The sequence below is a fragment of the Bacillus cereus group sp. Bc010 genome, from assembly GCF_027716745.1.
GTDB classification, from domain to species: domain Bacteria; phylum Bacillota; class Bacilli; order Bacillales; family Bacillaceae_G; genus Bacillus_A; species Bacillus_A pacificus.
The window spans coordinates 1-115,343 of record NZ_JAQFUY010000010.1 but is presented as its reverse complement, the minus strand read 5'-3'; the positions used below and the strand labels follow the sequence as shown (position 1 = coordinate 115,343).

Here is a 115,343-nt window from a genome sequence, read left to right as displayed (position 1 = left end):
TTAACGAAGGAGAAGGAGACCTATTCCTCATTTCTTTAAAAGCTGGTGGTACAGGTCTTAACTTAACAGGCGCTGATACGGTTATATTATACGATTTATGGTGGAATCCAGCTGTTGAACAACAAGCAGCAGATCGGGCATATCGAATGGGGCAAAAAAATACAGTACAAGTTATTAAATTAGTAGCACACGGAACCATTGAGGAAAAAATGCATGAACTACAAGAGAGTAAGAAACATTTAATCGCTGAAGTGATTGAGCCAGGAGAAGAGAAATTATCATCCATCACGGAGGAAGAAATTCGAGATATTTTAATGATCTAATAAAAAAAGCTATGCCTTCAAATGTATGAGGGTATAGCTTTTTTGTTGTAATAATTATATTTTGTTTTGTACAAAGTAAAGAAATCAAATGTTATTTCAATTATTTCTTTGTACCTTTACTTTTGTATGGCTTTGCAGCTTTCTTTTTCTTTGCACTTGATTGCCAACGGTTCCATCCTTTACTTCCTGTACCTTGTCCTACACCTTTTTTCGGTGTTGCCTTCGTTTTACTCATATAATCACTCCGTTATATAAAAATCTTATTTGATAATAGTCAATGATTTAGAAAATACTCTTTATAAATGACTATGTTTGTTTTAAGTAAAAACAAACTGCTTGAATGCTATAGTATATCATGAATTTGCAAGTAAACTGAAAGGAATTACAAAGAAAATGAAAATAATACGAAATACTGCGGATTCTATATTTCGGACGATTACATTAATTGTTGTATATATGTTAGTTTCTGTTAGTGAAACGTTTTTTGGAATGCCCAGACAAAAGAAGTAAAGAAGGTATATTGGAAACAATCAATAAAGACGTAAAATAAAGAATTGAAAAATATTTTAAAACTTTTTGTTGACTTTATTTATTTTTTGTATAGAATAATCATTAATAAAATGTTTCAGAGATGTGACAACAAAACGACTATGAAAGGACGAGTAGTAGTAGGACGTAGTCTAAGCGAGTCAGGGGTGGTGTGAGCCTGATACGAAGCCTATTATGAAGAACCTCCTGGAGTTGCTAACCGAAATCCTTGACAGGAAAGTAGACTTAGCCGGGAACTTCGCCGTTACAAGAAGAACAGTATCGAGATACTTCATCTCCGTATTGTATAAGTGAGCAACCTCTGTTGCTAATTTGGGTGGTACCGCGGAACCAAAGCCTTTCGTCCCAGTTTTTTGGGAAAGAAGGGCTTTTTTTGTTGGCTTCTTTTCACAACATCCAAACATTTTAGGAGGAAACCACCATGTATCAATCATTAATGACAGTAAGAGAGACTCAAATCGCAATTAAGGAAGTTAAAACATTTTTTGAGGATCAATTAGCAAAACGACTTGAATTATTCCGTGTATCTGCACCATTATTCGTAACGAAAAAATCAGGACTAAACGATCATCTAAACGGTGTAGAACGTCCAATTGAATTTGATATGTTACACTCAGGAGAAGAATTAGAAATTGTACACTCACTAGCGAAGTGGAAACGATTTGCACTGCATGAATATGGATATGAAGCTGGTGAAGGGTTATATACAAACATGAACGCGATTCGTCGTGATGAAGAACTTGATGCAACACATTCTATTTACGTTGACCAATGGGATTGGGAAAAAATCGTTCAAAAAGAATGGCGTACTGTAGATTACTTACAAAAAACAGTACTAACAATTTATGGAATATTCAAAGATTTAGAAGACCACTTATTTGAAAAATATCCGTTCCTTGGGAAGTATTTACCAGAAGAAATTGTGTTTGTTACTTCTCAAGAACTAGAAGATAAATATCCAGAATTAACACCGAAAGATCGTGAACATGCAATTGCGAAAGAGCACGGTGCAGTCTTCATTATCGGAATTGGTGATGCACTTCGTTCAGGTGAAAAGCATGATGGACGCGCAGCTGATTATGATGATTGGAAATTAAACGGTGACATCTTATTCTGGCACCCAGTACTACAATCTTCATTTGAATTATCATCAATGGGAATTCGTGTTGATAGTAAATCACTTGATGAGCAGTTAACGAAAACAGGTGAAGACTTCAAACGTGAGTACGATTTCCATAAAGGTATTTTAGAAGACGTACTACCATTAACAATTGGCGGTGGTATCGGACAATCAAGAATGTGCATGTACTTCTTACGTAAAGCACATATCGGTGAAGTTCAATCTTCTGTATGGCCTGATGATTTACGTGAAGCTTGCAAGAAAGAAAACATTCATCTGTTTTAATAGAAGAGAGAGAATAACTCAAAGAGTTATTCTCTCTTTTTTATTGTGTAAACGAGTGGTTTACAGCGGATTTTACTAATAGTTTCTTTCTTTTTCATCTCCTATTATGTCATAATTTTTTAAAAGAGGGGGACGTTATGAGCTTAGGAGAGCAGTTAAAAAAACTACGAGAGTCAAAGGGATTTTCACAAGAAGATGTTGCTAAAAAGATTGGTGTGACAAGGCAAGCAATATATAGATGGGAAAATAATAAAAGTTATCCTGATATTGATAATTTAATTTTGCTTAGCGAAATTATAATGTTACGCTCGATGCGTTAATAAAAGGGAATCAAAACATGAAAGAAAAAATACATATTGATGAAGATGATGAGGATTTTGAGAAAGAGAACGAATTTGGTTTTTATATTGGATTTGGTTTGTTAATTATGAGTGCTTTCGTTGAATATGAAAAAATACAGGTGGTTGTATTAGGCGTTGCATTATTCATGATGGTATTTTACTCGGATGTGAAGAAAGTTATTTTGAATGAATATAGATCGTTTTTTCATAGGAAAGAGCGATAAGTTATAAAATGAGAAGAGTCAGTTATATTTCCTTGAAAAAGGTAAAGCGAATAATTAAATTATTTCATAATGATTTTTTGGATGTTAGTGATATGTTAAAGAACTGTTTGGATAGAGTCTTGAAATCTATGTGTAAAATGAAAATATATTTTTAAAAACTCAAACAAGCATAACCACGTTCTGGAGTGAGGACGTGGTTAAAAATATAGTAGTTTCCTTTATAATACATCACTTACTTGTTACCGAGTTCTTCCGCTAAACCGATTAAAATCCCTTCGGTTCCACGAATGTAGCAGAGACGGTAAGAGTTCTCGTATTGAACTACTTCACCAACGAGTTGAGCACCATGCTTAGTAGTAAGCCTAGATACCATTTCATCAATGTCTTCAACGGTGAACATGACGCGCAAATAACCGAGGGCATTGACAGGAGCTGTCCGGTGATCTCCTATAGCGGGCGGGGTAAGAAATCGCGAAAGTTCAATTCGGCTATGGCCATCTGGAGTCACCATCATAGCAATCTCTACGCACTGCGAACCGAGTCCGGTTACGCGACCAGCCCATTCCCCCTCTACAGTGGCGCGCCCTTCGAGTTTTAACCCAATCTCCTCGAAGAAAGAGATTGCATGATCAAGGGATTCTACAACGATGCTAACATTGTCCATTCTGAGTAATTTATTTTTTGACATTGTCTTTATCTCCTTATATGTAAAAGTGTATTATCTAATCATCATCTTCATTATACTATTAAAAAGTTACAAATTCCTTTCAAACAAAAACACCTTGTCACAGTTTAGGAAAATGTGACAAGGTGTTTTTAAGTATGTCATATAGTATCTTGTTAACAAACAATACCGAGACTTCCTTGCAAAAATATTTCTATCCTGTACGGCATTAAATGATCCGATTGTTGTATAGAATTAATTGTATTTTTTTAATGACACATAAATTTCTTGTCACTTTATATAATGCAAACAGCTTTCTATTTTTAATAGGAAGGAAATAGATTCATATAATTTGTTTTAAGTAGTACCGCTGGAAATTAACTCATTTGTACTAAAGGCACAATTTTCGCCATAAATGATTGATGCAGTGCCTCAACACCTGTCACTAAATGAAGGCGGTCAATAACGACAGACACTTTAATTTCTGATGTACTTACCATTTTAATATGAATATCTTCTTCTTTTAAAGTAGTGAACATATTCGCAGCAACACCTGGATTAGAGACCATACCAGATCCTACAATTGATACTTTTGCTAAATGATTTTCATATTCTACTGCTTCATAGTGAAGTGCCTCTTGATTTTGTTCCAATACTTCTAATGTTTCTCTTAAATCATTAGAATGGATGGAGAAGGAGAGATGAACAGTTCCTTCATTAGTAATACTTTGAATGATGATATCTACATTAATATGTGCCGCTGCTAATGTAGAGAAAATAGTTGAAAGTGAACCTTGTTCTAATCCTTTCACTGTGATGCGTGTAATATTATCTTCAAATGCAATACCTTTAACGATTGATTGTTGTTCCATGTTACATTCTCCTTTTACAATTGTTCCGTTTTCTTGTTCCATACTTGAGCGAACTTCTAAAATGACATTATGATTTTTAGCAAACTCAACAGCACGCGGGTGTAATACACCAGCACCGAGGTTTGCAAGTTCTAACATTTCGTCATAAGAAATTTCATCTAATTTATAAGCATCTTTTACAACTCGTGGATCCGTCGTATATACGCCAGTCACATCTGTGTAAATATCACATTTTTTTGCGTTTAGTGCAGCAGCTAATGCGACAGCAGTTGTATCAGAACCACCTCGTCCAAGCGTTGTAATTTCAAGATCTTCACTGACTCCTTGGAAACCAGCTACAATAACAATCGTGCCTTTAGTAAGATAAGACTGAATTCGATCCGTATTAATTTCAGTAATCCGTGCACTACTATGTACAGATTCTGTCGTAATACCAGCTTGCCATCCTGTTAATGAAATCGCGTTATACCCTTTTGCTTGCAGTGCCATCGTTAATAATGAAATAGTTACTTGCTCTCCTGTCGATAGAAGCATATCCATTTCACGTTTACTTGGATTTTCTGTAATTGCGTTAGCAAGTGCTACAAGTTCATCAGTACTTTTTCCCATTGCTGAAACGACAGAGACGATACTATGTCCTCGCTCATATTCTTCAATAATTAAATTTGCTACATGTTGAATACGCTCAACACTTCCGACAGAAGTGCCACCAAATTTTTGTACAATCGTTTCCATTACAAATTCCTTCTTTCATCCATTTTTAAGAATAGATTAGGACATATATAAATCCCAATATTCCTGTAGTTACCAGAGAAAAACAAAAAACACCATCTCAAATAAGTGAGGATGGTGCTGTTACAGGAAAAGGGAAACAGAAAACGGAGCTAATAAAAAAACCGCCAAAAAAGGAATACCATGAAAATGATATCTCTTTTTTGTAGATAGCTCTTCATACATACGCGTCTGTACATATGACAGTTCTGTTTCTATTCGAAAACAGCCCCAATCGATACATACAGAGAAATATATCGATTTCGGCAATACTTCCTTTCATCTAATTTCATAGACATCTCTGTGTCTCCATTAGAATACTCATAAGTATCGCAACCTCTATCTCACGTTTTAGGCGAGAGTGTTTGATTTATGAAGTTGTTGGTAACATTTGTTTTATAATAATTTAAATTTTTCGAGGAATCAAGTGTTTTATATATATTTTAAAAATTCTATTTTTTACAAGGAAGTTTGTGAAAAATGTAGCAAAATAAATTTATTACATGTACATTAAAATTATAGTTCATTGGAGGTGGAAGAATGAAGAGGAAAAAGCCTATTTATGTTTCAGCAGAAATGAACACAACGATGGAGAAATTATGGGAATATACGCAAGAACCACATATACATACAGAATGGGATGCCCGCTTTACTGAAATTTCATATTTAGAGAAAAAAGAAGGAGAACCACAGAAATTTCTATATAAAACAAAAATCGGATTTGGACTTGAAATAGCTGGGGAAGGGGAATCGATAGGTGAAATAAGAAAAGAAACGGGTGAAAGAATTTCTTCTTTAAAGTTTTGGACGGATAATACATTATCTCTTATTCAAATAGGGCGTGGTTATTGGAAGTATACACCGTGTAAAGAACACATTCATTTTGAGACACAATATGATTATGATACGAGGTTTGGTCGTATAGGGAATGTAATAGATTTCTATATGTTTCGGCCGTTATTAGGCTGGGCGACTGCTTGGAGTTTTGATGCTTTAAAATTATGGTTAGAAAAGGGACTTCATCCTAGCTTGCTCATTAGAAGAACAGTGACGTATTGGCTCGTATGTTTTTTATTTGCTTTCGTATGGATGTATCAAGGAATAGTACCGAAACTAGTGTTTACTCATTCAGAAGAAGTAAAAATGCTATCGGTGATGGTTGGTTCAACTGAACATAGTGTTTTTGTACTTAAAATAATTGGATTACTAGAAATTATTTTTGGTGTCCTATGGCTGTTACCATTTCCAAAACGAAAAGTATTTGTCGTACATATTTTTATGTTAATAGCCTTAACGATAGCAGCAGGATTTACGAATATCGCAAGCTTTACAGAGCCGTTTAATCCAATTACGTTAAATCTACTTCTAATTGGATTATCGATTGTCGGTTATATAAATAGTACGAATTTGCCAAGTGCAAAAAATTGCAAGAGGAAGAGAAAGGGATAATGTATGGCTAATATGTATGAAAGATTATTAGGGGATTCTTATAAAAAACTTCATCCGAAATTACAGAAACGTTATGAGATTACAGAAGAAAATAGCTTTATTGGAGAAGGGAAGATGGATGAAATTTACGGTGGTTCTTTTTTCGTAAAATTCATATTAAAAATTGCATCGAAGTTTCGAATGTTTTTCTCTGAGAGAGGTAAGGGAGTGCCATTTACAATACATAATACCGCTGAGCGTGATGAACATGGACATGAACTTGTGCGGTGGAATCGTACTTTTTATTTTCATAATAAGAAAAGGTATTTTAATGCGGTAATGAAACTTGATGAAAATGAAATTGTAGATTATTTTGGTGAACCACATTTACTCGTCTCTACATTGAATTTTCATATTGATGAGTTAGGGGCAATGCATATTTCTTCAAAGAAACAATGGTTTTACATGTTTGGAAGAAAAGTTCCACTACCTAGATTCTTATACGGTGAGGCCGACATTGTAGAAAGTTATGATGAAACACAACAATGCTTTCGAATTCATGTTCAAGTACGCAATCCGTTAATTGGTTCATTATTTTCATATAAGGGAACGTTTGTGGAGAGGAAATAAATAATATGAAAAATATAATAGTTGGATTTGTTTGTTATATTATTTTTTTAATATGTGAGTGGTCAAATATAAACCCAGTGGAAGCAATTATTTTATTATCTATGTTGTTATTTATACCGATGTCATTTAGCATCATTGATAAGAAAACAAGAAATGGATCATATGTATTCTTTTATGAATTTGTATCGTTTTTATATCCAATCGCAGCAATTAGTGCAATGCTAGCTTTCGTAACAAGTCACTATTTCTTTGCGCTATTTTGGTTTGTATATACAGGAATTGTCGCGTTATTTGGTGTGAGTAGATTACTAGAAAGAGGATGGAAACCGTTAGAAGAAACGGCAATCGATAGTGCGTTTATTTATTTGTTTTTAGGTGGCTTCTGGTTTTTCGCCTCAGTAGCAAAGCTTTCCATTATGCACTTTAGTTCTGACATTGTTTTACTCACAGCTGCACACTTTCATTATTCGGCGTTTCTATTGCCGTTATCGGCTGGTTTAATTGGGAGAAAAAGAGAAAAGAGAAGTAAAGTATATGATGTTATTATGTTTGTCATCGTTATTTCACCTCTGACAGTCGCAGTAGGAATTACGTATTCAAGGGTATTTGAATTTTTTGCAGTGTTCCTATATTTATGCGCTATTTATGGTTATGGAATTTATGTTTGGCGTACGAAATTTAATGCTATCAACGCAAAGATTCTTCTGATCATATCGTCTAGTACACTTATGGTAACAATTATGTTTTCACTTATATACTCGTATGGGAATTTGAAACATGTAATGACGATTACAATTGCTCAAATGGTTTGGATTCACGGTGTTGTGAATGGAATTGGAGTAGCGTTACCGGCATTTGTCGGCTGGATGATTGAAAAGAGTGTTCCGAACTATAAATATTACGGGAAACCAATGAGCAGATTAAGAGGAAAGGCGACAGTTGGTGAAGCGTTTTTACATAACAGAAATGTAATAGATAGTAAGGAATACAACGGCTTAGTTGATAAAATGAATGATTTTCATAGTGAGGCATTTGACGTGACGAAGATACCTTTAAGCATTATTCGGTTTTATGAAAATACAAAAGAGTATGAGTTACAATCGCATATTAAATGGACTCGTTCGTTCCGCCTGTTAGCATTTTGTTATGAGAAAATGAGTAAGCGTGTAGGACAAATACATTTAGGAATGGGGGGCAAGTGGGAAACAATGCACGGCGCTATCATAGGGGTAATGGATGAGAAGGATGGAAGGGAGAATGTAAGAGCTTGGTTAAGAAAAAATGAAGCAGGAGCATCTATTTTTGTAGCTCTTTACTCAAAACATACGTATAAGAATGAGACATATATGAATATCGCATTACCTCTACCATATTCGAATATGACGGGGATTTTAAAATTACGTAATGATAATAATAATTTAATTATTACTAGTAAGCTGAGAAGAAATGGTAAGGGAGATGAGGGGATTTATTTACATACTCGTTTCTTTACAGTACGGTTACCGTTAGCAGAGACGTTTATTATTAAAGAGGGCACCAATCAAATGTTAGAAGCTAACCATAAAATGTGGATATTTGGAGTTAAGTTTTTAGAAATTGATTATGAGATTAAGAAAATAGAGGAGAAGTAAGAAAAGCTTGGAGAGATTCCAAGCTTTTTTACGTATGGGTAATTGTCATAGCGACTTGTTTATCTAAGTCTTTGTCCCAAACACGTTGAATTTCAAACGTACCTTTTTCAAAAAATAATGGAAATCTTTCTTTAAACCAATCTTGCATAGGAAGATTTAGTGCTGTATCGATTGGTACCCATAATAATTTGCCTTCAGGAGGATTCGAAAGGAGTTCACCTTCAAATGAATCTGTCCAATAGTTAAATACCATATATCGAACATTTTCTTTCGGATTTACATATTCATCTAATCCCTTAAAGGTTAAAGTTGAAACAAGTAATCCAGTTTCTTCTTTTACTTCTCGTTTAGCAGCTTGAACGATACTTTCTGGAAAATCTACTTTTCCGCCGGGAGCGATGTAACCAGGAAAACCTCGATGATCGGGGCGTTTTATAAGTAAAACTTCATTATTGCGCTGCATCATACACATTGTATAGATGCGGTGTTCGATGTTATGTGAATTTGGCATAATGATGTATTCTCCTTTATATTTTTTGATAATTTTACCATGATATAATGATTTCTTATATAATTAAAAATAGAAGATTAGGAATTTTTAGTTGCTTCGTATAAATTCTATAGTTATTTGAAAAGAGGAGAGGGAAATGCAAGGGGGAATACAAAGAGAAAAGGGTTTAGGGTATGTTGGCAAATTATTATTGCCAGTTAAAGCGTCACCACATTTTAAATTTTTATGGATTGGGCAATTGCTTTCGACTTTAGGTAGTTCGATAACGATGGTTATTTTGCCAGTCGTTGTGTATTCATTAACTGGTTCAACAGTTGTAATGGGAATGACTATGGCAATGTACATGCTTCCTAATATTCTTGCGTTACCGTTTGCGGGATTAGTAGTAGATCGAATGGATCGGGTGAAAGTAATGTTATTTACAGATATAGTTCGCTGCATATTAATGCTATTACTTGCAACACTTATATTTATGGATGTATTAACAATTCCACTTCTATATGTACTTGTAGCATTATATGGACTTATGGAAGGCATATTTCAGCCAGCGTATGCGGCTGTAAGAGCGAAAGTATTTGTACCAGAAATTCGCAATGCAGCTAATGCATTAACGCAAATGAGTAATCAAGGTATACGACTAATTGGACCAGCTCTTGGAGGATTAATCGTTTCAGTTGCATCTGCTGGAATAGGGTTTGGACTAGATGCAGTAACGTATTTGTTATCATTTTTTTGTTTATTATTTTTAAGAGAAATAAAGTTTAAAAAAGTAAAATCTATTGAAAAGAAAAAAGTCGATTATAAACAAGAGTTTATGGAAGGTGTTTTTGTTTTAAAAAGTCATCCGTGGCTATGGATTACAATTTTAGTCTTTTCTTTCATCAATATTTGTTATGCAGGAATTATCGTCGTATTAATTCCATGGTTATTTAATGTTCATCATCATTTTGAAGCATATGTGTATGGATTAGGCATGGCCTCCTCTGGTGTTGGAGCTGTAGTTGCTGCTCTAATATTTGGCGGGAGAGAACGGTGGTATAAGCGGGGAGTACTTGCCTATGGTGGTGTTTTAATAAGTGGTTGTGCGCTTTTAATAATGCCGTTCATTACTTGGGCACCTGTTTTAATTATATTAATGGCAATTGAAGGGTTCGGTATGATGATATTTGGACTCATTTGGGAGACGAGTTTACAAGAGCTTGTGCCAGAAGAAGCATTTGGAAGAGTGGCAAGCCTTGATATGTTAGGTTCATTTGCTTTATTGCCACTAGGTTATGTAGTTGTAGGGTGGTTAGCTACTGTCATAGGTGGCGAGATAACGATTATAACACTAGCTATTTTAGTACTTGTAACAATTGGAGTAGCATTATGTGTGCCGAGTATTCGAAGATTTGATTGATGATATAAGGGAAGGTGGGAACGACTTATATGCTTATAGAAAATTTGAACGATATAGTCGCAAAGGAATGGGACAACCAATATACTTTGCAGGAAAAGGTCTTTGAAGCAAAAAATTTCACAGTCTATATTGCTACCCAAAGAGAAAATAAGCTAGCATATAATCAACTAGTATTAATAAAACATTTTTGTAACGAAAAGCCTTCCGTGCATATTTGGTATAAGAAAATTAGCACCGATGCAACAAAACTGGACATCACAAAAGAAGTGACAGAAGCCATTCAAACTGGTTTTGTAAATGAAGAGTAAGCCCTAATTAAATTAGGGCTTACTCTTCATTAAATACAAATGTTTGCTTCATTTTTTTACTTTCATTTACTGGATGGCCGTTGTAAGAAAAGTTCTTTTCTTCCCAAGTAATCACAACTTTAAAATTATGGCTATTAAAGTCTAATGGGAATACCATGTAGTCAAAGCTTGTATGACTTTTAGAAATATTTTCATTAGGTGTAGTAGGTTTAAAGGTAGCTTTAGAGGTAGGATTGTTATCAAGTATTTCCACGGATACGTTTGATACATCATGACCGATGTTTTTTACGAGTAAACTATATGTATCAAATACACCTTGTTTTGGCTGGATTGCTTGCTTGTTTACGTTATGAGATTTATCAATTTCGATATACCATTGTTTAGACTTTGATGCAATTGGTAGTGATTGAAATGTGTATGCACTAGCTTGTATTGGTAGTGCTAAGCATATAAGCGTAAAGAGAGTTAATATTTTTCGTTTCATTTTTTGAGAGCTCCCATTCTTTAATGAATTTGTTTGTTATTTTCTTCTCTTTTTGAGATAATATACCATGCGATTTAGGGGGGGGAGGATATATTGAAAGAACTCGTAAGTATGGGAAGCAGTATTTTTCTACAATTATTATTTTTGTATATGTTTATTTTTGGAATGTTATTAGATTTGAATCCATGTAATGCAGTAATTGTGTATATAAGTATTGGGGTACTAAGCCTTATCGTTGAAATGGATTTAGTTACGAATAATCAAGTTACTCTTACTGTTATGAGGGAGATGTTTTTATTATAAAAAGAATATACTAAAAATTCTATATAAACTATTTATTTAATTTGGTTAAATATGCTAGAATAAATTGAAAACGTTTTCTTATATGAAAATAGGAAAGCATTTTCTGTAAAAGGGAGGGGATAGTAATGTTTACATTTTTAGTATCAATCGTCGTATTGATAATTGGTTATTTTACATACGGAAAGTTTATTGAAAAAATATTTGGAGTCAATTACAAAAGAAAGACACCGGCCTATGTGAACCAAGATGGCGTAGATTATGTACCTATGGATAGGCGAAAGAATTCTATGATTCAATTATTAAATATTGCAGGTACTGGACCTATATTTGGGCCAATATTAGGTGCTTTATATGGACCGGTTGCATTTGTTTGGATCGTAATAGGGGCTATTTTTGCAGGTGCTGTTCATGATTATCTTACAGGGATGATTTCTATTCGAAATAAAGGGGCGCATATTCCTGAATTAGCAGGGAAGTTTTTAGGAAATGCAATGAGACACATTGTAAATGTTTTTTCACTGTTGCTTTTAGTATTAGTAGGAACTGTGTTTATTACAACACCAGCATCATTACTTGATATCGTATTACAAGGGAAAGTGTCAATCACTATTATCTTAACTGTTATTTTTGTATATTACATTTTGTCTACGATCTTGCCAATTGATAAAATTATTGGGAAGATTTATCCGGTATTAGGTGCATTATTGCTAATAAGTGCTATTGGTATAGGGGGAATGATGATAATAAAAGGTTCTCCTATACCAGAATTAACGTTTGAAAATATGCATCCAGATAATGCACCGATTTTTCCACTATTAATGCTGACAATTACATGTGGTGCTTTATCCGGGTTTCATGCAACACAATCACCAATTATTTCAAGAACACTTCAAACTGAAAAACACGGCCGATATGTATTTTTCGGCATGATGATTGCAGAAGCAATTATTGCGATGATCTGGGCAGCGGCGGCGATGAGTATTTTCTCATATGGTGAATTAAATGAGTTGATTAAATCTGGTACACCAGCTGCGGTTGTAAGTGAAATCTCAAAGACAATGTTAGGGGCTGTCGGCGGAACGATTGCTGTTATCGGAGTAATTGTACTACCAATTACATCTGGTGATACTGCATTTCGTGCGGCACGTTCTATCATTGCGGACTATTTCAATTTTAATCAAACGAAATTGAAAAACCGCTTAATTATTGCAATTCCATTGTTTGTTATTGCATACGGTTTAACGAAAATTGATTTCACACTATTATGGAGATATTTCTCTTGGGCTAACCAATCGACTGCAGCAATTGCGTTATGGATTGGAACGATGTATTTATTTATAAAAGGAAAACCGTATGTTGTTTCCTTAATTCCGGCGATATTTATGACGCTCATGACTGTCATTTACATTTTAAATGCAAAAATTGGTTTTAATATTCCATTAAACATATCTTATATGGTAGGTGCGGTTATTACCGTTATATTAACTGCTGTATTCTTTATAAAAGCTGTGAAAAATAAAAATGAGAATATTGAAGTAGATGTGCAATTAGAGAAGGAAGCTGTGTAGAAATTTTTCTACACAGTTTTTTTCTAATGTAGAAAATTTCCAATAATATGTTAAAATAACATTGTCATACAACAAGGGGGATTTGTTTTATGGAAAATAGAGTTCTTGCTAAAGTAGATGTAACGAAAAGAATTGAATCGAAATCTAAGTACAATAAGAAACTTGAAAAATATCAAAGGCGCTTATTAGCGTTGCAGCAAATTGTAAAAGAAGAAAAAATTGCAGTTATGCTCGTTATGGAAGGCTGGGATGCGGCTGGAAAAGGCGGAGCGATTAAACGAGTGACAGAGCACCTTGATCCGCGTGGGTTTCAAGTAAATCCAATTGGAGCACCAGCACCTCATGAGAAACGGTACCATTACTTGCAACGTTTCTGGCGGAAACTACCTCAGTACGGGCAAATTACTATTTTCGATCGCTCGTGGTACGGCCGCCTGTTAGTTGAGCGTGTTGAAGGTTTTGCTACAAAGGAAGAGTGGATGAGAGCGTATGGTGAGATTAATGATTTTGAAAAACTACTAACAGATGATCATTATATAATCGGTAAGTTTTTCTATCATATTAGTAAAGATGAACAGTTAAAGAGGTTTAAAGATAGAGAGAATAATCCTTTAAAAAGATGGAAAATTACAGATGAAGATTGGCGTAACCGTGAAAAATGGGACGAGTATGTTGAAGCAATGGAAGACATGTTTGAAAAAACAAATAAGCCAAATGCAAAATGGCAAATAATCGCGAGCAACGATAAATTATACGCACGTTTGAAAACGTTGAAAGTGATTATTTCGTTAATTGAGGATTATTTTGTAGAGCATGGTATAGAATTGCCTTCTTATTATTATGAAATGAAAGAAGGTAAGACAGAAGGTTTTGAAATGAATCAAGATGTAGTTGTAAAATAGTACAAGGTTTGTTTATGAAATATAAAGTAGAAATACCCTGTAATTTTGAACAATAAAATTACAGGGTGTTTTTATTTAGAAACATTTTACAAATAACAGAATAAGGTATATAATCAATAATCATATTAACAATGTTAATATGATTATTGATTATATACTATGTGGGGGTCTTATTTTGAAAGGAAGAGATGTTGTTTTAGGTTTGTTGATGGAAAAAGAATTGTCTGGTTATGATATTAAAATTGTGTTTGAAGACGTATTTACTCATTTCTTTGATGGAAGTTTTGGAATGATCTATCCAACGTTACGTCAGTTGGAAAAAGAGGGGAAAATAAAAAAAGAAGTTGTTATGCAAGAAGGGAAACCAAATAAGAAAATGTACTTTATTACAGATGAGGGGCGTGAAGAGTTTTATCAATACATGCAAACGGATGTAGAGAAAGATGTTTTACGTTCAGATTTTTTAATGAGGATGTATTTCGGTAATTATAGCGATGATCAGGCGATAAAAAGATGGATTAAGGACGAAATTGAAAGGAAAGAAGCATACATTGCGGATCTACGTCTGAAATATGAAAAGTGGAGAGAAGGTATTACTTTTGTTGAGGAAATTTCACTCGATGTAGGTATCGCATCGTATAGTGCTCAAGTTGAGACATTGAAAAGAAAACTAGAACAATTAGAAACAAAAAAACAATAAAACAGAAGAATGAAAAACAAGTTCACAATAAATAAAGGGTGGATGAATATGGAGCAATCAAAGGGGATTAAGATTGTCTTTTTAATGTGTTTAGGTATATTTCTTTGTATGATTGATACGACTATTATGAATATAGCTTTACCAGCGATACAAACGAGTGTAAATACTTCATTGGAAAAGATGTCTTGGGTATTAAATGTTTATACAATGACAATAGCAGTACTTGCTATTCCGTTAGGGCGGATAGCTGATATCTTTGGAAAAGCAAAGATGTATATTCTTGGTTTGGTGATTTTTGGTGGCGGGTCAGTACTGTGTGCTTTTGCTAATACGGGAGATTTTCTTATCTTGTCTCGCTTTATACAAAGTGTAGGGGCAGCGATTTTATTTCCAACTAGTATGGTAATTGGTGTATCAGCAATGCCATTAGCTAAGAGGCATGTTGCACTTGCAATTTTAGGTGTAACACAAGGTCTGTCAGCTGCAATGGGACCAGTAATAGGTGGAATTATTACACAAAATTTTGGTTGGAGATGGGTGTTCTTCGTAAATGTTCCAATTTGTATTCTTGGAATCCTTTTATGCTGCACTATGTTAAAAATAAAAAATGAAGAACGTATTATCTCAAAAATAGATTGGGTAGGATTACTATTAAGTAGCTTAGCAATTTTCTCTTTTACTCTCATATTAGTAAAAGGAAATACATGGGGATGGCAAAGTAATATAGCTTTGTCTTGCTATGCACTTAGTACTATTTCTCTTATTCTATTTGTTTTAGTAGAACGAAAGATTCATAATCCGATGGTGAATTTAAATTTATTTAAAGATCGAATGTTTGTCGGAGCATCTATCGTTGTCATATTAAGTAATGTATTTTTAATTGGAGTTACTGTATTACTTCCAACATTCTTAACGAAAATACAAGGTCGAACGGAAATTGAAGCAGCTTTTTTAGTGACACCTATTTCAGCAATGATATTTTTTGTCTCACCAGCTGCAGCAACTTTAATTAAAAAACTCGGAAAAGTAACTATTATTTTATCAGGCTTTCTTGTTATGGGCTTATCTTATTATTGGTTGCAAATGATTGATGTTAATTCAACAAATATAGAAATTATTATTCCATGTATGATATTAGGTGCTGGATATGGTTTAGTAGTAGGACCAATTACAGTTTTAGGTGCGTCTTCGTTTGAAGGAGAATTATTAACTGCTTCTCAAAGTGTTGTGTCAATGTTGCGGCAAGTAGGGATTGTTTTAGCGGTCGCAATATTTGTATCTAACTTAACTCACAACTTAACTGTAAATAAAGAGAATGTATATCGTTATGCAGAAGAAAAGGTGCGTAATATTCATGTGAGTAGTGTCGAGCAAGCTCAGATATTACAAGTAACAAAAGAAAAAATAGAGAATCAAAGTATAGAAACGAATGTAGAAAAGCATCAAAATGAAAAATTTGTAGGGTTAAATAAAGAGAAAAAAGACGAATTAATTCACCAAAAAGTAGATGAAGTATTAAATGCTGTTCCAGTAGAATATAGAGATATAAAAAGAGAAGAAGTTATGAATCAAGTGACAAATGAAGTTGAAAAACAAGAGGAAAGTATAAAGAAAGAAGTACTCGCATTTTCGAATGATGTAAACCATTATGCTAAGAACCAGATGGCTATGAGTTTTACAGATTTATATAAAGCAAGTGTGCCAATTATTTTAATTTGTGCTTTCGTAAGTTTGTTATTTTGGGAAGGGAAAGCTTTGAGTAAAAGAAGGGAAAAAAGGGTAGTAGGGGGATTGGAAGGGAAATAGGCCAAACATGAATTTTATTCTAATTATTGAAAGTTGGCTATTAACAAAGGAAAGAACTCCACGGACGAAACATGAATGGCGGAGTTCTTTCCTTTGTGCTTATAGACATATGTGTCACTATCATGAAGTATTTACTCTCATTCATTATCAGCCAAAGTCAAAGATGAACTGAATAGTATGAATAAGTATTTTTACATACAATGAATAGGTACGTATCAAGTTCAAATATAGGATGCATAATATTACTTTTATAGGATTCTACATATGTTTTCAAGGAGGTTGTATATGTCTATAAAACATATAAATCTGGGGATTCGATTTTTTCTAGAATTATGTGCTCTTGCATCATTATGTTATTGGGGCTTTCAATTTTTTTGGAATGTATATGGGAAATATGTTTTTGGTATTGGTTCACCACTACTTTTTGCAATAATATGGGGGCGGTTCATTGCACCTAAAGCATCATTAAAATTGTCAGAACCATATAGGTTTATGCTAGAAATCATCTTGTTTGGAGTTAGCTCTGTTGCTCTATATGTTGTTGATCAAAAATCTTTTGCTATTATTCTTGCCGTGTTATTTATAATAAATCGCACTTTAATCATTGTCTGGAAACAGTAAATTTACTACAGTATCTATATAAAATTACATGTCATGTAGTTTTATATTGTATTTTAATAATACAAAAGAGTAGTGTTGAAAATTAAGGGATTATTATTTGAAGTGGAGGAGCAACAAAATATGAATAAATTTAAGAGTTAAAAATTTTGGGGTTTTGTTGTTCTATAGTACATTAACAAGGGGGATTAGTTTTATAGAGAGGATGAGGAAATGATAGATACAGCAGATGTTTCAATAACTAATCGTATGTACACAGAAGATGAGCAACAAAAATTATACAAACGAACGTTAATAATCGTAAGTATTTCACAAATGTTCGGCGGAGCAGGATTAGCTGCTGGGATTACAGTAGGTGCACTTCTTGCGCAGCAAATGCTAGGGACAGATGCATATGCAGGATTACCGGCAGCTATGTTTACGATGGGATCTGCGATAGCGGCTTTCTTTGTTGGGAAGTTATCGCAAAAGTATGGTCGCCGCGTAGGGCTTGCAGGAGGTTTTATAGTAGGCGGGTTAGGGGCTATTGGAGTTGTGATGGCAGCTTTAACAAATAGTATTATTCTTTTACTAGTTTCTTTACTTATATATGGCGCGGGCACAGCTACAAATTTACAAGCGCGTTATGCTGGAACGGATTTAGCGAATAAGAAGCAAAGAGCAACTGCTATTAGTATTACGATGGTAATGACGACTTTTGGTGCGGTCGCAGGTCCCAATTTAGTAGGTGTAATGGGAAGGGTTGCTCATTCAATTGGAATTCCTGAACTTGCTGGTCCGTTCATATTATCAGCAGCTGCATTTATACTGGCGGGTCTTGTACTATTTGTTATGCTTCGTCCCGATCCGTTACTTATTGCTAATATGATAGAATCATATAAACAAGAACATACATATAAAGGCCAACCGGTAACAGAAGAAGCGAAAGAAAATAAAAGAGGCATTACAGTTGGAGCTATCGTAATGATACTTACTCAAATCGTGATGGTTGCAATTATGACGATGACTCCAGTTCACATGGGACACCACGGTCACGGTTTAAGTGCAGTAGGTCTTGTAATTGGTTTTCATGTAGGTGCAATGTATCTTCCATCTCTCGTTACGGGAATGTTAATTGATAAAATAGGCAGAACTACGATGAGTATAGCAGGTGGAGTAATTTTACTAGCAGCAGGTGTCATAGCTGCGATAGCGCCAAGTGATTCTATAATACTATTAATTGTTGCTTTATCTTTACTTGGCTTAGGATGGAACCTTGGTTTAATAAGTGGTACTGCTCAAATTGTTGATGCAACTATACCTTCTACACGTGCAAAAACACAAGGGAAGATAGATGTGTTTATTGCGTTAGCTGGAGCTTCTGGTGGAGCGATATCAGGAATGGTAGTAGCGAATTCGAGTTATGCAGCATTGTCATTAGCTGGAGGAGTATTAGCTTTCATGCTGATTCCTGTTGTGATATGGTCCCGAAAAGGATAACGAAATTGAAGTGAGGTTCTAGTTACTAACTAGAACCTCTTTTTATAAACTTAAATTAAATCCCACTTCACAATAAGCCCTAAATGCGTAAGACCACCGCCAAATCCGTATAGTAAAAGTGTATCTCCGTTACTTAATTTTCCTTCTTTTCTAGCTAAATCTAGTGCGAGTGGAATAGAGACGGAAGATGTATTCCCCATAAATTCCACACTCGTTAATGTTTTTTGTATTGGAATTTGAGATTTTTCACAAATAGATTCGATCATTCGTAAATTAGCACTATGAGGAATGAACCAGTCTATATCATCCTTTTGCATATTTGCGGTATGTAATAGTTCTTTTATCCCTGTTGGCACCGTGCGTGTTGCCCATTTATATACTTCTCTTCCATTTTGCACGATTTTTTCATTTGTTTGCAGTGGTGTACCATTCATAGTTGTAGATAAGTTTGTTCTGTATAGATGAATACCACCGTCCCCATTTGTTCCCATGTGTGCGGCAATAAAGCTTGGTTTGTTTTCATCTCTTTCTAATAAAATGGCTCCAGCACCATCGCCAAATAAAATGCAGGTCGTTCTATCGGTGTAATCAGTAACTTTTGATAATGTCTCTGTCGCTATGACAAGTACTTTTTTATGTGATCCAGAAGTAATCAAGCTATTACCGACGTGCAAGCCATATGTGAAACCAGCGCAAGTGGCATTTAAATCAAATGCTATTGTATGAGGTATGTTGAAGTATTGTTGTATTTGGCAAGCAACACTCGGGAAAACGTAATCAGCAGTAGTAGTAGCAACAATGATACAGTCGACATCTTCTAAGTTTTTCTTGTATGTTGTACATAAATTTTCAATTGCTTTAATGGCTAAGTGTGAGGAGTATTCGTCTTCGCTAGCAATCCTTCTTTCCTTCATTCCTGTTCTTTGTACAATCCATTCATCATTCGTATCGATCATTTTTTCTAAATCATGATTAGAGAGTATTTGATTTGGAACATGAGTACCAATTGCAGTAATACGAGATTTAGAATTCATAGGAACAGCTCCTAACTTTATTTTATAACCTGATACTAATATCAGGTTATAAAAATGTCAATATAGATTTTTGGTGTATTGAACGACTTAGCTTACTATGAAGGAATTTAGCGAGTGTTGTAAAAAATAATATACGAGAAGTTTTTAAAATTGATAATGAAGTGAGTTGAGCTCCTTGAAAACAGTTTTACGCATGTTGCCTGTTGTCATTATTTGTAGCTTTATTCTTATTATTTTTTCAGAGAAATCTTATGCTTGTGATTGTATTAACGTATCAGCAGAAGAGGCCTTTTAAAAAAACGATGTAGTGTTTGAGGGAAAAGTAATTGAGGTTGGAAGGAAAGAAGGGGTTGGAATTGAAGTATTATTTGAAGTGAAGAAGATTTGGAAAGGGACAAATTCTTCGCAAATTATTGTATATACAAATGGTGGTGATTGTGTATTTCACTTTGTGGAAGGAGGAGAGTACTTAGTATATTCTTCTCAAAGAGGATTGGAAAAACAATTACACACAAATAGTTGTAGTAGAACGAAGAGATTAGATGAGGCAGGGGCGGACAAAGTAACTTTAAGTCAAATTGCAAAAGAATCTGTTCCGACAAAGAAAGTCGATTTAAAAGGTGGCATGTTGAACGGTTTAAGCTGGTGGCAAATTCTTACTCTTTCTGTAGGTCTGTTACTGATAGTAGCTCTTGTGATTTTTATTGTAAGAAAAAAGCGCAAAAAATGACGATTAAAGTAAAAATATAAAGATTTTCTTTCAGTTTCTATAGGTGGTTTAACCTTGTGAAAGCGAATTACTTATGCTACACTTTATGTAACTTAAAATGAACGGAGGGGCTTCCTTTGATCTTAATCAGATTACGTCTCAATACTTTGTGCCAATAATTGAATAGCGCTCAAAGGCTCTGTCTGTGTGCAGAGTGAACGGGATTGGTCTGCCTATTTTAAAGGAACCCTTTATTAAGCTTATATGTGAAAAAGAGGGAGGGACGAATACGCCCTCTTTTTGTTTTGCCTTTATAAATAGAATGGGATTGTATAGGTGAACACTTATAGTGGATACGTATACGATCTTGGGACTTTTTAACTATGAGATAGGATGAAAGCACAACTTTCTTCTATTTCTTTGGTGAACCCTTATCCGTTTACGAAAACACAGGCAGCGACCTGTGTTTTTTATTTTACGTAATCGAAATGGAGGAATAAATATATGGAAGAATTATTACAAAGAGCAGTTTTAGTTGGAGTGAATTTAGGTAATGAGGATGATTTTGCATATTCGATGGAAGAGCTAACGAATCTTGCAGAAGCTTGTGATGTAGAGGTAATTGGACAAGTGACGCAAAATTTACAACGTGTAAATCCATCCCATTATATTGGAAAAGGAAAGATTGAAGAAGTAGCAGCCTATGTAAATGAAGTAGATGCGAATATGGTCATCTTTAATGACGAATTATCGCCTTCTCAAATTCGAAATTTAGAAGCAGATTTAGATTGTAAAGTAATTGACCGTACCATATTAATTTTAGACATTTTTGCGCAACGTGCGAAAACGAAAGAAGCGCAGTTGCAAGTAGAAGTGGCCCACCTTCAGTATATGATGCCTCGTTTAATTGGACTTCGTGAATCGTTAGGAAGACAGAGCGGCGGTGTTGGTACGAAAAATAAAGGTGTCGGTGAGAAGAAATTAGAGTTGGATCGTCGTAAAATTGAAGAACAAATTTCAGTTTTAAATAAAGATTTAGAAGCTCTTGTTGCGCAGCGTCAAACGCAGCGAAAACAACGTAAGAAAAATGAAATTCCTGTTGTAGCATTAGTAGGTTATACGAACGCAGGAAAATCAACGACGATGAATGCAATGCTTGAAATTTATAATGGTACAGAAGAAAAACAAGTATTTGAAAAAGATATGTTATTCGCGACGTTAGAAACATCTGTGAGAAATATTGATTTGCCAGATAACAAATCATTCTTATTGACAGATACAGTTGGATTTGTAAGCAAATTACCGCATCACCTTGTGAAAGCGTTCCGTTCAACGTTAGAAGAAGTAGCGGAAGCAGACCTACTTATTCACGTTGTAGATTACGCAAATCCAAATTACGAACAGTTAATTGATATTACAAATGAAACGTTAAAGAAAATTGGAGTAGAAAATATCCCAACCATTTATGCTTATAACAAATCAGATATGGTAGATGTTGAAATTCCGAAAGTACAAGAAGACCGCGTTTATTTATCAGCGAAGAAACATATTGGAATGGAAGAACTTGTAGAAATGATTCGCTCACACATCTATAAAGAGTATACGAAGTGTGAAATGTTAATTCCATATGATCAAGGACAGGTAGTTTCTTATTTCAATAATCATGCGCACGTTCTATCTACGAGTTATGAAAACGAAGGTACGAAACTAGAAGTAGAATGTAAGACGAGCGATTACGAAAAGTATAAGCGTTTTGCAATTTAATAAAAAAGGCGATCCTAATATGTGTTAGGATCGCCTTTTTCTTATTCTGTAATAGAGGCCCACTTATAAGAATAAATTCCTGCAAATGGACGAACAACAACATCTTTTACTGTTGGACGTTCTAAATATACGAGTCCTGATTGGAAGATTGGAGCGATAGCTGCATCATCTTCAAGTAAGATTTTCTCAGCATCTTGGAACGCTTTCCAACGTGCTGGTAAGTCAGTTACTAAAGTAGAGCTCGTTTTCTCAATTAATTCGTCGTATTGTTTGTTTGAGTAACTCATCTTATTAAACGGTCCGTCTGTAACGAACATATTTAAAAATGTTGTAGGATCAGGATAATCTGGTCCCCATGTAGAAAGTGAAATGTCATAATCACCATTTCCTTCACAATCTAAAAATGCTTTTACTGGAAGGGGGTGTAATGTGATTTTTAAGCCAGGTAAGTTTTTCTCTAGTTCACCTTTTAAAAACTCACTAATTTTTTTATCGTTAGATTCATCAGTTGTTATGATTGAAAGGGAAGCTTTTTGTAAGTTTGTTTCTTTTTTCGCAGTTTCCCATAGTGTTTTAGCTTCTTTCACATTTGTTTCTACTTTTACATGACTTGTACTGCGAAAATCTTTATTGTCAGGTCCTTTTACGAATCCTTTCGGAACGAATGCATTCGCAGGTATAGAACCATTATTTAAAATCGTTGTTGCGATTCCTTGTTTATCAAAAGCAAGTGAAATAGCTTTACGAGCATTTTTGTTTGCTAATAAAGTATTCTTTTGACTAAATCGGAAAAACGTCACAGAAGGACGTTCCATTTTCTTTAAGCTCGGATCTTTTTGATATTTATCAACAAACTCTGAATTAATCGTAATTCGGTCTACTTGTTTGCTTTCAAATAAGTTAACGGCTGTTGAAGTATCTTTTACGATATTTACATTAATTTCATTTAGCTTCACATTTTTATTATCCCAGTAGTTCGGATTTTTCGTCATTTTATAACTTGTATCATGTTTCCATTCACTTAATTGGAACGGTCCGTTATACACTACATTTGCAGCTTCAAGCCCGTAATTTTTCCCTTGCGCTTCTACAACTTTTTGGTTTTGAGGATAAAATGTTGCAAACCCCATTAAACCTAAAAAGTATGGAACAGGGTGTTCTAACTGTACTTCAAGTGTTTTATCATCAATTGCCTTTACACCAAATGAATCAATTGGTAATTCTTTTTTATTTATTTTTTCTGCGTTTTTAATATCGAACATAATATGTGCGTATTCAGAAGCAGTTTCTGGATTAACAGCACGTTTCCATGCATATTCAAAATCATGAGCAGTCACTGGATCACCATTTGACCATTTTGAGTCGTGTAATGTAAATATATATGTTTTTCCGTCTTCACTCAGTTTGTACGATTCAGCAGCTGCAGGAACGGGTTTATTGTCAGGACCAGGCATATATAATCCTTCCATTACGTTGTTTAATGCAGCGTAAGAAAATCCATCGGTTGCGATAGATGAATCAAGTGTAGAAATTTCCCCAGCTTCTACAATGTTTAATACTTGTTTTGAAGATTCTTTTTTCTTTTCTCCGGGAGTTGTTGCCTCTTGTTTTTGACCACATGCTGTTAAAAACATAGATAATGTGATTGAGAGTGCAACGATCCCTTTTGTTTTTTTCTTCATATTTGTCAACCTTCCCTTCATCTCTGCCTTAGTATAAAAGAAAATATAGAAAATTTCTATAAATAAATCCGATAAAGCGTATAGAAAAAATGTATTATGTAAGAAGTGATATTTCTGGAAAAAGAAATGAAACCAGTATAGAATAGAAATGTTTCAAAAGTCAGAATTTATTACACCTACTGTAATAAATATATATTTTGTACAGGAAGGAGAGATTCATATATGCAGGCAGTTTCGCAAAAAAACACGGTAGAAACACCGACAATATATCGAATATTATTTGCGATTAGCTTCGGTCATTTTTTAAATGATTCGATGCAAGCAGTTGTGCCCGCTTTATTTCCTATTTTGGAAAAAACGATGAATTTATCCTATATGCAAGTAGGGTGGATTGCGTTTGCATTAAATATGACGTCATCGATTATGCAGCCAGTTTTTGGTATGTATTCGGATAAGAAGCCGTCACCATTTTTATTACCGCTCGGTATGTTTTCAAGTATGCTCGGGATGATCGGACTTGCATTTGCACCGAATTTTATTATTGTTATTATTTCTGTTTTATTTATCGGATTAGGTTCCGCAGTCTTTCATCCAGAAGGTGCCCGAGTGGCTTATATGGCGTCCGGTGCAAAACGGGGATTAGCGCAAGCGATTTATCAAGTGGGAGGAAATACAGGGAATTCTCTAGCTCCTATTTTTACAGCGTTAATTTTCGTTCCGCTCGGTCAAATTGGTTCTTTAGGTTTTACAGCCTTTGCAGCGGTAGGCATTGTGTTATTAATTTTCGTATCAAATTGGTATAGAAATGAATTAGCAACTGGCGCTGTGAGAAGAAAAAAGAGGGCTGCGCTTGAGGCGGAACATGCGATTGTAAGTACACATATTAAATTTGTTATTTTACTTCTTGTTTTTCTTACTTTTGTACGCTCTTGGTACGGTGCTGGTATCGGGAATTTTTATCAATTTTACTTAATTGAGCATTACGGTTTATCGATAAAAAATGCTCAGTATTTCGTATTCGCATTTATGATTGCTGGTGTGTTAGGAACTTTCTTCGGTGGTCCATTAGCAGATCGATTTGGAAAGAAAACAATTATTGTATTTTCAATGCTAGGTTCAGCGCCACTCGCACTTTTATTACCTCACGTTTCGCTCGTGTGGGTCGTACCGCTATTTTTATGTATCGGTTTTATTAGTTCAAGTAGCTTTAGTGTAATTGTTGTATATGCGCAAGAGCTTGTTCCTGGAAAAGTAGGAATGGTATCAGGATTAATTGTAGGGCTTGCGTTTGGACTCGGTGCTTTAGGCTCTGTAGTTCTTGGGAAATTGGCTGACATATATAGTCTACAATTCATTATGTTACTATGTAGTTGTCTACCATTAATTGGACTTACTTCATGGTTACTACCAAATGATAAGAAAACGATAGAATAGGGGATACGCTATGAAATTATGTGAAAACGTAACAGAATTAATAGGAGATACACCTGTCGTCAGATTATCTAAATTTATTCCAGAAGACGCAGCAGATGTGTATGTAAAACTAGAAATGTTTAATCCATCACGCAGCGTGAAAGACCGTGCTGCCTATAATTTATTGCACGTTGCAGAAGAGAATGGTCATATTAAACCAGGAGATACAATTATTGAGCCAACAAGTGGTAATACAGGGATAGGTTTAGCGATGAACGCGGCTGCAAAAGGGTATAAAACGATTTTAATTATGCCAGATAATATGTCTAAAGAAAGAATTAACTTATTGAAAGCATACGGAGCAGAAGTAGTTTTAACACCGGCAGAACAAAGAATGCCAGGAGCAATTGCGAAGGCGTTAGAATTGCAGAAACAAATTCCAAATAGTTTTATTCCGCAGCAATTTGAAAATCCAGCAAACCCGAATATTCATCGTTATACAACTGCACTTGAAATTTATGAACAAATGGATGGCGAGCTTGATGCATTCGTAGCAACGGCTGGAACGGGTGGAACTATTACAGGGACTGGAGAAACGTTAAAAGAGAAACTACCAAACTTATATATCGCAGTAGTAGAACCGAAAGGATCTCCCGTACTATCGGGATGTGTTCCAGGTCCTCATAAACTAGTAGGAACAAGTCCGGGATTTATCCCGAAAAACTTAAATACAGAAGTGTATAACGAAATTATTCAAATTGCAGACGAAGAGGCTTTAACGACAATGAGAAATTTGGCTAGACAAGAGGGATTGTTAGTTGGGCCGTCTTCAGGTGCTTCTGTTTACGCAGCGATTATGATCGCAAAACGATTAGGCGCTGGTAAAAAAGTTTTATGTATTGCACCTGATACAGGTGAGCGTTATTTGAGTATGGGATTATTTGAATGAAAAGGATAAAAACACCTTACTCGTGAAATTGTTACGAGTAAGGTGTTTGTTTTAGGTTGTAAGAGGGGGAGAATAAAAATGAAACTATTAAAACCAACACATGAATATAGTGGAGAAATTATGGAATATAAACATGCGTTTTTACAATCAGGAGAACAACCACATGGCAGTAGTTCTTTACAAAATTTTGATTCTCTCGATGAATGGTTTGAAAAAGTGAATATACAAGAACTTGGGGAAAACTTAAAAGCTAATCGAGTACCATCTAGTCAATTTTTAAGCTTTGAAAAAGGGGAACTTATAGGTTTTGTGAATATTAGACATCGATTAAATGAAGAGTTATTGCGGGAAAGTGGTCATATTGGATATAGTGTACATCCAAATAAACGTCGTCAAGGTTACGCGATAAAACAATTGAAACTCGCATTATATGAAGCACAAAAGTTAGGGTTGCAGAAAGTGTTAATAACTTGTGATAAAGCTAATATTGCTTCGGCTAAAACGATTCAAAAGGTTGGCGGTGTGTTAGAAAATGAAGTAGTTTCTTCTCATACTGGGGAAATTGTTCAGCGTTATTGGGTAGAAATATGATTTAGTGGGACATTAAAAAGGGAATGCAATGCATAATATCGAAATAGATAAATGAAAAGGTAATTGTGTACTGCAATTTTAGGGGGAAATGAAGTGGGATTAAAAGAGAAAGCAATAGAAATGTCGGAGATTTATAGGCAAAATCCGAAAGTGGAGGCTATTATTTTAGCTGGTTCAGTAGCTAGAAAGCTAGAAGATGAACATTCAGATATAGAACTACATATTTTATGGTCAATGCCACCAGAGGATGAGGATCGTAAAGGGCCTATTAACTATATTGGTGGAACAATTTTGTCATACCATCCTTACGAGGAAGAAGAATGGTCGGAAACATATTTGACGAAAGAAGGAATTAAATTAGAGATTAGTAACTTTTTAGCAGAAACAGTAGAGAAAGTTATTTCGGATGTGGTGGATCAATACGATATAAGTTATGAAAAACAATGTATCGTATCATCCGTGCATGACGGAGTTAGTTTGTATGGGGAAGAGAAAGTAAATGAATTAAAAGATAGGGTGATGGCATATCCAGAAGACCTAGCGAAACGGATGATTTCAGAAAATCTTTGGTTAAGTAATCGCTGGCATAATCGAGAGGCACTTTTAAAACGAAAAGACTGGCTTATGCTATATGATGTTATTTGTGAAGCGCAAAGAAATATATTTGGGGTCTTATTTGGTTTGAATAAAATGTATGTACATCACCCAGCGTTTAAATGGATGCCATATAATGTGGAACGAATGATTATTAAGCCTGAAAACTTATATGAGCGTATGGCGAATACGTTAATAGGGAAACCGGAGTATAGTATACAGGAGTTAGGAGTGTTAATCGAGGAGCTATTACAGTTAGTAGAACACCATGCTCCGGAATTACATATTGCTGAACAGCAAAAGCGTATTCAATATGCGAAATAAAAAACAAAGAGATGTAACCCTTGTTACATCTCTTTGTTTTTTATTTTACTAATTTCCCCAGTATAGGTAAGCGTTGAATTCTATCACCGAGAATATGTGAAGCAAGTCCACTAGTTAATACGAATAAAAGGTAAACAAGTCCTCCTACAGCGCCGCATATAACAACAATGAGAAGTGATTCGATATAAGATTGTCCAGGAATTAACCATGTTAAAATTGATTTTAATGCCATCACAACAGCAGACATTGCTGCGGAGTAAATTGTAATAAGAAATACTGTTTTTGCTGTCTCACCAATTTTAAATTTCGCAAACTTAACGATGCAGTACAACATAATACTATTGGAAACGAGGTATCCAAGAATGGTTCCAAGTACAGCACCGTGTCCGCCAAATAAATGTAAGAGCGGTGTATTTACTACAACTTTAACGAGAATCCCGGCTGAGAATGCAATCATTGTTTTTCTTTGATAATCGATTCCTTGTAAAATAGCTGCTGAAACTGTGAAAATCGCACTTAATATAGCAGACGGTGCAAATGAAATTAAATATTGTGATCCACCAAGTGCGATTTCAGGATTTACATAAACCATGCGGAATGCATCGTAAGCGATGCTAGCAAGACCAAATGCAGCCGGGATCGTGAAGAATAACAAGACTTGAAATATCTTTGAAATTTGTTCTTGTAATTCTTCTAATTTCCCGCTTGTATAAGATTTCGTTATAGCCGGAATGATCGTTAAGGAGAATCCAGTTGCAAGTGAAGCTGGAATCATAATTAACTTTTGGGCATAGTTCGTTATATAAGCGAAAACTGCATTTGCTGTTTCTAACGGCTCTCCCATCGCTCTAAGGACATCAGCTACAGTATATTGATCTACTAACGTGTAAAGTGGAATTGCGATGCCGACAAATACAATTGGGATTGCATAGCGAAGTAATTCTATATAAATATTTTTTAATGGGATATTCGATGCTCTTGATTTTAATTCACCTTCGGGAGGTTTTAACCCATTATATTTTTTCCAGTACATCATTAAAATAGAGACGCTTGCAAGTGCTCCGATAACAGCTCCAAACGTAGCAACTGCAACTGAAGAAGCTACTGAACCCCCTAATAATTTTGAGACGATGAAGCTACCAACTAAAATGAAAACAACACGTGCAATTTGTTCCACGACTTGAGAAACAGCACTTGGTTTCATATGTTGAAAACCTTGGAAATAACCACGTGTAACACTCATAGCTGGTACGATAATAAGTGCAAAACTTAATGCTCGCATCGTAAGTGTTACGTCAGCGATAAATTGTGGATCTGGCGTTTTCGAGCGAATAATAAATTGTGATATGTACGGTGCTCCAATAAATAAAATTAAAAATCCTAAAAAGCCCATAAACAACATTAATTTTACACTAGAATTGTATAATTTTTTGCTTGTACTATAATCACCAAGCGCATTATGCTTTGCAACGAATTTGGAAACGGCAATAGGAATACCCGCTGTTGAAAAGCTTAATAAAATACCGTACCAAGAGTATGCATATCCATATAAAGCAACCCCTTGCGTTCCAACTAGTAATTGAAAAGGGAAGAAGTATATAAAACCTAATATACGTGAAATCATTGTGGCCCCGCTTAATAAAGCAGTTCCTTTTAAAACTTTTGACGTAGACAAATTTCTTTCCTCCTACTCGTGCTGTCTTGCATTCATCGTATACTACTATAAACCTGTTAGAGTAGTTAATATAGTATGGAACATAAATATTCTAATATTATTCATTTAAAAGTCATATTTTGAATTTTTAAATAGAATGTAATACATAAAAATTCAAAATATAAGTTGACACTATTTTTAATGTATGATAAAAATGATAGTAATCAATTCGGAAAATAATATTTGGGCAATGAAAGGGTATAGTAGTGAATATCTCCCTATTTCAGAGAGCTGATGGTTGGTGTGAATCAGTATATAGATTATTCATGAAGTTCGTCCTGGAGCATCTTTCATAAATCTCACATTATGAGGAAATGAAAGACGGTAGTTTATACCGTTATCAAATAAAGTGGTGAAGATTGTTTCACAACTAGGGTGGTACCGCGATATTTATCGTCCCTACGTATTTACGTAGGGACGTTTTTTATTTAGGTCTTACTTTGTTGTGGCTTCATAACTAGGGTGGTACCGCGATATTTTATCGTCCCTACGTATTTGCGTAGGGGCGTTTTTTATTTAGGTCCTAACTTTGTTGTATCTTCATAACTAGGGTGGTACCGCGATATTTTTGTCGTCCCTACGTATTTACGTAGGGGCGTTTTTTATTAGTAGAGAGGAAGTGAACGTATTAGAAAAGAGTGTGGATAGAACAATATAAATACCGAATTGTAAAACAGAAAAAGATAAAGAGAGGAGATTAACAAATGAATTCACAGCAATGGACATCGAAATTAGGTTTCGTATTAGCTGCAGCAGGTTCAGCAATTGGTCTAGGGGCAATTTGGAAGTTCCCGTATATGGCCGGAATTGGAGGGGGCGGCGCGTTCTTCCTTATTTTCATCGGTTTCACATTATTAATTGGTTTACCGCTATTATTAGCTGAATTTGTTATCGGAAGAAGTACACAAAAAGAGGCCGTTGATGCGTATAGAGAAATCGCACCAAAAACACTATGGCCATGGTTAGGGAAATTAGGGATTGTAACATGTTTCATATTACTTTCTTTCTACAGTGTTGTAGGAGGCTGGATTTTATTATACTTATGGAATGCAATTACAGGTAGACTATGGGAAGGAAATGGGGCATACGAAGCTACGTTTGGTGAAATCATTTCCAATCCGTATTTAGCAGTTGGCTCACAGCTATTATTCATCCTTATTACTATTTTCATCGTAAGTAAAGGTGTACAAAATGGTGTTGAAAAAGTAAATAAATATTTCATGCCAGCACTATTCGTTTTATTCTTTGTATTAATCGTTCGTGCACTTACGTTAGATGGTGCGGGAGAAGGAGTTCGTTTCTTCTTACAACCTGATTTCGCAAACGTAACATCAGAAGTCATTTTATATGCAATGGGGCAATCGTTCTTCTCACTATCAGTCGGAGTAGCAGTAATGGTAACGTATAGCTCATACTTGCCGAAAGAAGAAAGCTTACCGCGTTCAGCATTTTCTATCGTAGCTTTAACGCTTGTGATTACATTACTTGCAGGACTTGCAATTTTCCCAGTAGTGTTCGCATTTGGAATGGAACCATCTCAAGGACCAGGGTTATTATTTATCGTACTGCCAGCTATTTTCAGTAAAATGGCATTTGGAAAATTATTCTTCATTGTTTTCTTATTACTATTCTTCTTTGCTACTATTACATCAGCGATTTCGATGTTAGAAATTAGCGTGGCATCTTTAACTGCAAAAGGTAAAGGGAAACGTGAAAAAATGGCTTTAATCGTAGGTTTATTAATCTTCGTTGTAGGAGTACCGTCAGCATTGTCATTTGGTATATTAAGCGATCTGAAGATTTTCGGAAAGACAGTCTTTGATTTAGCGGATTATGCAGTTAGTAATGTACTCATGCCACTGGGTGTTTTATTAGTTTCTATCTTTGTTCCTTTAAAAATGAAGAAAGATGTATTAATGAGAGAGCTTGGTGTAAGTAAAAATAAAGGCTATAAATTGTTTGTATTATGGTTATTCTTACTTCGCTTCATCGCACCAATTGCGATTATTATCGTATTCTTAAATGTACTTGGCATTATTTAAAAAAGGTAGCGTATCGCTCTGGATACGCTACCTTTTTATTTTGCTCTTTTTTGCAATTCATTTACTGTTACGAACTGATAGCCCTTTTTAGTTAAAGAGTCTAAAATACCTTCTATGGTCTGTAAATTTTCATTAGACTCATCATACATAGAGTGCAGTAAAATGATAGAACCTGGTTTTACATTTTTATTAACATATTCAATTTTATCAGTTGCAGATTTATAAAAAGTATCAGGTTCAAGGTCCCAGGTGATTGTTTCGATATTGTTTTTCTTTAAATAATAGGGCAGGCCAATTAGTTTTTTCCCGTTAGGTGGTCTAAAATCAATTGCGCCTGTAAATCCTGTTTGGCGGATTAATGAATTTGTTTTTTCGATTTCTTCTTTAATAAAAGAAGGTGTTTTAAAAACCATTCTGTTATGAGAATATGTATGGTTTCCAATTTGGTGTCCAGATTGTACGATAGCTTCTCCTAACGATAGGTTTTTCTCTAATTCATTTCCGATTAAAAAGAAAGTAGCTTTTGCATTGTATGTATCTAGTAGCGGTAATATTTGTTTTACATTGTTAGTAGGGCCATCATCAAAAGTTAAAGCAATCACTTTTTCATTTGTTTCTACTCGATTTGTTAAATCTCCAAAGAATTGAAAGATTCTTGCATTCATCAATTTGTATGTTCCAAATAATGCTACAGTAATACTGAATAATGTAACGATTGTAATGATTATTTTCTTTTTCATAAAGCAACCTCACTATACTTTTCGATTGGACTAAAAAGTATTATATCAAACTAAGTAGTTTCATGCTTTAAAAAGGATGTGGATGCAAGAGGAAGGAATTTATCATATAATGTAATGAAAAAGGTATATTAGGAGGTGTTTACATGGCGATTACAATTCAATTGCCGGACACTGCAGCGTCTCATGCAAAGCCAAGTATGGAAATGGCGATACTTTGCGTGAGGTAGACAAGTAATATACAATCGCCTAAATGAGCTCGTATCATTTTTTATATTTGGCTTTGCACCTTATTGAAATGAACCATAAAAAATAAGGGGCGAGCAGAAATGAAATACGTTAAAGCAGCGACGGTTTTACCAGAAAGTTTAATTACTGAAATTCAAAAGTATATACAAGGTGAAACAATTTACATTCCAAAACAAGAAACGAAACATTATAAATGGGGCACACGATCTGGAGGAAGAAAACAATTAGATGAAAGAAATAAAGCCATTAAAGAAGCGTTTAAAAGTGGAATTGCTATTCATCAACTTGCAGAAGAGTATTTTCTTTCCGGAGAAACGATTAAAAAGATTGTGTATTCTAAATGAAGATAAAAGAGTCTAGTTCAAATATTATTTTGAACTAGACTCTTTTTTGCCTTGTAGGTATTGGATATATTACGTATGAATGGACAAGATAATAGAAAAATGTGCCGTTTTTTTACTATACAGAACATTTGAGTGAAAAGCAGAAAGGTGAGCATTTATGAATCATATTGGACAAATAACGATAGAGCTTTTAATTGGTTTCTTTGTTCTACTAATTGCTACAAAAATACTAGGGAAAACACAAATATCTCAGTTAACACCCTTTGATTTTATTTCTGCTATCGTCCTTGGTGAGCTCGTTGGAAATTCAATATATGATCCTAAAATTAAAGTGTGGTCTATTTTATACTCAGTATTTGTATGGGTAATTTTAATTTATACTATAGAAGTGATAACTCAAAAAATAAGAGGAACAAGAAGTTTTTTTGAAGGGTATCCTTCCATTATTATCCGTAATGGAAAGATTGATCGTGAACAATTAAGTGTAAATCATTTGGACATTAACCAATTACAACAAATGCTTAGACAACAAAAAGATATTTTTTCGATTCGAGAAGTTGAATATATGATATTGGAACCTAACGGAAACATAAGTGTTCTGAAAAAGAGCGAATATGAATCTCCTACTATAAATGATTTAAGTTTAAAACATAAGCCTGTATACTTACCAATTTCATTAATTAGTGACGGAAAAGTAGTGAAAGATAATTTGAGAGAAGCTGGTTTTGATGAAGGATGGCTGTATAAGCAAATAAAACAAAAGGGGATTACTAAGTTTGAAGACGTATTATATGCGGAATGGAAAACAGATGATGGCTTCTTTTGTCAGGAAATGCAGCGGTAGAGTACAAGCTATGTATGTAATGTTTGTTTCCAAGTTATCTTTTACATATCAAAAAACGTAATCATTGTATACAATAAAACTAGATCAACAATTTGTATGGAGTGATAAAGATGGAAGCATTTATTAGAAGTGATCAATACAATTTTATAAAATCACAAGCTTATATTTTAGCAAATGGGCATGCGACGGCAAATGATAGAGGAGTCATTCAAGCGTTAAAATCACTTGCGATTGAAAAGATAATACATGTATTTGAGAATTTAACGGATGAGCAGAAGGAGTTAATTGACACGGTATTAACAGTTCAAAATAGAGAAGATGCAGAATCATTTTTAACGAAAATAAATCCGTATGTCATTCCGTTTCAGGAAGTGACAGCGCAAACATTAAAAAAATTATTTCCTAAAGCGAAAAAGTTAAAACTGCCTGATATGGAAGAACTGGATATGAAAGAATTGTCTTATTTAAGTTGGATTGATAAGGGATCAAGCAGGAAATTTATTATAGCGAAAAATGATAAAAATAAGTTTGTTGGTCTGCAAGGAACATTCCAAAGTTTAAATAAAAAAAGCATTTGTTCATTATGTCATGGACATGAAGAAGTTGGGATGTTTTTAGTTGAAATTAAAGGTGATATACCAGGAACTTTCGTTAAAAAGGGAAACTATATTTGCAAAGATGGTGTAGCTTGTAATCAGAATATGAAATCACTTGATAAATTGCAGGATTTTATTGAGAGATTGAAGAAATAAAATGGAAAACCTCTAGTGCTTAAACTGGAGGTTTTTTATTTAAGAAACGGTAATAGATTTCTTTTTTAAAAGATATAATTTATAAATAAAACATAGGAGAGCTAAAGAAATGTTTAAAAAGTTTTTACTTTCTTTACCGGATGTTTTACTTATATGTATTGTTATCTACATAACATACACAACTACTCTTAGTTTTGTACAGATGTTAGTAATTTCAATTACAATCGGAATCGTTGGTGGTCTTGTTATAAGAATTTGTAAGGATGTATTCACATATATAAGGTGGACAATGAAACAAAGGAAATCTTGAATATGTTAAATAGCTATAAGGAGAAAATAAAATGACTAATAAAAAGAATAAAACTAAAAATGAGATAATACTTTGGACATTAACAGCTGTTGTTTTTATCATTGTATGGTACTTTTTTCAAAGATAAAAATGCATCGTACTTAAAAGGTACGATGCATTTTTATTATTTTTTTTGCCAATTTTCTTTTATAAAATCTGCACGGCCAGATTCTTTTTGCTCAGTAGCATATTTCTCTGGATTTTTTTTATAGAAATGTTGATGGTATTCTTCAGCCTCATAAAAAGGTGCAGCCGGGCGAATTTCAGTTACGATTGGCTCTTTAAACATACCGCTTTCCGCAAGAGTTTGTTTTGATTTTTCAGCAAGTTCTTTTTGCATTTCATTATGATAAAAAATAGCGGTGCGATAAGATGGACCACGGTCAAAAAATTGTCCGCCATCATCAGTTGGATCGATTTGTGGCCAATATAAATCCAGTAATTTTTCATATGGGAAAATAGAAGGATCAAATGTAATTTGTACAACTTCTAAATGACCAGATGTACCCGCTTTTACTTGTTCATATGTTGGGTTTTCTACATGACCACCTGCATAGCCAGAAAGTACTTTATGAATACCAGGAAGTTCATCAAACGGCTTTACCATGCACCAAAAGCAACCGCCTGCGAAGGTTGCGAGTTCGTATGTTTTTTCGGACATTGTTGTAATCCTCCTAAATATATATGTTTTATATAGTATTATATAAAAAGTTTTATTGCGCAATAAAAAAGATTCGAAAATATATGTAGTATTAAAAAAATCAAAAAACATGTTGACAATGAAAAGAACAACGTCCTATAATACGTTTAACAAATGAAAGTTAATTAAGAATTTTCTAACTTTATATGTTGTATATGCAAAGAAGAGGAAAGTAGATGATTATGATCGTTTCAGAGAGCTACTCCAAGGCTGTGAGAGTAGTAACAATCGAGTCATTGAAGATCACCTCGGAGCATCGCTTGCGAAAGGGAAACTGAGTAGAGGGCGACGGCATCGTCTCCGGTAAAAGGACGGGGGTCTAATTGGACCTACAGAGCTTATATTTCGTGAGAAGTATAAGGAAGCTGAGTGGTAACGCGAAACTCTCGCCTCAGCAATCAAAGCTACTAAATTGTAGTAGTTGATTGCTGAGGCGAGAGTTTTTATTTTTAAAAATAAGAGAATGCGTAGAAGAGGAGAGTAAATGATAAAAATTGTTTCAGAGAGCTACCCAGATGCTGTGAGGGTGGTAACAATGTCATCATTGAAGATCACCTCGGAGCACTACTTTTGAAAACTAGTAAAAAGTAGCGGGGTTGTTTCCGATAGAAAAACAAAAGTCTAATTGGACTTGCAGAGCTTATATTTCGTGAGAAGTGTAAGGAAGCTGAGTGGTACCACGATTCCCTCGTCTCAGCAATGGATTGCTACAAGTATGTATGTAATCGATTGTTGAGACGAGTATATTTTTAAAAATTATGTACTGAATATTCTGTTAAAAAATACTCATCTCAGCAATCGATATAGAAATAGATTGCAAAAATAGAGAGAAAAAAAGAGGAGCGATGTGAGATGGGAAATCAGTACATTTATATGAATGGGGAATTTGTAGAAAAAGAAAAGGCAGTTGTTTCAGTATATGATCATGGTTTTTTATACGGAGACGGTGTATTTGAAGGGATTCGTAGTTACGGTGGAAATGTATTTTGTTTAAAAGAACATGTAAAACGATTATATGAATCGGCAAAATCTATTTTACTTACAATCCCGCTGACGGTTGACGAAATGGAAGAAGCAGTTTTACAGACACTTCAAAAAAATGAGTATGCAGATGCTTATATTCGGTTAATTGTTTCAAGAGGAAAAGGGGACTTAGGGCTCGATCCGAGAAGTTGTGTGAAACCGAGCGTTATTATCATTGCAGAACAATTAAAGTTATTCCCACAGGAATTTTACGATAATGGATTAAGCGTTGTATCTGTTGCATCAAGACGTAATACGCCAGATGCTTTAGACCCACGTATTAAGTCAATGAACTACTTAAATAACGTACTTGTAAAAATTGAAGCGGCACAAGCAGGAGTGCTAGAGGCTCTTATGTTAAATCAACAAGGATATGTTTGTGAAGGATCTGGAGATAATGTTTTCGTTGTGAAAGATGGAAAAGTATTAACCCCGCCATCCTATTTAGGAGCATTAGAAGGTATTACAAGAAATAGTGTTATTGAGCTATGTGAGCGACTTCATATTCCATGTGAGGAAAGGCCATTTACTCGCCATGACGTATATGTAGCAGATGAAGTATTTTTAACGGGAACGGCAGCAGAATTAATTCCTGTTGTAAAAGTTGATTCAAGAGAAATTGGAGATGGGAAACCAGGAAGTGTAACGAAACAATTGACAGAGGAATTTAAAAAGTTAACGAGGGAAAGAGGAGTACGTGTTCCAGGATTGGTGGAAAGCTTACTGTAGGTAGGGAGAGGAGTTAATTAAAATGGAGCAACAGTATACAACATATGAGAAATTACAGTGTGAAGATGTGACAGGAGCTGGACACGTTATTCAATGCTTGAAGAATTTAGGCGTAACGACTGTTTTCGGTTATCCGGGCGGAGCGATTTTGCCAGTGTACGATGCGTTATACGGAAGTGGTTTAAAGCACATTTTAACTCGTCATGAACAAGCTGCTATTCATGCGGCAGAAGGATATGCGAGAGCTTCTGGAAAGGTCGGGGTAGTCTTTGCTACCTCTGGCCCAGGGGCGACAAATTTAGTTACGGGCTTAGCAGATGCTTATATGGATTCGATTCCTTTAGTTGTCATTACAGGGCAAGTTGCAAAGTCATTAATTGGTAAAGACGGATTTCAAGAAGCAGATGTTGTTGGAATTACAGTACCTGTTACAAAGCATAATTACCAAGTTCGTGATGTGAATCATTTATCGCGCATTGTACAAGAAGCTTTTTACATCGCCGAAAGCGGGCGGCCGGGGCCGGTATTAATTGATATTCCAAAAGATATTCAAAATGAAAATGTAACAAGTTTTTACAATGAAGTGATTGAGATTCCAGGGTACAAACTAGAGCCTATGCCAGACAGTATGAAACTGAAAGAGGTAGCTAAAGAAATTTCAAAAGCGAAACGCCCACTTCTTTATATTGGAGGAGGTGTCATTCATTCAGGTGGATCTGATGAACTTATCAAATTTGCGAGAGAAAATCGTATTCCAGTCGTATCAACTTTAATGGGACTAGGTGCATATCCGCCGGGAGATTCATTATTTTTAGGAATGCTCGGTATGCATGGAACATACGCTGCAAATATGGCAGTAACAGAATGTGACTTATTACTTGCTTTAGGTGTTCGTTTTGATGACCGTGTAACAGGAAAATTAGAACTCTTTTCTCCCCATTCAAAAAAGGTACATATTGATATAGATCCTTCGGAGTTTCAAAAAAATGTAGCGGTAAAGTATCCAGTTGTTGGAGATGTAAAAAAAGCGTTACACATGTTGTTACATATGCAGATTTGTACACAGACAGATGAATGGATTATGAAAACCGAGGAATGGAAAGCGGAATACCCTCTTTTCTATAATCAAAAAGAAAGTGAGTTAAAACCACAGCATGTTATTAGCTTAGTAAGTGAATTAACGAATGGTGAAGCGATTGTTACGACAGAAGTAGGACAGCATCAAATGTGGGCTGCGCATTTTTATAAAGCGAAAAATCCACGAACTTTTCTCACATCTGGCGGACTAGGAACGATGGGGTTTGGTTTCCCGGCGGCAATTGGTGCTCAGCTTGCGAAAGAAGAAGAACTCGTCATTTGTATTGCGGGTGATGCTTCTTTTCAAATGAATATTCAAGAACTACAAACAATTGCTGAAAATAACATCCCTGTAAAAGTATTTATTATAAACAATAAATTTTTAGGGATGGTAAGGCAATGGCAAGAAATGTTTTATGAAAATCGTTTATCAGAATCAAAAATTGGATCGCCAGATTTTGTGAAAGTGGCAGAAGCTTATGGAGTGAAGGGGTTAAGGGCTACAAATTCAATAGAGGCGAAACAAGTGATGTTAGAAGCAATTGCTCATGAAGGTCCTGTCGTAGTTGATTTTTGTGTAGAAGAAGGTGAAAACGTATTTCCGATGGTTCCGCCAAATAAAGGGAATAACGAAATGATTATGAAGAGGTGGGAAGAATGAGTCATACTTTTTCACTCGTTATTCATAACGAGCCAAGCGTCTTATTACGTATAAGTGGGATTTTTGCTCGGCGTGGCTATTATATTTCTTCTTTACATTTAAACGAAAGAGATACTAGTGGCGTTTCTGAAATGAAACTCACAGCAGTTTGTACTGAAAATGAAGCGACATTACTCGTTAGTCAGTTGAACAAATTAATTGATGTACTGCAAGTAAATAAATTATAGGGAGTGTATGGAAAATGAAAACGTATTATGAGAAAGATGCAAATGTAGAGTTATTACAAGGGAAAAAAGTTGCGGTAATTGGTTATGGATCTCAAGGTCATGCGCAGGCACAAAATTTACGTGATTCTGGTGTGGAAGTTGTAGTTGGTGTTCGACCAGGTAAGTCTTTTGAAGTAGCAAAAGCAGATGGATTTGAAGTAATGTCTGTTTCAGAAGCAGTTCGAACCGCGCAAGTTGTACAAATGTTACTGCCAGATGAACAGCAAGCACATGTGTATAAAGCAGAAGTAGAAGAGAATCTCCGTGAAGGGCAAATGTTACTTTTCTCACATGGATTTAATATTCACTTCGGACAAATTAATCCGCCAAGTTACGTAGATGTAGCAATGGTCGCGCCAAAAAGTCCAGGTCATCTCGTTCGCCGTGTATTTCAAGAAGGAAATGGTGTTCCGGCATTAGTCGCAGTACATCAAGATGCAACAGGCACCGCATTACATGTAGCACTTGCGTATGCAAAAGGTGTAGGGTGTACACGTGCAGGTGTAATTGAAACGACATTTCAAGAAGAAACAGAGACGGATTTGTTTGGTGAGCAAGCGGTACTTTGCGGAGGTGTAACTGCACTTGTGAAAGCTGGTTTTGAAACGTTAACAGAAGGCGGATATCGCCCTGAAATTGCATACTTCGAATGTTTACATGAATTAAAGTTAATTGTTGATTTAATGTACGAAGGTGGTTTAACGAACATGCGCCATTCTATTTCCGATACGGCAGAGTTCGGAGATTATGTAACAGGATCGAGAATTGTTACAGATGAAACGAAGAAAGAAATGAAACGAGTACTTACAGAAATTCAGCAAGGTGAATTCGCGAAGAAATGGATTTTAGAAAACCAAGCTGGGCGTCCAACGTATAATGCGATGAAAAAAGCAGAGCAAAATCATCAGTTAGAAAAAGTAGGGGCGGAGCTTCGTGAAATGATGAGCTGGATTGATGCACCGAAAGAATTAGTAAAGAAATAGAGTAATAGATTGCAAGTGAAAAATACGTAAGAGGGGATTTGACAAGATGAGAAGTGACATGATTAAAAAAGGTTTTGATAAAGCGCCACATCGTAGTTTATTAAAAGCAACTGGTTTGAAAGATGAAGATTTTGATAAACCGTTTATAGCAATCTGTAATTCTTTTATTGAAATTATTCCAGGTCATAAGCACTTAAATGAGTTTGGGAAACTTGTTAAAGAAGCAGTGCGTGCAGCAGGTATGGTTCCCTTTGAATTTAATACAATTGGAGTAGATGACGGTATTGCGATGGGGCATATCGGTATGCGTTATTCGCTTCCGAGTCGTGAAATTATTGCAGATTCAGTAGAAACGGTTGTAAATGCACATTGGTTTGATGGTATGATTTGTATTCCAAACTGTGACAAAATCACACCTGGTATGATGATGGCGGCACTTCGTATTAACATTCCAACTGTTTTTGTCTCAGGTGGTCCGATGGCGGCCGGAAAAACATCTAAAGGAGAAGTTGTCGATTTAAGTTCTGTGTTCGAAGGAGTAGGAGCATATCAATCTGGGAAAATTTCAGAAGAAGAATTAAAGGATATTGAAGATCATGGCTGTCCATCTTGTGGTTCTTGTTCTGGTATGTTTACAGCGAATTCTATGAATTGTTTATGTGAAGTATTAGGTTTAGCTCTTCCTGGTAACGGTAGTATTTTAGCTATTGATCCAAGACGCGAAGAATTAATTAAACAAGCAGCAGAGAAATTAAAGATTTTAATTGAAAGAGATATTAAACCGAGAGACATCGTAACAGAAGAAGCAATTGATGATGCGTTCGCGCTTGATATGGCGATGGGCGGTTCAACAAATACAGTGTTACATACATTAGCACTCGCACATGAGGCAGGACTAGATTATGATATGAGCCGTATTGATGCCGTTTCAAGGCGTGTACCACATTTATGTAAAGTAAGCCCTGCTTCCAATTGGCATATGGAAGATATTGATCGTGCAGGCGGGATTAGTGCAATTTTGAAAGAGATGAGCCGAAAAGAAGGAGTACTTCATTTAGATCGTATTACTGCTACGGGGCAAACATTAAGAGAAAATATTGCTCATGCAGAGATTAAAGATAAGGAAGTTATTCATTCTCTTGAAAACCCTCATAGTGAAGAAGGGGGATTACGTATATTAAAAGGAAACCTTGCGAAAGATGGAGCAGTTATTAAAAGCGGAGCAACTGAAGTAAAACGATTTGAAGGACCATGCGTTATTTTTAATTCACAAGATGAGGCTCTTGCGGGTATTATGCTTGGGAAAGTGAAGAAAGGAGATGTAGTTGTTATTCGTTATGAAGGACCAAGAGGCGGTCCTGGTATGCCGGAAATGTTAGCACCAACGTCAGCAATTGCTGGCATGGGATTAGGTGCAGATGTTGCGCTATTAACGGATGGTCGTTTCTCTGGTGCTTCACGTGGTATTTCGGTAGGGCATATTTCACCAGAAGCAGCTGCGGGCGGGACGATTGCACTTCTTGAACAAGGGGATATCGTTTGTATCGATGTTGAGGAAAGGTTGTTAGAAGTAAGAGTGAGTGACGAAGAATTAGATAAGCGTAAAAAAGAATGGAAACGACCAGAACCGAAAGTGAAAACGGGCTGGCTTGGGCGTTATGCACAAATGGTAACATCGGCGAATACAGGTGCAGTCTTAAAAGTCCCGAATTTTGATTGAGCTAATTAAAAAGAGATAAGGATGATATGAAATGGTGCAAAAGGTAAAGGAGAGAGTGAAAATTGAAGATATCTTAATGGCTCATAATTGCATGAAAGATATCGTTATTAAAACACCGTTACAACGTGATACAGTTTTATCTGAGAAATATGATTGTGACGTTTATGTAAAACGAGAAGATTTACAATTGATTCGCTCTTTCAAAATTCGTGGTGCGTACAATTTAATTCAAAGCTTACCGAAAGAACAATTACAAAACGGTGTTGTTTGCGCAAGCGCTGGTAATCACGCACAAGGGGTAGCTTATACGTGTAATTTATTGAAGATTCCGTCAAAAATCTTTATGCCAACAACGACGCCGAAACAAAAAGTATCGCAAGTACAATTTTTCGGTGGTGATTTCGCAGAGATTGTATTAGTTGGTGATACATTCGATAGCTCTTTTCAAGAAGCACAGCGTTATTGTGAAGAAAATAGAATGACGTTTGTTCATCCATTTGATGATCCGTATGTGGTTGCTGGTCAAGGGACTGTGGCAGTTGAAATTATGCATGATATGGAGAAACCAGTTGATTATATCTTTACAGCAATTGGCGGTGGTGGATTAGCATCAGGTGTTGGTACATATGTGAAAGGTGTTAGTCCTGCTACAAAGGTTATTGGGGTAGAGCCAATGGGAGCAGCATCTATGAAAGAGGCTTTTCTTCAAAACGATAATGTCGCATTGGAGAAAATAGATAGTTTTGTTGATGGTGCAGCAGTTAAAAAGGTAGGAAAGTTAACATTTGAAACGTGTAAAGATGTAATTGATGACATCGTTTTAGTACCAGAAGGAAAGGTTTGTACGACGATTTTAGAACTGTATAAGAAAAATGCGATTGTAGCAGAGCCTGCTGGTGCACTTTCTATTGCAGCACTTGATCTATACAAGGATGAAATTAAAGGTAAAACAGTTGTATGCACATTAAGTGGTGGAAATAACGATATTGATAGAATGCAGGAGATGAAAGAACGTTCTCTCATTTACGAAGGATTAAAACATTATTTCATCATTGAATTCCCGCAGCGTTCAGGTGCGCTAAGAGAATTTCTTGATAAAGGATTAGGACCAGAAGATGATATTACGCGCTTTGAGTATATTAAGAAACATAATAAGGAAAATGGTCCAGCGTTAGTCGGAGTAGAGTTAAAACATAAAGAAGATTACGCGCAGTTAATTACCCGTTTTAAAGAAAATAACATTCAATTTATGGAGCTTAATAAAAATCCTGTTTTGTTTGATTTACTTATTTAATAGAAGGAAAGAGTTAGCATCCAAATAAAAAAGATAGATACAAGCAATGGAAATGCTGCTTGTTCTATCTTTTTTATAGTTAAACTATATACTTTCCATATTCAAGAAGGATAAAGCTAGTTAACCAAAAGAGTATCGCAATGCGAATAATTACATACATAGTAAATTCAAAGGTAGTAAGTTTTCGCTCGCGTTTATTTTTTTTAGAAGTCTAACAGAGAAAAATGAACATAAAAGTAGAACGGCTATAGATATTTTATAAATGTTTTCTAACAAACTTACATTTTCTAATAAATCTTTCAGCATGTTCATCACCTATTCTGTAAAGTATGTTACAGAGAAATAGATCTTGCGTTGTCTAGTTTCGTTTGTTTTTTATGTTCCCTGTATCATCAATGTCTACATCAGTTGAAATTGTTTGTAAGTATTGTAGAGCTTTTCTCTTTTCTTCCTCATTTACAGGGGAAACTTGATTGTTACGGATGATATAAGGATTGAATGACATTTGGACATCCTTTCCTTTAAAAGTTAAAGTTAATACGCCAGTTTCGGCACTTTTTCCGTTCACATAACTTGGGAATAAAAAGTTACCTAATGAATAAGCGATAGGAACTTTATTATAATACTCAAATCCTTGTAACCAATGCGGGTGACTCCCGACAATCGCGTCAGCCCCTGCTTCAACCATTTTAGGTACATATTGTTTTTGGTATTCTACAGGACGATTTGATTTCTCAACGCCCCAATGCATATAGACGATTAAATAGTCTGCGTCTTTCTTTTGTTCTTTAATTGTTTTTGTTACGAGATTTAAATCATACCCATTCGCAACACCAGGTTTATTGTCACCAGCTACCCAATTCGTATCAGGCATAAATCGAACGAAGGAAAGAAATTTGAACTTTTTTCCTTTTACAGTCATTTCTCGTGCTGTATATGCATCTTTTGCATTTTTTCCGGCTCCGATATAAGGGAACTTTAATTTTTCTACATGAGAGATTGTATCTAATAATCCATCTTGCCCATAATCAAGTGTATGGTTATTCCCGATATTTACGATGTCATAACCGGTGTTTTTTATAGCTTGAAGCGTGGATGGATCACTTTTAATCCAAAACAGTTGTCCTGGAGCTTTCTTTTCTCTCGTTGTAAATGCTGACTCTAAATTAACGAAAGAAATATCAGCTTTTGTTATTTCTTCTTTTACGTGTTGGAATGGATAATCAGCCCCGTTTTTTTCGATTATCGGACGTAATTGCCAATCGAACATTGTATCACCAGAAAAGGTGAGGGTAATTTCCGGGTCTTCTATTTTCTTCTCGCTCGTTGAAGCAGTTTTGCTAGATTTGTTTTGGAAATCGGGTTTGTCTTTCGCTTTTGAAGTAAAAGAGTGGTTAATTAATACAACAATTGGCGTAATGCAAAAGGCTATTAACAAAAATCGTTTTAGTAAAGTTTTCATAAATACCTTCCCTTTTGAGTTTATCCCGCAATTCAATTAGCAATGAGTCTACAAAAAGTAATTGGTTTATGTAAAGATATAAAAAATGCGGTTTATGTAGTGAAAAACATTTGTTAATATTCTCAATATTAAGTTAACATATAGATAACCTGTAAATCAATGAATAAACCAAAATATAGAAATAAAGAATTCGAAGGGTGAAGAATGAGAAATGGTTATATTAGGAGCAGTTGTAAATGGGATTTGCATTATATTTGGTACTTTACTAGGTAAATTATTTAGTAGAATTCCAGAAAGTATGAAGGGAACAATTATGCATGCAATCGGTTTAGCGGTTACTGTACTTGGACTTCAAATGGCATTGAAAAGTGAAAATTTTCTTGTTGTCATACTAAGTTTAGTAATTGGTACCGTCATCGGGGAATGGTTACAATTAGAAGAAAAGTTAAAACAGTTAGGAGAGTGGCTAGAAAATAAAGTTGGATCGAAAGGGAAAGGGAGTATATCAGAAGGTTTTGTAACAGCTACTTTAATTTTTGCAATTGGTGCGATGGGCATACTTGGTGCACTCGACAGTGGGATTCGCGGAAATCACGATATTTTATTTACAAAGGCAATTATCGATGGATTTATTTCTATTATATTAACGACAACTCTAGGGATTGGCGTAGTATTTTCAGCGATTCCAGTAATTTTATATGAAGGTGGCATCGCAGTTTTTGCAACACAAATTAATAGTTTGGTCCCGAAAGAATTAATGAATCAATTTATAGTAGAAATGACAGCTACAGGTGGTATTATGATAGCCGCTATCGGATTGAACTTACTTAGTATTATTAAAATTAAAGTGGCAAATTTACTGCCAGGTATATTGATAGTTGGAATCATTGTTTCACTTATTTATGGTTACGGTTTAATAGTAAAGTAGTAGGGGATGAAGGTACATATGGAGGAATTTCAATTTACAAAACGTGTTCATAACATATTGAAGATTGCAGCAGAAGAGGGAGAAAGTAATATCATTCAACCAGTTCATTTATTTATTGGCATGTGTAAAGAAGGTACTGGCGTATGCAGCGAGTTGTATATGTATTTGTTTCGTAACGTGGGGACGGATTTTTTAGAAAAACTTTCATTACGAAAACAAGACGATTTAACGGATCAAGAGTATGAAAAAATAGGGCAATATAAGGTATCTTATAAGGTGCTAGAAATTTTACAAATAGCGAAGAAACGTATGGAACGTTTTCAGCAAGTATTAATGAACGAAGGACATGTTATATATGCACTCTTTCGCGCGGATACGTTTATTGAAAATGCACAAATACAAAAAGGTATATTACATATTATAGCTGAGCCGAGAGATTTAGCGGTTGATCTAAAATGTTTTGTTCCTATTTATAATGATTTAACTTGTACTGTCAGAAAGGCTAACCTTTCTGATTTTGAAAAATTAGCAAGCTTTGTTGAAGCAGAATTTGGTGAACGTTGGTTACGTTCAATAGAATATGGATTTCATACATATAAAGAAAATGTACCTATTTATATAGCGGAAAAAGAAGAAGTGATAGTAGGTTTCGCTTGTTATGATGTAGTGAGAGGAAAGAAAGGATTGTTTGGTCCAATGGGCACGGCGAAACAAAATCGTGTGAAAGGTGTAGGGAAGCAATTGTTACATTGTAGTCTGCATAGTATGAAGCAAGATGGATATGAATATGCAATTATTGGACAAGCAGGTCCGATTGAGTTTTATGAAAGAACTTGTGATGCTCGTTTAATACCGATAGGGAATAAGTAACCAACTCCATATACGGGAGTTGGTTTTATTATGAAAATAATGTAGAGATGTAGTGATTCTTATTAGAAAATAGCGGGTTTTGTAGTGAATTTTACATATAAAGCAAATTACTAAACTTTTTATAAGAAAGGGTGTAGAATGGGTATCTAAAGAAAGAAGGTGTGAAAATGGCCAGCTGGAAACGAAATTTAATGATTTGTTGGCTAGGTTGTTTTACCACTGCAGCCGGTATGAGTTTAGTAATTCCTTTTTTATCTTTTTATATTGAGGAATTAGGTGTGACTGGCACTTCTAGTATTGCACAGTGGTCGGGACTTGCATTTGGTGTAACATTTTTAATGGGTGCGATCGTATCACCAATATGGGGAAAGCTTGGTGATATACATGGACGGAAATTGATGCTAATTCGTGCTAGCCTTGGTATGGCGATTATTATGACGCTTATGGGGTTTGTAACGGATGTATATCAATTAGTCGCACTAAGATTTTTAATGGGAGCAGTATCTGGTTTCCTTTCAACCGCAATGACATTTATTGCAGCAGAAACTCCGAAAGAACATTCAGGTTGGGCAATTTCTACAATTTCAACTGGTGGCGTGAGCGGTTCTTTACTTGGTCCATTACTTGGAGGATATTTGTCTGAGTTAATTGGAATGCGCCATGTTTTTCTTGTTACAGGAGCTTTTTTATTCCTTTCCTTTCTCATCGTTTTTTTCTTCTTACATGAAGAAAATCACTCTGCTCAAGCAAAAAAAGTACAAACGAAAAAAGTATGGACGATGGTTCCAGCGAAGCACTTAATTATTAGTTTGTTTGTAACAACATTTATTATTCAACTTGCTAATATGTCTGTTCAGCCAATTGTTACATTATACGTGAAAAATTTAGTTGGTCCTCAAACTGCGCATATTGAAACAATTGCGGGCGCTGTTATGTCAGCGACAGGATTAGCTGTTATTTTGGCAGCACCAAGACTCGGACGATTATCAGATCATATCGGTCCTCAAAAAACGTTAGTTGTAGCGTTGTTTGCTGCAGGAATTATTTTTATTCCGCAAGCATTTGTAACCTCAGCTTGGCAACTATTAATTCTTCGATTTTTATTAGGTATCGCACAAGCAGGATTATTACCTTCCGTACAAACTCTACTAAAACAACATACACCAACCCATGTAACGGGACGAATATTTGGGTATAATCAATCGTTTCAGTTTTTAGGAAATATGATTGGACCAATACTTGGTGGACAAATTGCAGCGCATGCTGGTTTCCAATATGTTTTCTTCTCTACATCATCACTATTGTTTATTGCGTGCATTTGGGTTTATTTTCATAATAAGAACGAAGAGGTATCAGAGAAACGACATTTGGAAGTTAGTTAACTAAGTGAAAGAAAAAAGGATGAGGCAATGAATGCTTCATCCTTTTTTCTTTAAAATTGGAGACAAAGATAACTTAATGTACCAAGCTCGTAACTGCGATGAATGACTTCACCACTATTTTCGCCACTTCCCATAGCGATAAATAAAGGTACAAAATGCTCTGCTCTTGGTACTGCTAATTGTGCATGAGGGGCATTTTTCTCCCAATTAAATAATGCATCTTTATCAGCAGCCTGCATATGTTTAATAATCCAATCATCAAATTCAATTGCCCATTGTTCGGGCGTAGTTTGATTCCATTTCAGTGCTCGTAAGTTATGAACGGTAACACCGCTACCGATTACTAAAATATCTTCTTGTCCAAGTCCTTTTAATGCTTCTCCAATCTTAAATTGTTCTTTTGCAGCAAGGAATGGATTTACTGATATTTGGACGACAGGAATATTTGCTTCTGGATACATGCGATACAAGAGTGTCCATGAGCCATGATCTAAACCTCTCGTCATATTATGATGGACTAGAATACCTTTGTTTTTAAACTTTGTTTCTAACATGGATGCAATGCTAGAAGAACCTTTTGCACGATATTTAATTTCGTATAACTCTGGAGGAAAACCTCCAAAATCATAAATTGTTTCATATTCGTTATCTGATGAGGAAATCGTTAATACTTCACTTTCCCAGTGAGCAGTGAAAATAACAATTGCTTTCGGTTTATACGTTTCTCCAAGTATTTTTAAAAAACTTGTATAATCTGTATCTTGAATAGCGAGCATTGGTGAACCATGTGCTAAAAATAGTGATGGCATCATAGTAGAAACCTCCTAAAAATATAATAATTACTTTATGTAAGTAACTATATAATTTTATATTGTTTTCGTCAACAGAAATAGTTTGAAAGCTAATCGGAAAAGGAAGGCATTTGTCATAATGAAAGCAATTGCATATAATACATAATAAGAATAATGAATAGATATTCATTTTTGAGATACATAATAGAGTTGGGGGCTGACGAAATGAACGTACAGGAAAGTTTCGTTACGGCAATGGATGGATCGGAAATTTATTTACGCAAGTGGTTACCAGAAGGTGAACCGAAAGGGATTATTCAAATTGCACATGGTATGACAGAACATGCAGGTGTTTATACAGACTTTATTGATGCGTTATTAGAAGCAGGGTATGGTGTTTATGCGCATGATCATAAAGGACATGGGAAAACGGTGAAAAGAGAAGAGGATTATGGTCATTTTGAACCAAATGTAGGTTGGAGTAAGGCTGTATCTGATGTTATATTTGTATCTGAAACGATAAGAAAAGAGCAGACATGCCCGTTATTTTTACTTGGACATAGTATGGGTTCTTTTTTATCAAGACGTGCTGTACAACTGAAAGGTGAATTATATGATGGATTCCTTATTTCAGGAACTGGTGGAAACCCAGGGCTTCTAGGAAGTATCGGTCATAAAGTAGCGACAATTGAGATGAAATTACGCGGGGCAAAAACGAAAAGTCCGATGCTAAACTTTTTATCTTTCGGAAATTTCAATTCGCACTTTAAACCAAATCGCACAAAATTTGATTGGCTATCTTCAGATAACAGTCAAGTAGATAAATATATTGCGGATCCATTATGTGGATTCATTTGTACGACTAGTTTTTATCGAGAATTATTTTCTGGTGTGTTAGAAGTAAATAAACTAGAAGAGTTTAAGAAAACACCGCAAAACCTTCCAATACATATTTTTTCAGGAGATCGTGATCCTGTTGGAGATATGGGGAAAGGTGTAAAAGAAGTATATGAAAATTATAAAAAATGCGGTGTGAAAGATGTAACACTGCGTTTATATGAAAATGGAAGACATGAAATGTTCCATGAAGTAAATAGAGATGAAGTATTTCAAGATTTGATTTCTTGGTTAGATGGACATATTGTATGAGAAGAAACCTCACTTTTTGAAGTGAGGTTTCTTTAAGGAGATGGAGGAATAGTTATGAGTGAATTTGTAAATAAAGAATATGTAGAAATAGATTTTCAAGATATTTTGATTAAAGAAGAGGAATTGAAGAATTGTACGTTCATAAAATGCCGTTTTAGAGGGATAGATGCATCAGAAATTTCTACTGAAAATTGTAATTTCATAGAATGTGATTTTACCGGTGCTCTTTTTAACGCTTCTATCCATCAAGGAACTACATTTGCAAATTGTAAGCTTGTTGGTGCGAATTTATTTGTATCGAAGTTTGAAGAATGTAAAATGACTGGCTCTGATTTTGAAGAAGCGAATTTAGACGGAATAACTATCATATCGGGTGATTGGTCATACACGAATTTAAGGTTTGCGAACTTAAGCAAACAAATGTTAAAGGGGATACGTTTAGTGGAAGCTGACCTATATGAATGTAATTTAGAAAAAGCAGATTTACGTGAAGCGGATTTAACCGGTGCACAATTAGGTAAGGCGAAACTTAGCGGTGCAAATTTAAAAGGAGCGATAGTTGATAGAATTGATTTTACAAGTTTCGATTTGAAGAATGTAAAATTAGATATAGCGCAGGCGGTTGCAGTAGCAAGGTGTTATGGGGCTAAGGTGAACTAAATTGTTTGAAAAACCGTTCAAAACGCTGAACGGTTTTTCAAATCATAATAGTAGTATAATAGTGAATGAGGTGTTCATAGAATGGAAGATAAAACATTAGGTTTACTATTAGATGTTGTTGGGGAATTATTTTCAGATGAAATTTCAATTGCTGTATCGAATACGAAAGAATATATATACTATCGGCCAAGTAAACGAATTGATTTAAAGATTAGCGCCGGGGATCCTATAAAGGAAGGGACGATTGCTCATAAAGCAATGGTGACGAACCAAAAAACCTCTGAGTTTATGAATCGTGATGTTTTTGGTATTCCTTATCATGGTATGGCCGTACCATTCTCAAACAATGGAAAGCTTGAAGGGTGCGTGACAGCCATTTATCCAGCTTTAACGGACGGAAAATCAGTCGTTACTTTAAAAACAACGGACGGCTGGATTCCGGTTCCTTTTTCAAAAGTCATGTATTTAGAGGCGAAAGATAAAAAGACGTATGTAAATGCAGAAGAGTTAACAGGGACACATAAATACTCGTTACAAGAATTCGAATATTTACTTCCGAAAGATTCATTTATTAGATGCCACCGTTCCTTTATTGTAAATGTGAATCATATTAAAGCAATTTATCCTGATACGCATTCAACTTTTTTACTTTCTATGGATAATGGTGAAAGGGTACCAGTGAGTCAGTCATATGCTAGTTATTTTCGTAAGCTTCTAGGATTCTAAATTATTCTGCTTTAGAGGTTAGATTCGCTGTTTTGTCTGAATTTTTGCCATTGTATACTGAAATCCCTATTTAGATACTGTTAAAGTGTAAAATAATTATGAATATTCATAGGGAGAGGGATTACATATGGAGAATAATTTGGATAGAATTAGGGATGAACGTCTGAAAGATCGCGTAGTTACACCTGAAGAAGCAGCTTCATGGATTGAAAGTGGAATGACTTTAGGCTTAAGTGGGTTTACACGTGCAGGTGATGTAAAAGCAGTCCCATTTGCGCTTGTAAACCGAGTTAAGAATGATACATCTTTTAAAGTAAATGTTTATACTGGTGCCTCTTTAGGTTCTGATGTAGATAAATTATTTGCGGAAGCAGGAATTTTAGGAAAAAGATTGCCTTTCCAAGCTGATGCGACTATGCGAAAAGGAATTAATAACGGAGATTTTTTATTTGTGGACCAGCACTTATCTCATACAGCAGAGTTACTTCGCGCTGACGTTATGGATGTAGATTTTGCTATTTTGGAAGCGGTTGCGATTACTGAAGATGGCATGATTATTCCGACAACTTCAATAGGAAATTCTTTAGCGTTTTCTTTAAATGCTAAGTCCATTATTATTGAAATGAATATGGCTCAATCCACGCAGTTAGAAGGACTGCATGATTTATATGAACCAGGTAAGCAAGGAGAAAGACTTCCAATTCCGATTGTGAAAACGGATGATCGAATTGGAACGATTGGCATTCCAATCGATGTTGAAAAGGTGAAAGGGATTGTGTTTACGAACCAATTAGACTCACCATCGACAATTGTTCCTCCAGATGAAGAAACTGTTATTATGGCACAGCATTTAATAGAGTTCCTTCGAAAAGAAGTCGAAGTAGGCCGATTAACAAATCGTTTAGCGCCGCTACAATCGGGAATTGGCTCAGTGGCTAATGCAGTTCTTCATGGAATGTTAGATTCGGAGTTTGAAGATTTAGAAGTGTATTCTGAAGTTTTACAAGATGCGGTCTTTGATCTTATGGATGCTGGAAAAGTCAATTTTGCTTCATGCTGCTCAATTACACTCTCTGAGGAGAAAATGCAAAAAGTATTTTCTAACTTTGAAAAATATCGTGACAAATTAATGATGCGCCCGCAAGAGATTTCTAATCATCCTGAAATCATTCGTCGCCTCGGATTAATCTCGATTAATACTGCTTTAGAATTAGATATATACGGAAATGCGAACTCTACTCACGTTTTAGGCACAAAAATGATGAATGGTATCGGTGGTTCTGGTGATTTTGCGAGAAATGCTCGCCTAGCTATCTTTGTTACGAAATCGATTGCGAAAGGTGGCAACATTTCAAGTATCGTTCCTTTTGTTTCACATGTGGACCATACGGAACACGATGTAGATGTTATCGTCACTGAACAAGGGTATGTTGATCTAAGAGGACTTGCCCCAAGAGAAAGAGTGGAATTAATTATAGAGAATTGCGCACATCCAATGTATCGTGATCAGCTAAGAGCTTATTACGAAGAAGCTAAAACGAGAGGTGGACAAACTCCTCATGTTTTAGAAAAAGCTTTTTCTTGGCATACGAATTATGCTAAAAGTGGAACAATGCTTGAAGCGGTAGTAGAAACTGTATAGGTGTGTATCGTTAGAAATAGTAAAACGAAAGATTGAGTTTGAAAAAAATTTTAGAAGAAGAAAACGCCAACTTTCAAAGATGGCGTTTTTTTCTTTAAATGCATTGTTACAGGCCGTACTGATTATAATAAAGATTTATGAAAATAAGAGGGTTTTTTAATTACTTTTCGAATCATTTTAATAGTTTACATATCGAAGGTGAGGAGAAAGAATCATGAAGATAAGAGAAGCGTTATTAAGTGAAGCAAATGAATTAAGTAAACTCGCACTACAATCAAAAGCGACGTGGGATTATAGTGAAGAATTCATAATTGCCTGTAAGGAAGATTTAACTATTACAGAAGAGTATATAAATAATAATTTTGTATATGTTTTTGAAAACGATAATACGAAGATTGGATTTTTCTCATTTTTACGTAATGATCAAGCTCTCGATTTCCTGTACATTCATCCTCGTTATAAAGGGAAAGGCTACGGGAAAATACTTTGGAAGTATGTAATAGAAAAAGCAAATGAACTAGGCTTAAAAAGTTTTACGATTGATAGTGATCCGAATGCAAAAGGATATTATTTGAAAATGGGCGCACAGTTAATCGGAGAGACACCATCAACGGTCTTTAAGGATCGTTTACTGCCTCTTTTGAAATATGATGTGTAAAACTATTAATAGTAGGGGAAGATTAGAGTGGATGATGTAAAGGAAAAAAGAATATATGAAGCACTAATAAGATCGTGGTCGATTGAAACAAGTTCAAAGTGGACGACTGAGAATCCAGCAAAGGGACAGTGTGGTGTTACAGCTCTAGTCGTTCAAGACATATACGGAGGAGAGATTAAAAGACAAAAGTAAGAGAGGCGTGGCACTTTTATAACTTTATAGATGGACAGAGGTTTGATTTTACAGAGGCTCAATTTAATGAAAAACTGAATTATATGGATATAGAATCAAATCGAGAAGAAGCATTTGCAGATACAAATGAAAAACAATATAGCATGTTGAAGAAAAAGATAACGAAAGAATTGAAATTATCTTTTGACTCTTAATCTTTAATAAGTTACTATAATGGTGGTAACTTATTAAAGGGAACTTCATAGAGTTGAAAGGGGAAATACTTTTGAAAACAACTTATGTAAACGCTACAATCGTAACGATGAATGAACAAAATGAAGTGATAGAAAATGGATATATCATTGTAGAAAATGATCAAATTATAGATGTGAAGAGCGGAGAATTCGCTAATGATTTTGAAGTAGATGAAGTAATTGACATGAAAGGAAAGTGGGTTTTACCAGGGCTTGTAAATACACATACACACGTTGTAATGAGTCTCTTAAGAGGTATTGGTGATGATATGTTATTACAACCATGGCTTGAGACGAGAATTTGGCCACTTGAAAGTCAGTTTACTCCAGAGCTTGCGGTCGCTAGTACGGAATTAGGATTACTTGAAATGGTGAAAAGTGGTACAACATCATTCTCTGATATGTTTAATCCAATTGGAGTAGATCAAGATGCAATTATGGAAACGGTATCAAAGAGTGGAATGCGAGCTGCTGTTTCAAGAACTTTATTTAGCTTCGGAACGAAAGATGATGAAAAGAAAGCCGTTGAAGAAGCTGAAAAATATGTGAAGCGTTACTATAATGAAAGTGGTATGTTAACTACGATGGTTGCACCGCATAGTCCATATACATGTTCCACAGAACTATTAGAAGAATGCGCACGTATTGCAGTAGAAAATCAAACGATGGTTCATATTCACCTTTCGGAAACAGAGCGTGAAGTACGTGATATTGAAGCACAGTACGGAAAACGTCCAGTAGAATATGCAGCAAGTTGTGGGTTATTTAAACGCCCAACAGTTATTGCACACGGTGTAGTATTAAATGAAAATGAGCGTGCATTTTTAGCAGAACATGATGTTCGAGTAGCACATAACCCGAATAGTAATTTAAAACTAGGTTCTGGTATAGCGAATGTAAAAGCGATGCTAGAAACAGGAGTGAAAGTAGGTATTGCAACAGATAGTGTGGCATCAAACAACAATTTAGATATGTTTGAAGAAATGCGCATCGCAACATTATTACAAAAAGGTATTCATCAAGATGCAACAGCGTTACCGGTTGAAACAGCTCTTACACTTGCAACTAAAGGAGCGGCTGAAGTAATCGGCATGAAACAAACAGGATCACTTGAGGTTGGAAAGTGCGCTGATTTCATTACAATTGATCCGTCTAATAAGCCTCATTTACAACCAGCGGATGAAGTGTTATCACACCTTGTATATGCTGCTAGTGGAAAAGATATAAGCGATGTAATTATTAACGGAAAACTTGTCGTTTGGAATGGCGAATGTAAAACGTTAGATGAAGAGCGTATTATATTTGAAGCAAGTCGCTATAAACGAGGTTTACAAAGATAGGTATTTTTAGGCTGTGGAGAAAGACTTCTCCACAGCCTGTTTTTTGTCTGAACTTTTTTATTAATAAAACAGAAGAGAATGATTTAGATAAAATCACTAGTTTCAAAAATCCTTCACGTAATAATGATTATATGAAGGATTTAAATGTTTCTTATTTTTTTGTCTCGTTGACCCATTTAATAATGTCCTGGATAACGTACTCAGGAACATTAGCAGGGATTTCATATTCACTAGGAAGGCTTAATGCCCCATCACCCTCCGTGAAGAAATGATTCAATTTTGGGTATTCATTGAACTGAACATTCTTGCGATTTGAAAGCCCTTCCTGCCATTTTGTATTTTCTTTTTTTTATTCATGTTTTAACCTCCAATATGTGATGGTAAAAAACAGGTATGATAAATTAAGGTTTTGTTGTAAAAACGCCTAAACCATTGATATGTTCATCTAAAACCAACAGTTCTTGTTTTGTCGTAATCGCTTTGGCAGCTTCAACCCTTTCTTTCTTCCTTCACTTTATATTTTGACTATACGAAACAAAGTTCTCGTTTTTCTTACTTGATTCTTACAAAATCCTTAAGTGTATAAGATTTGTAAAATATCATTTTCTACTTAACCTGAATTCCAAAAAACAAAGTGGCATTGCTGAATGGAGATACGAAAATATCCTAACCAAACTGTAACCTATACGTCTATTAAGTTAGTTATGGGGGCATTTACATGAAACAGAGAAAAGTTAAAATAAAAAAGGAGGTATGCAATAAGAGTTTTTTATAAACACTTGAGCGAACAGCGCAGATTAAACATTCAATATTTAGCTATCCTTTTTAAAAGAGTAGCTTTTTTTGAACGAATAAATATTCAAAAGAATGTCGCATCTTTCTGTTCATATTTCTGCTATAATATATAACGCTTTATAATATTTTATATTTAAGGAGAACGATTCATGAAGCGAAAAAAGAGCCATTTAATGGTAATGGCACTTGTTACATCTTTATTATTAACAGCTTGTAATAATAAAGCGAATAAAAGTGACAGAGAGGCAAAAAAACAAGTATTAAATGTAACAGTATCAGAAGAAATTCCTTCACTTGATACAGCGAAAACGATGGATGGTACGTCAGCGCACGTTATGCAGAACATATTTGAAGGGTTGTATGTATTAGATGATCAAGATCAGCCGATTCCAGCAGTAGCAAAATCGTTTAAAAGAAGTGAAGATGGTAAAAAATATACATTTGATTTGCGTAAAGATGCAAAATGGTCAAATGGAGACAGTGTGACAGCAAATGATTTTCTGTTTGCATGGAAACGTGCAATTAATCCTGAAACAGCGTCTCAATATGCGTATATGCTTTTTTACGTGAAAAATGCAAAAGAGATAAATAAGGGAACAGTGCCTCTTGCTGAACTTGGGGTTAAAGTTATAAATGATTATAAATTGGAAGTGGAACTTGAACAGCCAATCCCGTATTTTTTACAGTTGTTAGCGCTACCTATTTACTTACCACAGCATGAATCATTTTTGAAAGAACAAGGAAAGAATTATGCATTGGAACCTAGTAATCTCATATATAATGGGCCATTTGTATTAGAGAAATGGAAGCATGAACAAGAGTTTCAATTAAAGAAAAATGCTACATATTGGGATGAAAAGAAAGTGAAATTAGACGAGATAAACTTTCAAATTGTAAAGGATACAATGACCGCTGTTAATTTATACGAAGCTGGTAATTTGGACCGGGTGCCTATTAATTCTCAATTTGTAGACAAGTATAAAGGGCATAAGGAGTTACATATGTCGAGCGAACCTGCAATTGCTATGCTACGTTTTAATGAAAAAAATAGTGCGTTAGCAAATAAGAAAGTGCGTCAGGCTATTTCATTCGCATTAAATAAAGAGGATTTCGTTGCTCATTTTATTAATAACGGAGCAAAACCTGCAACTGGGCTAGTACCAGTTGGGCATATCAATGAAGAAACGGGAAAAGATTTTAGGAAAGAAAACGGAAACCTTTCTTTATATGATGTACAAAGTGCGAAAAAGATTTGGGAAGAAGCGAAAAAAGAGCTTGGAGTAGAACAAGTAAACCTCGAGTTTTTAACGTTTGAACAAGATAACGCAAAACGTATGGCAGAATATATAAAAGGTGATTTAGAAAAGAATTTACAAGGATTAACGATACAAATTAAACAACAGCCATTTAAGCAAAAATTACAGTTAGAACAAACAGGTGATTATGATATAACTATGGCAAATTGGGGACCCGACTATAAAGACCCAATTAGTTATTTAGAACTATTTACGACGGGTAATCAAAATAACAAAATGAATTATTCTAACCGTCACTACGATGAATTAATAAAGAAAGCGAAAAGCGATCTAGTATTAGATCAGAAGAAAAGATGGGAAGCATTGCAAGAGGCCGAGCGTATTCTATTAGGGGATGCTGCGGTCGCACCGCTTTATCAAATGGGCTCAGCTTACGTACAAAATGATTATGTAAAAGGAATTGAAAAGCATCAATTTGGTGGTATTTATACTTATAAGAATGCTTATATTGCTAATGAATAAATACAAAAAACCTTACTTTTTAAAAGTAAGGTTTTTTACATATGAATTTTATTAAACCGATTTTAATAAAGAATAAAAATTTGTATCATATGGAATATCATCTTGATACATATAATTTTTTAGAACGCCTTCTTTTTCAAATCCTAATTTTAATAGCACTTTATTGGAAGCTTCATTTTCAAGAAAGACAATTGCTCCGATCCGTTTTAAATGAAGTGTGTGGAAACCGTATGATATAACTTCAGAAATAGCTTCTGTCGCATATCCCTTTCCCCAGTGTTCAGGGAGAAAGGCATAACTTAAATTGGCCCGTTTATGCTCAGAAGACCAATCGTGAAAACCGATGGTACCAATGAGTTCTTTCTTGTTTTTTAATTGGATTCCCCATTTTATACCACTTCTTGCATTGTAACTCAACTTAAAGTTATGAATGATTTGTTTTACTTGATCAATATCCTGTAATGGCTTTTGCCCATAATAGCGCAGTACGTCAGTATTAGAAAAGCATTGTAGTATACCCGGTGCATCTTCTTCGGTAAGTTCTCTTAAAATGAGTCGATCGGTTTTCAATATAGGAAACATGCTTTCACTCCATTTCTTCTGAAACTAGAATGTGTTGTTATTATATAATGTAATCTGAAAAAAAAGATTATTCAAGAGGGAGGTATGGTTTTGATTTATGATAAAATTGATTGTGGAATATATTTCAAAAAGAGGTTTGTATATGGAGAAAAATTCAATTTTAATTGTAGATGATGATCAAGATATTGTTAGATTTATGAACGTGAATTTAATGCAAGAAGGTTTTAAAGTTTTTAGTGCTCATAACGGAGAAGAGGCTTTAGAAATAATAAATAAAAATAACATTCAACTTGCTATTTTGGATATTATGATGCCACAAATGGATGGGATAGAATTGTGCAGAAGGATTAGAGAGAAACATAGTTTACCAATTATGTTTTTAAGTGCAAAATCATCGGATGTAGATAAAGTAATTGGATTTAGTACTGGGGCAGATGATTATATAGTGAAGCCGTTTAGTACAATTGAATTTATAGCGAGAGTGAAAGCTCAATTAAGAAGGTATACATATTTCAATCAAAATGCTGTCCAAGTAATAAAAAAGAAAATAAACATTAGAGGTTTAGAAATAGATGAAGTGTCTAGAACAGTAATGTTATATGGAGAAACAATCAATCTTACAAAAACGGAATATGATATTTTGTATTTAATGGCAGCTGCAAAGAATCGTGTATTTACTATTGAAGAAATATATGAGAGCGTTTGGAAAGAAAGAGCCTATGAAAGCAATAATACAGTAATGGTTCATATCGCAAGGTTAAGAAATAAAATTGAAGAGGATCCAAAAGAACCGAAGTTTATTCAAAATGTTTGGGGAGTCGGATATAAAATTGAAGATTAAATCATTACAAGGCATTAGAGCTAAGTTTTTTACCGCATTCATATGTAGCATCTTGTTAGCAACTGTAAGTATAATAGTGTTTCAAATTTTAATTGGAAATATATATAGTCATGTTACTGCATTAGAGGAAAAATATTCATTTTTATATTTTATAGTTTTTTTAATTTTTACTACGACATACTTTGCATGTATGACAAAAACAATGATGAAACGATTGTCTGAAATTAATAAGAACGTGAAGGAAATAAGGAATGGTAATTTTGAAGTATATATACCTATTTCAAAAAATGACGAGATTGGTGAATTAGCAGCGAATGTTAATAGAATGGCTAAAAGTTTAAAAGAGTCTATTGAGAATGAAAAAAAATCACAGGAAATGAAAAATGAAATGATTAGTAATATTTCGCATGACTTACGAACACCTGTAACATCTTTAATCGGTTATGCGGACTTGTTAGGAAATAAGTTGCATTCAAATGGAGAAGAATGTGAACAGTATGTAAGCATATTAAAGCGAAAAAGTTATGAATTAAAAAATCAAGTAGATGATTTGTTAGAATACTGTCAAATAAATTATAGAGAGATTGAATTACATAAAAGTGTAGTAAATATGAAAGCGTTAATGGAACAAATTATGATTGATTTTGTGCCACGATTAGATGATGCTGATATGAGCCTTTGTATTAAGGGGGATAAAGAGTTACATGTGGAAATGGATGTAGCACTTATGGTGAGGTTATTCGAAAATGTAATTAGTAATAGTATTATGTACGGGAAAGACGGAAAGGAGATTGTAATTCAAGTTTCTAAAAGAGACATGAATGTTGAAATAGAAATTAAAAATTTTGGACAATGTATTCCAGATGAGAACCTTCCTTACGTTTTTGAGAAGTTTTATCGTGGTGAAAAATCACGTAGCTCCCATACAGGTGGAAAAGGAATGGGACTTGCAATTGCGAGAAGTATAGCAGAGCTTCATAAAGGGGATATCACTGTGCGCAGTAACGAGAAAGAAACTGTTTTCACTATCGCTTTACCGCAGCATAAAAAATTGTAAAAAAGTCGTAAGTATTTCTTTTATATGTCGTAATTTTTAATTCGTATCATGTAGAACAAAGATATGAGAGTAGGGATACGACATGTGGAAGAAATATGTATTAGTAATTTTAGTTGCTTTTGTACTTACAAGTTGGAGTATAGTTTATTTAGCTAAAGGTGTTATATCAGTCATTGGGTGGTGGAGTATACAAGCCTTTAGCATAGTATCACTCTTTATTTTAATAGGGATAACGTTACTAATTGTGTGGAAAGGAATTTTCAGACAACGAATAGATGGAGCGCTACTCTTCATCGTTATTTTCTCTATCATTGGAGCTTGGCCTTTAGGATGGTTTGCGAACATTGGTAGACTTGCTTACCCGGCAGATGTACATTCTACGAGCCCTAAAGTAGTCGTGCGCTTTCCTTTGAATGAACGAGCATTAATTGGCTGGGGTGGTGATCGTTTAGAAACGAACTATCACGTTATCAAACCGAATGAACGATGGGCATATGATATTCTCATTCCACCTGCTGAAGTGAAAAGTAGTAAGTTAGAGGATTACGGAATATATGGAGCGAAAGTAATGGCACCAGCTTCTGGGACGGTTGTATCAATTAATAATAATGAACAAGATTTAGTTCCTGGATCGGATGATTTTCAATCAATGGCGGGTAATCATATTTATTTACGACTAGATGAATCAGGGACATATTTAATTCTTGCCCATTTAAAGCAAGGGTCCATTAAAGTTAAAGAAGGACAACATGTAAATGAAGGAGAATTTCTTGCTCAGGTCGGTAACTCAGGAAGTTCAAGTGAGCCACATTTACATATTCATCATCAAAGGCAGGATCCATCCAAGGTAAGCATATTTCTTTCGGAAGGATTACCACTTTACTTTCGAACTGAGAAGGGTGTGATAATGCCGGAAAAAGGAGAATATATAAAAAGACATTAGGGGGAAACGCTGATGTGGGAGAAATATTATATCGAAACTGATAGAGGGAAATTTGAGTATTTTCAAAAGGGAGAAGGAAAACCACTTTGTGTAACACATTTATACAGTGAGTTTAATAGTAATGGTAATTTATTTGCTTCTGCATTTACGAATCATTACACAGTGTCCGCATGAATTTGCAGTGGAAGTAGCGGAGCTTATGCCAAATGCGATAATGTCGACATTTGAATACAGTAATCATTTTCCATTTATTGAGGAGGAAGAAGAGTTTATAAAATTTGTTGAAAGCACGGTCTGTCATGTAAATGGATGATGAAAATCTATAATTTAAAAAGAAGAAGGCTGTCTTCAACACAAATTTGAGACAGCCTTCTTCTTTCATTATCCTACAAACGTTTGATACAGTAAGAAAATATTTAAAATGATAACAAGTACAGCAATGATCCAAGCGATAAAGGTAGTTATGCGGTGATTAACGAGTGCACCCATAATTTTTTTATTACTTGTAAACATAATAAGTGGTACTAATGCAAAGGCAATACCGAATGATAAGACAACTTGACTCATGACTAGAGCGTAAGTTGGATTTACGCCTAAAGCGATAATCACTAGTGGTGGAATCATTGTAATAAATCGGCGTAAGTATAACGGAATATGCATTCGAATGAAACCTTGCATAATAATATCACCTGACATTGTACCGACAGAAGAGCTAGATAGTCCTGCTGATAAGAGCCCAATTCCAAATAAAGCAGCTGATACAGGGCCCACTAAAGTACTGAACTGGTTAAAAGCAACATCAAGATCTTCGACATGCAAGCCGTTTTTAAAGAATAGTGCAGCAGCAACAATTAACATACTTGCATTAATTGCTCCAGCGATAACCATTGCAATAATGATATCAATAAACTCGAAGCGGAAAATCTTTTTCTTTTGTTCATCATTTGTTCCGACTACGCGGCGTTGCGTTAAGGCGGAATGTAAATAGATTGCGTGCGGCATAACTGTCGCCCCTAAAATTCCGGCTGCAAGTAATATACTGTCTACACCTTGGAATTTTGGAATAAATAGTCCTGAAAGCAAAGGGCTTAATTCCGGTTTTGCATAAAAGACTTGTACACCGAAAGCGATAACAACGATAAAAATCATTCCTGTTATAATAGCTTCTAATGGACGGAAGCCTCTGCGTTGAAATTCAAGAATAATAAATGATCCAGCAGCTGTAATTAAAGCAGCTGGTAACATTGGAATTCCAAATAATAAATACAATCCGAGTGCTGCCCCGATAAATTCAGCTAAATCAGTAGCCATAATAACGAGTTCACCTTGTATCCATAAGCCGATGGAAACAGGTTTTGGGAAGTTTTCTCGAGCAATTTCAGGAAGGTTTCTACCTGTAGCGATTCCTAATTTAGCTGATAAAGTTTGGATTAATACAGCCATTAAATTAGAAGCGAGAATTACCCAGAGTAATAAATATCCATATTGTGATCCAGCGGCAATATTTGTCGCGAAATTGCCAGGGTCAATATAAGCGACTGAAGCGATGAAAGCAGGACCTAAGAATGGTAATAGTCTTTTTAAGCCTTTCGTTTGTCCGCTTAATGCTAAATGCGCTGATTGAACAGTTGTACTTTGAGAAGGGACATGTTCATCTTTTGATATATCTTTATTCATAGTAGTTTTCCCCTTTGGTATGTTAACTTGATGAAATTATTGTAAGTATTCTTATTCTTTATTTCAATACATTTAAATGTACTAGGTTATATTTTTTATTTGAACATAAATGTTTCCTTAGTGCAAATTATATGCCTTAATACAATGAATGGTGTGGTGTTATTAAAAATTGGGAGTTTATGGTGTGATGACGTGGGGAAACATAATGAATTAAAGGGCTGTTTTTGAAATTTATGTGAACATAAAGCCGATAATACAGCATATTAATTGATGGAATTGCATTTGTATGATATATAATATATTGGGATTACAACATAACCATAGTGTTTTGGTGTGTAATCTTGTTTTTTATTTTTGTTAACTGATAGAAAATAGTATAAAGAGAAGAAAATGGGATTCATTTTCTTATTATATATGTTTTGATATGAACGTTAACTTATACATGATTTTAAAAATTAGATAGGTGGTAGAAATACATTGGCAACTACAAAACCATACAGAGTATTACTATATTACATGTACACAACAATTGAAAACCCAGAAGAATTCGCGGCAGAGCATTTAGCATTTTGTAATTCACTTGAATTAAAAGGTAGAATTCTTGTAGCAAAAGAAGGTATTAACGGAACTTGTTCTGGTACTGTAGAACAAACAGAGAAATACATGGAAGCTATGAACAACGATCCACGTTTTGACGGTATCGTATTTAAAATAGATGAAGCTGATGGTCATGCATTCAAGAAAATGCACGTGCGTCCTCGCCCAGAATTAGTTACACTTCGTCTAGAAGATGATATTAATCCACACGAAATAACTGGGAAGTATTTAGAGCCAAAAGATTTTTATGAAGCAATGAAACAAGAAGATACAGTTATCATTGATGCACGAAATGATTATGAATTTGATTTAGGTCACTTCAAAGGTGCGATTAAACCTGATATCGAATCATTCCGTGAATTACCAGATTGGATTCGTGAAAATAAAGAAGTACTTGAAGGTAAAAAGATTTTAACGTACTGTACAGGCGGAATTCGTTGCGAGAAGTTTTCTGGTTGGTTAGTTCGTGAAGGTTATGAAGATGTAAGTCAGCTTCACGGCGGTATTGTAACGTACGGAAAAGACCCAGAAGTACAAGGTGAGCTTTGGGATGGACAATGTTATGTGTTCGATGAGCGTATCGCTGTACCAGTAAACCAAAAAGAACATGTTATCGTTGGTAAAGACTACTTTACAGGTGAACCTTGTGAGCGCTATGTAAATTGTGCCAATCCAGAATGTAACAAGAAAATTTTATGTTCTGAAGAAAACGAAGCGAAATATTTACGTGCATGTTCTCACGAATGCCGTGTAAGCCCACGTAACCGCTACGTAATACAACATGAATTAACGGAAGAACAAGTAGCTGCTGCATTAGAGAAAATCGAAGCAGGGAAGTAAGAGGAATTCGTGTAATAAAAAAGGGTACTCCAAACTTTATGTTGGAATACCCTTTTTATATTGTCCGGTTCAGCCTTTTGTCGGTTTCTGTCGGTAAGTCGATATATCTGGAAAATCGCCGATATATTTTGAGTTGCGCTGATATATTTAAAAAATCGCTGATATATTTCGAGATGCGCCGATATATCCGAAAAATCGCTGATAAAAATTTCAATTACTGTAGCGTGCCACATATTTCAATGTAAAAATAATCTTCTTTATTTCGAATCATCTTTCTCTCTCACAGCAGAAAGTACAGTTTGTTTAACCCATGCTTTTCTTCGTTTATGTTGTAGACCCCATTGGTATAAACTTTGCGCACCTAAAATAAGTGAAATGACGATGCCGCTAATTGCTATTAAAAGCGCGAAAAATTCAAGTGGCGACGATATTTTGTTTGAATCGGTGTTTCTTAACAAGTCAATCATAGTAAACCCTAACATTTGGCCCACAACAGAGTAAAGCGTTAAAATTAATAATAAAAGACTATCCTTTTTAGAAGCGACATTTTCTTGATATTTAAACAAACTATCAAGATTTTGTTTTGCATTCGAGTATAAAACCTCGATGTTAAAAAGCTTTCTTAAGCGAAAGAAAATATCTTCACTCTGTGATTGGGATACGAGCTCTAAAGAAAAGTAATTTGCAGTAAATGAATTGATTGAGTAAATTAATTTCTCGATTTCATTTGTATCTTTTTCAATGTTTAGTTCAGCATAAGCGTTTGCCATTTTTAACAAAACAATTTTATGAAATAGATTTAATAATAAAGCGTAATAAAACTCCCCATACATTTGACTCGCAAGCTTAGTAAATTCGTGTTCCCCCTCATTTGTTACACAGGTGAATATATGTTCTTCCATTATGAAATAGCGATTTGGAGCCCACCTCTGGTAAGCGTGTTGTTTTAAATAATCATGAATATAAGGAAGATTATTTGCACTTACATAAGCCTTGCCGTTACTTGTTAACCCAGAAAGACTGGAAGTACGATAAACATCCACTTCGGTAAGCTCCATCTCTGCTTTTATACATAGTAAAGTTTGAACGTACATTCTTTGATCTTCAAAGAAAGGAAAGGTTTGAAAGTAAGAACTTCTTAATCTCTTCTTCTCAAAGAAATCTGTTACGCCATGAAATAAATAACCAAAAATGAACCTTTCCACTTGGGAATATTTTTTTCCATTACATTCAATGCAAATCGTTTCATTTGTATCATTTTTAGTTTCAAGTACACGGAAGCGGGCGGCGAATTCAATTGCTTCTGATAATGTCATGTTTGGAGCGGTCTCTACTTCTGTCCGAATTGTTAAGAAGCCAAGCTCATAAGGACAAAGTGTTACGTCAATAGAATGAATCTTAAATGGAACGGAAATAAGATTTGTTGTTAAATGTCCAGTTAAATTAAGGTCTTTAGAATAGCGCTGCAACCCCTTTTGATGCTCTGAATGAGGAAATAAAATTTTATTTGTAAATGAAAGATAGTATGCTTCCATATTTTGATGTGAAACTTGAAACTTTCCATAGTATGTATTTTCATTTTCAAGATGATCGAGTCGAAAAGGGCGAAAGTCATTTTTCTGTAAGAAAGGGAACATATTTTGTTCATACCCAGTTTTAAAAGAAAACGGGAATATAAATTGAAATATAGCTGTTGTTACATCTTTTTCTTCAATTGTTTGTATTGCCTCCATTTACATTGTTTCCTTTCCATATATGCTATAAAAACAACATGCCCAAATTTATTTGAAAATAACCACTGTTTTATACTTGATTAAGAATGAAAATTCAGCTTATTTAGTAGGGGACATGTATAATGTTATGTATACTAAAAGTTATAAATTGATATTTTGAAAAGGGGGATGTTGTATGCGGATTTTAGTATTAGGAGCTGGCGGCGTTGGAGGATTTTTTGGGGGACGCTTAGTAGAAAAGAGAGAAGAGGTTACGTTTCTTGTTCGCAGTAAAAGGAAAAAACAATTGGAGGAAAGAGGACTTGTAATCCGCAGTGTTAACGGGGATTTTTCCTTCCAACCGAAATTAATAACGAAAGAAGATCGAACTGCTCCATTTGATGTCATTTTATTTTCAACAAAAGCGTATCACTTAAACGAGGCAATTCAAGATGTGAAGCCTTTTGTAGGTGAAACCACTGTGATTATTCCATTGTTAAATGGTATCGCTCATGTATCACTATTACAAAAGGAATTCGGTGAGGAAAAAGTAATTGGCGGTTTATGCTTTATCGAGACGACTTTAAACGATCAAGGAGAAATTGTACAAACTAGCGCTGCCAACAGACTTGTGTTTGGAGAAATGAAGTCTCAAGATTCAGAGAGAATAAAGCATATTTCTAAAGCATTTGCAGGTACGAAATCTAGTTTTGTTTTAAGTGAAAACATTATGCAAGATATGTGGCATAAATATTTATTTATTACTGTAATGTCGGGTGTGACGACATTAATGCGGGCACCGATAGGACCGATTCGTGAAAGCGAAGGTGGACGCGATTTTATCCAAAACTTATTTGAAGAATGTATGCAAATTATGAGATGTATAGGAGCGCCAATTAAAGATAATATTGTCCAAGAACATATGAAAACAATTGATAAAATTTCGTATAATATGAAGTCATCGATGCAGCGTGATATGGAAAAAGGTTCGTCTATTGAAGCGAAGCACTTACAAGGATACTTACTAGATGTAGCAGAACAATTTTCTATAGAATCACCATTATTAGGAGCAGTATATCAAAATTTGAAAGTGTATGAAGAAATGACCTTTAACAAATCAGCAATACAATTGGATGTATGAAAAAATAAAAAAGAAAGCAATATATAAGTGTATTGCTTTCTTTTTTTATGACAAATCATTTATTTCTTTTTGTTCTATCTGTCAAATTTATTTCCTGTTCACGTTTACCGTATAATTGATTAATTTCATTTGCTAATGCATCTAAATAGGAATCGGAAAAAATAGGCTTCTTTTCTTTAGACATATAGGTCTCCTTTATTGATTTTTTAGTATTCATTATGTATATTTACCGGCGGATTATGCGCAATCATTTTAATTTTTTCTTTTTAAAAATTTTTGTTTACATTTTGAAAATAAAGGAGTATTATAATCCACAGTTTCAATTTTCTAAATCGCTGAAACCGCATGGTACGGGGGACCCGTTCTTATGGATTAGTTCTTAATCCAATGGGGTGAATCCTTGAAAAAGGTAGGGCTACTCATAGGCCCGAATCCGACAGCTAACCTCGTAAGCGTTATATTGAGAAGGAAGGTGGAGCTTGTGCGACAAAAAAAATAATGTCTACAAGTCTATTTCGCTATGGCTTGTAGACATTTTTTGTTTTCTGAAGAAATAGTTTACTGGCTGTAACAAGCAGAATCGTTCGTACAAAATTATTGGAGAGTGGACAGCATTGGTTTCATCTATTAAAAGGTTTTTAATTGGAAGGCCCTTAAAATCAACTGAGTTAGGAGAGCAAAAACTTAATAAAACGAAGGCGCTAGCCATTCTTTCTTCTGACGCATTGTCATCAGTTGCATATGGTCCAGAGCAAATATTAATTGCACTAGCAGGTGTTGGAGCGATCGCTTATTGGTATTCTATTCCGATAGCCATTGGGGTATTAGTATTATTGACAGCCCTTATTTTATCTTATCGTCAAATTATTTTTGCTTATCCGCATGGCGGAGGGGCGTATGTTGTATCAAAAGAAAATTTAGGGATGAATTCGGGCTTAATTGCTGGAGGATCTTTATTAGTCGATTATATTTTAACTGTTGCAGTAAGTGTGTCTGCAGGTACAGATGCGCTAACATCTGCTTTTCCTAGTTTACATGCACATAATGTAATCATTGCGATTATATTTGTTATATTTATTACCATCTTAAATTTAAGAGGGGTAACGGAATCAGCTTCCGTTTTAGCATATCCTGTTTATTTATTCGTTTTAGCATTATTTATATTAATTGGTGTAGGGATATATAATATTTTAACTGGTCACGTGTCACCGAATTTACACACGCCGATTGGAACACCAGTTGCAGGGATTAGTTTGTTTTTACTGTTACGAGCATTTGCATCAGGAAGTTCTGCTTTAACAGGTGTTGAAGCAATTTCAAACGCAATTCCAAACTTTAAAGATCCTGCACCTAACAATGCAGCGAAAACATTGCTTGCAATGGGTGCATTACTTGCAGTTTTATTTTCAGGAATTGTGTTCTTAGCTTATTATTACGGAATTTCTCCAAGTAAAGAAGTAACAGTTGTTTCACAAATTGCTGAACAAACATTTGGACGTAATTTCATGTACTATTTTATACAAGGTACAACAGCTTTAATATTAATCCTTGCTGCTAACACAGGCTATTCTGCATTTCCACTATTAGCAGTTAACCTTGCAAAAGACAAATTTATACCGAGAATGTTTACGATAAGAGGAGACCGTCTAGGTTATTCAAATGGTATTATTATACTTGGAATTGCATCAATTATTTTAATTGTAGCTTTCCAAGGGCAAACAGAGCATTTAATTCCGTTATATGCAGTAGGTGTATTTATTCCATTTACCCTTTCTCAAAGTGGTATGGTATTAAAATGGCTTCGTGAAAAACCAGAAGGATGGGCTTTACGATTAACAGTCAATTTAATTGGTGCAGTCATTAGTTTTATCGTAATGAGTATGTTCTTTTTAACTAAATTCGCACAAGTTTGGTCAATCCTTATTTTCTTACCTGTTATTATCTTCTTGTTCCACCGAATTAAGAAGCATTATGATGCAGTGGGTGATCAATTAAGCTTAAAAACTTGCGAACCTCTTATTCCAATTGAGGGGAATGTAATTGTCGTTCCAGTAGCTGGTATGACGCATGTAGTAGAAAATTCATTAAACTATGCGAAGTCTTTATCTGCAGATCAAGTTATTGCTGTATATGTTGCTTTTGACAGAGAAGAGGAAAAGAAATTTGAAGAGAAATGGAAGAAGTGGCAACCTGAAGTAAGACTTGTTACCTTACATTCTCACTATAGAAGTATTATTCAACCACTAACGAAGTTTATTGATACAGTACAATATAAAGCGAGTGAATCAAATTACCGAGTTACTGTCGTTATACCACAGTTCATTCCGAAGAAAGGTTGGCATAACATTCTTCATAATCAGTCTAGTTTACTCATTCGTGCGTATTTACTCTATAAAAGAAATGTTGTTATTACGACAGTTCCATATCATTTGAAAAAGTAAGAAGTTTTTAAAGGATAGCTTTACGAAAGTGGAGCTATCCTTTTTGTGTATACGCTATGCATAATTGCATATGAGTTTAAAAGATATATTAATATAATTTTTTGTATCTGTGAGTAAGTAGAGGTTTTTGTTGTGATATATGGATATTTTAATTGAAAAAGTGAAGTGGATTATATTTTGAAATAAAGACATGAAGGCTTGAAAATAAAGGGAATGAAAATACTTCTTTACGTTATATAAATAGCTGTGTTTAAATGACCTTACAGTATAAAACTTATATAAAAACAAAACGGAATTTCATATTTACGTACGTTATTTAGTTTAAGATGAATAATATTTTTATGTAATATATTCACTGTGTGAATGTGGAAATTGCTATAAAATAGAAATTTTATACAATGTTATTCATACTAATCACATATGAAAAAATAATAAAATGTTTTGTGACGATAAGTAAGTACTGTAGCAATACGAGAGAGGTGGTTCATACATGGATTGCGGTGAGAACGTTCTCTATTTTAACCATCTCAAATTATGGGTAAGAAAATAGAATAATAAAATGCGATAGTAATAGTTGCTAATACATAGGAGGAGTTAAAGTGAAAAAGACTTTAATTACAGGGTTATTGGTTACAGCAGTATCTACGAGTTGCTTCATTCCTGTAAGCGCTTACGCTAAAGAGGGGCAACCAGAAGTGAAAACAGTATATGCACAAAATGTAATTGTTCCAAATACATTATCCAATTCAATTAGAATGTTAGGATCACAGTCACCACTTATACAAGCATATGGACTAGTAATTTTACAACAGCCAGACATTAAGGTGAATGCGATGAGTAGTTTGACGAATCATCAAAAATTTGCAAAGGCAAATGTAAGAGAGTGGATTGATGAATATAATCCGAAGTTAATCGACTTAAATCAAGAGATGATGAGGTATAGTACTAGATTTAATAGCTATTATAGTAAGCTCTATGAACTAGCAGGGAACGTAAATGAAGATGGACAAGCAAAAGCAGATTTTACAAATGCATATGGGAAATTACAATTGCAAGTACAAAGCATCCAAGAGAGTATGGAGCAAGATTTATTAGAGCTAAATCGATTTAAAACAGTATTAGACAAAGATAGTAATAACTTATCGATAAAGGCTGATGAAGCAATAAAAACACTACAAGGATCAAGTGGAGATATTGTGAAGTTAAGAGAAGATATTAAAAGAATTCAAGGGGAAATTCAAGCTGAACTAACTACTATATTGAATAGACCTCAAGAAATTATTAAAGGTTCTATTAATATCGGTAAACAAGTATTTACAATTACAAATCAAACTGCACAAACGAAAACAATTGATTTCGTTTCTATCGGTACTTTAAGTAATGAAATTGTAAATGCTGCAGATAGCCAAACGAGAGAAGCAGCTCTTCGCATTCAGCAAAAGCAAAAAGAGCTATTGCCACTTATTCAAAAGTTATCACAAACTGAAGCAGAGGCAACACAAATTACATTCGTTGAAGATCAAGTAAGTAGTTTCACAGAACTAATCGATCGTCAAATTACAACTTTAGAAACGTTATTAGCAGATTGGAAAGTTTTAAACAGTAATATGATCCAAATTCAAAAGAATGTTGAAGAAGGCACATATACAGACAGTAGTTTACTACAAAAACATTTCAACCAAATTAAAAAAGTAAGTGATGAAATGAATAAACAAACGAATCAATTTGAAGATTACGTTACAAACGTTGAAGTACATTAAAAATAAGTAACGATATAGGGAGAGAAGAAAAATGACAAAAAAACCTTATAAAGTAATGGCTCTATCAGCACTTATGGCAGTATTTGCAGCAGGAAACATTATGCCAGCTCATACGTATGCAGCTGAAAGTACAGTGAAACAAGCTCCAGTTCATGCGGTAGCAAAAGCTTATAATGACTATGAGGAATACTCATTAGGACCAGAAGGCCTAAAAGATGCAATGGAAAGAACAGGTTCAAACGCTTTAGTAATGGATCTGTACGCTTTAACAATTATTAAACAAGGTAATGTTAACTTTGGAAATGTATCGTCTGTTGATGCTACTTTAAAAGGAAAAGTGATTCAGCACCAGGATACAGCTAGAGGAAATGCGAAGCAATGGTTAGATGTATTGAAGCCACAGCTTATTTCAACGAATCAAAATATCATTAATTACAATACGAAATTCCAAAACTATTATGATACTTTAGTTGCTGCGGTTGATGCAAAAGATAAAGCGACGCTCACGAAAGGATTAACTAGATTATCAAGTAGTATTAATGAAAATAAAGCGCAAGTAGATCAGTTAGTAGAAGACTTAAAGAAATTCCGAAATAAAATGACGTCGGATACGCAAAACTTTAAGGGTGATGCAAATCAAATTACATCTATTTTAGCTAGTCAAGACGCTGGAATTCCGCTATTGCAAAATCAAATTACATCTATTTTAGCTAGTCAAGACGCTGGAATTCCGCTATTGCAAAATCAAATTACAACGTACAATGAAGCAATTAGTAAATATAATGCAATTATTATCGGTTCATCAGTTGCGACAGCTCTAGGGCCAATTGCCATTATTGGTGGTGCAGTAGTTATTGCTACAGGTGCAGGAACACCGTTAGGAGTCGCGTTAATTGCAGGTGGTACAGCAGCTGTAGGCGGTGGTACAGCTGGAATCGTATTAGCAAAAAAAGAGCTTGATAATGCACAAGCTGAAATTCAAAAAATAACAGGACAAGTTACAACTGCTCAATTAGAGGTAGCAGGATTAACAAACATTAAAACACAAACGGAGTATTTAACAAATACAATTGATACTGCAATTACAGCGTTGCAAAACATTTCAAACCAATGGTACACAATGGGGTCAAAATACAATTCTTTACTTCAAAATGTAGATTCAATTAGTCCGAATGACCTTGTTTTCATTAAAGAGGATTTAAACATTGCGAAAGATAGCTGGAAAAACATTAAAGACTATGCAGAAAAGATTTATGCTGAAGATATTAAAGTAGTAGATACGAAAAAAGCATAATCGAATACGAATCGTTAGAGCGTTAAGTATTGATGAATGATTTGAAGCTCCTGTTCAGTTGTGAGCAGGAGCTTTTTATCGGACTTTAATGGGCGGTAAGACCCCCACCTCAAAATGCAGCGAAAGCAAAGAATTTAGGTGGGGATTGGGCTGCCCCTAAAAGTCCGATTGGTGAGGGCTGATTAAAGTTTCACTTTATACCCTTATAAAGAAAACAGGTGAAAAGTATGCAGAAACGATTTTATAAAAAGTGTCTTTTAACGTTAATGATGGCTGGGGTGGCAACGAGTAATGTATTTCCTTTACATCCTTTTGCAGCAGAACAAAACGTAAAAACATTGCAAGAAAGTGCGAAAAATTATTCGTTAGGGCCAGCTGGATTCCAAGATGTAATGGCGCAAACGACATCGAGCATATTCGCAATGGACTCCTATGCAAAATTAATTCAAAATCAGCAAGAGGCTGATTTGAGTAAAATAAGTTCGATTAATAGTGAGTTTAAAGGAAATATGATTCAGCACCAACGAGATGCAAAAATTAACGCGGCGTATTGGTTAGATCATATGAAGCCGCAAATTATGAAAACGGATCAAAATATTATTAATTACAATAACACTTTTCAAGCGTATTATAATAGTATGCTAATTGCGATTGATCAAAAAGATAGCGTAAAGTTAAAAGCGAATTTAGAAAAATTGTATGCGGATATTGTAAAGAATCAAAATGAGGTAGATGTATTATTAGGTAATTTGAAAGCTTTTCGCGATAGAATGGCGAAAGATACAAATAGCTTTAAAGCGGATACAAATCAACTAACCTCGATTTTAGCAAGTACGAATGCTGGTATTCCAGCTTTAGAGCAACAAATTAATACATATAACGATTCAATTAAAAAGAGTAATGATATGGTTATCGCTGGTGGTGTACTTTGTGTAGCGTTAATAACATGCCTTGCTGGCGGACCGATGATTGCCGTTGCGAAAAAAGATATTGCAAATGCAGCAAGAGAAATTGCCAATTTAAAGGATAGAATTTCTGGCGCACAAGCAGAGGTCGCAATTTTGACAGATGTAAAAAATAAAACAACAAACATGACTGAAACGATTGATGCAGCAATTACAGCATTGCAAAATATATCGAATCAATGGTATACAGTAGGGGCAAAATATAATAATTTACTACAAAACGTAAAAGGAATTAGTCCAGAAGAGTTTGCGTTTATAAAAGAAGATTTGAATACAGCGAAAGATAGCTGGAAAGACGTAAAAGATTATACAGAAAAATTACATGAAGGTGTGGCGAAGTAAACAGTGGGCTAGTTCCGCTGTTTATTTTTTGCCGAGAGTACCAACCTTCTTATCTCAAGGTATTTACTCTTCTTGGTATGATTGGTCGTCAGTTCTATTTATAAAAAATAGGCCTTAATAGAAATTTATATAATCCTTTCAAATAAGTGCAATTGGATATTAGCCATCTGTATTTTAAGTGCGAAATATATAGTTTGATCCTAAAATATTTCTCAACCTCAAAATTGCATGCATTCAAAATAATTGTGTTAATATTTAAATAATATGCAGGTAATATCTAAAGAGAGGGTGACGGGCGTATGAAAAATTCAGTTCCCCACGATTACCGTACCAGAAAAAAGGTATACATACCTTAGCGGAAGTTCACTATAAATTAGGGAATTATGAAAAGGCAAAATTCTTTATTGATGAAGGGCTAAAAGATTGTACGGAAGAATACCACCACCGTTATAATATCTTGAGTGCTTTAGTTAATAAGGTTTCTATTGAAAAATTAGAGTTTGTTGTTTTGGAAGCTATAGCTTATTTTAAGGAACAAAATATTTGGAAAGAAATTCAAAATTATTCTGAACTTTTAGCTAATGAGTGTTATAATGTAGGAATGAAGGATGAGGCTTCAGAGTATTATCGTATGAGTTATGAAGCTAAAATTTCAATAAAGGAAAAGGGGTATTTAAGATGAAAAAGATTAAGGTTTTCGTCATAAGTCTAGTAACTGTCACTTTATTATCTATTGGATTAAATAACCCTGAAATTCATCAAAATACATCAAAATACATCAAAAAAAGCACCTGTTGTACAACATATGACTGAACCAGGTGGAGGAATCTAGTAAAAGGTTCATTCCCCTTTTAAAAAACGATAATTATAATTCCTAAGAAAAGCCTATTTCCTAAAAAGAAATGGGCTTTTTAATATGTGGTAATACCCCATTGTCCATCAAGCGAAAATTTTAAGACGCTCTTATAACAAGAAATCAGCTCATCTTTTCTTAGCTGTCTAACAAAAATTAAATTTCACTAAAACAGGTAAATCTTGTTTTAATTTTTCACTTCAAACTGAAGATTTAATGCATATTACGTATGGAATTAAGAAAAAAGCATGAAAAAGGGACAAAAAATGGTCTCTTTACTAACCCTTACAGAAAACGCGAATGGAAATTCCATAAGTATGAGAAAAACAGTTTTTGATATCCTGGGCCTCATATACAACTTTTCTATGTTAAATAACTTGATTCTACCGTGCGTTTTTGAGCGGTCCTGTTATCGTTATTGCAGAAAATGCGTGAATTAAATGATAATGGATTTACATGTTTCACGCGTAACTATATTGAGTTAGTAAATCTACACAATAATGTTTCATTTCATACAGTAAGTGTAGTGGAAGTTCAGTTAGATAAAATTCTGTAGTCGAAATTTATTACATAAAGCTGTATAATGCTTGTAACGAAAGGGAAATACAGGAAAGGATTTGTATTGAGTTACTATGGATAAAGATAAACAACAATTAAGCGTTGAAGTTGCAAGATTATATTATCAATCAGATTATAGTCAGCAAGAAATTGCTAACAAACTAAATATTTCAAGACCGACGATTTCTAGGTTATTAAAGTACGCGAAAGAAAAAGGATTTGTTCAAATTAGTATAGCTGATCCATTTGCTGATTTAGATAACGTTGGAAATTTACTGAAAGAAAAGTACAATTTGTTAGAGGCGCATGTCGTATTTTCTCCAGTGCCAGAATACGCAACGATTACAGCGTATATTAGTAAATATGCAGCTGAGTATATGGAAAAGACGGTTAAAAATGGTGATATCGTTGGTGTAAGCTGGGGAATGACGATGTATGAAATCGCTAGAAAAATTGTACCGCAACATGTAAAAGGTGTAGAAGTCGTTCAGTTAAAAGGTGGTATTAGTCATTCGAGTGTAAATACATATGCGAATGAAACAATCGCTTTATTTGCAGATGCTTTTCAAACGACGCCAAGAAATCTACCCCTTCCAGTTATATTTGATAATGCAGTGACAAAGGAATTAGTAGAGCAGGATCGACATATTCATCACATTATCGAAATGGGGAAACAAGCAAATATTGCAATTTTCACTGTAGGGACAGTGCGAGACGAAGCGCTATTATTCCGATTAGGTTATTTCGATAAGGATGAAACAAGTTTACTCAAAAAACAATCGGTCGGTGACATTTGTTCACGTTTCTTTGATGGGGATGGAAATATTAGTAGTGAAGAAATTAATAAGCGGACCATTGGAATTGAGTTAGAGGAACTGAAATTAAAGAAACGTTCTATTTTAGTTGCTGGTGGTAATAGAAAAATAAAAGCAATTGATGGTGCGTTACGTGGCGGATATGCAAATGTATTAATTATCGATCAGCATACAGCAAAAGAACTGTTACATTATCAAAAAGATTAGAAATAAAAGGCTTTCTCAAGATATTAATTTTGAGAAAGCCTTTTATTTTGTTATGTATGAATTATGGGAGTGCTGTTTGAATACAAATTGCCTTTTTAAAAATAATTATGGATATTGAGATACATACTACCATTGTTAATATAAAAGTTTTGATTTTAAATAGGAAGTGTTTCTTAGTTAGAATGAGCTTTATTTACTATAGGAAAATTCCCTTTTTAAAAAGAATGAACAAAATTTCAAAAGTGTATTTACATTTGTTCAACTAAGAGTTAGAATGAAGTTGTTAAAAGATATGAGGAGTGAAGATAATGAACATTGCAAAGTTAATTGACCATACAATTTTAAAAGCTAATACTACTAAAGAAGATGTTATGAAAGTAATCGAAGAAGCAAAGGAATATAAATTCGCTTCTGTTTGTATTAATCCTACATGGGTAAAGCTAGCTGCTGAAGAATTAGCTGGACATGATGTAGATGTTTGTACTGTAATCGGTTTCCCATTAGGCGCAAGTACTACTGAAACAAAAGCTTTCGAAACAAAAGATGCTATCGCAAAAGGTGCAACTGAAGTTGACATGGTAATCAACGTAGGCGCTTTAAAAGATGGCGACGACGAACTTGTTGAAAAAGACATTTATGAAGTAGTACAAGCAGCAAAAGGAAAAGCTCTTGTAAAAGTAATCATTGAAACTTGCCTATTAACAGATGAAGAGAAAGTACGCGCTTGTGAATTATCAGTAAAAGCTGGTGCTGATTTCGTAAAAACTTCAACTGGATTCTCAACTGGCGGAGCAACTGCTGAAGATATCGCATTAATGCGTAAAACAGTTGGACCAAACGTTGGTGTAAAAGCATCTGGTGGCGTTCGTACACGTGAAGATGCAGAAAAAATGGTAGCTGCTGGAGCTTCTCGCGTTGGAGCAAGTGCTAGTGTTGCAATCGTATTAAATGATGCAAAAGGTGCTACAGATAACTACTAATCATTAATGATGTTAAAAGCAATAGATACACAAAGTAAAGTGTATCTATTGCTTTAACAATTGAAAAAGATGTAAGCGGATACGAATGGGAGGAGACGGCTTATGAAATACTTAATCGGTGTTTTAGGCCTCGTATTGATTTTAGGTATCGCTTGGCTTGCTAGTAATGATAGAAAAAAAGTCAAATATCGCCCAATCATAACGATGGTTATATTACAATTCATTTTGGGGTTTTTATTATTAAATACAAGTGTAGGGAATATATTAATTAGCGGAATAGCAGATGGTTTTGGAGAGCTATTAAAATATGCCGCTGACGGTGTGAATTTCGTATTTGGTGGATTAGTAAATCAAAAAGAGTTTTCGTTCTTTTTAAGTGTATTAATGCCAATCGTATTTATCTCAGCTTTAATCGGTATTTTGCAACACATTAAAGTGTTACCTATTATCGTGAAATCTATCGGTCTAGCATTAAGTAAAGTAAATGGAATGGGAAAACTAGAATCATATAACGCTGTTGCTTCTGCGATTTTAGGACAATCTGAAGTGTTTATTTCAGTTAAGAAACAACTAGGATTATTGCCAGAGAAAAGAATGTATACATTATGTGCATCTGCAATGTCTACCGTTTCAATGTCTATCGTTGGATCGTATATGGTGTTATTAAAACCGCAATATGTTGTAACCGCTTTAGTGCTTAACTTATTCGGTGGCTTTATTATCGCTTCTATTATTAACCCGTATGAAGTTACTGAAGAAGAAGATATGTTAGAAGTACAAGAGGAAGAGAAAAAGACTTTCTTTGAAGTATTAGGAGAATACATTATAGACGGATTTAAAGTTGCGATTACAGTAGCAGCTATGTTAATTGGTTTCGTTGCTCTTATCGCATTCATTAACGCTGTATTTAAAGGTGTAATCGGTATTTCATTCCAAGAAATTCTTGGTTATGTATTTGCGCCATTTGCATTTATTATGGGTGTACCTTGGCATGAAGCTGTTAATGCTGGAAATATTATGGCAACAAAATTAGTATCAAATGAATTTGTCGCTATGACAGATTTAGCACAAGGAAACTTTAATTTCTCAGATAGAACGACAGCGATTATATCTGTATTCTTAGTTTCATTTGCAAACTTCTCTTCAATTGGAATTATTGCAGGGGCAGTTAAGAGCTTAAATGAAAAGCAAGGGAATGTAGTCGCAAGATTTGGTTTGAAGTTGCTTTTCGGTGCAACATTAGTAAGTTTTTTATCAGCAACAATCGTGGGCTTATTATTTTAATAGATTCATATCATATAAAAAGGAATGGTGATTGTAATGAGAATGGTAGATATTATTGCGAAAAAACGTGACGGTAAAGAATTAACGACTGAAGAAATCAAATTCTTTATTAATGGATATACAGACGGAAGTATTCCTGATTATCAAGTGAGTGCACTTGCAATGGCAATCTTCTTTAAAGATATGACAGATCGCGAACGCGCAGATTTAACGATGGCAATGGTAGAGTCTGGAGAAACGATCGATTTATCAGCAATTGAAGGAATTAAAGTAGACAAACATTCAACTGGTGGTGTTGGTGATACAACAACATTAGTATTAGGACCATTAGTAGCTGCTTTAGATGTGCCAGTAGCAAAAATGTCTGGTCGTGGTTTAGGACATACAGGTGGAACAATTGATAAATTAGAAGCGGTAGAAGGATTCCACGTTGAAATTACGAAAGAGCAGTTCATTGATATTGTAAACCGTGACAAAGTAGCTGTTATTGGACAAACAGGAAACTTAACACCTGCAGATAAAAAGATTTATGCATTACGCGATGTAACCGGAACGGTTAACTCAATTCCTTTAATCGCAAGTTCAATTATGAGTAAAAAAATTGCAGCTGGTGCAGATGCAATCGTACTTGATGTAAAAACAGGTGCTGGCGCATTTATGAAAACAGAAGAAGATGCAAAAGAATTAGCACATGCAATGGTACGTATCGGAAATAATGTAGGACGTCAAACTATGGCTGTTATTTCAGATATGTCACAACCGCTTGGATTTGCGATTGGTAACGCACTAGAAGTGAAAGAAGCGATTGATACGTTAAAAGGTGAAGGTCCAGAAGATTTAACAGAATTAGTACTTGTATTAGGAAGTCAAATGGTTGTACTTGCGAAAAAAGCAAATACATTAGAAGAAGCGCGTGAAATGTTAATTGAAGTTATGAAAAACGGAAAAGCAACAGAGAAGTTTAAAGAGTTCTTAAGTAATCAAGGCGGAGATAGCTCAATTGTAGACAATCCAGAAAAAATGCCACAGGCGAAGTATGTAATTGATGTACCTGCAAAAACTTCAGGTGTTATTTCTAACATTGTTGCAGATGAAATTGGTATCGCAGCTATGTTACTTGGTGCTGGCCGTGCGACAAAAGAAGATGAAATCGATTTAGCAGTAGGATTAATGTTACGTAAAAAAGTTGGCGATGCAGTAAAAGAAGGCGAGCCATTCGTAACAATCTACGCAAACCGCGAAAATGTAGAAGATGTAAAAGCAAAAATTTATGAGAACATTTCTATTGCTGAAACAGCAGTGGCTCCTAAATTAGTGCATACAGTTATTACTGACTAATCATCATTACACTTACTTTGAGGAGGAAATAATATGGATAAGAAAAAATATATTGAAGAAGCAAATAAAATGTTAGAAAAAGCATATATTCCGTATTCAAAATTTCCTGTTGGTGCAGCGTTAGTTACGAAAGAAGGTAAAATCTATACTGGTTGTAACATAGAAAATGCTTCTTACGGCTTATGTAACTGCGCAGAAAGAACAGCGATCTTTAAAGCAGTATCAGAAGGTGAGCGCGACTTTAGTTACTTAGTTATTACAGGAGAAACGGACGGACCGATTTCACCGTGTGGTGCTTGTAGACAAGTAATTGCTGAATTCTGTGAACCGAAAATGCCTGTATTACTAACGAATGTAAAAGGCGATGAAAAAGAAGTGACTGTTGAGCAATTACTGCCAGGTGCTTTCTCAATAGAAGATTTAAAATAAGTTGAAAAACCCTTCCACAAATATAAATTGTGGAAGGGTTTTTTATATTTAAATGTTGAATGTAATATTTTGTTCATATTCCGTTCATAAACTTTGCGTAAAATGATTGCAGCGAATAATAGAAAGTTTACAGCAGGAGGAATAGAATGAAGAAATTATATAATGCAGCATTCAGCTACTTAATTATCGGTTTATTATCAGGAGTTTTTGCAAGAGAGTACTCGAAAGCACAAGGAATTAAAGGATCGACAATGTTGCAATTGGTGCATACACATGTGTTAGTACTTGGTTTCGTCTTCTTTTTAATTGCTTTGGGTCTATTTAAAGTATTTCATGTACAAGAAACAAAGAGCTTTTGTGCATGGTTTGTAGTTTATAATGTAGGATTACTTTTTACTATTGCTACAATGCTATGGAGAGGTCTTCTACAAGTAAATGGAGCTGACTTTAACGGTTTAAGCCATATGGCTGGATTAGGTCACGTTATTATAAGTATCGGGCTCGTTTGGTTTATGATTTTACTTAAAAAGTCCGTTAAATAGATAGGAGTGGAAAATATGATAGCACTTTTATCAAGTATTGTAGCAGTCTGTATGGCTGTTGGTGTCATGTTTCTTCGCTTTAAAGCAGCGAAAAAGCCGGTAACGAAAAAGAAAATAATATTGCCGCCAATTTTTATGAGTACTGGAGCAATGATGTACTTTTTACCGGAATTCCGATTAACGTCGTTAGAAATAATAGAAGCAATTATTGCAGGGCTTATTTTCTCCATATTTCTTATAAAAACAACGAAGTTTGAGATAAGAAATGAACAAATATATATGAAACCGTCAAAAGCATTTATATTTATTTTAATCGGGCTATTAGCTGTACGAGTAGCGTTGAAATCATATTTAAGTCAATCGATTGATTTAGCGGAGTTAAGTGGAATGTTTTTCTTACTTGCATTTGCCATGATTGTGGCATGGAGAATTGCGATGTATAGTTCGTTTACTAGATTAGAAAAGACAATAAAAAGAGCTGGAATTTCTAAATAGGAAATCCAGCTCTTTTTATGTTTTATTAAAATTCTTTAGCGCGGAACTCATTTGCTTAATTTTAAACGTATTTGAGCATCTTGTAATGCGGCTGGTGTAACGTTATGACCATTTTGATCCACAATTTTTGTGTTTAATAAAATGGAATCTAGGCTTCCACGAAATGTTTGTGTATAGTTTTGACGCAACATTTGTTGTTCTTGTTTTTCATCAACTGTTAATCCAGATACTTTTTCTTTTTTTGATAATTCGTTAATACGGAATAAAATGTTTTTCATTTGTTTCACCTCTAGTTAAAGTTAATTACATTAGTTACTTACTAATGTATAGTTATTTTAACGTGTAATTTTAATTATGTCAACACCATCAAAAAAGGTTAAAAATTGACGAAAAATTGTAACAATAATAAAATGAATTGATTAGATAATTATTTTTTTTATCATACATAGAACGCTAGGGGGATTATTATGAAATCAACATTTTTTGCTCAAAATAGAGAACGATTAGTAAACACATTACCAGAGGAATCTATTACTATTTTATTTGCTGGACAAGCACCTCATATGTCAGCGGATGCACATTATAAATTTGTGCCGAATCGAAATTTTTACTATGTAACAGGAATCGATGAACCAAATGTTATTTTCATGTTGAAGAAGGTTGGAGGTAGTGTAGAGGAAACACTTTTCATTGAAAAGTCAGATCCAGTAATGGAAAAGTGGGTTGGTAAAACAGTTTCTAACGAAGAAGCAGAGAAAATTTCAGGTATAAAGAAAGTTGTATATTTAGATAGCTTTGAAAAGACAATGTCAAATGTACTTTTCACTGAAAATGTGAAGCATCTTTATTTAGATTTAGAGCGTCGTGAGTGGAATGGTACGGAGACAAAAACGCTAGCATTTGCTAAACATGTAAGAGAACAATATCCACACGTAACAATTGGTAATGTATATCCGAATATTTGTGAATTGCGAGTGTTTAAAACAGAAGAAGAAATTGAAATTATGAAAGAAGCGATTGCTGTAACGAAAGAGGGCATTTATAACGTACTTAAGCATGCAAAAGCAGACATGATGGAGTATGAATTAGAAGCTCAGTTTGATTTCACATTGAAATCATCTGGCATTAAACATCATGCGTTCAATACAATTTTGGCAAGTGGGAAAAATGCTACAGTTCTTCATTATGAAGATAATGATGCGCAAATTCAAAATGGTGATTTAGTATTACTAGATTTAGGTGCTCAAAAAGACTACTATAATGCTGATATTAGTTATACATTCCCGGCAAATGGAACATTCTCTAGTCGCCAAAAACAAATGTATAATATTGTATTAAAAGCATTGAAAGAAACAACAGAGATTATTAAGCCGGGCTTAAAGTTCGCTGCATTAAATGAGCATGCTAAAAAAGTACTCGCAGAAGGGTGTAAAGCGGTTGGTTTAATTCAAGAAGATGAAGAGTTATCAAAATACTATTATCATGGTGTCAGCCATTTCCTTGGCCTAGATACGCATGATGTAGGAACATATAAAGATAGAGTGTTAGAAGAAGGTATGGTTATAACAATTGAACCTGGTCTTTATATTGAAGAAGAATCAATTGGAATTCGTATTGAAGATGATATTCTTGTAACGAAAGATGGACATGAAAACTTGTCAAAAGATATCATTAGAGAAGTGGAAGAGATTGAAGAGTTTATGAGAGAAAATAATGTACATGTAAAAAAAGATGAGGTTGTTACGAAATAATAAGTAGAAAAGGTGCTCAATTTTGAGCGCCTTTTTATTTTGTTCATTTTAAATCTCCATATTTTCTTGAAAATCATCTTCTACAATGATTTTGACAAAGAAAAAGGAGGGATTTTCCATGAAGCGATTTGTATTAACAGCTGTTACGGTCTCTGTAATATTTTTAATTGCTGCATGTTCTGCGACTACAAATACAACAAATGATCATAAAAATATGAAAGATAAAAAAACATCACAGACTGAAACAGCTACAAAACCATTGAAGGTTGAAAAAGGACCAGAAGTTACTTTAATAGCGAGAGAAGAAAAGCAAAAGTTAGGTAACGGTGTTATTGTTCCAGTCTGGACATTTAATGGCTCATCTCCTGGTCCAGAAATTCGGGTGAAAAAAGGTGAACAAGTGAAAGTGACATTAAAAAATGAATTATCTGCACCAGTATCTATTCATTGGCATGGATATCCTGTCCCAAATAATATGGATGGAATTCCAGGCGTGACACAAGATGCGGTTGAACCTGGAAAAAGTTTTACCTACGAATTTGAAGCGAACGTCCCAGGAACGTATTGGTATCATTCACATCAAGATTCTGTAAATCAATTAGATAGAGGCTTGTATGGAGCGCTTATTGTAGAAGATACAAATGAAAAGTATGATAAAGATTACACATTAATGTTAGATGAATGGATAACAGGTAAAGAGGAAATTAATAAGCAGTTAAAAGAAATGACAAAAGGGCAAACAGGTAATAAATCTAAGGATAATGAAAATACGAAAAAGAATGATGATATGAAAGGCATGGATCATTCTGATATGGACATGGGCAGTGATAAAAAAGATTCAGGCAATATGGCAGGAGTGGGCCATGGAAATATGAAGATGGAAGGTCATGATATGAGTACGTATGATTTATTCACAATCAATGGTAAAAGCGGGGATTTAGTAGAACCATTAAAAGTGAATAAGGGAGATAAAGTTCGTCTTCGACTCGTTAATGCTGGTTATCTATTACATGATATACATGTTCACGGTCATGATATAAAAGTTATTGCGACAGATGGTCAACCAATAAACGATCCAAAACTTATAAAGGATCAAGTTATTTCAATTGCACCGGGTGAACGTTATGATATTGAATTAACTGCTAATAATCTTGGGAAATGGTATGTTGAAGATCATTCAGAAAATAAAGGTGCAAAAGGCATGAAAGTTGTTATTGAATATGAAGGTAGTAAAGAGATGAAAGATAAAGCAAACAAAAAAGAAAAACTACCGAAATTAGATATGACGGCATATGGTGCTAAAAAACTTGGTGGTTTCACGTTAAATCAGCAGTATACTACCACATATAATATGGACTTAAATACGCAAATGAATGGAAATGAAATGGTATATACAATTAACGGAAAAGTATTTCCGGATATCGACCCAATTTCAGTGAAAAAGGGTGATTTAGTAAAAGTAAAATTGGTGAATCGTTCTAAAATGGACGATCACCCAATGCATTTACATGGTCACTTCTTCCAGGTGTTGAGTAAAGATGGAAAACCGATAGAAGGTTCTCCAATTGTGAAAGATACTTTGAACTTAAAACCAGGAGAAGAATATGAAGTAGCCTTTGTAGCAGACAATCCGGGTGATTGGATGTTCCATTGTCACGATTTACATCATGCTTCAGCAGGGATGGTAACGGAAGTGAAATATACAGATTATAAATCTGACTATGTTCCAAACCCAAACATTCCTAATAAGCCAGAATAATAGGAAGCAGTTATCCTATGGATAGCTGCTTATTCATTTTCGGTGCTATATGTTGATCATGCCCGGGTGAAGGCGGGGGAGTATGATCTGGGAATGTCACGAATACGGCCACGATAATTACCACACTAATTGAAAGTAATAACAAAAAACGCTGTTGGATAAAAGTAGAAAAGGTTTCTGATAAAATTTGAATGATACATGACATAGTTATTGTTATCGTAAGTAAAAGGCTAATAAACAGTATACTGTGAGCTTGTTGAGCATTTAACATTTCTGTAATCATTGCTCCCATCATACTTGCCATTAATCCAGAGAACATGCCTTCTAAAGCAGTATATAGGTGAAAACGTAGACCAACTACAAAACCGATACAACCACTAATCGAAATCGCAAGCAAAGTAGAATAGAGTAATTCTCCTTTAAAAAGAATACCTAAATAAAATCCTATGCTTAAACCGATACTCATACTAAAAGACATGATAAATACCATATACTCCATTAGGGTACCGTTACGTTTAGAAATATATGATGTGATAATAATCGAGATACAACAAAGTGTTAAGGCAGTTAACGTATAAGCAAACATCATGATACCTCCCTGTCTTATCGTTCATTTCATCATATGTTCATATGGAGAGAAATCATGCGTATTTAAATCTGCATATTATCTGCACAATTTAATTAATGTGAGTAAGAAGGCTCCTGATTTTTTGGGACGTCTTTTTAATTATGAGCATGTGAATGTAAGAGTTAAATGAAGAGTTTCTATTGTGAAGCCATAAAGAATAAGCGTATAATATTATAGTTATCCCATTACAGGGAGTAACCCGCGAATGATAAATAAGATTGTTGTTTTATCATCGCTTCTAAACAGATAGACAACGAAAGTAACACTGGAATACAGATAGGGAGTTATAAAATGAAATTAATTATTGCCGAGAAACCAGATCAAGGTTTGGCTCTTGTTTCACAGTTTAAATATCGCCGGAAAGATGGTTATTTAGAAGTAGAAGCAAATGAGTTATTTCCAAATGGAGCGTACTGTACATGGGCAATTGGTCATTTGACGCAGTTATGTAATCCAGAACATTATCACGCAGAGTGGAAAAAATGGTCACTTGATACGTTACCTATGATTCCAGAGCGTTTTCAATTTGAAGTAACAAAGTCAAAGTATAAGCAATTTAACGTTGTGAAACAGCTGTTACATAATCCTCAAGTAACAGAAATTATTCACGCGGGCGATGCTGGGCGTGAAGGGGAACTGATCGTACGAAATATTATTAATCTTTGTAACGTGCAAAAGCCGATGAAGCGTCTATGGATTTCGTCTTTAACGAAGCAAGCTATTTACCAAGGGTTTAAAAATCTACTTGATGAATCAGATACAATTAATACGTATTACGAAGCATACACAAGATCTTGTGCTGACTGGGTTGTTGGTATGAATGCATCACGTGTCTTTAGTATTTTGCTAAAGAAAAAAGGAATGAATGATGTATTTTCTGCTGGTCGTGTCCAGACACCAACGTTAGCATTGATTGTAAAGCGAGAGAAAGAAATTGAAAACTTTAAGTCAGAGCCTTTCTGGGAAGTGTTTGCAACCTTTAATATAGAAGGAAAGAAATATGACGGAAAATGGGAAAAGGATAATGAATCCCGCTTAAAAGACCCTGATATGGCGAATAAAATTGCGGCATTTTGCCAAGGGAAACCGGCTGTTGTGAAGGAAATGAAAACGGAGCGTAAAGAGTTTCAGCCGCCACTTTTATTTAACTTATCATCACTGCAAGCAACGGCAAATAAAGCCTTTAAGTTTTCACCGAAAAAGACGCTTGATATAACGCAAGCACTATATCAAAAAGGAATTGTTTCTTATCCACGTTCAGATTCCAACTATGTTACACAAGGGGAGGCAGCAACGTTCCCGGATATTTTACAGAAGTTAAGTCAGTTTGATGAATATAAAGGTTTATTACCAGCTCCGGTTGAATCGATTATGAATAATAAGCGTTATGTGAATGAAAAGAAAGTAACAGATCACTACGCAATTATTCCGACAGAGCAAGTTACAAATCCAAGCAGACTATCAGGTGATGAAAAGAAAATTTACGATATGATCGTAAGAAGGCTTATTGCAGCTCATTATGAAGTTGCAATCTTTGACTATACAACGATTGTAACGCTTGTAGATGAACGTGCTGAATTCATTTCAAAAGGAAAACAGCAAATTCAAGAAGGATGGCGTAAAGTTATTTTCCAAGACGATAAAGATGACGAAACCATTCTTCCAATTGTAGCTGAAGGTGAAGAAGGAAAAGTTGTAAAGGTGAAAGTGAAAGAAGGAAAAACACAACCACCGAAGCGTTATACTGAAGGACAACTTATTACGTTAATGAAAACAGCTGGTAAGTATTTAGAGAATGAAGAGCTGGAGAAAGTATTAAAGAAAACAGAAGGTTTAGGTACGGAAGCGACTCGCGCTGGAATTATTACGATGCTGAAAGACCGTAAATATATAGATGTGAAGAAAAACCAAGTGTATGCAACCGATAAAGGAAAAGTATTAATTACTGCAATCGGTGATAAAATACTGGCTTCACCAGAAATGACAGCGAAATGGGAGCAGCGCCTTGCGGAAATCGGCGAAGGTACAGCATCACCAGCAACTTTTATGGAACAAACGAAAAAGTTATCAGCTAAAATTATTGAAGATGCGGTTGAAATGTCTGAGAAGTGGGATTTCACCGGATTACATGTTGAATCGATTGAGCGAAAAGGATCGAAATTTACAACAGGTAAAAAGGTTGGTAGCTGTAAAAAATGTGATGGCGATGTAATTGATAAATCAACGTTTTACGGCTGTTCTAATTACAACACCACACAATGTGATTTTACCATCTCGAAGAAAATATTAAGTAAAACAATTTCGCAAAAGAATATGACTAAGCTTTTAAAAGGTGAAAAGACGGATTTAATTAAAGGCTTTAAAAAGGGCGAAAAAACATTTGATGCGAAGTTAGAGTGGAAAGATAATAAGATTAATTTTGTGTTTGAGAATTAAGTTGTTTCAACAAATAAAAAAATATGATAATTAAAATGTATCCTATAGAATAGACACTTAAAAAAGTCTATACTATAGGATATTTTTTTGAATAAGGAGTGCTATTTATTTTTATTTGAAATAAAATATACAATAAAAAAATCTTTATAATTGATAATTATTTATTGTAAAACAATAAATTTTGTATTAAAATCAATATCGTGATAAATCAGTGAGGTGCTTTTTATAGAAAGGTAACAACACTGTTTTTTATTAGAGGAGGTAAAACTATGAACGATCACAATTTGATTATTGAAAATATGGATAACCCTCATGAGTTGGAGAGAATGTATAGAAAAGACCCGAAAGCTTTTAGAAAGTCATTCTCACAAGCATGGGATGAAAAACCTGATTCTCAGGTTCTAGCTGCTTGGTATGAAAGATTACATTTCAAGGAGACGGCAAATAAAGAAAAAGTATCGCTGTTTCAAAAAGGTTTCTTATTCATGGGCATGCTAGCTATTTTAGCAGGGCTAAGCACGAAAATCATTTTCCACTTTGTTGAGCAGGAAGCAATTGCTCCAATTAACTTGGCTTTTGGTGTAATTCCCTTTATCGCTGCTTATTTTGTTTACAATAATAATCCGAAAAAAAGTATTATTTATTCCCTTGCAGCGTTGTTCCTAATTGCCGGGTTGTATCTCAATATGTTGCCATTAAATTATAAAGACAGCAGTATCCTTGCGTATTTACATCTTCCTATATTGCTATGGGTCTTATTGGGACTTGCGTTTACGGGAAATGAATATTCAAAAGGCAGTACAAGATTAGCGTATATTAAATTTAATTTAGAATATTGCCTTCTCTATGCGAGCATGGCAGTGAGTGGAATGATACTAGCAATATTCACCATGCGATTATTTAGCTTTGTTGACTTGGATATAGGAGAGTTCTATTTTAGTAATGTTGTTTTATTTGGAGCTGCCGCTCTCGCTGTAGTGGCTGCATACTTAGTATCATTGAATCTTAAACTTGCTAAAAATATTACGCCATACATATCTAAAATTTTTAGTCCGCTTGTCTTGATCACATTGTTTATTTATCTTATAACGGTAATTTGGGTCGGGAAAAATCCATTCTTGGATCGTAATTTTCTAATGGCCTTTAACGGAATACTCCTTGGTGTATTGGCTGTTACTATATTTTCTATCGTTGAGAGTGATTCAGACGAGAAAAAGAGCATTTCAGATTATATAAATTTCGCCTTAATTGTTCTGGCACTTATTATTGACACTGTAGCATTGTCAGCCATCGTATTCAGACTTTCTTCTTACGGTATTACACCTAATAGACTTGCTGTTTTAGGAGTAAACATACTGATTTGGGCAAATCTCATTTGGATTATGTTTTCCTATATGCGTTTCTTGCAAAACAAATCAGGACCGACAGCTATCCAAGATGCTGTTACGAAGTATTTGCCAATTTACGGACTTTGGGCAGCTTTCGTTATATTTACGTTTCCTTTAATTTTTAATTAGAAAGGAACTGTTAATGTAACGACAAATTTGTTAAAAGAGGATGATAGATGTCATCCTCTTTTAACTGCATCGAAAAATATATTGAAATCATTTTGATGTAATATATAAAAAAATTCAGATAATGGAATAAAAACTTCTTATTAAGAGAGGTGGAGGGACTGGCCCTTCGAAGCCTCAGCAACCTAATGTTATATAAAGGTGCTAAATCCTGTAGGATCTAAAAGTCCTAAAAGATAAGAAGATGGTTATAAGTAAACCTTCTTCTTATTTTGAAGAAGGTTTTTTGTATTTTAAAGGATGGTGACGAAGAGAAGGAGAAGAAGAATATGTGAGTAGAGGGGAGAGTACAGTGAAAAGTGAAGTTAGTAATATACAAGAGAATAGCTCTAGTATATGGAGTAATAAAGTTTTTTCTTATTTTTTCTTAGCAAGTTGTATTTCTTTAATAGGTAATTCTATGGTTACACTTGTTTTACCGTTATGGGTAATGAATTTAACAAACTCGCCATCACTCGTTTCGGGGGTAAATATTGCAATTGCAACGGCGGCAATTTTATTTGCACCTGTAACAGGAACGTTAGCAGATCGAATGTCGAGAAGAAAGCTTATGATAATTGCGGATGTTATGAGATGTATCGTTATGATTTTAATTGCAGTTATAGCATTTTATAATAAAATGCTATACATTCCGTTACTAATTTTACTTATCATACGTTCAATTGGGAGTGCTTTATTTACTCCAGCTTCAAATGCAGCGTTAGTAACATATGTGGAAGAAAAGCATGTTCAACAGGCGATTACGCTGAGGCAAATATCAATACAAATCATATCGGTCGCCATTCCTTTAATGGCTAGCTTTTTAATTAGTATTTTTAATTTTCATGGAGTATTTTTATTAGATGCAATTACATTTGTTGTATCATTTTTAATTTTAATGAGAATCAAATTTCCACGTGAATTAAAAGTAGAGAAGAAGAAGCCTTTTTATGAAGATTTTAAAGAGGGATTTTCTGTTATTAATAGTAACAAATCGTTGAAGACATTACTAATGAGCGCTGCGGTCATTAATTTACTTGGAGCAGCATGTATACTTTCACTGCAAGTAATAGTTGTTAGAGAAATGAATCTTTCTACGCGATGGTATAGTATAGTTTTTGCGGCATCACCGATAGGGATTTTAATAGGAGCATTTATTACGAAAAAGATTCGTACATATAAAACGATTACGACTGCTTTTATATGTACTGCGATTATGGGAATTTTTAATGCGGCAATGGGTACGACGTTAAATCCGATATTATTTTCAGTTTATTATTTCCTGTCAGGAATTGCATTTGGAGTAAGTAATGTATATTTTGGAGTGTTGTATAGAAAGTTAATTCCAAATGAAGTGCAAGGAAGATTTTTCGGTTTCTTAAATTCGTTATTACTAGTATCAACTCCGATAGGAATTGCAATAACTGGATATTCCCTAGAGTCAATTTCCGCGTCTATTATATTTATTATTATTGGGATTATTACGTTTGTAGTTTCGGTTATTTCATTTGTATTGATACATAAGAAATAAGTGTTGTATGAAATTTTTCAAAAATAAAAAACGTCCTATTACGGGACGTTTTTTATTATGCGTATTGTCGTTTTTTCTTAATAAGTAACAACACCTGTGAAACACAAGCAAGTACTGGTAGCTCAATTAACGGTCCAATAACGAGTGCAAGTGCAATAAGAGGCTCATTTGGAAAAGCTGTTACAGCAATAGCAAGTGCAACAGGTGAGTTTCTTGCTAACGTTGTTAAGTTTAGACTTACTGTATCTTTATAAGATAAACGCATAACGCGCCCGATAAATTGTCCTAGTACAAAATTAATGATGAAGAACAATAGAACAGGAATGAGTAATAATAAAACGACATTCATATTTTGTAGTAAATATTTACCTTGTGATGCAAACATTGCTACGATTGCTAAACTTAAAAATACAATTTGGGCAGAGCTGAAAAACGGAATGAGTTTATTCTCGAGCGTTTCAGCTTTTTTCAGTTTATTCATAATGAATTTTGTAGCGTGTGCAAGTAAAAATGGTAAGACGATTACGATAACAATACTTTCTACTAAAACAGAAACCGCTACAGTCTTCATAACACCAGCGAATAAAAATAAATAAATGGGAAGGAGTAGTACTTGTAAAATTAAATTTACAGGTAAAATCGCAGTAGAAAGTGCTACATTTCCTTTCGCTATTTCAGTAAAGATTAAGTACCAGTCTGTACACGGAGTAACCATTAACATAATAAATCCAACCCAAAGTGCGGGATGATCTGAAAGAAATAGTGCACCTAATCCCCAAGCGAGTAAAGGTGTCCATAAAAAGTTAATAGTAAGACTTGTTCCCGCAAATTTTAAATTGTGAAATCCGTTTTTTATTTCTTTTAATGGGATGCTGAGGAATAATCCATATAGCATGAAAAATAAGAAGGGAACAATAAATTTGTCTGAATACATATGTATGAAATTAAATTGTCCGAGTACGATGCCGCATGTAACAGCAAAAAGAATAATAAAAGTTTGAATCTTTTCTATAGTGCTCATGAATAAATCCTTTCTAAAATATGAATTTTCCTCTCTAATTTTATTATACAAGTAATAAAGTCGTATTTGGTATTCAATTGTATTTTAGTAAATATTTTTAATTTGAGATTTATTTTTTTATTAAAAGTTACTTGACTAAAGTAAGTTACTATATTACAATCACTTACATAAGGTAATTAAATAACAAAAAGTTTTTTGTATCTTTACTTAAGGTATCTATTGGAACTTTTTATCCGACTTTAATGGGCAGTAAGACCCCCATCTCAAAATTCAGCGAAAGCAAAGAAATTAGGTGAGGATCAACTGCCCATAAAAGTCCGATTGGTGAGGGCTGATAATCAGTGGGGGATGAAGAACCCCACTGATTAAAGTTTCACTTTATTAGAATAAGAATTTTTGTGATGATGAATAATGAATATGATAAGAAAGTTTAGGTGAAGAAAATGGGATTATTTAGCTCGTTATTTGGTAAAAAAGAAGAAAATCAAAAAGTAGAGGAGAATAAAACAATGTCAAAAATATTATTTGTAAAAGCAAACGATCGTCCAGCGGAGCAAGCAGTTAGTTCAAGAATGTATGAAACATTTGTAAGTGCTTATAAAGAAGCAAACCCCAATGCAGAAATTACGGAGTTAGATTTATTTGCATTAGATCTTCCGTATTACGGAAATATTGCTATTTCAGGTGGATATAAACGTAGTCAAGGAATGGAGTTAACAGCAGAAGAAGAGAAGGCTGTAGAAACCGTAGATCAATATTTAAATCAGTTTTTAGAAGCTGATAAAGTTGTATTTGCGTTCCCGCTATGGAACTTCACAGTACCAGCACCATTAATCACATATATTTCATACTTATCTCAAGCTGGAAAAACATTTAAATATACAGCAAATGGTCCAGTAGGTTTAGCTGGTGATAAGAAAGTTGTTGTGTTAGGTGCTCGTGGTTCAGATTACTCTTCAGAACAAATGGCTCCTATGGAAATGGCCGTTAATTATGTAACGAATGTACTTGGATTCTGGGGAATTACAAATCCAGAGACTGTTGTAATTGAAGGGCACAACCAATATCCAGATCGCTTACAGCAAATTGTTGAAGAAGGTTTAGAGAACGTTAAGAAAGTAGCGGCGAAATTTTAATTAATTGATAGTAAAATGGAAAAACCAACATGGATGACCATGTTGGTTTTTTAGTCTATTTCTATGTTAAAAAATGTATATTTGTAAAATAAATGAAAAGTTTAAAAATAGTATTGCAAAATATTATATATCAAACTATAATGAGTTCAAGAATAGTTGATACTTAAGTTAAATATTCAGAAAATTCAATTAGTTAAAATTGGAAATGACATAGGTTATTTTGAATGGAGGTTATATTATGACGAATAAAGTACCGTTTTCGTTCATAGTTGTTATTGGTTTAATGTTATTTGCACTATTTTTTGGGGCAGGAAATTTAATATTCCCAGCAATGCTTGGTCAATCGGCAGGAGAGAATGTGTGGATTGCTAACGCTGGATTTTTAGTAACAGGTGTAGGTTTACCGTTGCTAGGAGTATTGGCATTTGGTATTTCAGGTAAAGAAGATTTACAATCGTTAGCAAGTCGCGTGCATCCAGTATTCGGCATTGTATTTACGACAGTTTTATATTTAGCGATTGGTCCACTATTCGCTATTCCGAGAACAGGCAGCGTTTCTTATGAAATTGGTATTAAGCCTTTTGTACCAGAAGCTATGGATTCTTCAGCACTCATTCTTTTTACAATTATATTTTTTAGCATCACTTGTTTTTTTTCGCTAAATCCCGCGAAAATTGTCGATATTGTAGGAAAAATCTTAACGCCAATTAAATTAACGTTTATTGGGATTTTAGTAGTATTTGCTTTTATTCATCCAATGGGAGAAATGCAAGCACCCGCAGAGGCATATACATCACATGCGTTCTTTAAAGGGTTCCAAGAAGGTTACCTAACAATGGATACGTTAGCATCATTCGTATTCGGTATTATCATCATCAATGCGATTAAAGAAAAGGGCGCAAAAACAAAAAAAGACATTATGATTGTTTGTGCAAAAGCAACATTGATTGCTGCATCTATTTTAGCAATGATTTATTCAGCACTTTCATTTATGGGAGCTTCAAGTGTTGCAAAACTTGGTCATTTAGATAATGGTGGTGCAGTATTAGCAAAAGTTTCAAACTATTATTTCGGGTCATACGGTGGAATTATATTAGGTATTATGGTTACAGCAGCATGTTTAACTACTAGTGTAGGACTTGTTTCAGCATGTTCTTCATTCTTCCATAAGCTATTCCCGAATGTTTCGTATAAAAAGATAGCAATCATCTTATCAGTGTTCAGTGCAGTTGTTGCGAATGTAGGTTTAACGCAATTAATTGCAATTTCTGTTCCTGTATTAATCGCAATTTATCCACTAGCAATCGTATTAATTTTCCTAACACTTCTTCACCCATTATTTAAAGGGCGAGCAGAAGTGTATCAAGGTAGCTTGTTAATAACATTTATTGTAAGTATGTTTGATGGATTAAATGCAGCTGGTATGAAATTAGTAGTAGTGAACGATCTTCTTACTAATTTACTTCCAATGCATGAAGTAGGATTAGGTTGGATCTTCCCAGCGATTATCGGTGGATTTATCGGATATGGCATTAGTGTTTTAAAAGTGAAAAATAAAGTTCAACCAGTAGCTAGTACGAATAAGAAAATAGGTTAAATAAAAAAGTTATAGAACTTGTTTCTATAACTTTTTTTGTTACTATTAATAATGAGAAAAAATAAAGTAGTAGGGGAAATAAAATGAAAAAAACAATTGATCATATCGGCATCGCAGTTCGAGATATAGATAGTACGATACGTTTTTATGAAAAGGTGTTGTCAGGAACTTTAATAGATCGTTACGTAAGTGAAGCGCCTGGTGTTGAAAGCGAAGTAGCCATTCTTGAAGTGGATGGAGATAGAATTGAATTACTTGCGCCTACGAATAATACGACATCTCCAATAGCGCGCTTTATTAAACAAAAAGGTAAAGGTGTTCATCACGTGGCATATCGTGTCGATGATTTAAATGTGGCCCTAGAAGAGCTAAAAGAACAAGGTATTCGAACGTTAGAGCATACACTTCGAATTAATAAGCACGGTAGAAGACTAATATATCTTAACCCAGCGGATACAGAGGGAACAATCATTGAGTATTGTGATTATCCGGAAGAGAAGTAGAGAAATTTTATGATGGAAGAAGGGCATTACGTAATAACGTAATGCCTTTTTTATTTATGTATTTCACACTTTCTTCACAAATGATTCACGATTACTTTTCTTCCTCAGGAACTTACATAAATATATTTTATGATATAATAACAATCTACTTTAAAAATATAAGCTGTATCTATGAAGGTAGTTACTATTGTATTAGAAGTTTAGCGGTGAGAGACAAACAAAGAGTTATACCGTATAGAAGATTATATTTAATAAGGTTAATATTTCGCCGAAGAATAAAACCTGAGAATTTTAAGGAATGAAAGTATAGCGATGAGGAAGAAAGAAGTGAAATGATTGTGAAAGTAATGAAAAGGTTAGGGGCATGGCTATTCATTGCATGTGTGCTTATTATATTGATACCAAAAAGTGCATCTGCTCATGCGTACATTGTGAAATCAAACCCTGCTGAAAATGAAACGTTGAAGAAAGCACCAGCTGTTGTGCAAATTGAATTCGATGAGGACATACAAGTCTCAAGTTTTAATACATTGTATGTGAGAGATACATCAGGTAAAAGGGTCGATTTAAAAGATGCTAATATTGATAAAAAAAATAAAAAGCTATTAGAAGCTGGATTAAAAGAGAATCTCAAAAACGGTCTCTACTCTATTCAGTGGAAAGTGATTTCAGCTGATGGCCATCCAATTCAAGGAGTTATTCCATTCCGTATTGGATTAGCAGAAGCGGGAGTAGACGATGTAAAGGTAGAAGAGATGGGGTATGTCCCGCAAATTGATATGATTATGGAACGTGGAATTTTATATACAAGTTTCTCACTATTTATAGGAGTGCTCTTCTTTAATCTTATTATGTATAAGGGTAATGCAACCTCGGTACGATCAAGGAGTAAGAACATAATATGGATCTCCTTATTTGGGATATTGATTAGTTTGTTATTCAATCTACCACTACAAGCGAAAATAAATGCGGATGTTTCATGGCTAGAAGCATTCAATCCTTTACTATTAAAAGAAACATTACAGCTTTCTGTCTTTGGTTATATATGGATTACTCAAATGACTCTTATTAGTTCGCTTATAATCGTTACGTATTTTGCGATGAGGCGTGAGAAGCTGTCGTCGTTTCAAGTATGGAGCGTTCCAATAGTATTGTTTATTGGGCTACTTGTTATGAAAGTATTTAATAGTCATGCATATGGTTTAAAGTTTAAAGACATTGCTGTCGTTATGGATTTTTTACATTTATTAGCAGCTTCATTATGGATTGGTGGTCTATCGTCCATTATTCTTCTTTTACGTAAAGAGGATGACAAGTGGAGTATGTATTGGGATATGATTAAGCGTTTTTCACCGTGGGCAACAGGTGCGGTCATTGTGATTTTAATAACAGGTCTTTTTAACAGTACATTCTTTATTCCAACAATCCACTCGTTATTTGATACGAAGTATGGATTAGCTTTATTAGCAAAGATACTTTTATTCATTTTCATGGGGATATTGGGAATTATTCATTATGTGAAAGGGAGAATGAGAGCGGAGCAAGGATTAGGTGCTACGGTGAAAGTAGAGTTTATCATTGGAATTATCATTTTCGTAATCGTAGCTTTTATGACAAACGTACAAACACCACCGATGCCTCCTACTGGACCTTTTACAGAGAGTAAACAATTAGATAATGGATATGAACTTACGTTACATGTAAGTCCTAATAGAGTAGGACAAAATATATTCCATATTACTTTAAAGGATGAGAATGGACAACCTGTTACTGATATGGAACAAATTATATTAACTACGCAATCGTTAGATATGAATATGGGAAAAGGATCATTTAAAGTTTCGGGAGTTTCACCGGGAGAATATGAAGCAGAAGGTATGTATATTAACATGACAGGCAACTGGAATATACAAGTACATGGATTAACAAAGTCTCTTGATAGCTTTGATACGGATTATAAATTTATTGTAGGTGGCAGATAAAGAGACGTTATAGATGAAAAGGAGCTAATAGAAAATGAAACGCATAAAAAAATTAGGAACAACAATGATCGCAACAGTAATTGCAATGGGAATTTTTTCGTTACCTGTTAGTGCGCACGTTACTGTAAAGCCAGCAACTTCTGACATTGGTTCTTGGGAGACTTACACGATAAAAGTACCAGTTGAAAAGAATGTAGCAACAACAAAAGTTACACTGAAAATACCGCCTGGTGTGGAATTCCAACAGTATGAACCAGTGCCAGGATGGAAAGTGGAAGAACAAAAAGATAATGATGGAAAAGTTAAAACTGTAGTATGGGAAGCAACAGGAGAAGGGATTTTACCCGGTCAGTTTCAGCGGTTTACTTTCGTCGCTAAAAATCCGGATAAAGAACAAAAAATAGCTTGGGATGCATATCAACAATATAAAGATGGAGAAATTGTTGAATGGACAGGCGATGAAAAAGCTGAAAAACCACATTCACTTACTACAATTGCAAAAGGTACGTCACTAACAGGAGAACATGGTGAAGTATCTAATGTAGAAAAGAATGAAGGTACTAGTAAAATACAAGTAATAGCGATAGTCTTATCTATTTTAGCGATTGTATCGTCGGTAGGTGCGTGTGTTTTTGTAGTACGTCGTAAAAAGTAAGATATAAGAAAGAGCCTACAAACAGTAGGCTCTTTTTCATATTTATTTCACTTCAACCTGCTGCCTTACAGCAAGCGTTTTCGGCTTTATATTTACGAAGCAAATACTCACTACAATAAATAATAGTCCGATGAATAAGCTAATCGTAATGGCCTCATGTAAGAAAATTGAACTTACAATAATAGCGATTAGTGGAATAAGAAATGTATAAGCCCCAACTTTACTTGCTTCACCAGCTCCAACGAGTGTAAAGTAAGCAAGCCACCCCATTGCAATAACAAAGAATGAAATAAAGAGTAGTACACTAACAAATGGCATACTCCAAGCAATACTAGACCAACTTTCAAATTCTGAGCCAAATCCGACTAAACAAAGACCGCCGATAAGCAGCTGAATTGTTACCATCCAAATGGCGTTCACACGGTGACCAGTTTTTTTAATAAATACTGTTCCAAGTGCCCAGCCAATCGCACATCCTAATGCAAGAAGAATTCCAATGACAGAAATATGTCCAGTTAAACTACTAGAGCTAATCACTCCTACACCAATAAATCCAAGTACAAGCCCGAAAATTTTCAAACCGTACATTGATTCTTCAAGCCAAATCCACGAGAAAATACCAAGTAAAACAGGTTGTAAAAATACGATAGCGGAAAATAGACCAGCAGGCATATATTGAAGACCTACAGTTTGTAACCCGTAAAATATAATGATGTTAAGTAAAGAAGAAATAACGTATAAATGCCAAGTTTCTTTTAAGTGTAACTCTTTGTATTTCGGTAATGCGAACAGGAGTAAAATGAATCCTCCAATTAAAGTTCGAATGCCTGCAAATAAAACGGGTGGTGTATAATGCAAGGCAAACTTAGATAAAGGCCAATTGATTCCCCACATGAAAACGAGAAAGGTAAGGATTATGGCCGTCTTAGTTCGAGAAAGCTGTGTCACTGTAAGACCTCCTTGTTGTTATTCATTTCACTATGATATGATATCGACTGTAATAAATAAAATGAATCTTTTTTATGAGGAGTATAAGTGATTAGTTATGACTATTACACAACTACAAGTATTAATAAAAACTGTTGAGTTAGGTAGTTTTACGAAGGCTGCTCGGGTGTTAAATATGACGCAACCAGCTGTAAGTCATGCGATTTCAGGTATAGAATCAGAGTTAGGAGTTACGATTCTTATACGGGATAAACGAAAAGGGTTACTCGTTACGGATGTAGGAAACAGAATTCTTGTACATATTAGAGAGGTTTTGAGCAGTGTAGAGAAGATTGAACAAGAAGTTGCAATGGAGAAAGGGCACGAAGTTGGGACGATTCGAATTGGGAGCTTTCCGAGTGCTTCTGCACATTTCTTACCAAAAATGATAAACCATTTTAAGGAGAAGTATCCGAACTTAGAAGTCGTTCTTTGTGAAGGAACGATTAAGGAAGTTGAAGATTGGTTAGTATCGAGGGTTGTTGATATAGGAATTGTTATTTTGCCTAATAAAGAGATGGAGATTGTTCCATTAACGAAGGGGAAAATGGTTGTTATTTTAAGAGAGGATCATCCTCTTTGTAAGAAGGAAGCTATTACAATTCGTGATTTGGAGAATGAACCGATTATATTATGTAAGGGCGGATACGAACCACCCATCATTGATATGTTTAAACAAGCCAACGTACCACTTCGGGCTGAGTATGTAATTTCTACCGTTACTACCGCTTTAAATATGATTCAAGAAGGGCTAGGTATTGCAATATTAGCTGAATTATCTTTAACGAATTTACCAAAAAATGTGCAAACGAGAGAATTAGAACCACAAGTATGGAGAGAAATTGCTTTAGCTGTTCCTTCATTAAAGGATTCTTCAATCGCTGTGCAGCTATTTATTGAAGAATTTCAAGGGCTATTTGCAGAATAAAAAGAGGTGTCTCATATATCGTAATGGGACACTTTTTAATTTGCTTATAAAAAATCTATGAAAAGGATTGACTTATCTTTTAGTTGTAACTATGATGATTACATCAAGGTGGTGATCACGATGAAAATTAGTAGCCGCTTTTCCATAGCTGTTCATATTTTATCTATTTTGAAAAACAATCCATCTTCACTTTGTACTTCAGACTATATGGCTGAGAGTGTCAATACAAATCCAGTAGTTATTCGTAAAATGATGTCGTATTTGAAACAAGCTGGCTTTGTTTACGTCAATCGTGGACCGGGTGGCGCGGGATTACTAAAGGATTTACATGAAATCACATTGTTAGATGTGTATCATGCAGTGAACGTAGTTGAAGAAGATAAGCTATTTCATATTCACGAGAAACCGAATCCAGATTGTCCAATTGGAGCAAATATTCAAGCTGTATTAGAAGTCATTTTGATTCAAGCGCAATCCGCGCTGGAAGAAGTTTTGAGAAATATTACGATGGGTCAATTGTTTGAATCGTTGCAAGAAAAAATGCATGCTTAAATCATATTTATATTTTTTTTATCATCAATGTAACTAATTTGATTACAACCAAAGGGAAGGTGTAAAAGTTATGACTGTAAAAATGAAAGTATACTCAGATTTTATATGTCCGTTTTGTTTTTTAGCAAAAGGTCCATTAGATGAGGTAGCGAAAGAGAAAGATGTAGAGATTGAATGGATGCCATTTGAGCTGCGTCCAAGTCCATATTCAAAAATAGATCCATGGAATGAACCAGAAAAATTAGGTTCATGGGATGCTTTCATTCTTCCGACAGCGAAGAAGTTAGGAATTGAAATGCGCTTGCCACGTGTTTCACCACATCCATATACACATTTAGCTTTTGAAGGATGTCAATTTGCGAAAGAACGTGGACTAGGTAATGAGTATCATCACCGCGTATTCACAGCATTTTTCCAAGAAGAGCAAAACATTGAAGATATTGATGTGTTAACAAAATTAGCGGTAGAAGTAGGTCTTCCTGAAGCCGAATTTAAAGATGCTTTAGTAACTCGTAAATATAAAGAAAAGCATCAAGAAGCAATTCAGCACGCATATGAGGAAGCGAATATTATGGCTGTTCCAACTGTCATGATTGGAGATGAAGTCATTCAAGGGCTTGCTAGTAAAGAAACACTAGAAAGGGTTATTGATAAAGAAATTGAAAAGGATAAAACAAATTCATTTGAAGGTATGCAATGTAATACCGATGGATATTGCTAATTCGCTTGTTATGAAATAACAAAATAGATCATAAAACAAACATTTGGAGGAATTAAAATGTCAGCAACTACAACAAACTTAAAAGAAGCAATCGTGAACCGCCGTTCGATTCGTAAAGTAACAAAAAACGATGCAATTACGAAAGAAAGAATTGAAGAAGTGTTAAAAACAGCTTTACACGCACCAACATCTTTCAATATGCAAAGTGGTCGTATGGTTGTATTAATGGATGGAGAGCATGAAAAGTTTTGGGATATTGTAAAAGAAACATTAAGAGCCCGCGTACCAGCAGAAAACTTTGAAGCGACTGTAGAAAGACTAAAAGGTTTTCATGCAGGTGTAGGGACTGTACTATTCTTTGAAGATCAAGCAACTGTAGAAAAAATGCAAGAAAACGCACCATTATATAAAGATCAGTTCCCATTCTGGTCTCATCAAGGAAATGCAATGTTACAACATACTGTGTGGATGTTATTATCTGCTGAAGGAATTGGGGCGTCATTACAACATTACAACCCAATCGTAGATGCTGAAGTGAAAGAAACTTGGAACATTCCAGCTGAGTGGAGCTTAGTAGGTCAAATGCCATTTGGTGAACCAAACGAACAACCAGCAGAAAGAACGTTCTTGCCTACTGAAGATGTAGTGAAATTTTATTAAGAAATACAATATGTAACGAGAAGGAAGCTGTGCTTAAAAACAGCTTCCTTTTTTGTAGTGGTGTTAATTTATGCGCATTTAGGGAAGAAATATAAGAAATAATCCGTTGAGAAGGGAATTAGGAAAATGAATGATGAGAAAAAATATACAGTGGTAGGTACTGATGTTGAGGAAGTAAAGCGTTTAAATAAAAATTCAGGGTTAACGTATAATCAAGTGAAAGAAATGTTAGCAAAGCAAATGCAAAAAAAGAAGTAATTAGATTGAAATCTTTCATTTTTTCATTTAGCATTTTGATTGGAGAGAGTTAAGTAAAAGGTAACTCTCTTTTTCGTATAAAGAAGCACCTTATAGAGTGGAGGAAGCAACATGAAGAAATGGGTAAAGGTAACGCTGTCTATCGCTGGAGGCATTGTTTTATTAGCGTGTGCTGGCGGATATCACGTATATAAAAACTATTTTCCAAAGAACCTGAGTGTACCTTATACTCTAAAAATAGAGTGTTAACGATTATCTTTCGCAGCAAAAAACGTACCGGTAAAATCGTTAGAAGAGATTATGGCGTTTAACGAATTTCTCGAAAGAATTCTCCTTCCTCAAGCGTGTGAAGGGCATAGCCCAACGATAGGTGGGAGATGAATTTCGGTTTGGCGCAGCCAAAATGCTTTGCCTTTTATTTTTCCCTCCAATATAATCAGTCTTATAAAGGGTAAAGGGTGGTATATCAATGAAGTTAGATAGCAATAATCATTCAATGTTCTTGTTGTATTATCACCTTGTATTGGTCGTGAAATACTGAAGAAATGTATTTGATGATGATATGTCGGACTATGCAAAAGACATGTTTGTCCGACTATCTGAAAACTATAACATCACATTAGTTGAATGGAATCATGATGTAGACCATGTGCATATCTTATTCAAGGCACATCCGAATACAGAAATAACAAAGTTCATTAATGCTTATAAAAGTGCAAGTTCTCGACTCATCAAGAGAGACTTTCCCCATGTGAGAAAGAAACTTTGGAAAGAAATGTTTTGGTCAAGAAGCTTTTGCTTGATTACTACGGGTGGTTACCGATCGATGTAGTAAAGAAATATATTGAAAATCAAGGGAAAAGTGAGGTGTAGGAAATGTTAAAATCATACAAATATCGTATCTATCCAAATAAAGAACAACAAATGTTTTTCTCAAAAACATTTGGATGTGTTCGATTTGTATACAACAAGATGCTTGCAGATAGAATCAAATCTTATCAAGAATCACCGGATAAACTTGATAAATCTGTTACATATCCTACGCCTGCACAATATAAGGCTGAATTTCCATTCCTAAAGGAAGTTGATAGTCTTGCGTTGGCAAATGCTCAAATGAATTTGAATAAAGCATACGCTAACTTTTTCCGTGATAAATCTGTTGGATTTCCGAAATTCAAAAGTAAGAAAGATAACCATCGTAGTTATACAACAAATAACCAAAAAGGCACGGTTTACATTGAGAGTGGTTATATCAAGCTGCCCAAACTAAAGACCTTGGTAAAGATTAAACAGCACAGACAATTCTTTGGATTAATTAAGTCTACTACAGTGTCTCAAACACCTACTGGTAAATACTTTGTATCGATTTTAGTAGAAGAAAATGAGCAATTGTTTCCTAAAGTTGATGCAAAAGTTGGTATTGATGTTGGGCTAAAAGACTTTGCAATATTGTCTAATGGCAAGAAATATGAGAACCCTAAATGGTTGAGAAAAGCCGAAAGAAGATTAGCTTTTCTGCAGCGCTCTTTGTCGCGCAAAAAGAAAGGTTCAAACAATAGAAATAAGGCCAGGTTACAAGTTGCAATACTTCATGAGAAGATTGCGAATCAACGCAATGATTTTCTTCACAAGATAAGCAATGAAATCACAAACGAAAACCAAGTAATTGTGATTGAGGACTTGAAAGTGAAGAACATGCAAAAGAATTACAAATTAGCAAAAACAATCAGTGAAGTATCTTGGGCTAAATTCAGAGAGCACCTTGACTATAAAGCAATATGGAAAGGTCGCGATTTGATAGTCGCACCTAAGAATTATGCGAGTAGTCAATTGTGTTCTTGCTGTGGTTATAAAAATAAGGAAGTCAAGAATCTAAGCCTTAGAGAGTGGACTTGCCCTGAATGCAATAGCCATCATGATAGAGATGTAAACGCAAGTATAAACTTACTAAAATTAACCACGTAATTGGTATTTTCTTTAGGGGTAGGTACTACCCTTATAGCTTGGTAAATATAGATAGCTAATAAAAGTATCTACTTCCCAAGAAGCTCCCACTTCAAACAGCCCGTAAGGACGTTAAGTGGTGAGTAGTTCACTAAAAAGGATAGTAATAGACGAATAAAATATGGACAAACATTAATTGAGGCGTCTGAAAAATCTGCTATAACGAAAGATGAGTTTGAAAAAGTAGTGCAAACGAGTCAAGAAAATGCAAGAAAAGAGCTAGATAGATATTTAGTAGAAAAAGGTTTGGATGCTCTAGTTATGATTAATAACGAGGAAGTTCTTCTATCAGCTATAGCTGGCTATCCAGAATTAGCGGTGCCAGCAGGATATGATAACAATGGAGAGCCAGTAGGTGCAGTGTTTGTCGGGAAGCAATTCGGTGAGAAGGAACTGTTCAATATTGGATATGCGTATGAGCAGCAGTCTAGAAATAGAAAATCACCTAAATTGTAAAAGGTTAAACGAAAAAAAGAGCTCAACTGAAGTAAGTAGGTGGGCTAATATAAATAGAATCTAACAATATAAAAAGAAAAAAAGGATTCTTCCTAATTAGTAAGAAAGATTGTCTATAGAAGTTCATAAAATGTAATATATTCAATTTCCATCCATTGAAGGGGGAGGTTAAATCTTAATGAATGAAGTGAAAAATTTTTTTCGAAGTAGAGGGTTTCAACGGTTTCTCGTTTTAATAATAGTAGCGCTTGTATTATATGGATTAAAAAGTATGATCAATTTAATATTAATTACGTTTATACTGACATTTTTAATGGATCGATTTCAACGTTTTATTTCAAAGAAATTGAAAGTGAATCGGAAAATTGTTATTGCCTGTTTGTATATCATATTAGTTTCCTTTATTGGCACGACATTGTATAAATATTTACCTGTGTTAACGATACAAATTTCGCAATTGATTTATCAATTTAAATTGTTTTTTCAAAACCCGCCTGATAATGAAATCATTAAATATGCACTTTCGACAATTAACGGAATGGAAGTATCAAAGTATATAGAACAAGGTGTAGATGTCATCTATCAATCGATAGCAAATATAGGGAAGGTAAGTTTACAAATATTATTGTCTCTCATATTAAGCTTATTTTTCTTATTAGAAAAAGAGCGTATTATTACATTTACTTCTAAATTTAAAGAGAGTAAGCTAAAGATTTTTTATGAAGAGATTGCATATTTTGGCGAAAGGTTCGCAAGATCATTCGGTAAAGTAATTGAAGCGCAGTTTTTAATTGCGGTTGTAAATTGTATTCTTACTGTTATTGCATTAATTGTTTTAGGATTTCCGCAGCTTCTCGTATTAGCTGTTATGATTTTCTTACTTGGATTAATTCCTGTTGCCGGGGTAATTATTTCCTTGTTTCCACTTTGTATTATTGCATATAATGTAGGCGGAGTTATGTACGTGGTATACATACTTATTTTCATTACAGTAATCCATGCTCTTGAAAGTTATTTTTTAAATCCGAAGTTTATGTCTGCGAAAACAAATTTACCAATCTTTTATACAGTTATGATTCTCATCTTTTCTGAACATTTCCTTGGAATATGGGGGCTTATTATCGGGATACCAATCTTTATCTTTTTATTAGATGTACTTGATGTAAATAATGAGGAATCGATTAAAAAATAGAAAAATAAAGTAAAAAGCAATCCAATTTATTTTGGATTGCTTTTTACTTTATATATTAAAGAACTGGAGCCATTGTTTCTTTCAACACTTGAACAGAGTGATCGAATTTTAATTCTTCGTCTTCACTTAATTCTACTTCTAAAATTTCACGAACACCGCTGCGATTTAAAACAGCAGGTACACCGATATACACATCTTTTTGACCATATTGACCTTCTAAGTAAGCCGATACAGTTAATACACTATTTTCATCATTTAAAATCGCTTTAGTAACACGTAGAAGTGACATACCAATACCATAATAAGTTGCACCTTTTCGCTCAATAATATGGTAAGCTGCATCACGAACGTTTATGAAAATTTTGTCTAAATCTTCTTGATTATACGTGTTGTCTTTTTCAAGCAGTGTTTGTAGTTTTTGAATACCTACTGATACGTGGCTCCAAACTGGAAGTTCAGTATCGCCATGTTCGCCGATAATATAAGCGTGAATGTTGTGTGGACCAATATTGAAGTACTCACCTAACATATAGCGGAAACGAGCAGAATCAAGTGTTGTACCAGAACCAATTACGCGCTCTTTCGGTAAACCAGATTCTTTCCAAGTTACGTAAGTTAAAATATCGACAGGGTTAGTTGCGATTAAGAAGATACCATCGAAGCCGCTATCCATAATACTACGAACAATTTGTTTAAAGATTTTTGCGTTTTTCTCAACTAAATCTAAACGTGTTTCGCCTGGTTTTTGTGGTAATCCAGCCGTAATGACTACAAGATCAGCATCTTTACAATCTTCATAGCTACCTTTCCATACTCTAGTTGGAGCTGGCGCGAATGGAACAGCATGACTTAAATCCATTGCTTCCCCTTCAGCTTTTGCTTCGTTTACATCAACTAAAACAAATTCTTCAGCCACAGCTTGATTAATCATGCAGTAAGCATAACTACATCCAACCGCTCCTGTTCCTACTAATACAACACGGTTAATCCCTTTTTTCATTTCAAAATTCCTCGCAATTTCATTAATTTTATTATGTAAGATAATACGTCTTACTTCTATAGAGTCATATCTAGTTTATTACATTTTATAAAAGATATTCAAGTAATTGAAAATGTATCCGTGCAATTCTTTGCATGAAACATAGGAAGTAAGTTAATCGAATATAATGCAATAAAATCCTTTATTGAAGGGGAAAAGGGCATGATGCAGCCATTAACGATGGAAAGAATGCTTCATATTATTAATGTGGGGCTCGTTAAAACGAAGAATCCAAAGCATATTATTATTGCTGGTGCAGGGATTTCAGGATTAGTTGCAGCATCATTATTGAAAGAAGCAGGTCATAATATAACCATTTTAGAAGCGAATAACCGAATAGGCGGAAGAATATATACGATGCGTGAACCGTTTAGCAGAGGTTTATATTTTAATACAGGGCCGATGCGAATTCCTGAAACACACGAGTTAACTTTAGCATACATTCGTAAATTTAAATTACCGTTAAATCTTTTTATAAATAAAACCGCTTCAGATATTATTTATACGAATAATATTAAAACGAGATTGAGCATATTCGAAAAAAATCCAAGTATACTTGGATATCCAATTTTGGAGAGCGAAAAAGGTAAAACAGCAGAAGAATTAATGTTGGCAGTATTAGAACCCATACTAAATTTTATAAAAAAAGATCCTAATAAAAACTGGATTATCGTTGAAAAAAAGTATAAAGCATATTCGCTCGGCACATTTTTAACTGAATATTATTCAGACGGTGCAATAGACATGATCGGGGTACTTCTTGATATGGAAGCTTATATGGGAATGTCTTTAATTGAAGTATTACGGGAAATGATTTTTTTTACTTCAACGACGAAATATTATGAGATAACAGGCGGAATGGATGCATTACCAAATTCATTTTTACCAGAGTTAAAAGATAATATTTTTATGCTGTATAAAGTAGAAAAAATTATACAGGAAGATAATAAGGTAATGATGCAAGTAACAAATGAACGAACATTACATTCGTTTATGGTAAAAGGTGATATTGCTATTGTCACAATTCCATTTTCAGCGTTACGATTTGTAGAAGTTCAGCCATACCATTTATTCTCTTATTTTAAAAGACGAGCAATTCGTGAATTGAATTATATTGCTGCAACGAAAATTGCCATAGAGTTTAAAAGTAGATTTTGGGAGAAAGCGGGACAGTGTGGTGGTAAATCTATTACAGATTTACCTATACGTTTTACATACTATCCGAGCTATGGCATTCATACTCCAGGACCAGCTATCGTTATAGCAAGTTATACGTGGGCAGATGAGGCATTAACATGGGATAGTCTCTCGCAAAGAGATCGTATTCGTTACGCATTAAAAAATTTAGCGGAAATATACGGTGACATCGTCTATAGTGAGTTTGTCACTGGAACCTCTTTTAGCTGGAGTCAAAATCCGTATTCTTGCGGCGCATTTACAGCGTTCGAACCGGGCCAAGAGCTCGAGTTATTTCCGTATATTACACCACCATCTGGGAAAGTACATTTTGCAGGAGAGCATACGACATTAACACATGGATGGATGCAAGGAGCAATAGAGTCTGGAATTAGAGTTGCGTATGAAGTAAACGAACAGTGAAGATATATTTACAAATCACGACTCTTTTAATAAAATAATAAATATAAATCGTAATTATTACGCTTTGAATACGTTTGAAATAAAGAAATGGATGGTCGATCAAATGAATAAAGTAGAAATTCATATATTAGGTGGCTTTTTAAGTAGTGGAAAATCAACGCTATTACAAAATTTATTGTTAGCGGAGAAAAAGAAGAATAGAAAAGTTGCAGTATTGATGAATGAAATTGGTGAATACTCGGTAGATACCGATATTATTGGAAAAGAGAATGTTTTAAGGGAACTTCTGAAAGGATGTATTTGTTGTACGTTAAAAGAAGAGCTTGAAATACAGTTGCATTCGTTATATCAGCAAGAAAGACCAGATGTCATTTATATAGAAACGACAGGTGTTGCGCATCCAATTGAAGTGTTAGATGCATGTGTATCACCAATTTTAGCACCTTTCTTAGAAGTGAAATCCATTGTAGTCGTTTTAGATGCAGTAAGATGGTTAAATCGAAGTGTATTAAGTGCAAACGTTCAGCAATTATTGCATGAACAACTGAAGTTTGGTAGCCACATTTTAATTAATAAATCAGATTTACTAACAGATGCGGATAAGAACAAAGTAATAGAAGAAGTGAAAGTGATAAATAATCATGCGAAATTGTTTGAAACAAAATATTGCAATATATCTTTAGAAGACATAGAAGAAGCTGAATTTACGAATGACGCGGAACATGAGACGCTACATGTAAAACAGCATTTACATATACAAACGATGACATATCAATTTACGAAATCGATTGATCAAGATAAATTATACGAATGGCTTTCAAATTTACCAGATAGTATTTATCGTGTGAAAGGTTTTGTGAAATTTCATGGAGATAAATACCCGCACTTATTCCAATATTCGTTCGGGGTACCGACTTTACTGGAACAAGACTTCGGTTTCCCGACGAACTTGGTAGTGATAGGGGAAGGGCTAGATAAGAAGCGATTGGCTGAAGGGTTAGAGGAAGTGGAAAATAATTAAGTGTTTTTTACATAGGCTGCAATAATTGACTTAAGAACTTAAGTTAATGTAGTGTAGTGCTATCCTAAAGGAAATTAAAAAATTCCTCTTGGTAGATAGCACTATTTTTATACCGTAAACAGTTATTTTTAACTTTTAAAACACTTACAGAAAATTAGTTTTTTAAGTCTTTATGGATAACGTCAAGAATTGAAAAATATACGGGTAGTGTAATCCCTTCTTATAATGGTGTTAAGAAAGGATTTTTCATGAAGTAATCATCAAGTAAATTCGGTATACAAATGTATACCGAATTTACTTGATGATTTGAGGTATATGTAAGTTGAATTAAGTTTATAATTCCTTTTTTAGGTCAAATTCAATAATAAGTTCGTTTATTATAAAGTCTAAACATTGAGCTTGGCCTAAAAGACTCTCTCTTATACAAGAGAATTCATTTTGTGTCATTTGACTTGAGATTATCTCTTTACGGGAAATAAGGCGTTTAGTATGATCGATTATTTTGCCTCTTCTAAATGTTTCTGCCATCTATACCACTCCGTTTATTGCATACGTTTGTATACAAAATCAAGGTTGAAAAATAAGGTTTTTAAGGAACCTTTTGTAAGAAAAATTCCCTGAAACTATTTTAAATATGCAAAAAAAGAAAAAGTAAAATAGAAAATATTTTCCTTCGAAGACATATATTCAAAAGAAAAAGCACAATATAAAGAGGTTATTCTTATGCTACACTTGGTAAGACCCACGTTTTATGTAAGAAGATATTTAGCTTTTAAAATTGATGATATGTTGAACTGACTGCTCATACAACAAAGCTTAAAACTAATGCACACATAATTAGAATACTATTCATTTCAGGTGAAGTATCCAAATTAATAAGTGCAATGATAGAAACAAGTAATATGGTCTATTGTCTGTGAATAATAAAGTTGTTTAAAACGTAATAAAGTCCTATATAAAACAAAATAGTTGTTAAAAAAGTGGTGTGAAATTGGGGTTTTATACCACTTTTTATTTTTTCTTTGTATAATATAAATAATAGAATCCTCTATACAAAGCAGAAAGAGCTATTTACCAAAATGATTATCGAAAAAGTTAAGGACAAACAATAGTTATAAATCATCATTAAAGGGAGCTTAATTTCAATGTATATTTCAAATATCAATATAACTAATTATAAAAACTTCCGTACCAACTCTATAGATTTTAATAATGGTATAAACGTTATTTTAGGACATAATAATGCTGGTAAATCAAATTTATTACGAGCATTAGCATTAATTTTTAATTCTAATAGTAAAAAGCATTTATCAATTGATGATTTTAATAAAAACATACCAATAGAAGAATTAAAAGAATATCCACCTAGTATTAAAATAACTGCTACATTAAAGCAAGACGACTGTGAAGACTTAATGAGTGATGACTTAGTGACTGTAAGTAACTGGCTAACTAGGTTAGAAGAACCTTATGAAGCTAAACTGCAATATGAATTTTATCTCCCAACTAAGTTTCATGAAAAGTATCAGAGCGTAATAAATGAAGCGGAAAATATATTTGAAGTATGGCAAGTTATTCAAGATGAATTTCTGAGACTGTATACATATAAAATTTGGGGTGGAGAATCTACTAATCAAATAACTGCTGATAGTGAATCATTACAAAAATTTGATTTTCAATTTTTAGATGCAATAAGAGATGTTGAACGAGATATGTTCAGCGGGAAGAATACGCTGTTAAAAAATGTTTTAGATTTCTTCATGGACTATAACATAAAATCTGATAAAACTTTAGAAAAGGAACAAAAAGAAGCGGAAATTAAAATCAAAAAGAAAAAATTGGGAGAATCCGCAGGAGATTTAATTTCACTATTGAATGAGCGGATGACAGAAGGGAAAAAACATATTTTATCATATGCACAAGATATAGGTGCTTCATATGATAAATCTACTCCAAATTTCGATGGAAGTATAACAGATATTGAACTTTATTCTGCTTTAAAATTAATAGTTGAATATAAGACAGGTATTAAGATGCCTATTATTAATAATGGACTTGGATACAATAATTTAATATTTATGTCGTTATTACTTGCAAAAATGCAGGTTGATGCAAGTGAAGACTATTTAGGTAGTAATGCTAAGGTATATCCAATGTTAGTTATTGAAGAACCTGAAGCACACTTACATCCTACAATGCAAAGACAATTATTAAATTTTCTTAAAAAAAATTTAAAGAACAAAAAAGTGAGACAAATTTTCGTTACTACACATTCCACTCATATAGCCGGTGCTGTGAATTTGGATGAATTAATTTGTATATATAAAAATCAAAGTGAAACTTTAATTGGTTATCCAGGAAAAACTTTCGGTGACAATAAAAAGAGTAAAAAATACGTTCAAAGATTTTTAGATGCTACTAAATCCAATATGCTATTCGCCGAAAAAATTATTTTCGTAGAGGGATTGGCAGAACAGTTACTCATGTATATATTCGCTGAATATTTGAATGTTTCTCTAGAAGATAATCATATAGCAGTAATAAATGCGGATGGAAAATATTTTGATCACTTTTTACATTTATTTAATATTTCAAATCCAAATGCTATTAGAAGAAAAATAGCTTGTATAACAGATAGAGATCCAGAGTGGAAAAATTTAAACCCTAGCGATAAGTCTAAAAAAATATCATTTAAAAAGTGTTATCCATTTGAAATGTATATAGAGGAAACTGGGTATGAGTATAAACGAAATGAAGAGAAAAATGGTTATCCTGATAATATTAGATTCTTTATGCAGGATGAAAACTATGGTAAAACATTGGAGTACGACTTGGTTCGTTTTAACCCAAAATTTAAGGGATTGGTTACAGAGTCTACTACCAATAGAACAGAGATTTTTAAGTTAATGGATCAATATAGTGAGGGTAAATCATTAGATACAATGCTTGGGAGTTTGAATACTTCAGAAGAAAACGAACGGATTAGAAAAGCATTAGCAGATGAAAGATTAAAATGGAAAGACGAAGATAAGAAAAAAGCATTAATTGCTTCAAGATATTTAAATTCAGTGGGAAAAGGAGAAAATGCATTAGAATTAGCTTATGAACTAGAGGAAAACTTATTGAAAAAAAATATAGCTGGAGAAGAAGAAAGCACTAAATTTAAAGAGTTTATCGTACCAGATTATATCAAAGAAGCTATAGAATGGATGTGTGAAGAATGATTCTTATTTCTTCTGAAGATACAATAGATATTGAGCAACATTTCAAAGTTACTGCGGGGCCTGGCGCCGGTAAAACGCACTGGCTAATTAATCATATTAAAAACACATTAAAAAATTCTAAGAGATTAGAGAAAACTCGAAAAATAGCATGCATAACATATACAAACATAGCTGTAGAAACTATTTTAAACAGACTAGGAACTCAATCCGTCAGTCAAGTAGAAGTTTCAACTATTCATAGCTTCTTATATAGTCATGTTGTTAAACCATATCTTACTCATATAGCAGAACTATTTGACATAGAAATTCAAAAAATAAAGGGTCATGATACGATCGAACCTAAACATAATAAAGTTCAATTTTGGTTAGAAAATCATTCTATGAATGATAAGTTAAGGCACCCATATACAATAAATCAATTGATAAAATTACCAGAAAATAAAGAAGCACTATTCGATTGGTTATCGAGTGTTAAATATAGTTTTAATAGTGAACTAAAATTAAATTTAAGAGGTAAGGATAGTAAGGCTAAGCAGTTACGTAAGATAGTAAAAATTTTAGAAACAGATTTATTTAGTTATAAAAAAATATATTGGAAGGACGGTAAAATCGATCATGATGATGTGCTGTATTTTAGTTATGAATTGATTACACGGTACCCCTTTATTTTAAGTGTGTTACGTGCTAAGTTCCCTTATTTTTTTATAGATGAATTTCAAGATACTAATCCGATTCAAGCTAAGATAGTATCCTTATTAGCAGAAGAAGAAACTATTGTAGGGGTAATTGGAGATCCTGCACAATCAATATATTCATTTCAAGGTGCTAGTATAGAAGAGTACCTTAAATTCAAAATTGAAAATCAAAGTGAATATACTATTACAGAAAATAGACGAAGTTCAAATCAAATAATAGATTTATTAAATGAAATTAGAACAGATATTGATCAAACTACAATTAGAAATGTAGACCATGATAGACCTATCTTATTTGTAGGGAATAGCATGGAGGCATATAATGAAATTCAAGAAAAATACGGTAATGGCATGTTCATTCAAACCTTAGCTAGAGATAATCCAACCGCAAATGCAATGAAATTTGCGGTAGACAATAGTAAGCTAAATACTAAACTATTAGATGAATTAGCTTTAAAGGATAATACCAAGCGCTTTAATATTATAAAAAATTCAATGGAAGCTCTAGAGTTTGCTAAACATAGTGATTATAAAAATGCTATAAAAATAATGAGTGCTAATTTTATTCGTTATTCTGAAAAAGAGCAATTCAAAAAATCCGTCTTAGTCTTACAAAAATTAATACAAAGACAAGGGACACTTTTGGAAGAGCCTTTAATGGAATTCTATCAATTAATTAGAGAAGACATAGAGATGCCTGGTTTTAGAAAAGGTGCTAGCCAAGATTTTTATAATACATATTCTTATAAAGAGGTAGCACTATGTATAACCTATAAAGAAGATATTAGTCAGCATCGGACTATTCATAAATCTAAAGGGGATGAGTTTCAAAATGTCTTATTGATAGTAGATACGATAGAGTTTCTTACTAACCCAAACTTAGCTGAAGATGAAGAACAACGAATTTATTATGTAGGTATAAGTAGAGCTATGGATAGACTATTTATAGTGACGCCCGAATTATCAAAAGTGAATCGAGCAATAATAGAGTCTAAATTCAATTTTCAAATAATAGATTTAGAAAAAGAACCGCAATTAATTTAAGGTTAAATATAATTGGAATCTTAGATAGTATAAAGGAAGCTATGTTTAATTATTCGCTTTGTGAAGAAATGTACTTAAACTAATGGGTGCGTTAGTTGAATTAGAATTAAATAACTTTATTATCTCTTTATACTTATATGACGAGTTTAAATAAAAAAAGCCTCTCAATTTATCATAAAAAAGTAATATTATATGCTCAGTTAAAAGAATAGAAAATGGGGGTTAATGAATGAGCTATACAGATTATCGACTATTAGATTCACTAGGGGAAGGAGGAAATGGTTGGGTTTACCTTATGCGGGATAATTCTAATAACGAATTTGCAGTTAAAGTTTCAAAAATTAACGATGAACAAGTTAAAAAATCAAAGGGAGATTATACAAGGTTAAAATTAGAAAGATTTAAAACAGAAGCTACTAAAGTACATGAGTTATACAAAAATGGCCAGCAAGGTATAATTCCAGTCGAAACTTATGAATTACCATGTGAAAAAACTGGTAAGTATTTTTTCGTTATGCCTAAAGCAATTCCTTTAGAAGAAAAGGTAAAGGACTGTAATAAGATTTATGAACTAATAGGGGTCACCATACATGCCCATCAACTTAAGAACGAAAACAAAATGAACTTTCGTTCAAACAAACTAAAAAACACG

Annotated in this window: 99 protein-coding genes, 11 pseudogenes, 3 riboswitches and 4 other annotated features (1 of these 117 running past the window's edge); of the genes and pseudogenes, 86 read left to right on the top strand and 24 right to left on the bottom strand. The window is 34.3% G+C overall.

The window, feature by feature from the left end:
• Positions 1–323, top strand: the 3' portion of a protein-coding gene (locus tag PDQ68_RS13850; protein ID WP_061183893.1) for a DEAD/DEAH box helicase. 2,872 nt of this gene lie to the left of the window's left edge; the window shows 323 of its 3,195 coding nt (coding positions 2,873–3,195); its start codon lies beyond the left edge, outside the window; its stop codon occupies positions 321–323.
• Positions 324–423: 100 nt separating this feature from the next.
• Here the strand turns inward: PDQ68_RS13850 and PDQ68_RS13845 are convergent, their stop codons facing one another.
• Positions 424–558 (bottom strand): DUF3934 family protein, encoded by a 135-nt coding sequence (locus tag PDQ68_RS13845; protein WP_270786848.1) that lies wholly within the window; start codon positions 556–558, stop codon positions 424–426.
• 406 nt (positions 559–964) lie between these two features.
• Positions 965–1,223: a binding site (T-box leader), on the top strand.
• Positions 1,224–1,293: 70 nt separating this feature from the next.
• Between PDQ68_RS13845 and asnA the strand changes: the two genes are divergently transcribed.
• Positions 1,294–2,277 (top strand): aspartate--ammonia ligase, encoded by a 984-nt coding sequence (gene asnA / locus PDQ68_RS13840; protein WP_000284908.1) that lies wholly within the window; start codon positions 1,294–1,296, stop codon positions 2,275–2,277.
• 137 nt (positions 2,278–2,414) lie between these two features.
• Positions 2,415–2,842: pseudogene (locus PDQ68_RS13835) on the top strand (helix-turn-helix domain-containing protein).
• A 232-nt stretch (positions 2,843–3,074) separates the two neighbouring features.
• Here the strand turns inward: PDQ68_RS13835 and PDQ68_RS13830 are convergent.
• Positions 3,075–3,530: a VOC family protein gene (locus tag PDQ68_RS13830; protein ID WP_000041941.1), complete on the bottom strand. Its 456-nt coding sequence runs from the start codon at positions 3,528–3,530 to the stop codon at positions 3,075–3,077.
• A gap of 353 nt (positions 3,531–3,883) precedes the next feature.
• On the bottom strand, positions 3,884–5,113 hold the full coding sequence (locus PDQ68_RS13825; protein WP_061183892.1) for an aspartate kinase: 1,230 nt from the start codon (positions 5,111–5,113) through the stop codon (positions 3,884–3,886).
• 199 nt (positions 5,114–5,312) lie between these two features.
• A riboswitch (Lysine riboswitch) is annotated at positions 5,313–5,499 on the bottom strand.
• Between the two features lie 190 nt (positions 5,500–5,689).
• Between PDQ68_RS13825 and PDQ68_RS13820 the strand changes: the two genes are divergently transcribed.
• Genes PDQ68_RS13820 through PDQ68_RS13810 form a run of 3 tightly spaced genes read left to right on the top strand, consistent with a single transcriptional unit; the run spans position 5,690 to position 8,838 of the window.
• A complete protein-coding gene (locus tag PDQ68_RS13820; RefSeq protein ID WP_270786846.1) occupies positions 5,690–6,598 on the top strand; it encodes a DoxX-like family protein in 909 nt (302 codons plus the stop codon).
• 3 nt (positions 6,599–6,601) lie between these two features.
• A complete protein-coding gene (locus tag PDQ68_RS13815) occupies positions 6,602–7,207 on the top strand; it encodes a DUF4166 domain-containing protein (RefSeq protein ID WP_061183890.1) in 606 nt (201 codons plus the stop codon).
• Between the two features lie 5 nt (positions 7,208–7,212).
• On the top strand, positions 7,213–8,838 hold the full coding sequence (locus tag PDQ68_RS13810; protein WP_061183889.1) for a YndJ family protein: 1,626 nt from the start codon (positions 7,213–7,215) through the stop codon (positions 8,836–8,838).
• A gap of 28 nt (positions 8,839–8,866) precedes the next feature.
• On the opposite strand, the gene PDQ68_RS13805 is transcribed toward PDQ68_RS13810, so the two are convergent.
• Positions 8,867–9,349 carry an 8-oxo-dGTP diphosphatase gene (locus PDQ68_RS13805; protein WP_061183888.1) on the bottom strand — a complete coding sequence of 161 codons (483 nt, stop codon included), beginning with the start codon at positions 9,347–9,349 and terminating at the stop codon, positions 8,867–8,869.
• A 136-nt stretch (positions 9,350–9,485) separates the two neighbouring features.
• On the opposite strand from PDQ68_RS13805, the gene PDQ68_RS13800 reads away from it, so the two are divergent.
• Together PDQ68_RS13800 and PDQ68_RS13795 are read left to right on the top strand one after the other, a co-directional pair.
• Positions 9,486–10,748 carry an MFS transporter gene (locus PDQ68_RS13800; protein WP_061183887.1) on the top strand — a complete coding sequence of 421 codons (1,263 nt, stop codon included), beginning with the start codon at positions 9,486–9,488 and terminating at the stop codon, positions 10,746–10,748.
• Positions 10,749–10,777: 29 nt separating this feature from the next.
• A complete protein-coding gene (locus tag PDQ68_RS13795) occupies positions 10,778–11,056 on the top strand; it encodes a hypothetical protein (protein ID WP_046646890.1) in 279 nt (92 codons plus the stop codon).
• Positions 11,057–11,075: 19 nt separating this feature from the next.
• Here the strand turns inward: PDQ68_RS13795 and PDQ68_RS13790 are convergent, their stop codons facing one another.
• Positions 11,076–11,540: a hypothetical protein gene (locus PDQ68_RS13790; RefSeq protein ID WP_000823326.1), complete on the bottom strand. Its 465-nt coding sequence runs from the start codon at positions 11,538–11,540 to the stop codon at positions 11,076–11,078.
• Positions 11,541–11,633: 93 nt separating this feature from the next.
• Here PDQ68_RS13790 and PDQ68_RS13785 point away from each other — a divergent pair, with 93 nt between their 5' ends.
• The 7 genes and pseudogenes from PDQ68_RS13785 (at position 11,634) to PDQ68_RS13755 (ending at position 18,916) form a co-directional block, all read left to right on the top strand.
• Positions 11,634–11,843 (top strand): hypothetical protein, encoded by a 210-nt coding sequence (locus tag PDQ68_RS13785; protein ID WP_016717144.1) that lies wholly within the window; start codon positions 11,634–11,636, stop codon positions 11,841–11,843.
• A gap of 125 nt (positions 11,844–11,968) precedes the next feature.
• On the top strand, positions 11,969–13,411 hold the full coding sequence (locus tag PDQ68_RS13780; protein WP_061183886.1) for a carbon starvation CstA family protein: 1,443 nt from the start codon (positions 11,969–11,971) through the stop codon (positions 13,409–13,411).
• Positions 13,412–13,500: 89 nt separating this feature from the next.
• Positions 13,501–14,313 carry a polyphosphate kinase 2 family protein gene (locus PDQ68_RS13775; protein ID WP_061183885.1) on the top strand — a complete coding sequence of 271 codons (813 nt, stop codon included), beginning with the start codon at positions 13,501–13,503 and terminating at the stop codon, positions 14,311–14,313.
• Positions 14,314–14,488: 175 nt separating this feature from the next.
• Positions 14,489–15,026: pseudogene (locus PDQ68_RS13770) on the top strand (PadR family transcriptional regulator).
• 35 nt (positions 15,027–15,061) lie between these two features.
• Positions 15,062–16,819, top strand: coding sequence for an MFS transporter (locus PDQ68_RS13765; protein WP_061183884.1), 1,758 nt, complete (start codon positions 15,062–15,064; stop codon positions 16,817–16,819).
• Positions 16,820–17,104: 285 nt separating this feature from the next.
• The gene (locus PDQ68_RS13760) at positions 17,105–17,440 is read left to right on the top strand and encodes a YrdB family protein (RefSeq protein ID WP_270786844.1); all 336 of its coding nucleotides are present in this window, start codon (positions 17,105–17,107) and stop codon (positions 17,438–17,440) included.
• A gap of 210 nt (positions 17,441–17,650) precedes the next feature.
• Positions 17,651–18,916: an MFS transporter gene (locus PDQ68_RS13755; protein ID WP_061183883.1), complete on the top strand. Its 1,266-nt coding sequence runs from the start codon at positions 17,651–17,653 to the stop codon at positions 18,914–18,916.
• A 50-nt stretch (positions 18,917–18,966) separates the two neighbouring features.
• Here the strand turns inward: PDQ68_RS13755 and PDQ68_RS13750 are convergent, their stop codons facing one another.
• Positions 18,967–19,950: a ketoacyl-ACP synthase III gene (locus PDQ68_RS13750; protein ID WP_061183882.1), complete on the bottom strand. Its 984-nt coding sequence runs from the start codon at positions 19,948–19,950 to the stop codon at positions 18,967–18,969.
• A gap of 175 nt (positions 19,951–20,125) precedes the next feature.
• On the opposite strand from PDQ68_RS13750, the pseudogene PDQ68_RS13745 reads away from it, so the two are divergent.
• Positions 20,126–20,680 (top strand): annotated as a pseudogene (locus PDQ68_RS13745) (cobalamin biosynthesis protein CbiN).
• Positions 20,681–21,163: 483 nt separating this feature from the next.
• On the top strand, positions 21,164–22,423 hold the full coding sequence (hflX, locus tag PDQ68_RS13740) for a GTPase HflX (RefSeq protein WP_061183881.1): 1,260 nt from the start codon (positions 21,164–21,166) through the stop codon (positions 22,421–22,423).
• A gap of 41 nt (positions 22,424–22,464) precedes the next feature.
• Here hflX and PDQ68_RS13735 read toward each other — a convergent pair whose 3' ends face one another.
• Positions 22,465–24,105 (bottom strand): peptide ABC transporter substrate-binding protein, encoded by a 1,641-nt coding sequence (locus PDQ68_RS13735; RefSeq protein ID WP_061183880.1) that lies wholly within the window; start codon positions 24,103–24,105, stop codon positions 22,465–22,467.
• A 222-nt stretch (positions 24,106–24,327) separates the two neighbouring features.
• Between PDQ68_RS13735 and PDQ68_RS13730 the strand changes: the two genes are divergently transcribed.
• The 4 genes from PDQ68_RS13730 to PDQ68_RS13715 all read left to right on the top strand — a co-directional run bounded on the left by PDQ68_RS13730 (position 24,328) and on the right by PDQ68_RS13715 (position 27,976).
• Positions 24,328–25,539, top strand: a complete 1,212-nt coding sequence (locus tag PDQ68_RS13730) for an MFS transporter (RefSeq protein ID WP_001149430.1) — start codon at positions 24,328–24,330, stop codon at positions 25,537–25,539.
• Between the two features lie 10 nt (positions 25,540–25,549).
• Positions 25,550–26,467 (top strand): cysteine synthase A, encoded by a 918-nt coding sequence (gene cysK / locus PDQ68_RS13725; protein WP_061183879.1) that lies wholly within the window; start codon positions 25,550–25,552, stop codon positions 26,465–26,467.
• Positions 26,468–26,545: 78 nt separating this feature from the next.
• Positions 26,546–27,058 (top strand): GNAT family N-acetyltransferase, encoded by a 513-nt coding sequence (locus PDQ68_RS13720; protein ID WP_016717157.1) that lies wholly within the window; start codon positions 26,546–26,548, stop codon positions 27,056–27,058.
• A 93-nt stretch (positions 27,059–27,151) separates the two neighbouring features.
• A complete protein-coding gene (locus PDQ68_RS13715; protein WP_016717158.1) occupies positions 27,152–27,976 on the top strand; it encodes a DUF4037 domain-containing protein in 825 nt (274 codons plus the stop codon).
• A gap of 40 nt (positions 27,977–28,016) precedes the next feature.
• Here the strand turns inward: PDQ68_RS13715 and PDQ68_RS13710 are convergent, their stop codons facing one another.
• Positions 28,017–29,651, bottom strand: coding sequence for a putative polysaccharide biosynthesis protein (locus tag PDQ68_RS13710; RefSeq protein WP_000107870.1), 1,635 nt, complete (start codon positions 29,649–29,651; stop codon positions 28,017–28,019).
• A gap of 220 nt (positions 29,652–29,871) precedes the next feature.
• Positions 29,872–30,094, top strand: a binding site (T-box leader).
• Positions 30,095–30,394: 300 nt separating this feature from the next.
• Between PDQ68_RS13710 and PDQ68_RS13705 the strand changes: the two genes are divergently transcribed.
• Positions 30,395–31,732, top strand: a complete 1,338-nt coding sequence (locus tag PDQ68_RS13705) for a sodium-dependent transporter (protein WP_001088180.1) — start codon at positions 30,395–30,397, stop codon at positions 31,730–31,732.
• A 35-nt stretch (positions 31,733–31,767) separates the two neighbouring features.
• Here the strand turns inward: PDQ68_RS13705 and PDQ68_RS13700 are convergent, their stop codons facing one another.
• Complete coding sequence (locus PDQ68_RS13700) at positions 31,768–32,472, bottom strand: polysaccharide deacetylase family protein (RefSeq protein ID WP_061183878.1); 705 nt, start codon at positions 32,470–32,472, stop codon at positions 31,768–31,770.
• Between the two features lie 326 nt (positions 32,473–32,798).
• On the opposite strand from PDQ68_RS13700, the gene PDQ68_RS13695 reads away from it, so the two are divergent.
• The 4 genes from PDQ68_RS13695 to PDQ68_RS13680 all read left to right on the top strand — a co-directional run bounded on the left by PDQ68_RS13695 (position 32,799) and on the right by PDQ68_RS13680 (position 34,968).
• Positions 32,799–33,062: a CD3324 family protein gene (locus tag PDQ68_RS13695; protein WP_000878308.1), complete on the top strand. Its 264-nt coding sequence runs from the start codon at positions 32,799–32,801 to the stop codon at positions 33,060–33,062.
• Positions 33,063–33,219: 157 nt separating this feature from the next.
• Positions 33,220–33,906, top strand: coding sequence for a DUF421 domain-containing protein (locus PDQ68_RS13690; RefSeq protein WP_061183877.1), 687 nt, complete (start codon positions 33,220–33,222; stop codon positions 33,904–33,906).
• Positions 33,907–34,016: 110 nt separating this feature from the next.
• Complete coding sequence (locus PDQ68_RS13685) at positions 34,017–34,658, top strand: FusB/FusC family EF-G-binding protein (protein WP_061183876.1); 642 nt, start codon at positions 34,017–34,019, stop codon at positions 34,656–34,658.
• A 109-nt stretch (positions 34,659–34,767) separates the two neighbouring features.
• Positions 34,768–34,968: a hypothetical protein gene (locus tag PDQ68_RS13680; RefSeq protein ID WP_000473064.1), complete on the top strand. Its 201-nt coding sequence runs from the start codon at positions 34,768–34,770 to the stop codon at positions 34,966–34,968.
• A gap of 163 nt (positions 34,969–35,131) precedes the next feature.
• Here PDQ68_RS13680 and msrA read toward each other — a convergent pair whose 3' ends face one another.
• Complete coding sequence (gene msrA, locus PDQ68_RS13675; protein ID WP_061131128.1) at positions 35,132–35,668, bottom strand: peptide-methionine (S)-S-oxide reductase MsrA; 537 nt, start codon at positions 35,666–35,668, stop codon at positions 35,132–35,134.
• 190 nt (positions 35,669–35,858) lie between these two features.
• Positions 35,859–36,104, top strand: a binding site (T-box leader).
• Positions 36,105–36,166: 62 nt separating this feature from the next.
• Positions 36,167–36,406 (top strand) — a binding site (T-box leader).
• A gap of 153 nt (positions 36,407–36,559) precedes the next feature.
• Here msrA and ilvE point away from each other — a divergent pair.
• From ilvE to ilvA, 6 genes are read left to right on the top strand one after another with little or no spacing between them, the layout of a single operon-like run.
• A complete protein-coding gene (gene ilvE / locus PDQ68_RS13670; protein WP_061183875.1) occupies positions 36,560–37,459 on the top strand; it encodes a branched-chain-amino-acid transaminase in 900 nt (299 codons plus the stop codon).
• Between the two features lie 22 nt (positions 37,460–37,481).
• Positions 37,482–39,197, top strand: coding sequence for an acetolactate synthase large subunit (ilvB, locus tag PDQ68_RS13665; RefSeq protein WP_061183874.1), 1,716 nt, complete (start codon positions 37,482–37,484; stop codon positions 39,195–39,197).
• A complete protein-coding gene (locus PDQ68_RS13660) occupies positions 39,194–39,424 on the top strand; it encodes an ACT domain-containing protein (RefSeq protein WP_016717165.1) in 231 nt (76 codons plus the stop codon). Before ilvB ends, PDQ68_RS13660 begins: the two co-directional genes overlap by 4 nt.
• Before the next feature lie 14 nt (positions 39,425–39,438).
• Positions 39,439–40,446, top strand: coding sequence for a ketol-acid reductoisomerase (gene ilvC, locus PDQ68_RS13655; RefSeq protein WP_016717166.1), 1,008 nt, complete (start codon positions 39,439–39,441; stop codon positions 40,444–40,446).
• Between the two features lie 46 nt (positions 40,447–40,492).
• On the top strand, positions 40,493–42,166 hold the full coding sequence (ilvD, locus tag PDQ68_RS13650) for a dihydroxy-acid dehydratase (protein ID WP_001255810.1): 1,674 nt from the start codon (positions 40,493–40,495) through the stop codon (positions 42,164–42,166).
• 31 nt (positions 42,167–42,197) lie between these two features.
• A complete protein-coding gene (gene ilvA, locus PDQ68_RS13645) occupies positions 42,198–43,460 on the top strand; it encodes a threonine ammonia-lyase IlvA (RefSeq protein WP_000250335.1) in 1,263 nt (420 codons plus the stop codon).
• A gap of 79 nt (positions 43,461–43,539) precedes the next feature.
• Here ilvA and PDQ68_RS13640 read toward each other — a convergent pair.
• Positions 43,540–43,766 (bottom strand): annotated as a pseudogene (locus PDQ68_RS13640) (hypothetical protein).
• A 52-nt stretch (positions 43,767–43,818) separates the two neighbouring features.
• Positions 43,819–44,922 (bottom strand): CapA family protein, encoded by a 1,104-nt coding sequence (locus PDQ68_RS13635; protein WP_061183873.1) that lies wholly within the window; start codon positions 44,920–44,922, stop codon positions 43,819–43,821.
• Positions 44,923–45,133: 211 nt separating this feature from the next.
• On the opposite strand from PDQ68_RS13635, the gene PDQ68_RS13630 reads away from it, so the two are divergent.
• The 3 genes from PDQ68_RS13630 to PDQ68_RS13620 all read left to right on the top strand — a co-directional run bounded on the left by PDQ68_RS13630 (position 45,134) and on the right by PDQ68_RS13620 (position 48,102).
• Complete coding sequence (locus PDQ68_RS13630) at positions 45,134–45,850, top strand: DUF554 domain-containing protein (RefSeq protein ID WP_061183872.1); 717 nt, start codon at positions 45,134–45,136, stop codon at positions 45,848–45,850.
• A 6-nt stretch (positions 45,851–45,856) separates the two neighbouring features.
• Positions 45,857–46,720: a GNAT family N-acetyltransferase gene (locus tag PDQ68_RS13625; RefSeq protein WP_080444185.1), complete on the top strand. Its 864-nt coding sequence runs from the start codon at positions 45,857–45,859 to the stop codon at positions 46,718–46,720.
• Positions 46,721–46,887: 167 nt separating this feature from the next.
• Positions 46,888–48,102 (top strand): multidrug efflux MFS transporter, encoded by a 1,215-nt coding sequence (locus PDQ68_RS13620; protein WP_000179308.1) that lies wholly within the window; start codon positions 46,888–46,890, stop codon positions 48,100–48,102.
• Between the two features lie 50 nt (positions 48,103–48,152).
• Here PDQ68_RS13620 and PDQ68_RS13615 read toward each other — a convergent pair whose 3' ends face one another.
• The gene (locus PDQ68_RS13615) at positions 48,153–48,914 is read right to left on the bottom strand and encodes a DODA-type extradiol aromatic ring-opening family dioxygenase (protein ID WP_061183870.1); all 762 of its coding nucleotides are present in this window, start codon (positions 48,912–48,914) and stop codon (positions 48,153–48,155) included.
• Between the two features lie 204 nt (positions 48,915–49,118).
• Here PDQ68_RS13615 and PDQ68_RS13610 point away from each other — a divergent pair, with 204 nt between their 5' ends.
• The 7 genes and pseudogenes from PDQ68_RS13610 to PDQ68_RS13580 all read left to right on the top strand — a co-directional run bounded on the left by PDQ68_RS13610 (position 49,119) and on the right by PDQ68_RS13580 (position 55,493).
• The gene (locus PDQ68_RS13610) at positions 49,119–50,042 is read left to right on the top strand and encodes an alpha/beta hydrolase (protein WP_001102609.1); all 924 of its coding nucleotides are present in this window, start codon (positions 49,119–49,121) and stop codon (positions 50,040–50,042) included.
• Positions 50,043–50,096: 54 nt separating this feature from the next.
• Positions 50,097–50,702 carry a pentapeptide repeat-containing protein gene (locus PDQ68_RS13605; RefSeq protein ID WP_014893850.1) on the top strand — a complete coding sequence of 202 codons (606 nt, stop codon included), beginning with the start codon at positions 50,097–50,099 and terminating at the stop codon, positions 50,700–50,702.
• A gap of 81 nt (positions 50,703–50,783) precedes the next feature.
• Positions 50,784–51,428, top strand: coding sequence for a LytTR family DNA-binding domain-containing protein (locus PDQ68_RS13600; RefSeq protein WP_000389708.1), 645 nt, complete (start codon positions 50,784–50,786; stop codon positions 51,426–51,428).
• A gap of 127 nt (positions 51,429–51,555) precedes the next feature.
• Entirely contained in the window at positions 51,556–53,070 is a 1,515-nt protein-coding gene (locus PDQ68_RS13595) for an acetyl-CoA hydrolase/transferase family protein (protein WP_061183869.1), read from the top strand.
• 214 nt (positions 53,071–53,284) lie between these two features.
• Positions 53,285–53,728: a GNAT family N-acetyltransferase gene (locus PDQ68_RS13590; protein WP_016717172.1), complete on the top strand. Its 444-nt coding sequence runs from the start codon at positions 53,285–53,287 to the stop codon at positions 53,726–53,728.
• A 27-nt stretch (positions 53,729–53,755) separates the two neighbouring features.
• Positions 53,756–54,114 (top strand): annotated as a pseudogene (locus PDQ68_RS13585) (YunG family protein).
• A gap of 53 nt (positions 54,115–54,167) precedes the next feature.
• Positions 54,168–55,493 carry a bifunctional S-methyl-5'-thioadenosine deaminase/S-adenosylhomocysteine deaminase gene (locus PDQ68_RS13580; RefSeq protein WP_139867755.1) on the top strand — a complete coding sequence of 442 codons (1,326 nt, stop codon included), beginning with the start codon at positions 54,168–54,170 and terminating at the stop codon, positions 55,491–55,493.
• 151 nt (positions 55,494–55,644) lie between these two features.
• Here PDQ68_RS13580 and PDQ68_RS13575 read toward each other — a convergent pair.
• Positions 55,645–55,842 (bottom strand): annotated as a pseudogene (locus tag PDQ68_RS13575) (alpha/beta hydrolase); the annotation flags it as partial.
• Positions 55,843–56,437: 595 nt separating this feature from the next.
• Between PDQ68_RS13575 and PDQ68_RS13570 the strand changes: the two are divergent.
• Positions 56,438–58,066 (top strand): peptide ABC transporter substrate-binding protein, encoded by a 1,629-nt coding sequence (locus tag PDQ68_RS13570; RefSeq protein WP_000823509.1) that lies wholly within the window; start codon positions 56,438–56,440, stop codon positions 58,064–58,066.
• Between the two features lie 51 nt (positions 58,067–58,117).
• Here the strand turns inward: PDQ68_RS13570 and PDQ68_RS13565 are convergent, their stop codons facing one another.
• Positions 58,118–58,648 (bottom strand): GNAT family N-acetyltransferase, encoded by a 531-nt coding sequence (locus PDQ68_RS13565; protein ID WP_016717177.1) that lies wholly within the window; start codon positions 58,646–58,648, stop codon positions 58,118–58,120.
• A 142-nt stretch (positions 58,649–58,790) separates the two neighbouring features.
• On the opposite strand from PDQ68_RS13565, the gene PDQ68_RS13560 reads away from it, so the two are divergent.
• From PDQ68_RS13560 to PDQ68_RS13545, 4 genes and pseudogenes are all read left to right on the top strand, one after another.
• Positions 58,791–59,489, top strand: a complete 699-nt coding sequence (locus PDQ68_RS13560; protein WP_000414533.1) for a response regulator transcription factor — start codon at positions 58,791–58,793, stop codon at positions 59,487–59,489.
• Positions 59,479–60,546, top strand: a complete 1,068-nt coding sequence (locus PDQ68_RS13555; RefSeq protein WP_016717178.1) for a sensor histidine kinase — start codon at positions 59,479–59,481, stop codon at positions 60,544–60,546. Before PDQ68_RS13560 ends, PDQ68_RS13555 begins: the two co-directional genes overlap by 11 nt.
• Before the next feature lie 82 nt (positions 60,547–60,628).
• Entirely contained in the window at positions 60,629–61,489 is an 861-nt protein-coding gene (locus tag PDQ68_RS13550; protein WP_061183867.1) for a M23 family metallopeptidase, read from the top strand.
• Positions 61,490–61,501: 12 nt separating this feature from the next.
• Positions 61,502–61,654 (top strand): annotated as a pseudogene (locus PDQ68_RS13545) (alpha/beta fold hydrolase); the annotation flags it as partial.
• Between the two features lie 216 nt (positions 61,655–61,870).
• Here the strand turns inward: PDQ68_RS13545 and PDQ68_RS13540 are convergent.
• On the bottom strand, positions 61,871–63,166 hold the full coding sequence (locus tag PDQ68_RS13540) for an Nramp family divalent metal transporter (protein WP_001030650.1): 1,296 nt from the start codon (positions 63,164–63,166) through the stop codon (positions 61,871–61,873).
• A gap of 477 nt (positions 63,167–63,643) precedes the next feature.
• Here PDQ68_RS13540 and trhO point away from each other — a divergent pair, with 477 nt between their 5' ends.
• On the top strand, positions 63,644–64,603 hold the full coding sequence (trhO, locus tag PDQ68_RS13535; RefSeq protein WP_000246219.1) for an oxygen-dependent tRNA uridine(34) hydroxylase TrhO: 960 nt from the start codon (positions 63,644–63,646) through the stop codon (positions 64,601–64,603).
• Positions 64,604–64,860: 257 nt separating this feature from the next.
• Here trhO and PDQ68_RS13530 read toward each other — a convergent pair whose 3' ends face one another.
• Positions 64,861–66,336, bottom strand: a complete 1,476-nt coding sequence (locus tag PDQ68_RS13530) for a hypothetical protein (protein WP_061183866.1) — start codon at positions 66,334–66,336, stop codon at positions 64,861–64,863.
• 175 nt (positions 66,337–66,511) lie between these two features.
• Here PDQ68_RS13530 and panE point away from each other — a divergent pair, with 175 nt between their 5' ends.
• Positions 66,512–67,456 (top strand): 2-dehydropantoate 2-reductase, encoded by a 945-nt coding sequence (panE, locus tag PDQ68_RS13525; RefSeq protein ID WP_061183865.1) that lies wholly within the window; start codon positions 66,512–66,514, stop codon positions 67,454–67,456.
• Between the two features lie 55 nt (positions 67,457–67,511).
• Here the strand turns inward: panE and PDQ68_RS13520 are convergent, their stop codons facing one another.
• The gene (locus PDQ68_RS13520; RefSeq protein WP_000031869.1) at positions 67,512–67,640 is read right to left on the bottom strand and encodes a hypothetical protein; all 129 of its coding nucleotides are present in this window, start codon (positions 67,638–67,640) and stop codon (positions 67,512–67,514) included.
• Between the two features lie 139 nt (positions 67,641–67,779).
• Positions 67,780–67,926: riboswitch (cyclic di-AMP (ydaO/yuaA leader) on the top strand.
• A gap of 144 nt (positions 67,927–68,070) precedes the next feature.
• On the opposite strand from PDQ68_RS13520, the gene PDQ68_RS13515 reads away from it, so the two are divergent.
• The 12 genes from PDQ68_RS13515 (at position 68,071) to PDQ68_RS13460 (ending at position 81,759) form a co-directional block, all read left to right on the top strand.
• Entirely contained in the window at positions 68,071–69,897 is a 1,827-nt protein-coding gene (locus PDQ68_RS13515) for an APC family permease (protein WP_016717183.1), read from the top strand.
• 599 nt (positions 69,898–70,496) lie between these two features.
• On the top strand, positions 70,497–71,657 hold the full coding sequence (nheA, locus tag PDQ68_RS13510) for a non-hemolytic enterotoxin NHE subunit A (RefSeq protein WP_061183864.1): 1,161 nt from the start codon (positions 70,497–70,499) through the stop codon (positions 71,655–71,657).
• Positions 71,658–71,688: 31 nt separating this feature from the next.
• A complete protein-coding gene (gene nheB, locus PDQ68_RS13505; RefSeq protein ID WP_061183863.1) occupies positions 71,689–72,951 on the top strand; it encodes a non-hemolytic enterotoxin NHE subunit B in 1,263 nt (420 codons plus the stop codon).
• 227 nt (positions 72,952–73,178) lie between these two features.
• On the top strand, positions 73,179–74,258 hold the full coding sequence (gene nheC, locus PDQ68_RS13500) for a non-hemolytic enterotoxin NHE subunit C (RefSeq protein WP_061183862.1): 1,080 nt from the start codon (positions 73,179–73,181) through the stop codon (positions 74,256–74,258).
• A 457-nt stretch (positions 74,259–74,715) separates the two neighbouring features.
• Entirely contained in the window at positions 74,716–74,940 is a 225-nt protein-coding gene (locus PDQ68_RS13495) for a hypothetical protein (protein ID WP_061183861.1), read from the top strand.
• A gap of 803 nt (positions 74,941–75,743) precedes the next feature.
• Positions 75,744–76,691: a sugar-binding transcriptional regulator gene (locus PDQ68_RS13490; RefSeq protein WP_061183860.1), complete on the top strand. Its 948-nt coding sequence runs from the start codon at positions 75,744–75,746 to the stop codon at positions 76,689–76,691.
• A gap of 308 nt (positions 76,692–76,999) precedes the next feature.
• Entirely contained in the window at positions 77,000–77,671 is a 672-nt protein-coding gene (gene deoC / locus PDQ68_RS13485) for a deoxyribose-phosphate aldolase (RefSeq protein ID WP_001017443.1), read from the top strand.
• Between the two features lie 102 nt (positions 77,672–77,773).
• Positions 77,774–78,955, top strand: coding sequence for a NupC/NupG family nucleoside CNT transporter (locus PDQ68_RS13480; RefSeq protein WP_000876191.1), 1,182 nt, complete (start codon positions 77,774–77,776; stop codon positions 78,953–78,955).
• A 36-nt stretch (positions 78,956–78,991) separates the two neighbouring features.
• On the top strand, positions 78,992–80,293 hold the full coding sequence (locus tag PDQ68_RS13475; RefSeq protein ID WP_001983022.1) for a pyrimidine-nucleoside phosphorylase: 1,302 nt from the start codon (positions 78,992–78,994) through the stop codon (positions 80,291–80,293).
• A gap of 33 nt (positions 80,294–80,326) precedes the next feature.
• Positions 80,327–80,722 carry a cytidine deaminase gene (locus tag PDQ68_RS13470; RefSeq protein WP_000358526.1) on the top strand — a complete coding sequence of 132 codons (396 nt, stop codon included), beginning with the start codon at positions 80,327–80,329 and terminating at the stop codon, positions 80,720–80,722.
• A 146-nt stretch (positions 80,723–80,868) separates the two neighbouring features.
• On the top strand, positions 80,869–81,264 hold the full coding sequence (locus PDQ68_RS13465) for a DUF2871 domain-containing protein (RefSeq protein ID WP_061183859.1): 396 nt from the start codon (positions 80,869–80,871) through the stop codon (positions 81,262–81,264).
• A 15-nt stretch (positions 81,265–81,279) separates the two neighbouring features.
• Positions 81,280–81,759, top strand: coding sequence for a CcdC family protein (locus PDQ68_RS13460; protein ID WP_016717190.1), 480 nt, complete (start codon positions 81,280–81,282; stop codon positions 81,757–81,759).
• Positions 81,760–81,806: 47 nt separating this feature from the next.
• On the opposite strand, the gene PDQ68_RS13455 is transcribed toward PDQ68_RS13460, so the two are convergent.
• Entirely contained in the window at positions 81,807–82,037 is a 231-nt protein-coding gene (locus tag PDQ68_RS13455) for a DUF896 domain-containing protein (RefSeq protein WP_000789787.1), read from the bottom strand.
• 189 nt (positions 82,038–82,226) lie between these two features.
• Between PDQ68_RS13455 and PDQ68_RS13450 the strand changes: the two genes are divergently transcribed.
• The gene (locus tag PDQ68_RS13450; protein WP_061183858.1) at positions 82,227–83,510 is read left to right on the top strand and encodes an aminopeptidase P family protein; all 1,284 of its coding nucleotides are present in this window, start codon (positions 82,227–82,229) and stop codon (positions 83,508–83,510) included.
• Between the two features lie 118 nt (positions 83,511–83,628).
• Positions 83,629–85,269 (top strand): multicopper oxidase family protein, encoded by a 1,641-nt coding sequence (locus PDQ68_RS13445; RefSeq protein WP_061183857.1) that lies wholly within the window; start codon positions 83,629–83,631, stop codon positions 85,267–85,269.
• Positions 85,270–85,279: 10 nt separating this feature from the next.
• Here PDQ68_RS13445 and PDQ68_RS13440 read toward each other — a convergent pair whose 3' ends face one another.
• Positions 85,280–85,855 carry a hypothetical protein gene (locus tag PDQ68_RS13440; RefSeq protein WP_061183856.1) on the bottom strand — a complete coding sequence of 192 codons (576 nt, stop codon included), beginning with the start codon at positions 85,853–85,855 and terminating at the stop codon, positions 85,280–85,282.
• A gap of 333 nt (positions 85,856–86,188) precedes the next feature.
• Between PDQ68_RS13440 and topB the strand changes: the two genes are divergently transcribed.
• From topB to PDQ68_RS13425, 3 genes are all read left to right on the top strand, one after another.
• Positions 86,189–88,333: a DNA topoisomerase III gene (gene topB / locus PDQ68_RS13435; protein ID WP_061183855.1), complete on the top strand. Its 2,145-nt coding sequence runs from the start codon at positions 86,189–86,191 to the stop codon at positions 88,331–88,333.
• 269 nt (positions 88,334–88,602) lie between these two features.
• Positions 88,603–89,850 carry a DUF4153 domain-containing protein gene (locus PDQ68_RS13430; protein WP_061183854.1) on the top strand — a complete coding sequence of 416 codons (1,248 nt, stop codon included), beginning with the start codon at positions 88,603–88,605 and terminating at the stop codon, positions 89,848–89,850.
• Between the two features lie 134 nt (positions 89,851–89,984).
• Positions 89,985–90,090, top strand: a riboswitch (SAM riboswitch).
• 109 nt (positions 90,091–90,199) lie between these two features.
• The gene (locus PDQ68_RS13425; RefSeq protein ID WP_061183853.1) at positions 90,200–91,417 is read left to right on the top strand and encodes an MFS transporter; all 1,218 of its coding nucleotides are present in this window, start codon (positions 90,200–90,202) and stop codon (positions 91,415–91,417) included.
• 55 nt (positions 91,418–91,472) lie between these two features.
• Here the strand turns inward: PDQ68_RS13425 and PDQ68_RS13420 are convergent, their stop codons facing one another.
• Positions 91,473–92,438 (bottom strand): arsenic resistance protein, encoded by a 966-nt coding sequence (locus PDQ68_RS13420; RefSeq protein ID WP_061183903.1) that lies wholly within the window; start codon positions 92,436–92,438, stop codon positions 91,473–91,475.
• Positions 92,439–92,881: 443 nt separating this feature from the next.
• Here PDQ68_RS13420 and PDQ68_RS13415 point away from each other — a divergent pair, with 443 nt between their 5' ends.
• The 5 genes from PDQ68_RS13415 (at position 92,882) to PDQ68_RS13395 (ending at position 98,311) form a co-directional block, all read left to right on the top strand.
• Positions 92,882–93,574 carry an FMN-dependent NADH-azoreductase gene (locus tag PDQ68_RS13415; protein ID WP_061182691.1) on the top strand — a complete coding sequence of 231 codons (693 nt, stop codon included), beginning with the start codon at positions 92,882–92,884 and terminating at the stop codon, positions 93,572–93,574.
• Positions 93,575–93,812: 238 nt separating this feature from the next.
• Entirely contained in the window at positions 93,813–95,171 is a 1,359-nt protein-coding gene (brnQ, locus tag PDQ68_RS13410) for a branched-chain amino acid transport system II carrier protein (protein ID WP_061182692.1), read from the top strand.
• Positions 95,172–95,254: 83 nt separating this feature from the next.
• The gene (locus PDQ68_RS13405; protein WP_061182693.1) at positions 95,255–95,674 is read left to right on the top strand and encodes a VOC family protein; all 420 of its coding nucleotides are present in this window, start codon (positions 95,255–95,257) and stop codon (positions 95,672–95,674) included.
• 332 nt (positions 95,675–96,006) lie between these two features.
• Complete coding sequence (locus PDQ68_RS13400; protein WP_061182694.1) at positions 96,007–97,656, top strand: copper resistance CopC/CopD family protein; 1,650 nt, start codon at positions 96,007–96,009, stop codon at positions 97,654–97,656.
• A gap of 34 nt (positions 97,657–97,690) precedes the next feature.
• On the top strand, positions 97,691–98,311 hold the full coding sequence (locus tag PDQ68_RS13395) for a YcnI family copper-binding membrane protein (protein ID WP_061182695.1): 621 nt from the start codon (positions 97,691–97,693) through the stop codon (positions 98,309–98,311).
• A gap of 42 nt (positions 98,312–98,353) precedes the next feature.
• Here PDQ68_RS13395 and PDQ68_RS13390 read toward each other — a convergent pair whose 3' ends face one another.
• Positions 98,354–99,259, bottom strand: coding sequence for a DMT family transporter (locus tag PDQ68_RS13390; RefSeq protein ID WP_000192788.1), 906 nt, complete (start codon positions 99,257–99,259; stop codon positions 98,354–98,356).
• Between the two features lie 97 nt (positions 99,260–99,356).
• Here PDQ68_RS13390 and PDQ68_RS13385 point away from each other — a divergent pair, with 97 nt between their 5' ends.
• The 10 genes and pseudogenes from PDQ68_RS13385 to PDQ68_RS13340 all read left to right on the top strand — a co-directional run bounded on the left by PDQ68_RS13385 (position 99,357) and on the right by PDQ68_RS13340 (position 106,069).
• Complete coding sequence (locus PDQ68_RS13385; protein WP_061182696.1) at positions 99,357–100,226, top strand: LysR family transcriptional regulator; 870 nt, start codon at positions 99,357–99,359, stop codon at positions 100,224–100,226.
• 120 nt (positions 100,227–100,346) lie between these two features.
• Positions 100,347–100,778 (top strand): Rrf2 family transcriptional regulator, encoded by a 432-nt coding sequence (locus tag PDQ68_RS13380; protein WP_061182697.1) that lies wholly within the window; start codon positions 100,347–100,349, stop codon positions 100,776–100,778.
• A 70-nt stretch (positions 100,779–100,848) separates the two neighbouring features.
• The gene (locus PDQ68_RS13375; RefSeq protein ID WP_000216684.1) at positions 100,849–101,499 is read left to right on the top strand and encodes a DsbA family oxidoreductase; all 651 of its coding nucleotides are present in this window, start codon (positions 100,849–100,851) and stop codon (positions 101,497–101,499) included.
• 57 nt (positions 101,500–101,556) lie between these two features.
• Complete coding sequence (locus PDQ68_RS13370) at positions 101,557–102,159, top strand: nitroreductase family protein (protein WP_001277021.1); 603 nt, start codon at positions 101,557–101,559, stop codon at positions 102,157–102,159.
• Positions 102,160–102,285: 126 nt separating this feature from the next.
• The gene (locus tag PDQ68_RS13365) at positions 102,286–102,417 is read left to right on the top strand and encodes a hypothetical protein (protein ID WP_000997344.1); all 132 of its coding nucleotides are present in this window, start codon (positions 102,286–102,288) and stop codon (positions 102,415–102,417) included.
• 111 nt (positions 102,418–102,528) lie between these two features.
• A pseudogene (locus PDQ68_RS13360) lies at positions 102,529–102,689 on the top strand (amidase family protein); the annotation flags it as partial.
• Between the two features lie 197 nt (positions 102,690–102,886).
• Positions 102,887–103,290 (top strand): annotated as a pseudogene (gene tnpA, locus PDQ68_RS13355) (IS200/IS605 family transposase).
• Positions 103,291–103,293: 3 nt separating this feature from the next.
• Entirely contained in the window at positions 103,294–104,382 is a 1,089-nt protein-coding gene (tnpB, locus tag PDQ68_RS13350) for an IS200/IS605 family element RNA-guided endonuclease TnpB (protein WP_061182698.1), read from the top strand.
• A gap of 126 nt (positions 104,383–104,508) precedes the next feature.
• Positions 104,509–104,877, top strand: a pseudogene (locus tag PDQ68_RS13345) (amidase family protein); the annotation flags it as partial.
• A 178-nt stretch (positions 104,878–105,055) separates the two neighbouring features.
• Positions 105,056–106,069, top strand: coding sequence for an AI-2E family transporter (locus tag PDQ68_RS13340; protein ID WP_061182700.1), 1,014 nt, complete (start codon positions 105,056–105,058; stop codon positions 106,067–106,069).
• Between the two features lie 55 nt (positions 106,070–106,124).
• On the opposite strand, the gene PDQ68_RS13335 is transcribed toward PDQ68_RS13340, so the two are convergent.
• Complete coding sequence (locus PDQ68_RS13335; protein ID WP_061182701.1) at positions 106,125–107,069, bottom strand: L-lactate dehydrogenase; 945 nt, start codon at positions 107,067–107,069, stop codon at positions 106,125–106,127.
• Between the two features lie 201 nt (positions 107,070–107,270).
• Here PDQ68_RS13335 and PDQ68_RS13330 point away from each other — a divergent pair, with 201 nt between their 5' ends.
• Both PDQ68_RS13330 and PDQ68_RS13325 read left to right on the top strand, forming a co-directional pair.
• Positions 107,271–108,707 (top strand): flavin monoamine oxidase family protein, encoded by a 1,437-nt coding sequence (locus PDQ68_RS13330; protein ID WP_061182702.1) that lies wholly within the window; start codon positions 107,271–107,273, stop codon positions 108,705–108,707.
• Positions 108,708–108,810: 103 nt separating this feature from the next.
• Entirely contained in the window at positions 108,811–109,728 is a 918-nt protein-coding gene (locus PDQ68_RS13325) for a CobW family GTP-binding protein (protein WP_061182703.1), read from the top strand.
• 333 nt (positions 109,729–110,061) lie between these two features.
• Here the strand turns inward: PDQ68_RS13325 and PDQ68_RS13320 are convergent, their stop codons facing one another.
• Positions 110,062–110,256 (bottom strand): hypothetical protein, encoded by a 195-nt coding sequence (locus tag PDQ68_RS13320; RefSeq protein WP_000852178.1) that lies wholly within the window; start codon positions 110,254–110,256, stop codon positions 110,062–110,064.
• A 617-nt stretch (positions 110,257–110,873) separates the two neighbouring features.
• On the opposite strand from PDQ68_RS13320, the gene PDQ68_RS13315 reads away from it, so the two are divergent.
• The 3 genes and pseudogenes from PDQ68_RS13315 to PDQ68_RS13305 form a co-directional block, all read left to right on the top strand.
• Positions 110,874–112,952, top strand: a complete 2,079-nt coding sequence (locus PDQ68_RS13315; RefSeq protein WP_270786833.1) for an ATP-dependent nuclease — start codon at positions 110,874–110,876, stop codon at positions 112,950–112,952.
• The gene (locus PDQ68_RS13310; protein WP_061182359.1) at positions 112,949–114,691 is read left to right on the top strand and encodes a UvrD-helicase domain-containing protein; all 1,743 of its coding nucleotides are present in this window, start codon (positions 112,949–112,951) and stop codon (positions 114,689–114,691) included. The genes PDQ68_RS13315 and PDQ68_RS13310 overlap by 4 nt, the downstream gene beginning before the upstream one ends.
• A gap of 229 nt (positions 114,692–114,920) precedes the next feature.
• A pseudogene (locus PDQ68_RS13305) lies at positions 114,921–115,343 on the top strand (hypothetical protein); the annotation flags it as partial.

Coding starts and splice junctions, on each gene's coding strand:
- PDQ68_RS13845 (WP_270786848.1), bottom strand. CDS start 558: ATGAGTAAAACGAAGGCAACACCGAAAAAAGGTGTAGGACAAGGTACA.
- asnA (WP_000284908.1), top strand. CDS start 1,294: ATGTATCAATCATTAATGACAGTAAGAGAGACTCAAATCGCAATTAAG.
- PDQ68_RS13830 (WP_000041941.1), bottom strand. CDS start 3,530: ATGTCAAAAAATAAATTACTCAGAATGGACAATGTTAGCATCGTTGTA.
- PDQ68_RS13825 (WP_061183892.1), bottom strand. CDS start 5,113: ATGGAAACGATTGTACAAAAATTTGGTGGCACTTCTGTCGGAAGTGTT.
- PDQ68_RS13820 (WP_270786846.1), top strand. CDS start 5,690: ATGAAGAGGAAAAAGCCTATTTATGTTTCAGCAGAAATGAACACAACG.
- PDQ68_RS13815 (WP_061183890.1), top strand. CDS start 6,602: ATGGCTAATATGTATGAAAGATTATTAGGGGATTCTTATAAAAAACTT.
- PDQ68_RS13810 (WP_061183889.1), top strand. CDS start 7,213: ATGAAAAATATAATAGTTGGATTTGTTTGTTATATTATTTTTTTAATA.
- PDQ68_RS13805 (WP_061183888.1), bottom strand. CDS start 9,349: ATGCCAAATTCACATAACATCGAACACCGCATCTATACAATGTGTATG.
- PDQ68_RS13800 (WP_061183887.1), top strand. CDS start 9,486: ATGCAAGGGGGAATACAAAGAGAAAAGGGTTTAGGGTATGTTGGCAAA.
- PDQ68_RS13795 (WP_046646890.1), top strand. CDS start 10,778: ATGCTTATAGAAAATTTGAACGATATAGTCGCAAAGGAATGGGACAAC.
- PDQ68_RS13790 (WP_000823326.1), bottom strand. CDS start 11,540: ATGAAACGAAAAATATTAACTCTCTTTACGCTTATATGCTTAGCACTA.
- PDQ68_RS13780 (WP_061183886.1), top strand. CDS start 11,969: ATGTTTACATTTTTAGTATCAATCGTCGTATTGATAATTGGTTATTTT.
- PDQ68_RS13775 (WP_061183885.1), top strand. CDS start 13,501: ATGGAAAATAGAGTTCTTGCTAAAGTAGATGTAACGAAAAGAATTGAA.
- PDQ68_RS13765 (WP_061183884.1), top strand. CDS start 15,062: ATGGAGCAATCAAAGGGGATTAAGATTGTCTTTTTAATGTGTTTAGGT.
- PDQ68_RS13760 (WP_270786844.1), top strand. CDS start 17,105: ATGTCTATAAAACATATAAATCTGGGGATTCGATTTTTTCTAGAATTA.
- PDQ68_RS13755 (WP_061183883.1), top strand. CDS start 17,651: ATGATAGATACAGCAGATGTTTCAATAACTAATCGTATGTACACAGAA.
- PDQ68_RS13750 (WP_061183882.1), bottom strand. CDS start 19,950: ATGAATTCTAAATCTCGTATTACTGCAATTGGTACTCATGTTCCAAAT.
- hflX (WP_061183881.1), top strand. CDS start 21,164: ATGGAAGAATTATTACAAAGAGCAGTTTTAGTTGGAGTGAATTTAGGT.
- PDQ68_RS13735 (WP_061183880.1), bottom strand. CDS start 24,105: ATGAAGAAAAAAACAAAAGGGATCGTTGCACTCTCAATCACATTATCT.
- PDQ68_RS13730 (WP_001149430.1), top strand. CDS start 24,328: ATGCAGGCAGTTTCGCAAAAAAACACGGTAGAAACACCGACAATATAT.
- cysK (WP_061183879.1), top strand. CDS start 25,550: ATGAAATTATGTGAAAACGTAACAGAATTAATAGGAGATACACCTGTC.
- PDQ68_RS13720 (WP_016717157.1), top strand. CDS start 26,546: ATGAAACTATTAAAACCAACACATGAATATAGTGGAGAAATTATGGAA.
- PDQ68_RS13705 (WP_001088180.1), top strand. CDS start 30,395: ATGAATTCACAGCAATGGACATCGAAATTAGGTTTCGTATTAGCTGCA.
- PDQ68_RS13700 (WP_061183878.1), bottom strand. CDS start 32,472: ATGAAAAAGAAAATAATCATTACAATCGTTACATTATTCAGTATTACT.
- PDQ68_RS13695 (WP_000878308.1), top strand. CDS start 32,799: ATGAAATACGTTAAAGCAGCGACGGTTTTACCAGAAAGTTTAATTACT.
- PDQ68_RS13690 (WP_061183877.1), top strand. CDS start 33,220: ATGAATCATATTGGACAAATAACGATAGAGCTTTTAATTGGTTTCTTT.
- PDQ68_RS13685 (WP_061183876.1), top strand. CDS start 34,017: ATGGAAGCATTTATTAGAAGTGATCAATACAATTTTATAAAATCACAA.
- PDQ68_RS13680 (WP_000473064.1), top strand. CDS start 34,768: ATGTTTAAAAAGTTTTTACTTTCTTTACCGGATGTTTTACTTATATGT.
- msrA (WP_061131128.1), bottom strand. CDS start 35,668: ATGTCCGAAAAAACATACGAACTCGCAACCTTCGCAGGCGGTTGCTTT.
- ilvE (WP_061183875.1), top strand. CDS start 36,560: ATGGGAAATCAGTACATTTATATGAATGGGGAATTTGTAGAAAAAGAA.
- ilvB (WP_061183874.1), top strand. CDS start 37,482: ATGGAGCAACAGTATACAACATATGAGAAATTACAGTGTGAAGATGTG.
- PDQ68_RS13660 (WP_016717165.1), top strand. CDS start 39,194: ATGAGTCATACTTTTTCACTCGTTATTCATAACGAGCCAAGCGTCTTA.
- ilvC (WP_016717166.1), top strand. CDS start 39,439: ATGAAAACGTATTATGAGAAAGATGCAAATGTAGAGTTATTACAAGGG.
- ilvD (WP_001255810.1), top strand. CDS start 40,493: ATGAGAAGTGACATGATTAAAAAAGGTTTTGATAAAGCGCCACATCGT.
- ilvA (WP_000250335.1), top strand. CDS start 42,198: ATGGTGCAAAAGGTAAAGGAGAGAGTGAAAATTGAAGATATCTTAATG.
- PDQ68_RS13635 (WP_061183873.1), bottom strand. CDS start 44,922: ATGAAAACTTTACTAAAACGATTTTTGTTAATAGCCTTTTGCATTACG.
- PDQ68_RS13630 (WP_061183872.1), top strand. CDS start 45,134: ATGGTTATATTAGGAGCAGTTGTAAATGGGATTTGCATTATATTTGGT.
- PDQ68_RS13625 (WP_080444185.1), top strand. CDS start 45,857: ATGAAGGTACATATGGAGGAATTTCAATTTACAAAACGTGTTCATAAC.
- PDQ68_RS13620 (WP_000179308.1), top strand. CDS start 46,888: ATGGCCAGCTGGAAACGAAATTTAATGATTTGTTGGCTAGGTTGTTTT.
- PDQ68_RS13615 (WP_061183870.1), bottom strand. CDS start 48,914: ATGATGCCATCACTATTTTTAGCACATGGTTCACCAATGCTCGCTATT.
- PDQ68_RS13610 (WP_001102609.1), top strand. CDS start 49,119: ATGAACGTACAGGAAAGTTTCGTTACGGCAATGGATGGATCGGAAATT.
- PDQ68_RS13605 (WP_014893850.1), top strand. CDS start 50,097: ATGAGTGAATTTGTAAATAAAGAATATGTAGAAATAGATTTTCAAGAT.
- PDQ68_RS13600 (WP_000389708.1), top strand. CDS start 50,784: ATGGAAGATAAAACATTAGGTTTACTATTAGATGTTGTTGGGGAATTA.
- PDQ68_RS13595 (WP_061183869.1), top strand. CDS start 51,556: ATGGAGAATAATTTGGATAGAATTAGGGATGAACGTCTGAAAGATCGC.
- PDQ68_RS13590 (WP_016717172.1), top strand. CDS start 53,285: ATGAAGATAAGAGAAGCGTTATTAAGTGAAGCAAATGAATTAAGTAAA.
- PDQ68_RS13570 (WP_000823509.1), top strand. CDS start 56,438: ATGAAGCGAAAAAAGAGCCATTTAATGGTAATGGCACTTGTTACATCT.
- PDQ68_RS13565 (WP_016717177.1), bottom strand. CDS start 58,648: ATGTTTCCTATATTGAAAACCGATCGACTCATTTTAAGAGAACTTACC.
- PDQ68_RS13560 (WP_000414533.1), top strand. CDS start 58,791: ATGGAGAAAAATTCAATTTTAATTGTAGATGATGATCAAGATATTGTT.
- PDQ68_RS13550 (WP_061183867.1), top strand. CDS start 60,629: ATGTGGAAGAAATATGTATTAGTAATTTTAGTTGCTTTTGTACTTACA.
- PDQ68_RS13540 (WP_001030650.1), bottom strand. CDS start 63,166: ATGAATAAAGATATATCAAAAGATGAACATGTCCCTTCTCAAAGTACA.
- PDQ68_RS13530 (WP_061183866.1), bottom strand. CDS start 66,336: ATGGAGGCAATACAAACAATTGAAGAAAAAGATGTAACAACAGCTATA.
- panE (WP_061183865.1), top strand. CDS start 66,512: ATGCGGATTTTAGTATTAGGAGCTGGCGGCGTTGGAGGATTTTTTGGG.
- PDQ68_RS13520 (WP_000031869.1), bottom strand. CDS start 67,640: ATGTCTAAAGAAAAGAAGCCTATTTTTTCCGATTCCTATTTAGATGCA.
- nheB (WP_061183863.1), top strand. CDS start 71,689: ATGACAAAAAAACCTTATAAAGTAATGGCTCTATCAGCACTTATGGCA.
- nheC (WP_061183862.1), top strand. CDS start 73,179: ATGCAGAAACGATTTTATAAAAAGTGTCTTTTAACGTTAATGATGGCT.
- PDQ68_RS13490 (WP_061183860.1), top strand. CDS start 75,744: ATGGATAAAGATAAACAACAATTAAGCGTTGAAGTTGCAAGATTATAT.
- deoC (WP_001017443.1), top strand. CDS start 77,000: ATGAACATTGCAAAGTTAATTGACCATACAATTTTAAAAGCTAATACT.
- PDQ68_RS13480 (WP_000876191.1), top strand. CDS start 77,774: ATGAAATACTTAATCGGTGTTTTAGGCCTCGTATTGATTTTAGGTATC.
- PDQ68_RS13475 (WP_001983022.1), top strand. CDS start 78,992: ATGAGAATGGTAGATATTATTGCGAAAAAACGTGACGGTAAAGAATTA.
- PDQ68_RS13470 (WP_000358526.1), top strand. CDS start 80,327: ATGGATAAGAAAAAATATATTGAAGAAGCAAATAAAATGTTAGAAAAA.
- PDQ68_RS13465 (WP_061183859.1), top strand. CDS start 80,869: ATGAAGAAATTATATAATGCAGCATTCAGCTACTTAATTATCGGTTTA.
- PDQ68_RS13460 (WP_016717190.1), top strand. CDS start 81,280: ATGATAGCACTTTTATCAAGTATTGTAGCAGTCTGTATGGCTGTTGGT.
- PDQ68_RS13455 (WP_000789787.1), bottom strand. CDS start 82,037: ATGAAAAACATTTTATTCCGTATTAACGAATTATCAAAAAAAGAAAAA.
- PDQ68_RS13450 (WP_061183858.1), top strand. CDS start 82,227: ATGAAATCAACATTTTTTGCTCAAAATAGAGAACGATTAGTAAACACA.
- PDQ68_RS13445 (WP_061183857.1), top strand. CDS start 83,629: ATGAAGCGATTTGTATTAACAGCTGTTACGGTCTCTGTAATATTTTTA.
- PDQ68_RS13440 (WP_061183856.1), bottom strand. CDS start 85,855: ATGTTTGCTTATACGTTAACTGCCTTAACACTTTGTTGTATCTCGATT.
- topB (WP_061183855.1), top strand. CDS start 86,189: ATGAAATTAATTATTGCCGAGAAACCAGATCAAGGTTTGGCTCTTGTT.
- PDQ68_RS13430 (WP_061183854.1), top strand. CDS start 88,603: ATGAACGATCACAATTTGATTATTGAAAATATGGATAACCCTCATGAG.
- PDQ68_RS13420 (WP_061183903.1), bottom strand. CDS start 92,438: ATGAGCACTATAGAAAAGATTCAAACTTTTATTATTCTTTTTGCTGTT.
- PDQ68_RS13415 (WP_061182691.1), top strand. CDS start 92,882: ATGGGATTATTTAGCTCGTTATTTGGTAAAAAAGAAGAAAATCAAAAA.
- brnQ (WP_061182692.1), top strand. CDS start 93,813: ATGACGAATAAAGTACCGTTTTCGTTCATAGTTGTTATTGGTTTAATG.
- PDQ68_RS13405 (WP_061182693.1), top strand. CDS start 95,255: ATGAAAAAAACAATTGATCATATCGGCATCGCAGTTCGAGATATAGAT.
- PDQ68_RS13400 (WP_061182694.1), top strand. CDS start 96,007: ATGATTGTGAAAGTAATGAAAAGGTTAGGGGCATGGCTATTCATTGCA.
- PDQ68_RS13395 (WP_061182695.1), top strand. CDS start 97,691: ATGAAACGCATAAAAAAATTAGGAACAACAATGATCGCAACAGTAATT.
- PDQ68_RS13385 (WP_061182696.1), top strand. CDS start 99,357: ATGACTATTACACAACTACAAGTATTAATAAAAACTGTTGAGTTAGGT.
- PDQ68_RS13380 (WP_061182697.1), top strand. CDS start 100,347: ATGAAAATTAGTAGCCGCTTTTCCATAGCTGTTCATATTTTATCTATT.
- PDQ68_RS13375 (WP_000216684.1), top strand. CDS start 100,849: ATGACTGTAAAAATGAAAGTATACTCAGATTTTATATGTCCGTTTTGT.
- PDQ68_RS13370 (WP_001277021.1), top strand. CDS start 101,557: ATGTCAGCAACTACAACAAACTTAAAAGAAGCAATCGTGAACCGCCGT.
- PDQ68_RS13365 (WP_000997344.1), top strand. CDS start 102,286: ATGAATGATGAGAAAAAATATACAGTGGTAGGTACTGATGTTGAGGAA.
- tnpB (WP_061182698.1), top strand. CDS start 103,294: ATGTTAAAATCATACAAATATCGTATCTATCCAAATAAAGAACAACAA.
- PDQ68_RS13340 (WP_061182700.1), top strand. CDS start 105,056: ATGAATGAAGTGAAAAATTTTTTTCGAAGTAGAGGGTTTCAACGGTTT.
- PDQ68_RS13335 (WP_061182701.1), bottom strand. CDS start 107,069: ATGAAAAAAGGGATTAACCGTGTTGTATTAGTAGGAACAGGAGCGGTT.
- PDQ68_RS13330 (WP_061182702.1), top strand. CDS start 107,271: ATGATGCAGCCATTAACGATGGAAAGAATGCTTCATATTATTAATGTG.
- PDQ68_RS13325 (WP_061182703.1), top strand. CDS start 108,811: ATGAATAAAGTAGAAATTCATATATTAGGTGGCTTTTTAAGTAGTGGA.
- PDQ68_RS13320 (WP_000852178.1), bottom strand. CDS start 110,256: ATGGCAGAAACATTTAGAAGAGGCAAAATAATCGATCATACTAAACGC.
- PDQ68_RS13315 (WP_270786833.1), top strand. CDS start 110,874: ATGTATATTTCAAATATCAATATAACTAATTATAAAAACTTCCGTACC.
- PDQ68_RS13310 (WP_061182359.1), top strand. CDS start 112,949: ATGATTCTTATTTCTTCTGAAGATACAATAGATATTGAGCAACATTTC.